This window comes from Paenibacillus sp. NPDC056722, from assembly GCF_042790635.1.
Classification (GTDB): Bacteria; Bacillota; Bacilli; order Paenibacillales; family Paenibacillaceae; genus Paenibacillus_AQ; species Paenibacillus_AQ agri.
The window spans coordinates 399,470-514,812 of sequence record NZ_JBHTYV010000002.1; the positions used below are offsets into that span (position 1 = coordinate 399,470).

General features: G+C 50.0%; 96 protein-coding genes, 3 pseudogenes, 3 riboswitches and 1 other annotated feature (1 of these 103 cut by a window edge). Of the genes and pseudogenes, 22 read left to right on the forward strand and 77 right to left on the reverse strand.

Annotation, left to right across the window (positions count from 1 at the left end; translation table 11 throughout):
* Nucleotides 1-300 (forward strand): hypothetical protein (locus tag ACFRAM_RS06270; RefSeq protein ID WP_379465023.1); only part of this gene is annotated, 300 nt, incomplete at its 5' end.
* A gap of 635 nt (nucleotides 301-935) precedes the next feature.
* Here ACFRAM_RS06270 and ACFRAM_RS06275 read toward each other — a convergent pair.
* The 7 genes from ACFRAM_RS06275 to thrS form a co-directional block, all read right to left on the reverse strand.
* On the reverse strand, nucleotides 936-1,589 hold the full coding sequence (locus ACFRAM_RS06275; protein WP_175374151.1) for a response regulator: 654 nt from the start codon (nucleotides 1,587-1,589) through the stop codon (nucleotides 936-938).
* A complete protein-coding gene (locus ACFRAM_RS06280) occupies nucleotides 1,586-2,668 on the reverse strand; it encodes a sensor histidine kinase (RefSeq protein ID WP_175374150.1) in 1,083 nt (360 codons plus the stop codon). The genes ACFRAM_RS06275 and ACFRAM_RS06280 overlap by 4 nt, the downstream gene beginning before the upstream one ends.
* Before the next feature lie 4 nt (nucleotides 2,669-2,672).
* A complete protein-coding gene (gene liaF / locus ACFRAM_RS06285) occupies nucleotides 2,673-3,839 on the reverse strand; it encodes a cell wall-active antibiotics response protein LiaF (RefSeq protein WP_379465024.1) in 1,167 nt (388 codons plus the stop codon).
* A gap of 170 nt (nucleotides 3,840-4,009) precedes the next feature.
* Complete coding sequence (locus ACFRAM_RS06290; RefSeq protein ID WP_379465025.1) at nucleotides 4,010-5,908, reverse strand: methyl-accepting chemotaxis protein; 1,899 nt, start codon at nucleotides 5,906-5,908, stop codon at nucleotides 4,010-4,012.
* A 346-nt stretch (nucleotides 5,909-6,254) separates the two neighbouring features.
* A complete protein-coding gene (locus ACFRAM_RS06295; RefSeq protein WP_175374065.1) occupies nucleotides 6,255-6,401 on the reverse strand; it encodes a hypothetical protein in 147 nt (48 codons plus the stop codon).
* A 175-nt stretch (nucleotides 6,402-6,576) separates the two neighbouring features.
* Nucleotides 6,577-7,317 carry a 3D domain-containing protein gene (locus ACFRAM_RS06300; RefSeq protein WP_379465026.1) on the reverse strand — a complete coding sequence of 247 codons (741 nt, stop codon included), beginning with the start codon at nucleotides 7,315-7,317 and terminating at the stop codon, nucleotides 6,577-6,579.
* Between the two features lie 376 nt (nucleotides 7,318-7,693).
* Nucleotides 7,694-9,634 carry a threonine--tRNA ligase gene (gene thrS / locus ACFRAM_RS06305; protein ID WP_379465027.1) on the reverse strand — a complete coding sequence of 647 codons (1,941 nt, stop codon included), beginning with the start codon at nucleotides 9,632-9,634 and terminating at the stop codon, nucleotides 7,694-7,696.
* Between the two features lie 212 nt (nucleotides 9,635-9,846).
* Here thrS and ACFRAM_RS06310 point away from each other — a divergent pair, with 212 nt between their 5' ends.
* Nucleotides 9,847-10,026, forward strand: a complete 180-nt coding sequence (locus ACFRAM_RS06310; RefSeq protein WP_379465028.1) for a hypothetical protein — start codon at nucleotides 9,847-9,849, stop codon at nucleotides 10,024-10,026.
* 120 nt (nucleotides 10,027-10,146) lie between these two features.
* Here ACFRAM_RS06310 and ACFRAM_RS06315 read toward each other — a convergent pair whose 3' ends face one another.
* The 7 genes from ACFRAM_RS06315 to metA all read right to left on the reverse strand — a co-directional run bounded on the left by ACFRAM_RS06315 (nucleotide 10,147) and on the right by metA (nucleotide 17,521).
* On the reverse strand, nucleotides 10,147-10,317 hold the full coding sequence (locus ACFRAM_RS06315; RefSeq protein WP_066373934.1) for a type II toxin-antitoxin system antitoxin: 171 nt from the start codon (nucleotides 10,315-10,317) through the stop codon (nucleotides 10,147-10,149).
* A 12-nt stretch (nucleotides 10,318-10,329) separates the two neighbouring features.
* The gene (locus tag ACFRAM_RS06320; RefSeq protein ID WP_379202724.1) at nucleotides 10,330-11,172 is read right to left on the reverse strand and encodes an SPFH domain-containing protein; all 843 of its coding nucleotides are present in this window, start codon (nucleotides 11,170-11,172) and stop codon (nucleotides 10,330-10,332) included.
* A gap of 305 nt (nucleotides 11,173-11,477) precedes the next feature.
* Complete coding sequence (locus ACFRAM_RS06325; protein WP_066373928.1) at nucleotides 11,478-12,155, reverse strand: stalk domain-containing protein; 678 nt, start codon at nucleotides 12,153-12,155, stop codon at nucleotides 11,478-11,480.
* A gap of 629 nt (nucleotides 12,156-12,784) precedes the next feature.
* Nucleotides 12,785-13,921 carry a cyclic dehypoxanthinyl futalosine synthase gene (mqnC, locus tag ACFRAM_RS06330; RefSeq protein ID WP_175374145.1) on the reverse strand — a complete coding sequence of 379 codons (1,137 nt, stop codon included), beginning with the start codon at nucleotides 13,919-13,921 and terminating at the stop codon, nucleotides 12,785-12,787.
* A gap of 260 nt (nucleotides 13,922-14,181) precedes the next feature.
* Entirely contained in the window at nucleotides 14,182-15,360 is a 1,179-nt protein-coding gene (locus ACFRAM_RS06335; RefSeq protein ID WP_379465029.1) for a trans-sulfuration enzyme family protein, read from the reverse strand.
* Nucleotides 15,360-16,553, reverse strand: coding sequence for an aminotransferase class I/II-fold pyridoxal phosphate-dependent enzyme (locus ACFRAM_RS06340; protein ID WP_379465030.1), 1,194 nt, complete (start codon nucleotides 16,551-16,553; stop codon nucleotides 15,360-15,362). Before ACFRAM_RS06340 ends, ACFRAM_RS06335 begins: the two co-directional genes overlap by 1 nt.
* A 50-nt stretch (nucleotides 16,554-16,603) precedes the next feature.
* Nucleotides 16,604-17,521 (reverse strand): homoserine O-acetyltransferase MetA, encoded by a 918-nt coding sequence (gene metA, locus ACFRAM_RS06345; RefSeq protein ID WP_066373917.1) that lies wholly within the window; start codon nucleotides 17,519-17,521, stop codon nucleotides 16,604-16,606.
* Nucleotides 17,522-17,634: 113 nt separating this feature from the next.
* Nucleotides 17,635-17,765: riboswitch (SAM riboswitch) on the reverse strand.
* A gap of 392 nt (nucleotides 17,766-18,157) precedes the next feature.
* Between metA and corA the strand changes: the two genes are divergently transcribed.
* Nucleotides 18,158-19,093: a magnesium/cobalt transporter CorA gene (gene corA / locus ACFRAM_RS06350; protein WP_066373916.1), complete on the forward strand. Its 936-nt coding sequence runs from the start codon at nucleotides 18,158-18,160 to the stop codon at nucleotides 19,091-19,093.
* Between the two features lie 84 nt (nucleotides 19,094-19,177).
* Here the strand turns inward: corA and ACFRAM_RS06355 are convergent, their stop codons facing one another.
* The 3 genes and pseudogenes from ACFRAM_RS06355 to ACFRAM_RS06365 form a co-directional block, all read right to left on the reverse strand.
* Nucleotides 19,178-20,203 (reverse strand): HRDC domain-containing protein, encoded by a 1,026-nt coding sequence (locus ACFRAM_RS06355; protein ID WP_379465031.1) that lies wholly within the window; start codon nucleotides 20,201-20,203, stop codon nucleotides 19,178-19,180.
* A 249-nt stretch (nucleotides 20,204-20,452) separates the two neighbouring features.
* Nucleotides 20,453-21,337, reverse strand: a complete 885-nt coding sequence (locus ACFRAM_RS06360; RefSeq protein WP_379465032.1) for an ROK family protein — start codon at nucleotides 21,335-21,337, stop codon at nucleotides 20,453-20,455.
* A 558-nt stretch (nucleotides 21,338-21,895) separates the two neighbouring features.
* Nucleotides 21,896-22,084: pseudogene (locus tag ACFRAM_RS06365) on the reverse strand (transposase); the annotation flags it as partial.
* On the opposite strand from ACFRAM_RS06365, the gene ACFRAM_RS06370 reads away from it, so the two are divergent.
* The gene (locus tag ACFRAM_RS06370; protein WP_379465033.1) at nucleotides 22,068-22,274 is read left to right on the forward strand and encodes a hypothetical protein; all 207 of its coding nucleotides are present in this window, start codon (nucleotides 22,068-22,070) and stop codon (nucleotides 22,272-22,274) included. The pseudogene ACFRAM_RS06365 and the gene ACFRAM_RS06370 overlap by 17 nt on opposite strands.
* A 267-nt stretch (nucleotides 22,275-22,541) precedes the next feature.
* Here ACFRAM_RS06370 and ACFRAM_RS06375 read toward each other — a convergent pair whose 3' ends face one another.
* The 19 genes and pseudogenes from ACFRAM_RS06375 to ACFRAM_RS06465 all read right to left on the reverse strand — a co-directional run bounded on the left by ACFRAM_RS06375 (nucleotide 22,542) and on the right by ACFRAM_RS06465 (nucleotide 38,292).
* Entirely contained in the window at nucleotides 22,542-23,063 is a 522-nt protein-coding gene (locus ACFRAM_RS06375; RefSeq protein WP_379465034.1) for a CcdC protein domain-containing protein, read from the reverse strand.
* A 208-nt stretch (nucleotides 23,064-23,271) separates the two neighbouring features.
* The gene (locus ACFRAM_RS06380; protein ID WP_379465035.1) at nucleotides 23,272-23,973 is read right to left on the reverse strand and encodes a response regulator; all 702 of its coding nucleotides are present in this window, start codon (nucleotides 23,971-23,973) and stop codon (nucleotides 23,272-23,274) included.
* Nucleotides 23,966-25,168, reverse strand: a complete 1,203-nt coding sequence (locus tag ACFRAM_RS06385; RefSeq protein ID WP_379465036.1) for a sensor histidine kinase — start codon at nucleotides 25,166-25,168, stop codon at nucleotides 23,966-23,968. The genes ACFRAM_RS06380 and ACFRAM_RS06385 overlap by 8 nt, the downstream gene beginning before the upstream one ends.
* Before the next feature lie 236 nt (nucleotides 25,169-25,404).
* A pseudogene (locus ACFRAM_RS06390) lies at nucleotides 25,405-25,527 on the reverse strand (IS5-like element ISSoc13 family transposase); the annotation flags it as partial.
* A pseudogene (locus tag ACFRAM_RS06395) lies at nucleotides 25,523-25,797 on the reverse strand (transposase); the annotation flags it as partial. The pseudogenes ACFRAM_RS06395 and ACFRAM_RS06390, both read right to left, overlap by 5 nt.
* A gap of 293 nt (nucleotides 25,798-26,090) precedes the next feature.
* Entirely contained in the window at nucleotides 26,091-27,056 is a 966-nt protein-coding gene (locus ACFRAM_RS06400; RefSeq protein WP_379465037.1) for a DMT family transporter, read from the reverse strand.
* Nucleotides 27,057-27,270: 214 nt separating this feature from the next.
* Nucleotides 27,271-28,197, reverse strand: a complete 927-nt coding sequence (locus tag ACFRAM_RS06405) for a 5'-3' exonuclease (RefSeq protein ID WP_175374139.1) — start codon at nucleotides 28,195-28,197, stop codon at nucleotides 27,271-27,273.
* Nucleotides 28,198-28,236: 39 nt separating this feature from the next.
* On the reverse strand, nucleotides 28,237-28,602 hold the full coding sequence (locus ACFRAM_RS06410) for an arsenate reductase family protein (RefSeq protein WP_066373901.1): 366 nt from the start codon (nucleotides 28,600-28,602) through the stop codon (nucleotides 28,237-28,239).
* Between the two features lie 129 nt (nucleotides 28,603-28,731).
* Nucleotides 28,732-29,727, reverse strand: coding sequence for an RluA family pseudouridine synthase (locus ACFRAM_RS06415; RefSeq protein WP_379465038.1), 996 nt, complete (start codon nucleotides 29,725-29,727; stop codon nucleotides 28,732-28,734).
* 1 nt (nucleotide 29,728) lies between these two features.
* Nucleotides 29,729-30,292, reverse strand: a complete 564-nt coding sequence (locus ACFRAM_RS06420; protein WP_379465039.1) for a cob(I)yrinic acid a,c-diamide adenosyltransferase — start codon at nucleotides 30,290-30,292, stop codon at nucleotides 29,729-29,731.
* A gap of 41 nt (nucleotides 30,293-30,333) precedes the next feature.
* Nucleotides 30,334-30,891, reverse strand: coding sequence for a type 2 periplasmic-binding domain-containing protein (locus ACFRAM_RS06425; protein ID WP_083205325.1), 558 nt, complete (start codon nucleotides 30,889-30,891; stop codon nucleotides 30,334-30,336).
* 257 nt (nucleotides 30,892-31,148) lie between these two features.
* Nucleotides 31,149-31,892, reverse strand: a complete 744-nt coding sequence (locus tag ACFRAM_RS06430) for an SDR family oxidoreductase (RefSeq protein WP_175374135.1) — start codon at nucleotides 31,890-31,892, stop codon at nucleotides 31,149-31,151.
* Nucleotides 31,893-31,980: 88 nt separating this feature from the next.
* A complete protein-coding gene (locus ACFRAM_RS06435) occupies nucleotides 31,981-32,889 on the reverse strand; it encodes an SDR family oxidoreductase (protein ID WP_379465040.1) in 909 nt (302 codons plus the stop codon).
* Between the two features lie 302 nt (nucleotides 32,890-33,191).
* Nucleotides 33,192-33,827 carry a TetR/AcrR family transcriptional regulator gene (locus ACFRAM_RS06440; RefSeq protein ID WP_379465041.1) on the reverse strand — a complete coding sequence of 212 codons (636 nt, stop codon included), beginning with the start codon at nucleotides 33,825-33,827 and terminating at the stop codon, nucleotides 33,192-33,194.
* Nucleotides 33,828-33,952: 125 nt separating this feature from the next.
* The gene (locus ACFRAM_RS06445) at nucleotides 33,953-34,987 is read right to left on the reverse strand and encodes a C40 family peptidase (protein ID WP_379465042.1); all 1,035 of its coding nucleotides are present in this window, start codon (nucleotides 34,985-34,987) and stop codon (nucleotides 33,953-33,955) included.
* A gap of 178 nt (nucleotides 34,988-35,165) precedes the next feature.
* On the reverse strand, nucleotides 35,166-35,423 hold the full coding sequence (locus ACFRAM_RS06450; RefSeq protein ID WP_175374132.1) for an aspartyl-phosphate phosphatase Spo0E family protein: 258 nt from the start codon (nucleotides 35,421-35,423) through the stop codon (nucleotides 35,166-35,168).
* 188 nt (nucleotides 35,424-35,611) lie between these two features.
* On the reverse strand, nucleotides 35,612-36,832 hold the full coding sequence (locus ACFRAM_RS06455; protein WP_175374131.1) for an aminotransferase class I/II-fold pyridoxal phosphate-dependent enzyme: 1,221 nt from the start codon (nucleotides 36,830-36,832) through the stop codon (nucleotides 35,612-35,614).
* 14 nt (nucleotides 36,833-36,846) lie between these two features.
* On the reverse strand, nucleotides 36,847-37,347 hold the full coding sequence (locus ACFRAM_RS06460; RefSeq protein WP_175374130.1) for an Lrp/AsnC family transcriptional regulator: 501 nt from the start codon (nucleotides 37,345-37,347) through the stop codon (nucleotides 36,847-36,849).
* 171 nt (nucleotides 37,348-37,518) lie between these two features.
* Nucleotides 37,519-38,292 carry a DeoR/GlpR family DNA-binding transcription regulator gene (locus ACFRAM_RS06465; RefSeq protein WP_379465043.1) on the reverse strand — a complete coding sequence of 258 codons (774 nt, stop codon included), beginning with the start codon at nucleotides 38,290-38,292 and terminating at the stop codon, nucleotides 37,519-37,521.
* A 273-nt stretch (nucleotides 38,293-38,565) separates the two neighbouring features.
* On the opposite strand from ACFRAM_RS06465, the gene ACFRAM_RS06470 reads away from it, so the two are divergent.
* Both ACFRAM_RS06470 and ACFRAM_RS06475 read left to right on the forward strand, forming a co-directional pair.
* On the forward strand, nucleotides 38,566-39,528 hold the full coding sequence (locus ACFRAM_RS06470; RefSeq protein WP_379465044.1) for a metallophosphoesterase family protein: 963 nt from the start codon (nucleotides 38,566-38,568) through the stop codon (nucleotides 39,526-39,528).
* A gap of 22 nt (nucleotides 39,529-39,550) precedes the next feature.
* Nucleotides 39,551-40,411, forward strand: coding sequence for a DMT family transporter (locus tag ACFRAM_RS06475; protein WP_379465045.1), 861 nt, complete (start codon nucleotides 39,551-39,553; stop codon nucleotides 40,409-40,411).
* A 129-nt stretch (nucleotides 40,412-40,540) separates the two neighbouring features.
* On the opposite strand, the gene ACFRAM_RS06480 is transcribed toward ACFRAM_RS06475, so the two are convergent.
* Together ACFRAM_RS06480 and ACFRAM_RS06485 are read right to left on the reverse strand one after the other, a co-directional pair.
* On the reverse strand, nucleotides 40,541-40,900 hold the full coding sequence (locus ACFRAM_RS06480) for a spore coat protein (protein ID WP_175374301.1): 360 nt from the start codon (nucleotides 40,898-40,900) through the stop codon (nucleotides 40,541-40,543).
* Nucleotides 40,901-40,954: 54 nt separating this feature from the next.
* Nucleotides 40,955-41,188 carry a hypothetical protein gene (locus ACFRAM_RS06485; RefSeq protein WP_175374126.1) on the reverse strand — a complete coding sequence of 78 codons (234 nt, stop codon included), beginning with the start codon at nucleotides 41,186-41,188 and terminating at the stop codon, nucleotides 40,955-40,957.
* Nucleotides 41,189-41,348: 160 nt separating this feature from the next.
* Here ACFRAM_RS06485 and ACFRAM_RS06490 point away from each other — a divergent pair, with 160 nt between their 5' ends.
* Nucleotides 41,349-42,581, forward strand: coding sequence for an NAD(P)/FAD-dependent oxidoreductase (locus tag ACFRAM_RS06490; RefSeq protein WP_379465046.1), 1,233 nt, complete (start codon nucleotides 41,349-41,351; stop codon nucleotides 42,579-42,581).
* 106 nt (nucleotides 42,582-42,687) lie between these two features.
* Here ACFRAM_RS06490 and ACFRAM_RS06495 read toward each other — a convergent pair whose 3' ends face one another.
* The gene (locus ACFRAM_RS06495; protein ID WP_379465047.1) at nucleotides 42,688-44,226 is read right to left on the reverse strand and encodes a flavocytochrome c; all 1,539 of its coding nucleotides are present in this window, start codon (nucleotides 44,224-44,226) and stop codon (nucleotides 42,688-42,690) included.
* A 289-nt stretch (nucleotides 44,227-44,515) separates the two neighbouring features.
* Nucleotides 44,516-44,596, forward strand: a riboswitch (glycine riboswitch).
* A gap of 127 nt (nucleotides 44,597-44,723) precedes the next feature.
* Between ACFRAM_RS06495 and ACFRAM_RS06500 the strand changes: the two genes are divergently transcribed.
* Nucleotides 44,724-46,106 carry an amino acid permease gene (locus ACFRAM_RS06500; RefSeq protein WP_379465048.1) on the forward strand — a complete coding sequence of 461 codons (1,383 nt, stop codon included), beginning with the start codon at nucleotides 44,724-44,726 and terminating at the stop codon, nucleotides 46,104-46,106.
* Between the two features lie 326 nt (nucleotides 46,107-46,432).
* Here ACFRAM_RS06500 and ACFRAM_RS06505 read toward each other — a convergent pair whose 3' ends face one another.
* The 6 genes from ACFRAM_RS06505 to ACFRAM_RS06530 all read right to left on the reverse strand — a co-directional run bounded on the left by ACFRAM_RS06505 (nucleotide 46,433) and on the right by ACFRAM_RS06530 (nucleotide 53,565).
* Nucleotides 46,433-47,161, reverse strand: coding sequence for a response regulator (locus ACFRAM_RS06505; RefSeq protein ID WP_379465049.1), 729 nt, complete (start codon nucleotides 47,159-47,161; stop codon nucleotides 46,433-46,435).
* Nucleotides 47,158-48,771: a DcuS/MalK family sensor histidine kinase gene (gene dcuS, locus ACFRAM_RS06510; protein WP_379465050.1), complete on the reverse strand. Its 1,614-nt coding sequence runs from the start codon at nucleotides 48,769-48,771 to the stop codon at nucleotides 47,158-47,160. The genes ACFRAM_RS06505 and dcuS overlap by 4 nt, the downstream gene beginning before the upstream one ends.
* A 35-nt stretch (nucleotides 48,772-48,806) precedes the next feature.
* Entirely contained in the window at nucleotides 48,807-50,018 is a 1,212-nt protein-coding gene (locus ACFRAM_RS06515) for an MFS transporter (protein ID WP_379465051.1), read from the reverse strand.
* Nucleotides 50,019-50,086: 68 nt separating this feature from the next.
* A complete protein-coding gene (locus ACFRAM_RS06520; protein ID WP_379465052.1) occupies nucleotides 50,087-50,623 on the reverse strand; it encodes a hypothetical protein in 537 nt (178 codons plus the stop codon).
* A 122-nt stretch (nucleotides 50,624-50,745) separates the two neighbouring features.
* A complete protein-coding gene (locus tag ACFRAM_RS06525; RefSeq protein ID WP_066373746.1) occupies nucleotides 50,746-51,165 on the reverse strand; it encodes a DUF350 domain-containing protein in 420 nt (139 codons plus the stop codon).
* A 33-nt stretch (nucleotides 51,166-51,198) separates the two neighbouring features.
* A complete protein-coding gene (locus ACFRAM_RS06530) occupies nucleotides 51,199-53,565 on the reverse strand; it encodes an endonuclease MutS2 (protein WP_379465053.1) in 2,367 nt (788 codons plus the stop codon).
* Between the two features lie 153 nt (nucleotides 53,566-53,718).
* Between ACFRAM_RS06530 and ACFRAM_RS06535 the strand changes: the two genes are divergently transcribed.
* The gene (locus tag ACFRAM_RS06535; RefSeq protein WP_379465054.1) at nucleotides 53,719-54,066 is read left to right on the forward strand and encodes a phage holin family protein; all 348 of its coding nucleotides are present in this window, start codon (nucleotides 53,719-53,721) and stop codon (nucleotides 54,064-54,066) included.
* A gap of 67 nt (nucleotides 54,067-54,133) precedes the next feature.
* Here ACFRAM_RS06535 and ACFRAM_RS06540 read toward each other — a convergent pair whose 3' ends face one another.
* A complete protein-coding gene (locus tag ACFRAM_RS06540; protein WP_379465055.1) occupies nucleotides 54,134-55,270 on the reverse strand; it encodes a GGDEF domain-containing protein in 1,137 nt (378 codons plus the stop codon).
* A gap of 244 nt (nucleotides 55,271-55,514) precedes the next feature.
* On the opposite strand from ACFRAM_RS06540, the gene ACFRAM_RS06545 reads away from it, so the two are divergent.
* Nucleotides 55,515-55,907 (forward strand): cupredoxin domain-containing protein, encoded by a 393-nt coding sequence (locus ACFRAM_RS06545; protein ID WP_379465056.1) that lies wholly within the window; start codon nucleotides 55,515-55,517, stop codon nucleotides 55,905-55,907.
* A gap of 464 nt (nucleotides 55,908-56,371) precedes the next feature.
* Here the strand turns inward: ACFRAM_RS06545 and ACFRAM_RS06550 are convergent, their stop codons facing one another.
* The 4 genes from ACFRAM_RS06550 to pheS all read right to left on the reverse strand — a co-directional run bounded on the left by ACFRAM_RS06550 (nucleotide 56,372) and on the right by pheS (nucleotide 64,792).
* Nucleotides 56,372-57,211, reverse strand: a complete 840-nt coding sequence (locus ACFRAM_RS06550) for a hypothetical protein (protein ID WP_379465057.1) — start codon at nucleotides 57,209-57,211, stop codon at nucleotides 56,372-56,374.
* Between the two features lie 138 nt (nucleotides 57,212-57,349).
* Entirely contained in the window at nucleotides 57,350-61,072 is a 3,723-nt protein-coding gene (gene zapA, locus ACFRAM_RS06555) for a cell division protein ZapA (RefSeq protein ID WP_379465526.1), read from the reverse strand.
* A 203-nt stretch (nucleotides 61,073-61,275) separates the two neighbouring features.
* Nucleotides 61,276-63,720: a phenylalanine--tRNA ligase subunit beta gene (gene pheT / locus ACFRAM_RS06560; RefSeq protein ID WP_379465058.1), complete on the reverse strand. Its 2,445-nt coding sequence runs from the start codon at nucleotides 63,718-63,720 to the stop codon at nucleotides 61,276-61,278.
* A gap of 37 nt (nucleotides 63,721-63,757) precedes the next feature.
* Nucleotides 63,758-64,792, reverse strand: coding sequence for a phenylalanine--tRNA ligase subunit alpha (gene pheS / locus ACFRAM_RS06565; RefSeq protein ID WP_379465059.1), 1,035 nt, complete (start codon nucleotides 64,790-64,792; stop codon nucleotides 63,758-63,760).
* A 68-nt stretch (nucleotides 64,793-64,860) separates the two neighbouring features.
* Nucleotides 64,861-65,153 (reverse strand) — a binding site (T-box leader).
* 241 nt (nucleotides 65,154-65,394) lie between these two features.
* Here pheS and ACFRAM_RS06575 point away from each other — a divergent pair.
* The 4 genes from ACFRAM_RS06575 (at nucleotide 65,395) to ACFRAM_RS06590 (ending at nucleotide 70,382) form a co-directional block, all read left to right on the forward strand.
* Nucleotides 65,395-66,918 (forward strand): efflux RND transporter periplasmic adaptor subunit, encoded by a 1,524-nt coding sequence (locus ACFRAM_RS06575; protein ID WP_379465061.1) that lies wholly within the window; start codon nucleotides 65,395-65,397, stop codon nucleotides 66,916-66,918.
* The gene (locus ACFRAM_RS06580) at nucleotides 66,915-67,610 is read left to right on the forward strand and encodes an ABC transporter ATP-binding protein (RefSeq protein WP_379465062.1); all 696 of its coding nucleotides are present in this window, start codon (nucleotides 66,915-66,917) and stop codon (nucleotides 67,608-67,610) included. The genes ACFRAM_RS06575 and ACFRAM_RS06580 overlap by 4 nt, the downstream gene beginning before the upstream one ends.
* Complete coding sequence (locus ACFRAM_RS06585) at nucleotides 67,611-68,783, forward strand: ABC transporter permease (RefSeq protein WP_379465063.1); 1,173 nt, start codon at nucleotides 67,611-67,613, stop codon at nucleotides 68,781-68,783.
* 357 nt (nucleotides 68,784-69,140) lie between these two features.
* The gene (locus tag ACFRAM_RS06590; protein WP_379465527.1) at nucleotides 69,141-70,382 is read left to right on the forward strand and encodes a diguanylate cyclase domain-containing protein; all 1,242 of its coding nucleotides are present in this window, start codon (nucleotides 69,141-69,143) and stop codon (nucleotides 70,380-70,382) included.
* Nucleotides 70,383-70,545: 163 nt separating this feature from the next.
* Here the strand turns inward: ACFRAM_RS06590 and pulA are convergent, their stop codons facing one another.
* The 8 genes from pulA to ACFRAM_RS06630 form a co-directional block, all read right to left on the reverse strand.
* Nucleotides 70,546-72,942 carry a type I pullulanase gene (gene pulA / locus ACFRAM_RS06595; RefSeq protein WP_379465064.1) on the reverse strand — a complete coding sequence of 799 codons (2,397 nt, stop codon included), beginning with the start codon at nucleotides 72,940-72,942 and terminating at the stop codon, nucleotides 70,546-70,548.
* A gap of 471 nt (nucleotides 72,943-73,413) precedes the next feature.
* Nucleotides 73,414-75,126, reverse strand: a complete 1,713-nt coding sequence (gene ptsP, locus ACFRAM_RS06600; RefSeq protein ID WP_379465065.1) for a phosphoenolpyruvate--protein phosphotransferase — start codon at nucleotides 75,124-75,126, stop codon at nucleotides 73,414-73,416.
* Nucleotides 75,119-75,394 (reverse strand): HPr family phosphocarrier protein, encoded by a 276-nt coding sequence (locus ACFRAM_RS06605; protein ID WP_175374104.1) that lies wholly within the window; start codon nucleotides 75,392-75,394, stop codon nucleotides 75,119-75,121. The genes ptsP and ACFRAM_RS06605 overlap by 8 nt, the downstream gene beginning before the upstream one ends.
* Nucleotides 75,395-75,487: 93 nt before the next feature.
* A complete protein-coding gene (ptsG, locus tag ACFRAM_RS06610; RefSeq protein WP_379465066.1) occupies nucleotides 75,488-77,542 on the reverse strand; it encodes a glucose-specific PTS transporter subunit IIBC in 2,055 nt (684 codons plus the stop codon).
* Between the two features lie 257 nt (nucleotides 77,543-77,799).
* Nucleotides 77,800-78,678 carry a glucose PTS transporter transcription antiterminator GlcT gene (gene glcT, locus ACFRAM_RS06615; RefSeq protein WP_175374102.1) on the reverse strand — a complete coding sequence of 293 codons (879 nt, stop codon included), beginning with the start codon at nucleotides 78,676-78,678 and terminating at the stop codon, nucleotides 77,800-77,802.
* A 119-nt stretch (nucleotides 78,679-78,797) separates the two neighbouring features.
* Nucleotides 78,798-79,451: a Yip1 family protein gene (locus ACFRAM_RS06620; RefSeq protein ID WP_379465067.1), complete on the reverse strand. Its 654-nt coding sequence runs from the start codon at nucleotides 79,449-79,451 to the stop codon at nucleotides 78,798-78,800.
* Between the two features lie 137 nt (nucleotides 79,452-79,588).
* A complete protein-coding gene (locus tag ACFRAM_RS06625; RefSeq protein WP_379465068.1) occupies nucleotides 79,589-81,163 on the reverse strand; it encodes a flotillin lipid rafts scaffold protein FloT in 1,575 nt (524 codons plus the stop codon).
* Nucleotides 81,163-81,699 (reverse strand): NfeD family membrane protein, encoded by a 537-nt coding sequence (locus ACFRAM_RS06630; RefSeq protein ID WP_379465069.1) that lies wholly within the window; start codon nucleotides 81,697-81,699, stop codon nucleotides 81,163-81,165. The genes ACFRAM_RS06625 and ACFRAM_RS06630 overlap by 1 nt, the downstream gene beginning before the upstream one ends.
* A gap of 474 nt (nucleotides 81,700-82,173) precedes the next feature.
* Here ACFRAM_RS06630 and ACFRAM_RS06635 point away from each other — a divergent pair, with 474 nt between their 5' ends.
* Nucleotides 82,174-82,779, forward strand: a complete 606-nt coding sequence (locus tag ACFRAM_RS06635; protein ID WP_379465070.1) for a DJ-1/PfpI family protein — start codon at nucleotides 82,174-82,176, stop codon at nucleotides 82,777-82,779.
* A 96-nt stretch (nucleotides 82,780-82,875) separates the two neighbouring features.
* Here ACFRAM_RS06635 and ACFRAM_RS06640 read toward each other — a convergent pair whose 3' ends face one another.
* The 4 genes from ACFRAM_RS06640 to ACFRAM_RS06655 form a co-directional block, all read right to left on the reverse strand.
* Entirely contained in the window at nucleotides 82,876-84,039 is a 1,164-nt protein-coding gene (locus tag ACFRAM_RS06640) for an iron-containing alcohol dehydrogenase (RefSeq protein WP_379465071.1), read from the reverse strand.
* 246 nt (nucleotides 84,040-84,285) lie between these two features.
* A complete protein-coding gene (locus ACFRAM_RS06645) occupies nucleotides 84,286-85,866 on the reverse strand; it encodes a UDP-glucose--hexose-1-phosphate uridylyltransferase (protein WP_379465072.1) in 1,581 nt (526 codons plus the stop codon).
* A 77-nt stretch (nucleotides 85,867-85,943) separates the two neighbouring features.
* The gene (gene galE, locus ACFRAM_RS06650; protein WP_175374095.1) at nucleotides 85,944-86,930 is read right to left on the reverse strand and encodes a UDP-glucose 4-epimerase GalE; all 987 of its coding nucleotides are present in this window, start codon (nucleotides 86,928-86,930) and stop codon (nucleotides 85,944-85,946) included.
* Nucleotides 86,931-86,932: 2 nt separating this feature from the next.
* Entirely contained in the window at nucleotides 86,933-88,111 is a 1,179-nt protein-coding gene (locus ACFRAM_RS06655; RefSeq protein ID WP_379465073.1) for a galactokinase, read from the reverse strand.
* A 215-nt stretch (nucleotides 88,112-88,326) separates the two neighbouring features.
* Between ACFRAM_RS06655 and ACFRAM_RS06660 the strand changes: the two genes are divergently transcribed.
* A complete protein-coding gene (locus ACFRAM_RS06660) occupies nucleotides 88,327-89,211 on the forward strand; it encodes an AraC family transcriptional regulator (protein WP_379465074.1) in 885 nt (294 codons plus the stop codon).
* Between the two features lie 602 nt (nucleotides 89,212-89,813).
* Here ACFRAM_RS06660 and ACFRAM_RS06665 read toward each other — a convergent pair.
* The 3 genes from ACFRAM_RS06665 to ACFRAM_RS06675 are packed head-to-tail and all read right to left on the reverse strand — an operon-like array spanning nucleotide 89,814 to nucleotide 92,126.
* Nucleotides 89,814-90,560: an NAD-dependent protein deacylase gene (locus ACFRAM_RS06665; protein WP_379465075.1), complete on the reverse strand. Its 747-nt coding sequence runs from the start codon at nucleotides 90,558-90,560 to the stop codon at nucleotides 89,814-89,816.
* A 31-nt stretch (nucleotides 90,561-90,591) separates the two neighbouring features.
* Nucleotides 90,592-91,359, reverse strand: coding sequence for an HAD family hydrolase (locus ACFRAM_RS06670; protein ID WP_379465076.1), 768 nt, complete (start codon nucleotides 91,357-91,359; stop codon nucleotides 90,592-90,594).
* Between the two features lie 26 nt (nucleotides 91,360-91,385).
* Nucleotides 91,386-92,126: an alpha/beta hydrolase gene (locus ACFRAM_RS06675; RefSeq protein WP_379465077.1), complete on the reverse strand. Its 741-nt coding sequence runs from the start codon at nucleotides 92,124-92,126 to the stop codon at nucleotides 91,386-91,388.
* 207 nt (nucleotides 92,127-92,333) lie between these two features.
* Between ACFRAM_RS06675 and ACFRAM_RS06680 the strand changes: the two genes are divergently transcribed.
* Both ACFRAM_RS06680 and ilvD read left to right on the forward strand, forming a co-directional pair.
* Entirely contained in the window at nucleotides 92,334-93,371 is a 1,038-nt protein-coding gene (locus tag ACFRAM_RS06680; RefSeq protein WP_379465078.1) for an acyltransferase family protein, read from the forward strand.
* Between the two features lie 385 nt (nucleotides 93,372-93,756).
* A complete protein-coding gene (gene ilvD / locus ACFRAM_RS06685) occupies nucleotides 93,757-95,442 on the forward strand; it encodes a dihydroxy-acid dehydratase (protein ID WP_066373669.1) in 1,686 nt (561 codons plus the stop codon).
* Nucleotides 95,443-95,619: 177 nt separating this feature from the next.
* Here the strand turns inward: ilvD and ACFRAM_RS06690 are convergent, their stop codons facing one another.
* A complete protein-coding gene (locus ACFRAM_RS06690; RefSeq protein WP_379465080.1) occupies nucleotides 95,620-97,014 on the reverse strand; it encodes a polysaccharide deacetylase family protein in 1,395 nt (464 codons plus the stop codon).
* A gap of 248 nt (nucleotides 97,015-97,262) precedes the next feature.
* On the opposite strand from ACFRAM_RS06690, the gene ACFRAM_RS06695 reads away from it, so the two are divergent.
* Nucleotides 97,263-98,471 (forward strand): AI-2E family transporter, encoded by a 1,209-nt coding sequence (locus tag ACFRAM_RS06695; RefSeq protein ID WP_379465082.1) that lies wholly within the window; start codon nucleotides 97,263-97,265, stop codon nucleotides 98,469-98,471.
* Here the strand turns inward: ACFRAM_RS06695 and ACFRAM_RS06700 are convergent.
* The 11 genes from ACFRAM_RS06700 to alaS all read right to left on the reverse strand — a co-directional run bounded on the left by ACFRAM_RS06700 (nucleotide 98,432) and on the right by alaS (nucleotide 113,237).
* Nucleotides 98,432-100,246: a peptidoglycan D,D-transpeptidase FtsI family protein gene (locus ACFRAM_RS06700; RefSeq protein WP_379465084.1), complete on the reverse strand. Its 1,815-nt coding sequence runs from the start codon at nucleotides 100,244-100,246 to the stop codon at nucleotides 98,432-98,434. The genes ACFRAM_RS06695 and ACFRAM_RS06700 overlap by 40 nt on opposite strands.
* A gap of 151 nt (nucleotides 100,247-100,397) precedes the next feature.
* Nucleotides 100,398-102,455, reverse strand: a complete 2,058-nt coding sequence (locus tag ACFRAM_RS06705; RefSeq protein ID WP_379465085.1) for a methyl-accepting chemotaxis protein — start codon at nucleotides 102,453-102,455, stop codon at nucleotides 100,398-100,400.
* 236 nt (nucleotides 102,456-102,691) lie between these two features.
* Entirely contained in the window at nucleotides 102,692-104,953 is a 2,262-nt protein-coding gene (locus ACFRAM_RS06710) for a methyl-accepting chemotaxis protein (RefSeq protein ID WP_379465087.1), read from the reverse strand.
* Nucleotides 104,954-105,146: 193 nt separating this feature from the next.
* Nucleotides 105,147-106,478: a peptidase U32 family protein gene (locus tag ACFRAM_RS06715; protein ID WP_379465089.1), complete on the reverse strand. Its 1,332-nt coding sequence runs from the start codon at nucleotides 106,476-106,478 to the stop codon at nucleotides 105,147-105,149.
* 44 nt (nucleotides 106,479-106,522) lie between these two features.
* Nucleotides 106,523-107,455 (reverse strand): peptidase U32 family protein, encoded by a 933-nt coding sequence (locus tag ACFRAM_RS06720; protein ID WP_175374082.1) that lies wholly within the window; start codon nucleotides 107,453-107,455, stop codon nucleotides 106,523-106,525.
* Between the two features lie 98 nt (nucleotides 107,456-107,553).
* A complete protein-coding gene (gene mltG / locus ACFRAM_RS06725) occupies nucleotides 107,554-108,603 on the reverse strand; it encodes an endolytic transglycosylase MltG (protein WP_379465091.1) in 1,050 nt (349 codons plus the stop codon).
* Between the two features lie 371 nt (nucleotides 108,604-108,974).
* Complete coding sequence (locus ACFRAM_RS06730) at nucleotides 108,975-109,283, reverse strand: DUF1292 domain-containing protein (RefSeq protein ID WP_175374081.1); 309 nt, start codon at nucleotides 109,281-109,283, stop codon at nucleotides 108,975-108,977.
* Nucleotides 109,276-109,584: a DUF1292 domain-containing protein gene (locus ACFRAM_RS06735; protein WP_066373645.1), complete on the reverse strand. Its 309-nt coding sequence runs from the start codon at nucleotides 109,582-109,584 to the stop codon at nucleotides 109,276-109,278. The genes ACFRAM_RS06730 and ACFRAM_RS06735 overlap by 8 nt, the downstream gene beginning before the upstream one ends.
* 11 nt (nucleotides 109,585-109,595) lie before the next feature.
* Nucleotides 109,596-110,012, reverse strand: a complete 417-nt coding sequence (ruvX, locus tag ACFRAM_RS06740; RefSeq protein WP_066373641.1) for a Holliday junction resolvase RuvX — start codon at nucleotides 110,010-110,012, stop codon at nucleotides 109,596-109,598.
* Nucleotides 110,009-110,284: an IreB family regulatory phosphoprotein gene (locus tag ACFRAM_RS06745; protein WP_066373638.1), complete on the reverse strand. Its 276-nt coding sequence runs from the start codon at nucleotides 110,282-110,284 to the stop codon at nucleotides 110,009-110,011. The genes ruvX and ACFRAM_RS06745 overlap by 4 nt, the downstream gene beginning before the upstream one ends.
* Nucleotides 110,285-110,603: 319 nt before the next feature.
* Entirely contained in the window at nucleotides 110,604-113,237 is a 2,634-nt protein-coding gene (gene alaS / locus ACFRAM_RS06750; protein ID WP_379465094.1) for an alanine--tRNA ligase, read from the reverse strand.
* 575 nt (nucleotides 113,238-113,812) lie between these two features.
* A riboswitch (TPP riboswitch) is annotated at nucleotides 113,813-113,914 on the forward strand.
* Between the two features lie 128 nt (nucleotides 113,915-114,042).
* Between alaS and ACFRAM_RS06755 the strand changes: the two genes are divergently transcribed.
* The 3 genes in view from ACFRAM_RS06755 to ACFRAM_RS06765 are tightly spaced (at most 4 nt apart) and all read left to right on the forward strand, a layout consistent with a single transcriptional unit that may run on beyond the window.
* Nucleotides 114,043-114,687 carry a thiamine phosphate synthase gene (locus ACFRAM_RS06755; RefSeq protein WP_379465096.1) on the forward strand — a complete coding sequence of 215 codons (645 nt, stop codon included), beginning with the start codon at nucleotides 114,043-114,045 and terminating at the stop codon, nucleotides 114,685-114,687.
* A 4-nt stretch (nucleotides 114,688-114,691) separates the two neighbouring features.
* Nucleotides 114,692-114,895, forward strand: a complete 204-nt coding sequence (gene thiS / locus ACFRAM_RS06760) for a sulfur carrier protein ThiS (protein ID WP_379465098.1) — start codon at nucleotides 114,692-114,694, stop codon at nucleotides 114,893-114,895.
* Between the two features lie 4 nt (nucleotides 114,896-114,899).
* Nucleotides 114,900-115,343, forward strand: partial view of a ThiF family adenylyltransferase gene (locus ACFRAM_RS06765; RefSeq protein ID WP_379465099.1) — the beginning only. The gene runs 591 nt beyond the window's last position; only the first 444 of its 1,035 coding nucleotides appear in the window; its start codon is at nucleotides 114,900-114,902; the stop codon falls past the right edge of the window.

Below are 115,343 nucleotides of genomic sequence, written 5' to 3' on the forward strand. Positions count from 1 at the left end.
CATAGCATGTGGGCTGGGATCGCTCGGCGGGGCTCATTGCATGTGGGCTGGGATCGCTCGGCGGGGCTCATTGCATGTGGGCTGGGATCGCTCGGCGGGGCTCATTGCATGTGGGCTGGGATCGCTCGGCGGGCTCAGGCTCCACCGCTGTTGAAATCATGTTCCTTGAATAGAACCCTGCGGGTAGAACATGATTTCAAAGGCGGCCGTAAACTTTACGCCCTGATCCCCGCCCACTCACCCTCTACAGGGGAGTGGGCAAATAGTTCGGGCGCGGTTCCCATGCGCCCGGACTATTGAATGGATAATTCAACTATAGACTTTGTTGAACGAGTACATAACCAGTACTAAATAAGTATTACTGAACCATTATAAGTTCATACCTAACAGAAAAAAGGCACTATAAATTGGATCACAACTCCAACTTATAGTGCCCTTCTATTTTTGTGATCAATCTCTGACACAAAATGCAGAACGTATAAAAATAACAAACAAAGCCTAAACGTTACTCCGAAGTGTAATTAACGGCATTTCTGTACCTTAAATAGTCTGAAAATGGGAGATAGACGGAATTAAGTGCAATATTGTACGTTAATTCCTCCATCATAACCCTTTCAGAGTAACTTTCTCGAAATTAAGATACAAAAATGCCTCTATTTAGCTTATTTGTCTATATTAAAGAAAAATAAGGTACAAAAATGCTCTTAGTTGGGAAGATAGCGCCATTTCACTATTAAGAAGACCGGTTCAGAGGATAGGATATCTTTGAGCTAAAGCCCTAACTTTACTGAATAACGCCTGGTATTCTGTTTAAGTATGAACTAAAACTTCAACATAAGTTCAGCACTTCTACTTTAATTTTGACCTACCATAAGCACAGCACTTCTACTTTTACTTTTACTTTTACTTTTACTTTAACCTCAACACAACTTAAACTACCCCTGCGCCCAACCCTTCCGGTGAGCGTAAATGGCAAGCTGCGTGCGGTCATCCAGCTCGCACTTCATCAGCAGGTTGCTGACATGTGTCTTGACGGTCTTAATGCTGATATGCAGCTCCTCGCCAATATCCTTATTGCTCTTGCCCTCGGCAATGAGCAGCAGCACTTCCTTTTCCCGCTCAGTGAGGCCGGAGGAATCCCCCTGCACGGTGCGCTGGCGGATACCACGTGTCAGCGCCTGTGACACATCACCGGTCATCACTGGCATGCCCCGATAAGCGCCCTGTAGTGCATAGATTAGCTCTTCGGCGGATACGGTCTTAAGGACATAGCTGACCGCTCCGGCCTCAATAGCATCTACAACCAGATCATCCTCCAGAAAACTGGTCAGGATGACGATTTTGAGCCCAGGAAACTCCGACAAGACAGCTCTGGTCGTCTCCGCCCCGTTCATAATCGGCATCATCAGGTCCATTAGCACAAGATCAGGAAGATCCTGTCCACCGCCGGCACGCAGCATCTCCAGCGCTTGCTGTCCATTAGAAGCTTCGCCAATGACCTCGAAGGTTGGCTCCAGCATAAGATAAGTTTTGAGGCCCATCCGAACCATATCATGATCATCCACCAGCAATACTTTTATGGCGCTCATATCCCGTCCTCCTCTTCCCGATATTCAGTGCCGGAGACCTTCGGCAGTTGCCGTCCCTCATCACCCTGGATGAACTTGGGAATATGTACGCGAATGGTCGTTCCTGCACCTTTGCGGCTAATAATCTCCACCTGGCCGCCCAGCTTCTCCGCACGCTCGCGCATCGTGGTAAGCCCGTACGACCCTTGTTTTTGCTGAACATGCTCAAACCCCTGACCGTCGTCGCTGATGCTTAGCACAACCTGCCGGGGCCCTTCACGTAGTGACAGACTGACAAGACGCGCATCCGCATGCTTGACGATGTTCGCCATCGCCTCCTGAATAATCAGGAACAGCTGATGCTCTATCGCTTCGGATAACTCTCCCTGCAGTTCAAGCTCCTTTATACCTTTTAAGCCATTTTGGCGACAGTAATCAGGAAACCATTTTTCCAGCGCTTCGAACAGGTTTCGACCCTCCAGCTCTACCGGGCGTAATTGCGCGATCAGCGCACGCATCTGCTTTTGTGCCATTTGAGACATCGTAATCAACTGATCCATCACAGTCTGCCCATGCGCCTGGTTGCGTTCCAGCACTTTAGGCAGCGAAGAAGCGGACATATGGATCGCAAACAGCTGCTGGCTCACCGTATCATGCAAATCACGGGCCATCCGCCGTCGTTCCTCCAATACCGCACTCTCCGCTGCCTTTTCCTTCTCGATGACTTCCTGCTCCCCAAGACGCTGCAGAAGCTTCATCTTGTTCTCCACCGCATCCATCATCACATTAAATTCATGATACACTCTGGCAAAAGACTGATCGTCACTCTCCGGCATCCGTACAGACAGGTTACCTTTCGCTACCTGCAACATATTCAGATCCAGATGATCAATCCGGCGCTGAATACGTTGGACGGCCATATAGCCTACAATGACTGTGAACAGTATTATTCCGAGTGTAAGATACAACCACATCCGATAGTCCACGACCTCAATATAACCAAGGCAGGTTCCCGCATACACCAGTCCGGCTGACACCCCGCCGCTGAGCAGAAAATAGAGCAACAACACCCATTTCGTATTATGAAGTATCGTTCCCATCTTCCTAGCCCACCGACTTCACTTTAACATCTCCGATAAAAGCACTGACGGTGATCCGGACTTTTTTGCCCCGTTCCTTATAATATGGCGTCTTGAACTGAACATTGCTCATGAACCCGCTACGAGATTCGTCCAGCACTTGCATATCCCCGATGAAGGAGCTGCTGTTAACCGAAACGCCCAAATCCATATCATCGGGAATAAACACCTTGATGTCACCGACAAAGGCCGAGATGTTAATCTTGGTCTCTCCGTAAGCAATCTGCGCGTTGGTCAGATCAATGACGGTGTCGCCGATGAATTGCGAGATGTTCGTGTTCTTCAGTTGAAAATGGTCGCGGCCCATATGAATATCGCCGATAAAAGCTGAACGGTTTGTCGAATCCTTGCTGCCGTGATGGTGATGGTCATACTCCTCGTCCCATTCTCCATGTCTGCGAGCATGACGTTCCTGGCGCTCCTGATATCTGTGAGCATGGCGTTCCTGGCGCTCCTGAAATCTGCGTGCATGACGTTCCTGACGGTCATAGTGTTTGTTCAAATGACGCTCATGCTTATCCTTCAAACGGTCGAAGGCAGAATTGAAGCGAGGTCCATCCTCCTCGTCATCATTTTGCGGGTACTGATCCCAGTCTTTTCGTTCAGAAGAGGCCTTTGGGTCTTCAAAGGATGACGATCCAAAGGGCTTGCCGAATTTCTGCTCAAACTGTTCATCTAGTGTCGATTCCAGCGGTTGTGGAGGCTCTACATCGACCGTTTTCTTGCCTGGAGGGAAGAAATCCGATGGCGATGGCGGCGGTGGTGGCACAGGAGGATCATTCCTGCGCGGTTTGAAAATAACATACAGCCCGCCGCCGATCAGCATCACCGGAATGAACATTTTGAAAAAATCACCGGCCGACAGATAGAACCAACCCAGATTTCTTCCCAGGAAATAGACGCCTATCGCCAGAAAAAATAGTCCGCCAATTGTGGATGATCCTCTAGAGCTGTAATCGCCGGTGGACAGCAGACGTTGTAAACCCATAAAAATCAGAATGGCTGGCCAAAAGTTGGAGATCAGATACCCTATGCTAAAACTGGTATATCCCATCTGCCTCAGCAAAAACATGCCGCCGATGACGATGAGCACTAGCCCGCTCAGGATCTGACTCGACACTCTTCGTTTCATGCTTGATTTCCCCCTTTAACTGAAACTGTTCTCATTCTTCGCTAACCTTATGATCTCAGTCTACAGGAAGACAAGGTCTTGGTACAGCGGCGGGAGAAGGAAAAGCGTCTCAGCCTCCAGACCGAGTAGCATGGGATTATATTACAACTAATTACAGGTTGTAGTCGATCTTAGTGAATTTTAAAACGGAGCACAAGCAGCCGCAGCTGTTCTGCCATCTGGCCTAAACCTACAGAAGAGGAGGTTATCTCCTCTGTGGACGCAAGCTGTTCCTCAGTAGCTGCTGAGACAGAATCCGTAATGCCGGCAGATTCCTCAGAGATGCTCCGAATCTGTTCCATATGCTCTGTCACTCCTGCTACTTCATGAGTCATAACCTCTACCGCCTTGGCAAGCTCTCCCAGAGTCGAAGCCGACTGGTTCACAGTTCCTGTAATCTCGGCAAACGAATGGCCGGACAGACTGACTGCTTCGATTCCGCCGGACACTTTCTCCTTGGCATGCTGCATTTCCGTTGCCACTTCCTCAACATGCTGTCTGACTGCTTGAATCAATTCGCTGATTCGGGAGGCGGATTCCTCCGAGTTAAAAGCCAGCTTCCGCACCTCATTGGCAACCACTGCGAACCCCCGGCCCTGCTCTCCGGCACGGGCTGCCTCAATTGAGGCGTTAAGTGCCAGCAGATTGGTCTGACGGGAGATGCCGGTAATCACATCCACGATACTACCAATTTCCAACGAGCGTTCCTCCAGTTTGAAGACAACCTCGTCAAGCCGCTCCACAGTCTCCTGCACACGGTGGATTTGTTGGACCGCCTGTTCTGCCGCTGCATTTCCATCTGTGGCCGCCGCAGAGGTCTGGATCATTCCGGCTGATACCTCCTGCATGCGGCTCGACAAGATCCCAATTTCTTCTGCCATGTACTCCATACTCTGCGCTCCCTTTTGCACACGCTCGACCTGACGCTCGCTGCCTGTACACAGCGACTGTACCGCCACACTAACCTGTTCTATAGCCTGATTGGTCTGCTCTGCGCCAGCGGCCAGCTCCTCAGCGGACGACGATACCAAATCCGTCGTTTCCTGAACACCCATGATCATTGCTCTCAGATTATCAACCATGTTCTGAAAGCTACGGGCCACGTCTCCAAACTCATCTTTTCTTCGGGTATCCACATTTTCCGTCAGATCACCTTTGCTGATCCGTTCAGCAGCTGACTTGAGCTTGTTCAGAGGCCGGATGATGGTGCTGACAATAAACTGGCTAACAGTGATCATAATAATCAAAATGATGGCAATCGTAATATTCACTGTTTTCTTAATAGCCTCGGCACCCGCGTTCATCTCACTGACGTAGAGTGTCCCCCCTATTTTCCAGCCAGTCAGCTCGTTGGTCGTAAAGAACATTTCCTTCTCCCGGTCATCCAGCAAATACTCAAAGTTCCCACTCTTGTTGGCAAACATCTGCTCCGTGTAGCTGGCTCCACCTGGTTCAGCCGGTTTAAGGTTAGGATGCACCACTATCTTTTTGTTGCTGTCCAGCACGATGACATATCCTTCCTTGCCAATAGTAATGCTGGACTCCGTTCGGATCGCGTCAAGGTTCAGGGATACACCTAGCACTCCTGCTCCATTTGCAACCGCTTTCGACATAATGATCTCTGGGCTGCCTTTGGCATCCAGCACAACGGGAGTAAGGCTGATTTGACCAGGGTCTGCCAAAGCAGACTTGTACCAATCCTGTTCACGAGGATCATTGTTCGAACGTTCTGTCCCACTGCCCTGGATGGTTGCACCCTCTGCGGTACCTATGTATGCATTGTTGATGTCTGGGTTCAGTCCCAGATATTGTTCCAGCATGGGGACCAGCTTCTGGGCAGCCGGACCTTGCAGCGTAGAACCTTCCAATGTTCTAGTGATGAAATCAACATCACTTTTTTTCGACTCGATACTGTGACTGATAATTGAATTAACCGTCTCCACACTTTGTTGCGCACTACTCAGCATTTGCTGACGCATATGGTTCCTTGAGCTTTGCGCAGCCATCATACCAATGATCAGAGAGGGCACAATTACTACTCCAATGAAAGAGACCACTAATTTTACTCTCACAGTTAATCTAAAATGCCTCTTTTTCATACCGACAAAACCCTTTCTTCGCTTTTTTATATGTACTATACAAGAAGAACTTAAGATCCGAATGCAAAGCTTGGTCGTCACTACGGTGGAATGTTAATGTTGGGCTTCAAAGAAAATATTTCTTTTTTATCAATATTAACACTTAAATTGGTTAAAATATACTTTTAAGGTTGAAAATTATTGTCCCTACAGATTTCATAATAAAAAGACTGCCCCCGGCAGCTTAATCGCTGCTAGGGACAGTCTGATTCTTCAGCAGAGGTCTGCTGTAAGATAATTATTGCTGCGGTTTTTGAACCGGCTTAGCAACAGATGTGTTGCTCTTGCTGTTTGCGCCGTCATTTTCAACCGCAAACTCAGCATTGTATTTTTCATTCGGTGTTTTATAGTTTTCTTGAACTTTTGGTTTTTTGGAGTTAGCCACGGAATTCACCTCCCTTTTTCTCCTCATGACATGGTTACACCAGTCCAGTGAGGTTGGTCCGGATGAGGCAATGAATCATTGCCCCAGTCCGTATTATGGGAAGTGGCCGCATAGATTATGCATGGCCAAGTGAATTATATTTCAAACCGTGTAGCAGATGCCGCAGTTCTCAATGCTAGATGACTTCTTCCAGCAGATTTGGCGGAACGGAATTGTAAGTTTGGATCGCCCGGCTGAGATTCTTCAGCATAGCTTCTGTACATTTGCCGTTACCACGCTTGATCACATGCACCACCACTGTTTTTTTACCCCATTCCTTATAGACCTGCTTGGTAGTGGCAAAATAAAGATCGATTTTCCGTCCCTTAATCGCAGAACCTGTATCTGCTACCACAGCATAGCCATAGTCAGGAACATAGAGGATGCTGCCCAGCGGGAGCACTTTAGGGTCCGCTGCTATCGTTGAAATCGTATTTTTGTCCCGGCGAACCTTAACACCAGAATATGTAATTCCATATTCCGGGTGCTTGGCGGTTTTACCGGTCGATTCGTACCCCGCGGTATAACCCGTTGCTGTGACCTTCATGGACGTGATAATCTGCTCTCTTGCTGGTGCTGCTACAGGTACGGACGCAGGCGTCTTCGCCGGAGCCTCGCTACCCTTCTTCTGCGTTACGGGCGGCGTTGAAGCCTTAGGAACTTGTACAGCATCCCGCTGCGTAGCTGGTGACGTTACCGGTGGTGTATAGACTTCGTTCGAATATATTGTCGCACGGGCGGTCTGGATCCCAGGACTCAGACCGTCTGCTTGCACTGCCTTTTGCCGTGACTCCGGGTATATTCCGGCTACGCCCAGCAGAAGCGCTACAGTGACGATTAAACACCAAAACCTCTGAAACATGCCCATTTTGTTCATAAGATAAACCTCCCCCTATTAGCGAAGGTTTCCCTATTCTCAAAATTTTATACGTGGAGAACAGTAAAACTGTCCCCACAGGCATATATCAGAGGTTTTATATAAGACGAACTTAATATCCTAACGTAAAGCTCGGTCGTCACTACGGTGAATGTTTGGACTTCCGGTCGCTGTTGTCCCCAGATTTCTTTGATTAAACTGCCTCTAGCGGCTGAAATCCGGGCAGCTTACGCTTCCGATGCAAGCTTTCCTGCGGAAAGCTTGCAGGCGAGCGCTACGCTCCTACAGTTCCAAACCTTCCCCTTCGTTCCTTCTTGCTTTTGTTAATTTCTTATGTTCGTTTATACATTTGGTAGCATAAATCAGCTTTTTGATCTTAAGAGATCACACGATCAGCGATTTCCTGGGACAGCAGCTCAATCACTTCCTGAACCGGCTTGGCTCCAAGGTCGCCTTCACCACGCTTACGGACCGAGACGGTACCAGCATTCATCTCGTTCTCACCCACGATGAACATGTAAGGCAGCTTCTCCAGCTGTGCTTCACGAATCTTGTAGCCCAGCTTCTCGTTACGCAGGTCCGCAACTGCTGTGATTCCACGGCGACGAAGCTTATCAGTCACTTCGTTGGCATAGTCATCGAAAGCAGTGGAAACCGGAATAACCTTAACCTGCTCAGGCGACAACCAGAGTGGCAGGGAACCCGCAAAATTCTCCAGAAGGAAGGCGACAAAACGCTCCATCGTACCCAGAATACCACGGTGCAATACCACCGGACGGTGCTTCTGGCCATCATCGCCAACATACTCCAGTTCAAAGCGTTCTGGCAGCAGGAAGTCAATTTGGACTGTGGACAATGTTTCTTCTTTGCCCAGTACAGTCTTGATCTGCACGTCAAGCTTCGGACCGTAGAATGCCGCTTCGCCTTCAGCCTCGTAGAATGGCAGCCCCGCTTCTTCTACAACTTCACGCAGCATACGTTGAGCGGTTTCCCACATCTCATCGTTGGCAAAATATTTCTCAGTGTCCTTCGGATCACGGTAGGACAAGCGGAAACGGTAATCGTTGATACCGAAATCCTTGTATACCTGTTGAATCAGCTCAATCACACGAATGAATTCGCCTTTGATTTGATCCAGGCGACAGAAAATATGCGAGTCATTCAGGGTCATTGAACGCACACGGTGAAGACCAGTCAGAGCGCCAGACATCTCGTAACGGTGCTGGATACCCAGCTCTGCGATACGGATCGGAAGGTCACGGTAGCTGTGCATAGAGCTCTTATAGATCATCATATGGTGCGGACAGTTCATCGGACGAAGAACGAACTCTTCGTTGTCGATAGTCATCTTAGGGAACATGTCTTCCTGATAGTGCTCCCAGTGGCCGGAGGTCTTGTACAAGTCTACGTTCCCCAGTACCGGAGTGTATACATGTTGGTAGCCCAAGCTGGCTTCCAGATCGACAATGTAACGCTCTAGAATGCTGCGCAGCTTGGCACCCTTAGGCAACCAAATTGGCAGACCTTGACCAACGAGCTGATTGAATGTGAAAATCTCCAGTTCTTTCCCTAGCTTGCGGTGATCGCGTTTCTTCGCTTCCTCGAGCAGGCGCAAGTGCTCATCCAACTGAGCTTTCTTGATCCATGCTGTGCCATATACGCGTTGCAGCATCTTGTTCTTGCTGTCTCCGCGCCAGTATGCACCAGCAACGCTCATTAGCTTGAAGACTTTGATCTTAGAAGTGGACGGTACGTGCGGACCACGGCAAAGGTCGAAGAACTCGCCCTGCTCATAAATCGTAATAATGCTATCCTCAGGCAGTGCCTCAATCAGTTCCAGCTTGTAAGGATCACCCAGGTCTCCGAAAATATCGAGTGCTTCCTTACGGCTAACCTCTTTACGCACGATCGGCAGATTCTCGTTAACAATCCGCTCCATTTCCTTCTCAATCTTGAGCAGATCCTCAGGATTAAGCGGATGCTCTAAATCCATATCATAATAGAAGCCATCTTCAATGACTGGACCTACGCCCAGCTTGACTTCTTTAGCTCCGAACAGGCGCTTAGCTGCTTGAGCCATCAAATGCGCAGTACTGTGACGCATCACTTCGAGACCTTCCGGCGAATCCAGGGTCACGATCTCTATCAGCGCCCCCTCCTGAAGTGGGGTCGACAAGTCGACGACGATTCCGTTCAATTTGCCTGCAGCGGCGTTCTTACGAAGTCCGCTACTAATGGAAGCCGCCACATCATCGATGGTGCTACCTTCCGCATATTCCCGGACTGAGCCGTCCGGTAACTTAATGCTTACTGCCATTATATTTCCTCCTCAAAAATCATTAGACCCGTAGGTCGTTTACTTGTACGGAACGAGATGTTCCTTGCAACAAAAAACACCCGTCCCGCAAAGGGACGAGTGATTGCACCCGTGATTGCACCCGTGGTTCCACCCAAATTCGATTCCTTCTCCTATCGCCAATGAAGTGGCTTTCGAGTACAGAATCCTTAGTCAGCATGGGAGTAACGGCCATGAACCGGCGATTCTTACTGTCCCAAGACTTGTCCAGCGGACGGTTCCCGGGAGTTCATAACCGCAGCTACAAAGGGGTAAATCAAAAGCCGGATACCGGAGGAACTTGCAGCCATTGTTTCCTCTCTCTGAACGGTCCGAAGCGATTGTCCATTTCTTTGTCAAAGCTGTTCGCGTGAATTTACCAGTAAATTATAAATCGGACCTCCCCCGGCAGTCAAGCCAGAAGAAGTCCGATCCTTGTTATACATTGAAAATAACTATTGATGCTGCCAGTCGCCGCACTTCCCGAAGCAGAATCATTCTTCGCGGCGTTTCTTCTGGGGCAAGCGACCAGCACGCTTCAACGACTCACGCAGCAGATACTCGATGTGTCCGTTAACGCTGCGGAACTCCTCCCCTGCCCAGCGCTCCAGCGCTTCATGCAGCTCTGGATCAATCCGCAGCGGAAAGCTTTTCTTGGCCGCCATAATTATACCGCCTTAGTACAACGAGCCAGCGTTAATGACCGGGCTAGCTCCACGCTCGGACACAATCGCCACCATCAAATTATTGATCATTGCCGCTTTGCGTTCTTCATCCAGTTCTACCACGCCGCTCTCTTTAAGCTGCTTAATCGCCATATCTACCATGCCCACAGCACCTTCTACAATGATCTGCCGTGCTGACAGAATGGCCGATGCCTGTTGACGCTGAAGCATCGTACTGGCAATTTCAGTCGAATAAGCCAAATGCGTTAGCCTTGCCTCAATGACCTCTACACCAGAGATGGACAAGCGCTCCTGTAGTTCACTTGCCAGCTCCTTGGCAATTTCATCGGCATTCGCTCGTAGGGACATTCCGGCTTCATTGAAGTTGTCATAAGGATATTTGCTCGCCACATGACGCAGCGCTGTCTCACTCTGTATCTCCACGAACTCCATATATTTATCTACATCGAAGAGTGCCTTCGCAGAGTTGATTACTTTAAATACAATAACTGCCGCAATTTCAATCGGGTTCCCCTCGACATCATTCACCTTCAACTTGGCACTATTAAAGTTACGAACCCGTAGTGAGACCGTCTTACGGCCACTGAACGGAATAACTGCCCATAGCCCGCTTGTAGATATCGTTCCAACATATTGCCCGAAAAATGTCACCACAACCGATTTGTTCGGTTGAACTACTGTAATACTGGTCAGCAGTACGCCTGCTGCTACGAACAAGATGACAGGCACAATAACATATTCCTGAGCGGCGCCGTATATTCCACCAGCCAAACAAAGAACTAGCAATGCAATAACCCAGAAACCGCTAACAGGGCGAAGAATTTTTTCCGTCATATAGACCCCTCCAACTAGATATTCATTTGATATTTAAATGATATCACTTTTGGATATGGATGTAAATTATTATTTCATCAGCCGTTCGCTAACCGCCATGCCAGTCTACAACTTTATTTTTCGAGTCTAATACTTTATTTTTTTCTGACACTCCGACGACACATCCCCTGTAAGCCCGTCCACATATAACGGACGATGGATTTAAATCTCTTCATTGCAAAAGGACGAGAAAAAATCAAATGTAATCTCACGTGAAAAGAAGCCCACTACGCCTATACGGGCATTGTGGGCTTCTCTGCTTAATCTTACTTGTAAATTGAAGTATCTAGCGGAATAATGAACCCGCCGTCAACAGCTTGTGTCACATTTATTGCGATGTTCTTTACTCCAGAGATATCTACCTCAATCGTCTGGAGATCACTATTAGGCGAAATCTTCTCTACTTTTTTAAGAAGCACATTCTTGTCATTATCCATAATTTCAAGAGACTCCACTTCCTTGCCGACCGCAGCGAATTGCAGAACAAGTTTCTGATATTTGCCGTTAGGGCTGAGCGCGGTATATTTAATATTGGAATTAGGTGCGCTGTACAGCACTTCCTTATAATTCTTGCCGCCGTATTTGGTCAGTGCAGGGTCCTTGGTATGCAGACTGGTGTTAAAATCCTCCTGCTTCACGGGAACGCCTGCCTGCTGTTCGCCAATAATCACCTCTTTGGCTGTCCCGTCATAATTCACCGGAACATCCAGCAGCTCAGAAACAGATCGTACCGGAAGATACGTAGTTCCTTTATAAGTAATGGGAAGCACCGCTTTGCCATTGCCATCTTTGAGAGGGGTAATCTCCCCGTTCACTCTGATCTTTAAATCTCCGTTTAACAACGCTTTAATTTCTTGGAGATGCGAGCTCGCGAAAGCACCTGTGCCCATGCCCACTAAAAGTATCATGGTACCGCATAAAGTCGTAACAACCTTCTTCTTCATTTCTGTTTTCCTCCTCTTGGGATATCATCAATCCAGAAACACCAGAAACAACGGTTATTGAGAAATAATCTCTCCGAAAGATGAGGCTACATGCAGGTTTAGTTTCTGCGTTTTTGGAGTTGAAGATTTTACCACATTATATCACAAAGCCCAATGCTTCATTTCTATTTCTCCTTCTTCCAAGCTACTGATTCTATTGATTCAGATAAGATAAGAAATGATAAGTAATTCAACTCGAATTATTAACAAATGCTTGTCGTACACCATGTCGAAGCTCCATAAGGATCACGCAGGCTGTTTATTTCCCTACTTCTCTCATTCCGGCTGTTCACTCTTGTATAGAAAGGTAGAAAATGATTTCAGGGTTTTCAAATCCAAGCTGAAGGAAACAAAATAGGGACTTCTTCTGTGTATTATCATAACACGAAAAAAGCCACTCCCGGCAGTAGTCCATGAGTGCCTACTTCATATGCAATTGTATATGGCCGGAACTTTCTTTCACGATGGTTACCTTTCGAGTCTAATACTTTATTTTCTTCTGACAAAAAGACCGTAGACACATTCGATTTTCCCGAATGAATCTACGGTCTATATTTAGCCTCGAAACTCTAGACTAGCAGCCTCTCTGCCTAGTTCTGCATCACAAAATCATTGTCGATCTTCGCATTAGCATCATCGAATACCCGCAGGATATCGTAACGCGTGTTGCGTTGTGCCGGGATTTTGCCAGCTTCACGGATCAGTTGGGTAATGGACTCGATGTTAACTTTGTACGTAGCGCCCGCAGAGGACACAACGTTCTCTTCAATCATTGTGCTGCCGAAATCGTTGCAGCCATATTGCAGCGACAGCTTGCCGACTTCCGGCCCCATAGTTACCCAAGAAGATTGGAAGTTCTTGATGTTGTCTAGCACCAGACGGCTGATCGCTACTGTCTTCAGGTACTCTTCAGGTGTCTGTCTGTCCAGCTTCAGGTTGGTATTATCCGGCTGGAAGGTCCAGGAGATAAAGGCCAGAAAGCCTTCGGAGTCATACTTATTAGCAATGCACTCATCTTGAGCTTCACGCACTCGCAGCAAATGCAGTGCCCGCTCTTCCATAGTCTCGCCAAGGCCAATGACCATAGTCGCCGTCGTGTTCATACCGACTTTATGCGCGGTCTGCATAACGTCCATCCAGTCGCGCCAGGAGCCTTTAAGACGGCTGATTTTACGGCGTGTACGGTCATCGAGAATTTCGGCACCACCGCCTGGAAGTGAATCCAGTCCAGCCGCATGAATCTCGCGGATAACTTCTTCCAGTGACAGACCAGAGACTTCCTTCATCTTCATGATTTCAGCAGGCGAGAAGGAGTGCATTGTAATTTCCGGGAAGCGTTGCTTGATCCCACGCAGCAAATCGGTGTAGTAATTGAAGGGCAGATTAGGGTTCACGCCCCCCTGCATTAGAATTTCAGTCCCGTTGACAGCAATCGTCTCGGAAATTTTTTGGAAAATAAGTTCATCCGGTAGTACGTACCCCTCATCGGAGCCCGGTCTGCGGTAAAAGGCACAAAAACGGCAGTACACATCACACACATTCGTATAGTTAACATTGCGGCCAATGACGAAGGTCGCCATCGGGTCCGGATGCCAACGTTTCATAATAATGTCGGCAGCAGCGCCCATTTTCTCAATCTCGTTACTCTCGAACAATCTTACGGTATCCTCCAGCCCAAGCCGGTCTCCCCGCAGCGCTTTATCCAAGATCAGGTCTATCGCACTCATCGTTCGCAGCCTCCTTTAAAACCCATATCTTTATGGTATTTTCATAAAATTTATAAGACAATTGAATATGTTCGTTCCTTCATCGTAACACAATCCGGACCGCTTGAGAAATTTTTTTCACAAAGTATAACGGCCTTAACCATCTTTTGGAAAAGGCCTTCCTTCATGTAAAAAAAGATACCCTCCCCGCTCATAGAACAGTTTAAGAATTCAAAAAGGACAGCTTCGTCCGAAAACGAAACTGTCCGTCCTAACCTTAATTATTCGTCCGCAAGCGCCTGCTCCAGATCGACAATGAGGTCCTCGATGGACTCTAGGCCGACCGAGAAGCGCAGCAGCCCGTCTGTAATACCGCGGGCCGCCCGAACCTCTGCCGGCATCGCCGCATGGGACATCAAAGCCGGGTAGGACAGGATGCTCTCCACTGCGCCGAGGCTGACCGCAACAAGCGGCAGCGTCACCTTGTTCAGCACACGCTTAGCCCGCTCGCCGGAGCCAACATCGAACGAAACGACCGCACCATAGCCGCTGGATTGCGATTCATGGATCTCGCGTCCCGGATGATTTGCAAGTCCCGGGTAGAACACAGCCGTAATATCGCTGCGGGCGTCAAGCCAAGCCGCAAGCCTGGCTGCGCTGATCTCGCTATGCGCCATGCGCGCCTCCAGCGTCTTCATTCCGCGCATCAAGAGCCAGCTTTCCTGCGGAGCCAGCACGGTGCCGAGACCGTTTTGCAGCATTTTGAGCTGCTTGCCAATCTCTGCGGTACGCGCTACGGCAAGACCAGCCAACACATCGCTGTGACCGCCAAGGAACTTCGTCGCACTGTGCAGGACAATATCCACGCCCTGTTCGATTGGACGTTGGTAATAAGGGGTCATGAACGTATTATCCAGGATAGTCAGAAGCTCATGACTCTTGGCCCATTCGCAGACAGCAGCAACATCCGTAATTTTCAGCGTCGGATTCGACGGAGTTTCCATATATACGGCTTTCGTGTTCGGCTGAAGCGCAGCTTTGACCTGCTCAAGATCCGTCATATCCACAAATGTGCTTTCAATGTTCAGACGGTTCAGGATGAGCGTCAATAGCCGGTATGTACCGCCATAGACATCCTCAGTAACGATCACATGATCACCGGAGGACAGCATCAGGAACGTGCTGGAGATAGCTGCCATGCCGGAGGCATAGGCGAAACCGCGCTCCCCGCCTTCCAGCAGAGCGATATAATCCTCAAGCGCCTGACGGGTCGGATTGCCTGACCGGCTATAGTCATGCAGCGGCGGATTATGAATATCCTCATGATGGAACGTCGAAGCCTGATAGATCGGCACACTGGAAGCGCCAGTGGCTTTGTCAATCTCGCTGCCAAAGTGCAGCAGACGGGTAGCGAATTTGAGATTATTCTTCTTATCTTTGTTCACGTTGTTATCACTCATTATGCCTGGCCTCCTTGTGCATCTGCTGTTTCAATCTCAATACGTGCCTGTTCCAGTGCATGGCCTAGATCCGCGATCAGATCATCAATATGCTCTATGCCAACCGAGAAGCGCAGCAACCGGTCATCAACACCCACCGCATCACGGATTTCAACCGGAATATCGGCATGGGTCTGCACCGTAGGATAAGTCATTAGCGATTCTACACCACCAAGACTTTCGGCAAAGGCAATTAGACGGATGTGGCGAAGAATTGGCTCCACATATCTCGCATCCTTCACTTTGAAAGAGAAAATACCGGTATTTCCGGATGACTGACGGTTCTGGATCTCAAAGCCCGGATGCTCCGGCAGACCCGGATGGAAGACCTCAGCGATAGCCGAATGTCCTTTAAGATAATGAGCCAGTTCCAGTGAATTGCTCTCATGACGCTCCATGCGTAATGCCAGCGTCTTCATACCTCTCATCAATTGGTAGCTGTCTGTTGGCCCCAACACTGCGCCGATGGAATTATGCAGAATCGCCATTTCAGCAGACAGCTCCGCTCCCTTGGTCACAATAAGACCTGCCAACACGTCGTTATGACCGCCCAAATATTTGGTAGCACTGTGGATAATGATATCGGCTCCGAGTTCCAGCGGACGCTGGAAGAATGGCGTCAGCAGCGTATTGTCTACGATGGTAAGCAGTTCATGCGACTTGGCCCATGTACAGACAGCCTCTATATCCGTGATCATCATCAATGGATTGGTTGGTGTCTCGATCACAACGGCTTTCGTCTCCGGACGGCGAACCGATTCCAGCGCCTCTAGATCGTTGGTGTCCACATAAGAAGCACTCACCCCGAACTTGGACATGATCCGCTCCAGCAAACGGTAAGTTCCGCCGTAGAGATCCAACGATACAATCAGATGATCTCCTTGTCCGAACAGGCTGAAAATCGTTTGTAATGCAGCCATACCTGAACTACAGGCAAATGCAGCATCTCCGGATTCCAATTGCGCCGCTGCCGTTTCCAGCACAGAACGGGTCGGGCTTTTAGTGCGGCTATAGTCAAAGCCTGTACTTTGCCCCAGCTTCGGGTGGCGGAACGCCGTTGAATTATAGATAGGGAAGTTCACCGCGCCAGTGGCCGGGTCTTCCAACGATCCTATTTGGGCAAGTCTGCTTTCAATCCTCAGTTTGTCGTCCATTCCATATAACCTCCTAATAGTAAGTACACTGCTGCATGCTCATCTATAACTTAAATGATGGGACCAATATCATAGGGTGTTTCTTGGTATACATAGTAATTGAGCCAATTAGAGAACAATAAGTTAGCATGAGCGCGCCAAGTCGCCGGCGGAGTACGCTCCGGATCATCTTTTGGAAAATAGTTCTTCGGCAGCGCCATTTCCATGCCCTTGGCAACATCACGGTCATACTCCCACTTCAGGGAAAGCGGATCGTATTCAGAGTGGCCAGTGACAAAAATTTGTCGGCCATCCTTGGTAGCCACCAGATAAATGCCCGCTTCCTCCGATTCGGCCAGGATTTGCAGATCCGGATTACTCTCGATATCTTCGCGGGACACATCCGTGTGACGGGAGTGCGGAACATAGAACAGTTCATCGAACCCGCGCAGCAGCTTTACATTATTATGGTTCAGTGTGTGAGGGAATACGCCAAAACATTTATCAGGCAATGCTTCCTTGCGCACACCGAAGTGATGATACAGTCCGGCTTGTGCAGCCCAACAGATATGCATAGTGGAAGTAACATTGTCTTTACTCCACTCAAAAATCTCTTTCAGCTCTTCCCAGTACGTTACGTCTTCAAAATCCATCTGCTCCACAGGAGCACCGGTTACAATAAGTCCGTCAAACCGGCGGTGGCTAATCTCATCGAAGGTCGTATAGAAGCTGTTCAGATGCTCCGCCGACGTGTTCTTCGAAGTATGGGAACGGGGACGCAGCAGCACGATGTCCACCTGAAGCGGCGAGTTACCGATCAACCGGAGCAACTGGGTTTCCGTGGTTTCTTTGGTAGGCATCAAATTTAGAATGGCAAGGCGCAAGGGACGTATATCCTGATGAAACGCCTCGCTCTCGTCCATGATAAAAATATTTTCTCCCGACAATATCTCTTTCGCCGGCAGACTGTCTGGAATCTTAATTGGCATTTCTCGTCTTCACTCCTTGGTAATAGAATACCGCTTGGCGGCTGTTAACATTGGGTAAACAAAAAAGACCTTACTCTGAACGAGAAAGGTCATATTTATTCACATATGCGCCTCTCTCATCTGCCAGAAATCTTCACCGGGCATCTGCCCGCTTCAAAGTCTCCTGCAAGAATTAGCACCGTGCGTCTTCACGCCGGTTGCCGGGTTTCATCGGGCTAGTCCCTCCACCTGCTCTTGATAAGATTTAGCTGTATTCAGTTGAATTTTCTTAAAATTCACTTTAAATCATGAACCCACTTCTCGTCAAGTCCATACAATGCTGAAGAGCCTTGAAAATGACAAGAATTTTCCTTGAAAGAGGCATACCCCGGCGTTATACTAGACAAGGGTTTTAAACTGGACGACAAGATGAGGTGAGAGGATTATGGAGGGCGACCCGAGTTCGCAGCTCAATGTACAGAACGAACAACCACACAGGATTAACATCAGCTTGCCGGCGGCGGGAGCAGTTCTTCTTCATGCCCTCGAAACGTCATTTGCCGATTCACCTTGACATGACCCCGGCCAAGCTGATTTTTTCTCTGTGCTTTTATTAGCATGTCCCTGGAGAAGACAGGGATCGAAGGAGTGAATCAGATGAAAATCCGGCTGGTCAACGCAGGGGTTTTTACGCCTATTGATGATATTAATGAAACATTATCCCCTCCTGGTGAGGGATTTTATTGGATCGATGCTGATGTGGAGGATCTGGAACTCATCCAGCCCATGTTCAATCTACATGATCTCGCCGTTGAGGATTGTCTCAGCGAAGAGGAGCAGCGTCCAAAAATTGAAATATACGAAAGCCACTACTTTATTGTAGTGAACAGCATCCGGTTTGATGATGAGGAGATTTTCCTGCGCGCACTTAACGTCTTCCTGGGAAGACATTTTATCATCACAGTGACGAAGCAGAAGATCAATGAACTACGTGTCCTGAAACCAATGCTGTGGGAGCAAGAAGTCAGCGAGCCGGATAAGTTTCTATATTTGCTCATTGACCTTGTAGTGGATAATTATTTTTCCGTCGGCGACCGGATTGAAGTCCGGATTGAGAAGCTGGAGGAAGATATCCTCATGCATACGAAGAAATCGCATCTTAGTGAAATCATCGGTCTGCGCAGTGAAATTCTGTGGCTCAAGAAAATGCTCGGTCCGCAGAAAGAAGTTATCAACACGTTGAACAAAAAGGATCTCCGGCTGATCGACGATCAGCTTCAGAAGTACTTCAGCGACATCTATGAGAATGCCGTCAAAATTTCCGAGACCTTTGAGACCTACCGCGATCTGATGGGCAACTTACGAGAAGCTTATCAGTCCAGTATCGCCAACCGTGCCAATGAAATTATGAGAGTTTTTACCGCGATTACAACTATATTCATGCCCCTGACTGTCATTACCGGCATCTACGGGATGAACTTTGACCATATGCCCGAACTGCACAGCAAATATGGCTACTACACCGTAATTGGTCTGATGCTGACCCTCGGCTGCGGAATGCTCTATATCTTCCGTAAAAAAGACTGGCTATGAAGGATCACTAACGAAAGTACAAGACGAAGGAGTTCACACCCTGCGGGGTATGATTCCTTCGTCTTTTTGCTATGTAACGTGATGCTAAAAGCTCATCGCCGAATCAAGGCTTCCAGCCTGCTCCCGCCGGAACCGGATGCGAATCAGCCGCAGGCGCTCATAATGGATTTCCAGGCCGCCCGCAGCAGCAGGTGGTGCATCGCCATAGACCTTGTACAGTACCGGCTTCAGGAACAGGTCGCCAAACTCTTCATAGGCTTTCCAAACCGCCTGCTGCTCTTCATGCGCCATACTTCCAAGCTCATGCTGTATCAGTTTCTCCACAGAGTATCCGTCTTTCTCCAGTTCCTCCAGCGCTTCCAGCAGTTCTCTACGGCTGACTCCCGTCTCGTTCTTCAACTGCTCCAGTCCGAGACCACTCTCAATACCCTGAAGCAGAGTCCGATTCAGTCGCAGCCGCTCTAGCTGTCGCTTATACTTAAGCTCCTTCTGCTTATATAACCAGGAGGAGAATTCATCGTCCCCAATCTCCTCATAGACCCAATCCAGCGGAAAATTACGCTCTCTTGGGGCGGCAGAGGTTACTGCCAGCCAGTCTGCGCCATACTGAGCTGCCCTGGCTTCGCCGATGCCGGGAATTTGCAGCAGTTCTTCTGTCGTCTTCGGCAGAAAGGTACTAAGCAGGCGCAGTAGACGATTGCTCGCCAGCATGTAAGGAGCCTTGCGTTCACTGGATGCACGGCCCCGGCGCCAAGCGCATAGTTCATCATAGATACTCTCCTGACTGTAATGCTCACTGTAATACTGCAGCTTCAACTGCTCCCGGCCCCGGCGGGGCAGTACCTCCTCTTCGTGCAAGCCGCCGTCAATCAATGGACGGTATCCGGCTCCCATCTTTACCGCCAATTCATGCCGGTATACACAGAGCATCTCATTCCATGATCCACCTTCATACCAAAGGCTGTCTGTACTCTCCTCGGCAGTATTTACCGAAAAATCACGCCAGCCCAGGCTCCACACACCCTCCTCCTCGCCGATCCATAACTGAGCGAACTCCTCTTCTTCCCGGCCAGCCAACCTCGACAAGCGGTTCATGAAAATTATCTGCATAACAATCCCATCCTTTCCCGTCTTACAGCAAGCATGTTAGGGCTATGGGGTAGCACTTAAACCGACGCTTCACACTCCCACATACGGCCACCGTGCTGTTCTTCCTCTACGGAAAATACAAGCCATGCCCCAAACCACGCCAAAAAGCACCTCCTCCGCGATCAACGCGAAAGAGGTGCTTCCTCATGACGATGCTATACTGTTAAATCCTACAATACCATATATTACCGTACAGTCAATCCCTATTTCTTACTGCTCTCTGTCTAAGGCCAGCTTAGCAAGGCCGATCGCACCGGCCAAACCTGCATTGTCTCCTAACTGAGGCGGAACAACGTAGTTACCGATACCTTCATTCAGGGCCGGATGCTGCACATAGCCATTCAGCAGTTCCTGCAACTTCTTGTGGATCAACGGGAACAACTGACTTTGCTTCATAACCCCACCGCCCATAACGATCTTCTGCGGAGACAGAATCAGCACGTAATTCATCAGGGCATGCGCCAGATAGTGTGCCTCCATCTCCCATGCAGGATGATCGGCAGGCAATTCACCCGCAGGCTGGCCCCAGCGGCTACCAATGGCCGGACCAGCTGCCAGACCTTCCAGACAATCGCCATGATAAGGGCAGAAGCCCTCGTATTTGTCTTCTGGATGACGGCGGACGAGAATATGGCCCATCTCCGGGTGTGAGAGTCCATGAATCAGCTTGCCGCCCACCACTGCGCCAGCGCCGATGCCTGTTCCAACAGTAATATAGAGACAGCTGTCCAAACCACGCGCTGCACCCCACGTGTATTCACCAAGTGCTGCACCATTGACATCCGTATCAAAACCGATCGGCACATTAAAGTGCTCCGCCACAGTGCCGACAAGGTTATATTGCCCCCAGTGCGGCTTCGGTGTCGTCGTTATATATCCATAAGTAGGACTGCCGAGCACCGGATCAATCGGTCCAAACGAACCGATTCCGATCGACTCCACGCCTTTATCCTTGAAATAATTCAATACCTGCCCCATCGTCTCTTCCGGCGTTAAAGTCGGAAAGCTGATCCGGTCAATAATATTGCCATCCTCTGTTCCGATCCCGCAGACAAACTTTGTTCCTCCTGCTTCTATCGCTCCCAGCAATTTCACTGCAAGTAATCCCCCTTCTCCATAAACAGCAGACCCGTATTGGCTGCCCATTATTAAAGCGCTCTCTAATCCACATTATACTTGGACTACAGGGATATAACAAGCGGTTGACACAACATCAAAAAAACTCCTTTAAAGAGTCTTTTTTGAGTCTCGCCTGAAAGCTTTCCATTGGAAAAGCTAGCCCCGGAACATGGACTGTCGACAACAAGACCTATATCCATGACTATTCAAATCCAACGTTGTCACGAGAAGCGGTATATTCCCCCTCACCAGTCGTCTTAAAAGTGAAAAAGAGGGGCCCCCTCCCAACTAACGGCATTTTCGTACCTTATTTTTCTTTAATATAGGTAAATGAGGGAAATAAGGGCATTTTTGTATCTTATTTTCCGAAAAAACACACTGGTTGGGGTATTTTTGAATATTTAAGGTACAATATTGCACTTAATCTCCACTAAACCCTGGTTGCAAAGAATTTAAGGTACGAAAATGCCGTTAATTTCTATTTATCTCTATTAGCACCTATTAGGGCGTGTCTGAAAACTAATTTCAATAATGCTACTTCAACAAAATTATAGCGGAGGCGAGAAAAACAAAGCTCAAAAAATTTCGTGAGAGCTTGTCATAGCGTGTTGCAATTCCACGAAATTGCTTGAGTTTGTTGAAAAAACATTCCACCACATGACGTTCTTTATAGCGGTGAAAATCACATGCCCGAGGATCTTTCGTATTGGACTTGGGCGGGATGCAAAATGTGGAATTTGGGGCCTGGCTGCTTAGTGATCACGTTTCCTTCATTACAGGGGTCATCCTTCCGGTCGATAACGGGCTATCGCATAAAAGCGGCTTTGCCACCCTTCCCGATCAGACCTATTTCTGCCCCGTCAAGAATCCCGCACAGCGCAGGCTGCAAATCAAAATCGGAACGAATAGTTAGTTTTGAGAAGAATCCTAATGCTCGCTGCTACTGGGAAAATGGAGTAGATGCAAGCAGAAACGGCTTAGCCGTCCTCTAGGAGACGGCATCAGTTTCAGCGAGAAATATAAGAGCCATATATAACGTAAGACATATAAACCCTTATATTTTGAAGAAAACCCGCGTTAAGCGCGGGCTATTGCTTTGCCACTATAGTGATGGTGATATAGAGTACACAGATACATACATGGTGCCGGAATTAACTGATACACTAACGGATTTCATTCCTCAGTTTAACACGCGCTTATCCCGGAGCTCCGCTCCGATTTTCACCCGCTTTACTTTAACGACTACACCGCCGATTCGAACCACTACCATGGCTATAGCCATCAGGACGAATGCCGGTGCAATTAAATTCAGGTCAAAATGATGCTGGACCGAATAGAGATAAGCCTTCTCCAGATGATGTGTTACCCATTCGATCAGTACAATACGCAGAATGAAAACAATTGCCATTACGGCAACGCTAGCAATACCGGTTGTTACATACGTTTTACCTTTGTCATCACGTTCGACACTGGCGAGGCCAATCAGCACGACGCCGATCAGAGCGCCGAACAGGATAGATGCTGCAAGAAGCCAGCCGTTGTTGCCGCCGGTCGGCACATCCTTCAGGTAAGTGGCGCCGAAGTATCCGAGGATGCCGACAGGAATGAGAAGACGAATGCCGTTAAAGGATTTGCGTCCGAAAGTGCTAAATACGATTACTGCAAAAGTGGCGATGATGGAAATCCAGGTACTAGTTGTCATTTATTGAGTTCCTCCTTGGTTGTTGTTTCGTTTTGGGATGTCCTCATCTTACCGGACTTAAGGAGGTACCGCGTCCATCAGTGGATCGATTCTGCTGTCCGCGCGAATCAATCTGCAGGTGGATAGACGAGTGAATGATTGTTTTAAATAGTCCTGTATCCATAAAAAAAAGAACCGGCATTTACCGGCCCTTGCTCATGAGAAATACCTACTTAACGATTCCATTGCGGATAGCGTAGACGACCGCCTGCGTACGATCCTGGACGTCAAATTTCTGCAGAATACGGTGGACATGCGTTTTGACTGTGCTTTCGCTGACAAACAGCTTCGCGGCAATTTCTTCGTTTCGCAGGCCGTAGGCCATCTGCTGGAGCACTTCTAGCTCACGGTTGGTAAAAGCCTGGATCAAAGACAAGTCTCCATCTGTGTCTCCTCCGTGTTCCGACGTTTCAACGCCGGCTTTCGCAGCGGCATCTGCCTGCAACTTCTGAAATACCTGCCCGATCAGCTTTGCGGCAAGTGCGGTCCGGAAGATGACCTCGCCTCGCAGCGTGGCGCGGATGGCCATCAGCAGCTCTTCCGGTTCCGTGTCCTTAAGAAGGTAGCCGATTCCTCCCGCACGAATCCCTTCATAAACATACTCTTCTGTATCGAACGTTGTCAGAATGACGATCCGGCAGTCCGGCTGCTGCGCCAGAATACGCCGGGTTGCTTCAATCCCGTCTAACTCTGGCATCTGCACATCCATGAGAATGAGATGCGGCATTGTCTCCTGCGCCAGTCTCACAGCATCGAGACCGTTGCCCGCTTCGCCGGCCACCTCCATGTCGGACTGTGCCTCAATAATATATTTTAGGCCCTGCCTAACGAGCGGTTGATCGTCCACCAGCAGAATACGCGCTTTATCCATACGTTTCTTTCTCCTTCAGTGCTGCCAGAGGCAGCCAAATATTCATGCCGAAACCGTGTGGTTCCTGCGCTCCGATCTCACAACGTCCTCCCGCCTCCGCACAGCGCTTGCGAATGCCGTTTAGCCCGAAGCCTTCATGCAAATCACTGCCAGATGCAAGCTCTCCGTCATCGCGGTAATGAAGCATTATTTCTTCTCCGCTCCGCTTTATAGAAACTTCAACCCGTTTCGCTTGCGCATGGCGGATGGTGTTTGTCAGCGCCTCCTGAAGACAGCGGTACAGCACGACGGCAGTATCTAGCGGCCAGGTATCCTGATCTTCGCTTTCGTCCAGGTCCAGAGTAATGTCCAGATCAAATGATGATGTGGTCTGCTGCACCAGACTGCGTAGCGAAACGGCTCCCGCTCCGGTCTCATCCACGCCCATATTGTGTACGACCGTGCGTACCTCCTGCAGACAGCTGCGTGCGACCCCTAGCACATTTTTCACGATTTCCGCCGACTTAGCTTCATCGTTTCTCAGCACGTAAGGCAAGGCCTGGAGCTGCACAATGACAGACGTCAGCCGGTGCCCGATACTGTCGTGAATATCCCTGGCGATCCGGCTCCGTTCTTCGAGCACCGCATAACGCAGCGACTGCAGCGTCGCCCGTTCAAGTTCCTCGTGCGCCCGCCGAAGCTGGTCATGCGTCTGCGCAAGTTCGGCGTGGACAACGGTTAGTTCCTCCGCATTACGACGCTGTTCTTCTGCATGCTCCATCCTTTCTATATCCCGCCCCCGATTGATCCGAACCGTGCGCATCAAAGCGTACAAGCCGATATGAATGAACAGTTCCTGCCGAAGTAGCGACACCCATGTATAGTCTTGATCATAAACGAGCAGGACAAAGGTAATCATCAGGAAAGTCCCTGCTTCTAGTGCAGAAAGCAAGTCCGGCAGTTTGAGGGCAATAAAGCTGGTAAGAAACCCCTGCAGGATTAAGAGCAGGGAAAACTGATCCTTGAAGAAAAAACCGTAAGCGAGCGCCGCACCATATAGCAAGGCAAATACCAGAGACAGGGCGCGTAGCGAAGAGAGCTTAAAAACAGCGCCTAACCCCGCGACATACAAGAAACATAGTCCGATCTCCGCCCACCGGGCTGCAGGCGCATCGGGAAGCCTTTGAATGCAGACATAGATCAGAGCAATACTCACGGCCATATAGCCCCTGTTATAGGACAAAGATTTCATCAGCAATTTCCCTTTCGGTACAGACTAAAAGCAATTTCTCTCAATTCTATCACAGCGGGCGAATGGTTACGCAGAGATTGTATCTGGCAAAACGTCTTCGTTGTAACCCTACTTAATCAAGAAGATATCACTGCATTTAACTGCCCATTAAGTCCCTATATAATGTCGAGGATCACCTAGGGCCTGTCTGAAAACTAATTTCAATAGTGCAACAAAATTATAGCGGAGACGAGAAAAACAAAGCTCAGAAAATTTCGCGAGAGCTCGTCATAGCGTGTTGCAATTCCACGAAATTGCTTGAGTTTGTTGAAAAAACATTCCACCACGGGAAAGTCCGATTTCTTGGTTCGTTTTTTCAGCCCCTTTTTAGCCCCTGCTGCGTGCTGATGCGCTTTACAGGAAGTGCTGTCTAGAGAGACATCCTGCAAGTCCGCATCGCTAGCCAAGGACTCAAATATCTTTTCAAAAGGTCTGCTTTGGTCTGCTTTGCTCCATAAACGGAATCGAGAGTACACGGTTTTTCAAGGACCAAATCATTCAGGTAAATCACGCCAAGGAGCGCCTGTTTTTACTTTCCACAGTATACCATTGAGCATGCCTCAATTCGATTTCGAGAGTCTGCCTTCCCCTGCGTTTTCGCTTATGAAGCAATATCTAGTTTTCAGACACGCCCTAGCATCTATTTGCACCTACTAATCTACGTTAATCTCTATTAATTCCTGTTAGTTACCTGTTAGTTACCTATTAATTTCCGTTAATTGCACTTCGATCCTTCTTCTATAAAGTCTCTTTTTTCTTGATTATGTTAGTTTTTAATGCGTTCTATATAGTGCAAAAAGAGCCGTCCCCAACCAAGTCAGATATAGGATCGACGCTGCTCTCAAATTCAAGACCCCGTTTCTTTTTTCACATTCAGCGGGATAATAGCCGTCCGTCGTTTCCACGGAAGCTTTCCGAAGTTGGTGCCAAGCACCCCAATAATAATCATAACTGTCCCGATGATATGAGCCACTGTCAATTCTTCGTGCAGAATCAAAGCTCCGGCGATAATAGAGATTAACGTGGACAGGTTATTGAAGACGCTGACCTTGGAAGCTTCCAGGCGACCTAGAGCATAGGTGGATAACATGTTGCTAATCACCGTAGACAGAATGCCCAGGTACAACAGAGCCAACAAATACTTGGAATCTGCGAACGGTTGGAAAAAGAGGTTCAGTGACCCTGCCGTTCCATGCCTGATCAGAGCTGCAGCCGCGAACAAAATAAAGCCCATAGCCATCGTAACAAAAGAGATTTCCAAAGGCGTGTACTTCCGCGTCAATGGCCGGGCCAGTACACTGAAACCTGCCATGCTTAGTGCCGACAGCACCAGCAGTACCAGTCCAACTACACTGCCTCCACTCCAGCCAGCGCCTCCCTTCATCGCGAAGATGAAAATAACACCTGATACAGATAGCAGGATGGACAGCTTCTGGATAAGGTTCGTCCGTTCTTTAAGAAAAAAAGCCGCAATCGGCGCGGTAAATAGCGGAACCATTGCCAGAATGATGCCGGCTTCCGACGAGGAGGCGCTCATTAGGCCAAAAGCCTGAAGAGCAAAGAACAGTACTGGAGACAGCAGTCCCAGCGGGAGTAGTCTTCGGACATCACTCCAAGTGAAGCGTAGCCGGACCCAGCCGAAAAGAAACGGTACAGCCACCGCGATCCAGCCGATCGCGAAGCGATGCGCCAGCACATCCAGCGGATTGGCCTCGGTAACCGTCATTTTGACGAATAAAAAGGAAAAACCAATAATTGAGGCATAAAGAATAGCGGCCAGATAAGCCGACGTATTACTGTTTCTGGATTTCATACATGCTACCTCCGGGAAAAATAAATGTGTTATCCAAACACTGAACTCAATATACTATGCAATCAGAGCGGAGCAGTCACAATTCATGTGTTCCTCATCTTTACTGATAAAAAATTGGGAATATTAGCAGTTTTATCACCCTATTCCCTCTTGAGGCCATACCAAAAAGCCCTGCACCGCAGGGCTTTTCACTAGACTCTAACCTTATTTTGCTCTAACCCAAATCGCCAAGCTCGATCTGCACAATACCTTCTTCTTCCTGAATCTCGGCAATCAGGTGCATCAGGCTGCCGAATTCCAGCTCTTTGAATTTGCGGGCGGCAGACTCGTGCCGTACTTCCCACAGACATTCGGACAGTTCGCAGGCTACCGGCACATCACAGCGGATTTGCGCAAGATCCCGTGACAAGTGCAGCATGTCAAGATCAGCTTCGATCTTGGTCCGCACACCCTTAGGCAGCAATTGCAAATTCTCGATAACGCCTTCGACCGTACCATAATCTGTTAGAAGCTTAAGCGCCGTCTTCTCGCCGATGCCGCGAACGCCAGGATAGTTGTCGCTTGTGTCGCCCATGAAGCCCTTCAAGTCGATAACCTGGGCAGGCGTAAGGCCTTTATCAGCCAGCAGTTCCGCAGGATCATACACTTTATAATTGGAACGGCCTTTTTTCATAATCACGACTTTCACGTTGTCCGTAACAAGCTGCAGCATATCATGATCTCCAGTGATAATGTAAACCTCGGATTCTTCACCATAACCCGCTGCCAGTGTGCCGATGCAATCATCAGCTTCATAGCCTACCAGCCCGACATTGGGTACGCCAAGCTCTGCTACAACTTCCTTGACCAAATCAAACTGAGGAATCAGCTCCAGCGGCGGCTCCGCCCGGTTTGACTTATAACCATCATATTTCTCGGTACGGAACGTGCCCTTACCCATATCCCAGCAGCATACTACATGCGTAGGATTAAATGTGCTGACCGCGTCGAAAAAATACTGCAAGAAGCCGTAAACGGCGTTTGTCGGCAGTCCTGCACTTGTCTTGCGGATATATCCGCCATAGGCGGTAGCGTAATAGGCACGGAACAGCAGAGCCATTCCGTCCACGATCATCACGCGACCCTTCGTTTCTGCTGTCATGTGTAAACCTCTCCTAATTCATCTTATTCGTTATTGGGGTCAGACGTTGCTCCAGGCCCCTGCATACTGGTCTTCCTTGAATCCTACGGTAACCTTGGTTCCATCGCTGACGATTGGACGTTTAATCAACATTCCGTTGCTGGACAAAAGCTCCAGTTGCTCTTGCTCGCTAAGACCTGGCAGCTTATCCTTGAGCCCCTGCGATTTATAGACATCACCACTGGTATTAAAGAACTTCTTCAGCTCCAGTCCGCTGTTCTTGAATAGTTCACGCAGCTCCTCCACTCCTGGAGGCTGTTCCTTAATATCCTGCAGATCCAGTTCATGGCCTTGTCCCTGCAGCCATTTGATCGCATTGCGGCAGGTGCCGCATTTTGTATAGTGATAGACTTTCAATGTGCTCATCGTGTGCTCCTTTATCATGAATAGCGAGCAGAGTGCCACTGCACCTCACCTCTGCTCGAATGTACAACTCTAGTAATTGCTGCGAAAGGTACTATTTAACGGTATGTTTTCCCGCTATCAAAGCCCATCTTAAGCTTCAAGCGTGGGCTCCGGCTTCCCCTGCTTCAGCTCACTCTCCAAAGCCGCCATATCCGGCGGCAATGGCGCTTCAAAGATCAGGTTCTGCGGCAGCACCGGATGCCGCAGTGAAAGCCTCACTGCATGCAGCGCCTGACGCGGCATCGCAGCATCCAGCGCAGCAATCCCTGCCAGCTGTGCTTGCTGGGCAGGCGTCGGCACGGCCTCGCTGTATAGCGGGTGCCGGTACATACCGTCACCGATCAGCGGACAGCCGATAGAGGTCATATGCACACGGATCTGATGCGTGCGCCCGGTCTCCAGCTTCAGCTCTACTCGTGAGCCTCCGCTATAGGTTTCCATGACCTTGTAACGGGTCAAGGAAGGATAGCCATCCGGCGTCACAATGCGCCGGTGGGGCTCCGCCGGATCACGATCGATCGGCCCATCGATATCACCTTCCGGCACTGCCGGTACGCCATGTACGAAGGCCGTATACCGCTTGTCCACCGTTCCGGCAATCATCTGCTCAGAGATGTGCTGGTGCGCAAACGGGTTTTTGGCGATAACTAAAACGCCCGAAGTCTCCTGATCCAGCCGGTGTACCGGCCGGAAGCGGTAGCGCTCCCCTTTTTCCGCCCAGTAATGAACAATGCCGTTCGCTAAGGTGTCCGTATAATGGCCGTGAGTCGGATGCACGATGATCCCTGCTGCTTTGTTGACCACCAGCAAATGCTCGTCTTCATACAACGATTCGAAGGGAATCGGCTGGGGTAAAATATCCTCGGAGACTTCCGTCTCCATGCGAATTTCTACAATATCTCCGGTCCGGATCTTCACGCTGATATAAACACGCTCTCCGTTGACCATAATGCCTTGCTCCGTCATTTTGAGCCTGGACAAAAGCTTGCGTGAAACATCCATCCGTTTATGCAAGATGGTCTTGAGCAACCAGCCGTCCTCTTCCGGTGGGATAATATAAGATATGGGTGAATAATAGCTAGTCATGTTAATTCCGGAACACCTTTTTACCGCGCACATATTCTACGTCAGCAATCCCTGTTCTTGTATTAGCAGTGCGGGCCAGTGCGAAGAAGTAATCAGATAGACGGTTCAGGTAAATGACGACCTCCGGGTTCACCTCGCTGTTTCGAGCAAGCGTCACGGTCCGCCGTTCAGCACGACGACAGATGGTGCGGCAGACATGCAGCACAGACGACAGCTGACTTCCTCCAGGGAGGATAAACCGTTCCAGCGCCGGATTCTCACTTTCCAAACTGTCGATCCAGTCCTCCAGCCGCTCGGCCATCTCAATATTCACCTTATAGTTATTGTCGCTTAGCGTTACGTAAGCCAGATCCGAGCCGCAGTCGAATAACTCGTGCTGAATCTCCAGCAGCTGCTCCCGGACATCGGCGAACTTCTCGTCTTCCATCAGACTACGTGCCTGTCCTACAAAGCCGTTCAGCTCATCGATAGTTCCATAAGCTTCTACCCGGACATCGTCCTTGGCTACCCTGCCTCCGATGACTGAGGTCTCCCCTTTATCGCCGGTACGTGTATAAATTTTCATAACGTACTCTCCTCCACTTTTCACCAATACTGTGAATCAATCTATTCCATCATGGCTTTAATCGCTGCAATGCTCTGTTCCAGACTGTCCGCCGAAACGGCAATTGTCAGAAACGCATCATCAGGCGCAAAGCCGGCATCCTTGAACATCTTCAGCTTGGACAACGGAATCGCAAACAAATGCTTCTCCTGAACAATATCCTTGCTTCCTTCCTTCACTACCCCGCCTTCAAAGACGCCTTCCGGGTAATCGTCCGGATTAAAATATTCGTCCAGCGGGCGGTTGGCCCCGCTTTTGCCATAGTTGAGCACATCTTCCTTCGACAGGATTACAATATCATTCATAGCAGCCGCGTATTCAACCATCAGCTTCTGGATATTATAGATCGGTGCTGTGCTGAACTCCACCTTAGCCTCGTCGCCCAGCTTGTCCTTCAGGTGGCTCTCAAAGCCCTGAACAACCTTGGTATCGGGATTCACTCCGTTCAACATCATAAAGATATTCACCGTATCCTTCGTGTTCCCCCCACCGCAGCCTGCAATCAACGTCATCATTACCAGCAGTGCAACGGCTATGCTGCCTTTCCACTTTCCCTTCAATCCGCTTCCCCCTTAGTCCTAAAAATCACATAATAACAGTTTAAACGCACTTGCGCAAAGAAGGCAAATATATAGAAATCAACTTGAAATTTTTACAATAAACATAGCAAGGCCCTAATTGAGGAAAAGGTTCGGTTTGTACCGTAGCCTCGTAAGTATGTGACACCCTAGAGAAGCAAAAACAAGCAACGAGCCGGATCCCCATGGACCATGGCTCGTTGCTTGTTTTCAATTCTGCAAATAGAAATCCTACCTTTTTACACCATACCCCCGTTGACACGCAATGTCTGACCGGTCACCCAACCGGATGCGTCGCTGGCCAGGAACACAACCGCCCCTGCGATATCCTCCGGCTCTCCCAGACGTCCGAAAGCATTCATTTTACGAATACCGTCAATCTGCTCCTCCGATTTACCCACAGTGAACAGCTCGGTGTTCACTGGACCCGGTGCGACAGCGTTAATGGTGATTCCCTTAGGTCCAAGCTCCTTCGCTAGTTGGCGGGTAAATTGCTCTACTGCACCCTTGCTGCCTGCGTAAACGCTGTACGTCGGGAACATTACACCAGCGACAGAAGTGGAGAAATTGATGATCCGGCCGCCCTGACCCATGTGTTTGACCGCTTGCTGGATAGCAAAGAAGGTTCCTTTCACATTGATGCCGAACTGCTTGTCAAAATCCTCCTCAGTGACTGCCGCAAGCGGCTTGGTCATCATTACACCAGCATTGTTCACCAGAATATCCAGGGCGCCAAAAGCCTTCACTGTTTCTTCAAACAGCTTCTCCAACTGGGCTACATTGCTAATATCCGCCTGAATGGCTACAGCCTCGCCGCCGTTTTGCTTAATTTCGGAAACAACCTCCTCCGCTTTATCCGGGCTGCTGCTGTAATTCACCACAACCTTCGCCCCGTTCCGGGCTAGTTCCTCTGCAATTGCACGGCCGATGCCTCTCGATGATCCTGTTACGACTGCCACTTTACCAGAAAGATTGTTTCCCATGTTAATAACCTCCAATGATTTATTAAATAGAACAAGTAGTACTATATAAGCCAAACAAAAGAAAGTAACTTACCACCAATATTTAGATTTAATCAACAGTTACAGCAGCCTCTAACAAACCGCCGAGTCCAATCCGCTCCAAAAATTCAATCCGCAGTTTCTCCGAAAGCTCCGTTACTTCAGCGGCACCGTCACCGACAAAATCGATAACAGATCGTACAGGACGCTGACCAGCGGGCAGGCTGACAATACGGGCCACTTCATCCGCTACAGCTTGGGGATCAGCGTCATCAGGTGTAAGCGCGCTTAGCCTATCGCCAACCTCATCGAGCAGCCCGTTGATTCTTGCGTAAGCTGCTGAAGTCTCTCCATCAGCTGGAGGGGTAGCATTCGGAAAATGTGAAGTCCCTTTCGTGAAGGCACCGGGTACTACGAAGGAAGTCTCGATCCCGAAAGGAGCGACTTCATACGCCATCGTTTGGGCAAGTGAATCCATAGCCGCTTTGGCAGCTACATAAGGTCCAAGGAACGGCGGGAAGCCGCCGCGAACGGTAGTGCTGCTGATCCAAAGCAGCAGGCCAGATTCCTGTGCTCTCATATACGGCAGAGCCGCCCGGTTCACCCGCTGTGTCCCGAGAACGTTGGTGTCATATACCTTAGCCATTTCTTCCGGGGAAAAAGCCTCAGTCACACCAACTACTAGGTGACCAGCATTATGCATAACCACATCCAAAACACCCTGCTCTTTCACAATGACCTGCACCGCACGGTCTGCCGATTCCTGAGAGAGAACATCCAGCTCCAGAGCCTTGATACTGAATCCATTCTCCGCTGCATAATCGTGCAGTTCCTTGGCCCGGGGGGCGTTCCGCCCTTCAACATCGCGCATGCTGGCATATACGATATGTCCTGCGGCCGCTAAAGTGCGGGCGGACAAGTTGCCTATTCCAGTAGAAGCACCTGTGACGAGAATAACTGATTTGTGAGCTTGATTCATGTTGTCACTCCTTAAAAATGGATTGATTACCAGTCCAATCTTCATAATGTCGGCACGTTTCTTCGCTGCTATGCATCTCCTTAAGATTTTGTTGGCGTATGAGCCCAATTGAATTCTGTGCTGCATCCGTCCGGTGAATTGATTATATAATAACAAATATCAATAATCAACTGACAATTTTATATATTTGTCATTTTATTTTTTTCTTTTCTATTTTGCATAAAAAAAAGAAGCACCGCTGATAAGTCTAATCAGCAGTACTTCCCTATGTTTTTGTTACACATTACCTTTAGCCATTTGAATTAAGAGGCTTTGATCCCTTCAATCAGCAGCCCCCACACGGAGTCAAAATCCTGACCAAGTGTGGTCTCGGACCATTCGTAAGCATGCGCGGGGTGATTAAAATGAGCCATTGCAATAAACAGCGCTCTCGCCATCACTTCAGGCTGACCCGGCTTCAATTCTCCCTGCTTTATCCCCCGCTCAACGATCTGAGCAATTTGGGAGATTAAACAGTCCACATGTTCCGAGATGACATCCGCAGTCTCCAGGGTAACCGCCGTATACATTGCAAACATCTCCGGATCTTCTACAGCGTAAGCCAGCTTACTCTGTGACAGGATCAGAAACCATTGCCTCAGCCGCTGGGCCGTACTACCGCCCTTCTCCTCCGCTATTGCCTGCAGCGGATCAGAGATTTGGTGCAGCCACCGCTCCGTTACCGCTGCCCGCAAAACTGCCTTGCTGGGAAAATGACGGTAGATCGTTCCATGGCTGACCGATAGTACACGGGCAACATCTACTACCGAGCTTTTATCAGGACCAAACCGGCGCAGCACGCTCTCCGCTGCATCCAGAATCATTTCTTTAGTTAATGCCTGTTCATTTTTCATATTGATCGAAGTTACACAAATACCGGACAAAAGGGCCCTCAGCATTCGCTGTGCCTTCTTTACCCCCTTGCTTGCTTTACGAATACCATAGCACAACAATTATAGGGTATCAATATTGTTATTTTGTCATTCATAACCTCACACCTTGTATTACTGGATAAAAGTACACCCTAAAATACTCTGCGGGCCGTCACAAAACGTTTCATCCACTTGCTGTCCAAGGTTTCGTAGTGAACGCCTTGTTCCTTCGAATAGGTGTGCAGAATCCGGTTGTTTCCGGCATAAATGGCGACATGCCCAATATTTAGTCCGCGCGCACTGAAGAATAGCAAATCACCCTTACGCAGGTCTCCGATACTTACTTCCTTGCCTTCTTTGGCCTGATTGTAGGAGACACGCGCCAGATCAATGGACAGAACCTCCTTGAACACCCGACCGACAAAAGATGAACAGTCGAATGTACGTGTCTGATCCGGAGAAGCACCGAATTCATAAGGGGTGCCCAGGAACTTCTCTCCATACGCCAGCAACGCATTTCCTTGCAGCTCTGCAAGGGAAGGACTGGTGTAGTCGCTAAAGCCCGGTTTTGCAGATATATAACCTGTCTTATTGTCCTCTGTGCGTACTTTCAGCCACAGGGCATCGGTCTCTTCAAGAACCTGAACCTTCTCCCCAGCCGGTAGCGATTCAATGACACTGGAGTCCGTTCCCGAATCCGGCACGGTGCGTAGATTAACGGCGCTCACAATCTTGGTGTTGTACTCTTGGGCTGAATTAATACGGATTTCATGACTAACCGGGTCCCATTTCACTTGGTTGCCCAGCGCCTCACTAAAATATCGCAGCGGCATCATCGTATTCCCGGCAACGATCTGACCCGGCACGCTCAGTGTGACCAGCTTACCATTCGTATAAGCAGCCCCATCTCCGATCCGGTAACTCAACACGGTCTCTCCCTTGGTCGCTGTCACCGATTTGGCTTGATTGTCCCAAGAGAGCTTGGCTCCCTGCTCCTCAAACAGCTTGCGCATCGGCACAAGGACCGTATCATTCACGAACAGTGGCTGAACACCGAATTGAAGGGGTCGTCCATCCAAATAGATGGCAGTCTCTTGATTGTCAGACGCGCTATCGGCATGTGCCGGAGCTGAGTACAACAGCGGTGCCAGTAGCAGAAGCAGTGCCGCTTGTCTAGTTCTCTTCATGTTGTCTTCACCTCGGGTGATTGATAGATTCAAGAGTTTGTACTCAGACCGGTTCCAGAAGTTTTGTGCTAATTGTTTCCAATCCCATGTGAAATGTCAGGCAATACACCCAGATTGGCTTCTTTATCATCATAAAAAAGAGGGCCCAAATGGGCCCTCCGAGCTGCGCCCCGGACGATTATCTTCTACAGGGACGTACCTTCATATATTCATTTATCTTTAGATCCAGCAGACTGCTGATTTCAATGACGTTGTCCGAGGTGAACGATTTCTCCTGCAAAAAAAGCTGCTCCATCTTGGTGCGTAATACCCGAATTTCATCTTCCAAAGAGAGCCTGCGTACAGAAGCATCGCCCTTAGGGGACCGTTTCCCGCTTCCTGAAAAACATTCCCCGCCATAGGAAGGTAAGTAATAATCGGCACTGAGCACAATCATACCTCCTAAAAATCTTGTTGAGCGTCTGCTATAAAATAGCATCGAAACAACCGGCTAGAAAGCATCCGCTTCGTTTCCAGAGCAACGTTGACCTCCAACTGTCATTAAAGGCTACACTTACTCTCTCAAAGTAAAATTATACCATGCAATTGAGAGATTTACTAGACTCTTTTCATAAATTTTACTCTTTATTCCGTTCTTTCCCTTTCGAGCTTGGTAACAAAGGCTCCAATGCGTTCGATGGCCTCATTCAGCTGCGACACCGAAGTCGCATACGAGCAACGAAGATATCCCTCGCCACCCAAACCGAACACACTGCCCGGTACCGCGGCGACCTTACTTTCACGCAACAGCCGCTGGGCGAATTCATCAGAACTCAGACCGGTATGGCGGATGCTTGGAAAAGCGTAAAACGCCCCCTGCGGCTCATGGCATTCCAGCCCTGCATCCCGCAGGCCCTTCACGATCAGGCGCCGCCGCTGGTTATAGGAATCGGTCATCCGATCCTTTTCCTCCAGCCCGTTGGTCAGCGCCTCCAGCGCGGCAACCTGCCCCATGGAAGGCGCACACATTACCGTGTACTGATGAATCTTCAACATGGCAGAGATGAGCTCTGGATGACCGCAGGCGTAACCCATACGCCAGCCTGTCATGGCAAAGGCTTTGGAGAAGCCGCTAACGAGAATCGTGCGGTCTTTCATACCCGGCAGCGACGGGAAGCTTACATGGTTGCTGCCGTAGGTCAGTTCCGCATAGATTTCATCAGAAATCACGATGAGATCATGTTTTTCCACGACTTTTGCAATAGGCTCCCAGTCCTCGCGTGTCATAATCGCACCCGTCGGATTGCTCGGATAGCACAGGATCAGCACTTTAGAACGCGGTGTGATCTTGGCTTCCAGCCCTTCCGCAGTCAGCTTGAAGTTATGCTCGCCAAAGGTCTCGATGCCAACGGGAATGCCCCCGCCGATGGCAGTTATAGGAGAATATGAAATATAACACGGCTCCGGGATCAGAATCTCGTCGCCTGGTGAGATCAGGGCACGCAGGGCAAGGTCAATCGCCTCGCTTCCCCCTACTGTAGCAATGATTTCGTTAGCCGGATCGTAATCTACTGCAAAACGGTTATGCAGGTAGTTGGCAATTCCCTCCCGCAATTCAGGCATACCTGCGTTGGAGGTATAGCCGGTGAAGCCTTTTTCCAAAGAATATACGCAAGCTTCCCGGACATGCCAAGGAGTCTTGAAATCAGGCTCACCGACCCCCAGTGAGATAATGTCCTTGCTGCCAGCTGCCAGATCAAAAAATTTGCGGATGCCTGATGGCTGAATCTCCCGGACCAGTGGGGCCAAATAGGAGTTCATGGACTTGCCGGTGTCTCCGTTAGGTTGAGTATTGTTCGTGATCATATGGCGTTCTTCCTTTACGGAGAGATCATCAGACGGTTGTCTTCCTCATGCTCCTCGAAGATGATCCCGTCCTGTTTGTATTTTTTGAGCGTAAAGTTGGTTTTGGTAGAGAGCACAGAATCGATCGGCGACAGCTTCTCGGATACGAAATTTGCGACTTCACGCAGATTACGGCCTTCCACTTCCACCAGCAGATCGTATGCACCAGACATCAGATAGACGGATTTCACTTGCGGGTACAGATAAATCCGCTCGGCGATGCCTTCGAAACCGCGGCCCCGCTCCGGCGTAATTTGTACCTCAATCAGTGCGGTTACCCGCTCGTCATCCACCTTATCCCAATTGACGACTGTGGAATATTTTACGATAACATTGTCTTGTTCCATCTGCTCAATCACAGTCTTTACATCGGCTTCTTCCGCCCCAAGTAGCGTGGCCATCAACGCTGTGGAGCTTCGCGCATCCTCCTTGAGCAGTTCCAGCACTTTCCTCTTCAATTCATCCATTTCCTTCATGCCTTCCCTCCGAAATACCTTCGCAGAAGATGTAGCGCGGTAAAGCGCCGCTTTGCGAAAAGAGTTTAATAATACTAATATGACACGAAAATGCCGTCTCTGCAAACAAAATAGACCCGCTTGAGCGGCCTGTTTTCACAGACCGGTCAAGGGGCCATGCGGCATTATGCTTTATTGGGCACCGACTAAGACCTCGATATCCAGCCGGGCGAAGGCATCCAGCCATTCCCTGGAGCAGCCGGAATCAGTAAGCACCATAGCTATACCTTCAAGCGGCGCAATCTGGGCAAAGGTGGTGGCACCGAATTTGGTATGATCAGCGACAAGGATCGCTTCCTCTGTTCGCTGAATCATTTTGCGAGAGATTAATGCTTCATCCAGATGATAATCAGTAATTCCGTCTGCCAGTGAGACGCCTCCCGCCGAGATAAAGGCTTTGTTGACCTTGAACTGATCCAGCAGTTCGTGGGCCATCACACCTGTTGCAGCCTGATACAAGGGATTCACCTCTCCACCGGTAAAAATCAGCTTGCCCTGAAACCCCTCAAGCGCACAGCTCAAAATCGGCGCCGAATTGGTAATAACCGTGACCTGAGCCCGATTCTTCAGGGCGCGCATGATCTCTAGCGTCGTCGTTCCATTATCGAGAATAACAGTCTCTCCATCCCGCACCAGCGATGCTGCCAACTGGCCGATCGCCTGCTTCTCGCTCAGCTGCATCTGGGAGCGTCTCAGAAAGGTCGGCTCCGTCATTTCGGAACGCATCCGTACAGCGCCTCCGTAGACCTTGCGTAGTCTACCTTCTTTCTCCAGCCGGTCCAAATCCCGCCTAATCGTCTCTGTTGTGACATTGAACAGCCCGGCCAAGGCATGAACCTGTATCTTCCCCTCCATTTCAAGCCGTGAAAGAATTGTTTCCTTTCGTTCCTCGTACGTTAGGGACATTCTGCTTCTTCCTCCTGAATCGTGTCTGACCATATGATTTCATTTAAAATGTTTTATGTGTTTTGTTGTTGTTTTACTGCTGTGAACAGTTCAAAGTGTAAAATTCTTTGCCACACTTGTCAACCTAAGCAGACTATAATAAAGGTGCAAACCCTTTGTAAAATGAGGTTTGACAAATTGTAAAGCCCGACCTAAAATCAACATGAAACCAACTAAAAACACATAAATCAACATCAGACACTGAATGAAACAGACAGAGAGGGGATGAAAAGGATGAGCACCCGCTTAACTTTTCGACAGGATGGAACATTTAAAATCGTACAATTCACAGATCTTCATTGGATGGACGGCAGAGCGGAGGATCGTCAGACCCGCGCCCTTATGGAAGGTGTGCTGGAAGCGGAGCAGCCGGATCTCGTCGTGTTTACAGGAGATGTCATCTATACCGGACCAGTGTCCCCAGGAAAGCAAGAATGCGAGAACCCGCAGCAAGCCTTCCGTGATGCAGTTGCTGCCGTGGAAGCCCGGAATATCCCTTGGGCCTTTGTCCTTGGCAATCATGATACAGAGAGCCGGATTACCCCTGAAGAGCTGATGCAAGTAGCGCTGGAACACCCGCATGCTTTGGCTCAAGCGGGCCCGGCTGAAATCGCAGGAATGGGCAATTATTCGCTAACCATTAATAAACGTGACGGTGAATCCGCAGCGGTACTCTATTTCCTTGACTCCGGCAGCTATTCGGAACTTACACATGTTCCCGGATATAATTGGGTCAAGCCGAGCCAAATCAACTGGCTGATAGCGGAATCTGCAAGGCTTAACCCGCACAACGGGCAGGATAAGCTGCCTGCCCTTGCCTTTTTCCATATCCCTGTGCCGGAATATCAGGAGGTCTGGGACACTCAGGTCTGCTACGGAAATAAGTTCGAGCGCGTGTGCAGCGCACCTGTAAATTCGGGCTTGTTCGCGACCCTGCTGGAGATGGGTGATGTGCTGGGCACCTTCTGCGGTCACGACCATATCAACGACTACAGCGGAAGCCTGCACGGTATTAAGCTGAGCTATGGCCGGGCCAGCGGCTTCAATACCTATGGCCGCGAAGGCTTTATGCGCGGAGCCCGGGTCATCAGACTGTCTGAAGGCACCAAGACCTTCGACACCTGGCTGCGTCTGGAAGATGGATCCTTCATTGAACATCAGCCTCTGCATGAGCCCGATCCGGCTTCCGGGCACTAAGTAGCAGGGAGCGGAACTATTTATGCTGCTGCCTATACTGCTAGTTATCGCCTCCGGCATGGCTCATGCCGTCTGGAGTCTTTTCACCAAGAAAAGCCGCAGCAAAAGTGTCTTTTTATGGTCTATTATGATGATATCCACTTTATTGCTTTTGCCTGTACTGATCATTGAATTGTGGCGCAACCCTCTTTCAGTCAGCGCGTATGGCCTGCTGCTGTTGTCTGTGGTTCTCCAGGGCCTTTACGCCTGGCTTTTATCCAGAACCTACGAGCTAGGCGACCTCTCTCAAATTTATCCGATCATGAGAGGCACAAGTACTCTGCTTGTTCCCGTCATCGGGATTGTCGCATTAGGTGAATCGCTATCACCAGTGGGCTGGGCAGGTATTCTCTGTATGCTGGCCGGGTTCATCGTTCTAGGTTCATCAGGCGGTGTCAGGAACCAGCCTAGCGCTACTGCGCTCACACAGGCAAAACCTATTCTGATGGCGCTCAGTGTCGGTTTCTGCACCACCTGTTATGTATTCGTCGATAAGCTGAATCTTCAGCATCTGTCGCCGCTTGCTCTGCTGGAAGTGACCAATATCGGCTTCGTCCTAGGATTGACTCCGGCAGTATTGTCTTCGCCCCGCATCAGAGAGGAATGGCAAGCCAATCGCAATACTTTGCTGCTTGGGGCCATTTTGAATCCTGGCTCCTACCTGCTGTTTTTGTTCGCTATGCAGCAGGCGCCCATTGCTCATATCAGCCCTCTACGGGAGATTGGAACGGTGTTTGCCGCGCTTCTCGGCATCGTACTACTTAAGGAGCAGCAGGGTCTAAAGCGTATTGCCAGCTCTGTAGTCATTTTCTGCGGAATTGTGCTGCTTGGCGTCTTTGGGTAGTGTATCGTTCTAATTTCGTTATAAAATGTAAAAAGGTTAACTCCTGATTTCAGGGGTTAACCTTTTTTGTAAGCAAGCTATTGCTGGCAGACAGTCATGTCCATCTGCTTCACATGCTTCAATGCCGGGTTACATATAGTAAGAATTATGTGAATTGTTCTGTTGATGAGTCACGCTGGGATTATGGCTATAGTCGCCGACTCCCCCTGTTTTTTGCTGCACAAACTGCTGGCATTTTTGCTGTGTCTGCTGTGCAGTCTGAATTTGCTTGTCCACATCCTGACGCAAGGCCTTGGAGGGAGCTGTGTACATATTCATTTGCGACATATGGGTATACAAATCCCCTTGAAGGCGCAGCGTATCCATCGTCAAATTGTTGAAGGCTTGACGAACAGATGGACAGGCAGATTCTGTGGCGGCAGTGGTATATTCGCGTACCGTCCGTTTCAGGTCGGCCAGCACCGTATTCATCAGGTCCTCATCCGCCATAAATGATCCGTTTTGTGCGTTCACTAAGATAACCTCCTTAAAGTTGGAATAGCGTTATTGTGGCTGCGTTGGGGCATATTGCTGGTGCTGCTGCAGCATTTGTGTCAACATGCCCATGTGCTGTGTATGGCTCTGGATATGCTGGATGCAGATTTGGCGGACGGCCTGATTCTGTGTAGAACCGGCTGTAGCCGCCAGTTGCTTGATTAGCAAATCCTCATTAGAAATGGAGTCGGCGATGTATTCCAGCTCTTTACCGCTGAGTGCCTGCATTTGTGTAGATTGCATATGATGTTTTCCCTCCTTATAGATGGTTCAAACCAACAGTAGTATGCCCTGGGCCCAGCACATTATGTGCCAAAAAGCGCAAACCAGCACAGGCAAAACATGCATGAGTCCATCGTTTCCTGCGAATACTACGCCCGATGATACGAAAGGGAGATCGACGATGAAATTAATCAGCGGGCAAACGCCCTGGAGTGATACATTGCTAAATCCGCCTGCTTACCCGGCGTTGCAAGGAGATGCCTACTGTGAGTGTCTGATAGTAGGCGGCGGAATGGGCGGAGCCATGACTTCCTATCAGCTGTCCGTGAACGGAGCAGATGTGATCTTGATCGACAAACGAGCCGTAGCTGGCGGAAGCTCACACGCTAACACTGGGCTATTGCAGATCTCTAATGACAAGTCATTGACTGCTTGTATCAACACGTTTGGAGAGGCTCAGGGTGTGATGTTCTATAAGTTGTGTCAGAAGGCACTCGACAATATTGTTGGCCTCCCTGCCAAGCTGGAGATCGACCCGCAGATCATTCCCCGTTCCAGCTTGCTGTATGCCAGTAAGCCAGAGGATGTGCCAACCCTACGTGAAGAGCACCGCAATTTGACCGCTCACGGCTTTCATTCGGAGTTTTGGGAGCAGGACCAGATTGCTTCGGTATACTCTTTTGCCAAACCAGCAGGCCTGTACTCCCGGGGAGATGCCGAGACCAATCCCTTCCGAACGGTGCATAGCCTGATCCATCAGGCGGCCAAGAACGGGGCTCGTGTATACGAACAGACCAAAGCGCAGCATTATGAGTTCAAGGAAGACGGCGTGATTTGCCACACCAGGCATGGTCGGATTTTTGCGAAGAATGTTATTTTTGCTATGGGCTATGAGACACAGGAGATGAAGAAGGACCGGGGTGCCGAACTGATTAATACATATGCTATCATGACCCGTCCCCTGAAAGAGCTTCCCAAATGGCATGAGCAAAGCTTGCTCTGGGAAACAGCTCGTCCCTACCTTTACTTCAGAACCACTCCGGAGGGACGCATCATTGCCGGCGGTAAAGATGAACCACTGACTGATGACAAGCAGCGCGAGGTTAGAGTTCTCTCCCAGAGTAAAAGGCTACGGGAGGAGCTGGAAGCATTATTCCCGGAAATCCGCGGCATAGAGGTTGAATACGCCTGGGGCGCCGTATTTGGAACAACGCGTGACGGCCTGCCCTATATTGGGCCGCACCCGGATTATCCGCATAGTTACTTCATTGAAGGCTACGGCGGCAACGGCACTGCCTACAGCAATATAGCGGCAGAGCTATTGACGGATACTCTTGGTGGAAAGCACAGGCCGGAACTCGATCTGTTCTCACTGACCCGTTCATCCAGACCTTCACCCCATAGCGTTTCATGAAAAGACGAGCTGATTATATTGTGACTGCACCTACAACAAAAGCTTGGACTGTAATCAGTCCAAGCTTTTGTTTATTTTCCAATATGAAGGATGAATGGTGTACTTCTCAGTTTGCTTTTACAAATTCTGCAGATTTGATCCCCGCTTGGCGACCGAAAATAATGATTTCTGCAACCGAGTTTCCGCCGATCCGGTTTTGACCATGCAGACCTCCTGTCACCTCACCTGCAGCAAACAGACCTGTGATAGGGTTACCCTCTTTATTTAAAACTTCTGTGTTGGTGTTGATTTTCACACCGCCCATGGTGTAATGAACCCCGGGACCGATTTTAATCGCAAAGTAGGGCGCGCTGGACAAGTCGTTGTCCATCCCTGTTGTTCTGCCGAATTCGGCATCCTCTTTACCTTTTACAGAGCTGTTCCAGGTATCCAGTGTTTTTTGCAATTGATCACCCGGCACACCCATTTCCTGGGCCAACGTCTCGATGGAATCAGCTTGGATCACAAAGCCCATCTTCTCATATTGTTCAATTGCTTTAACTCTGGATTTCACGCCAGAATCAAAGACCAGAAAAGCTGCATTTTCAGGAAGTTGATTGATTGCGGCGGTTACTTTGTCACGAGTACCCAGATCGTTGGTGAATCGTTTACCTTCGCTGGATACGAGGATAGCGCCTTCCCCGCGAACAGCTTCCCCAATGAGATATGATTTTTCTTGCTGCACCGTCGGGTGAACTTGGATCTGATCCATATCGACAGTTACACCACCGAGCTTCTCAATCATCTGAATGCCGTCACCTGTACTGCCGATTTGATTGGTTGTCACATATCCGTCTAAATCAGGTCTGACTTCAGAGATCATTCCCTTGTTGGACCCAAAACCTCCAGTTGTCACAACGACCGCCTTCGCTGTAATGGTTTTCTCATCCTCTTGGTTAAAGATGACTTTGACGCCATTGACCTTGCCATCTTTTTCAGTAATGTCCTTGACATCGGCGTTCACAAAAAGCGGGATTCCTTGCTCTTGAATATTGTTCACTAGACCTTTAACAAGATATTGTCCAACTGCAGAGCCATCTTCAGGACGATGTGTACGCTTCTCGTTCATACCGCCTGTAATGGTGATATTGCTCAGTTTGATTCCGATGGAGTCGAGCCAGTCAATAGCACTGGCGGAATGGTCAACGAAGAAACGCAGCATCTCTTTGTCGTTCGTATCATGACCACCCTTTAAGCTCTCTTCATAAAATAAATCATTGCTGTCTGCAATACCTTGCTCCTTTTGGAACTTCGTTTCAGAAGCGTTCATTCCCGAAGAAGACTTCGTTGTATTCCCGCCAGCAACCGGCATTTTTTCGAAAATAACAGGGTTCATCCCTTTGGCTTTAGCCTCAAGCGCGGCAGACATCCCTGCCCCGCCTCCACCGACAATAATGATATCGTATGTATCCTTCAGTTGATCGAGCGGTGTATAGCTTGCTTCCGATGCTCCTGAAACAGCTTCCGTGGTTGCTTCCTTTGCCGCATCCTTGTTGTCTTGATTCTTGTTCCCGCTGCTGCTGTTATTGCCACTATTCCCGCATCCTGCGATCACGAGCATAACAGAGAGAATGAGAATAAGCGCAGCCACTGATTTCTTTTTCATAATTTATAATTGCCCCCTTGTGCATTTTTTCACAATTAATCATAACCGTAAAAGTGCTGTTCATGATAGTTTACGTAATTAAAGAAAACGTTTCGTCATTAAAGTAACAGATACTTCATAATTTTAATGAATTTCATGTTATAATATACTATCTGCGTGACAGAGAGACTTTTATCACTGTTCGGATATTCACATTAAATGTAATATGTTGCATATCAGAACACTGTCGCTACACAAACATAAACTTCATAAATCACAAGCTATGATTGCTATGGATCACACTATAGCAGGAGCAGCTTCTGGAGAGACCGCAGGCAATCTGCGGCGCCGAAGGGTTCACAATCTCAGGCAAAAGGACAGAAGAGTACTGAATATGTATTTGTCATGCTGATTATCATTAGCAGGGCAAGTATTATTTAATATTCTTTTTACCTAGAGATTGGATGACATCCAGTCTCTTTTTTATTGGCATTATATCCATTTAGGGGGAAACAGGTATGGCACAAACAGAATTAAAGCGAGAGCTGGCTAATCGGCATGTTCAGCTCATCGCTATTGGCGGCACCATTGGGACGGGATTATTCCTGGGATCGGGCAAAGCGATTCAACAAGCAGGTCCTTCTATCATGATCACGTATTTAATCGTGGGGATTGCTGTGTTTTTTGTAATGAGAGCATTGGGAGAACTTCTGTTGTCTAAGGCAGGTTATCAATCGTTTACGGACATTGCCGAAGACTATCTCGGCCCTCGAGCTGCGTTTATCACGGGTTGGACCTATTGGTTCTGCTGGATCATGACAGCTATGGCTGATGTTATAGCCGTTGGCATATACGTGAACTATTGGTTTGATATCCCGCAATGGGTACCGGCCATCGTCTGCCTGATCATTTTATTAGGGCTCAATCTATTAACTGTAAAAAATTTCGGGGAATTGGAGTTTTGGTTTGCGTTAATTAAAGTAATTACAATTCTTGCCTTGATCGGCATCGGGGTCGTTTTGCTGATCATGGGACTCAAAACAGATGCAGGATCGGTAACTATACGGAATCTCTGGGAGCATGGCGGCTTTTTTCCAAACGGCGCCTCAGGTTTTTTATTTTCTTTTCAAATGGTGGTATTCGCTTATGTCGGCGTGGAATTAGTTGGTGTTTCGGCAGCGGAGACATCCAATCCAGAGAAAAACATTCCATCTGCTATTAATAAAATCCCTTTGCGGATCCTATTTTTTTACGTTGGCGCACTGTTTGTCCTCCTGTGCATTAACCCATGGACAGATCTCAGTCCGGCGGAAAGTCCATTCGTGAAAACCTTTAGTTTAATAGGAATACCCATCGCTGCGGGAATTATTAATTTCGTCGTATTAACTTCAGCCGCTTCCGCCTGCAACAGCGGGATGTTCTCGACAAGCCGGATTCTTTATAGTTTGAGCAAAAAGAACCAAGCATCCCCTCATTTTGCCAAGCTAAATAAAAATCATGTACCAGGGAACTCCTTATTTATTTCTACGCTCGTTATATCGGTTGGTACTTTATTAAGTAAAGTCATTCCAGGTCAAGCTTTTGGGATCGTCACTACTATAAGTGCAATTTGTTTTATATGGGTTTGGGGTGTTGTTCTAGTATGCCATATCAAGTACAAGAAGACTCGGCCGGACTTACAGGCTAAATCCAAGTTCAAAGCACCGTTCACTCCGGCTATTAATTATGCGGTCCTAACATTGTTTGCCGTAATTCTTATCATAATGCTCTTCGCAGAAGAGACACGACCGGCTTTATTGTTTACCCCGTTATGGTTCATATTACTGTTCATACTGTATTCAATACGTAGCAATAAGAGCAACAACAACCATGATATCAACACGATCAATCCAAAAGGCTGATCCTGAGCAACGTTCTGTACTAATCTATATAAAACAAACTTAAGATTCTCACTTAAGGCTTGGTCGACACTACGGTGAATGTTTGGACTTCCGGTCGCTGTTGAAATCTGGCTACAGCTTAGGCTTACGATGCGTGCTTTCCTACGGAAAGCTTTCAGGCGGTCGCTTACGCTCCTACAGTTCCAATCCTTCCCCTCCGTTCCTTCTGGCTCTTTGTTACTTTCTTTTATTCGTCTTATATAAATAATTAAAGAAACCCCAGGTCGTAATGACCTGGGATTCTCGCAATTTCAAACTTTACAGCCTCTTGCAAACACCTCGTCTACTCAAATATTAGGAGATTCACCTGTGTGCCCCTCTGATATTACCCTGTACTTATATACTGGACGCCCTATCGCCCCATAGCTGATCTCCATAGACAAAGCACCGGTATCCGTCAGATACATCAAATACTTGCGCACCGATATTCTGGAGATAGGCGCTCTTGTAGAAATATCGTCTGTAGAGAAGGAATCTTGCGACAGCCCGTTGATGATCTCCCAGATGTTATCCAAGGTACTCTCACTGAGTCCTTTAGGGAGCACAGGAGCAGCAGACACCACGACAGGATTCTTCTCTGTCTCCCCCCGATGCCGGACAAGCTTATCTAACTGTTCCTGATTAAGATTTTTCCTATGCCTCATCAGCAGGTTGTTCTCCCTATACGTGGTCAATGCCGCCTGAAAACGAGCAAACTCAAAGGGCTTGATCAGATAATCCACTGCACCATGCTGCAAGGCATTACGGATACTGACATTATCGCTAGCTGCTGATATAACAATCACATCTACCGTACTTCCTTGTTCACGTAAAAAGGATAGCAGCTGAAGCCCGTTACTCTTTGGCATATAGATATCCAAGAGAATCAAATCTACTTGTTGGCTTGCCAGCAGTACGTTAGCCTCTTCAACTGAAGCAGCACAGCCAGTATACCGAAACCCATCCATCTGCTCCAGATAATGCCGGTTAAACTTCGCTACCATCGGATCATCTTCCACGATTATTACGTTAATCATCTAGACTCATCACCTTTAGTCAAATACGGCACATTTACGACAAAAACCGTTCCTGGATCATGACCGGGAAGCAACTGCAAATGTCCGTTCAGTTTATTCACACTTCGCCGGACCAGATGGAGTCCCATCCCCCGGTTCTCCCCTTTTGTGGAGAAGCCCTGCGTATAGATATTCTCTTGCAGCGGTTCCGGTATGCCGGGACCGTTGTCCCTGACTATACAGATCAAACGGCCTTCGTCATAGTAAAAAGCCAGCCGTATTTCCTTGTTTTCAGACGTCATATCGCTCAGGGCATCCCTTGCATTATCCAGCAGATTGCCGGCAATCGTGATCAACTCATGGGTTATCTCCGCTTGGGCTGACTCCGGCAGATAGCTGTCTTCCTCCAGCACAAGATTGATGCCGTCCTCGCGGGCCCTGCTTAATTTACCTAGCAGAAATCCCGCCATAACCGGATCTTTGATTGCTCTTGTGATGGAACCAATCTCGCTCTGATAATTACTTACCGTTCCGGAAATATACTGCTGCAGCTCATCATACATCCCCATATGGGTCATACCCAAAATAACATGCAGTTTGTTCATATATTCGTGCGCACCTGCCCGCAGCGCATCCGCGTATACGGATATCCCGGATAACTGCGCTGCAAGTTGGGTAATTTCAGTCATATCTCTGAAAGTGACGATCGCTCCAACAATCTCGCCGCCCACACGAATCGGCAAACTGTTAGCCAGCAGAGAAATCCCATTCAGGTCAATTTCTTCATCCAGCTTCACATCCCCTGATTTCAAGACCTTATCCAGGCGCAGAGCTGGCCAATAATCATCTATGTATGATTCCAAAGCCTTTCCTGTAATTCCAGCAGCCGTAAACAACCGTTCTGCCTCCACATTAATCAACGTGATACGCGCCTCAGCGTCTATGGCAATGATGCCCTCACGGGCTGATTGCAGCATAGCACTGCGTTCTTCCAGCAGTCTTGAAATTTCCGACGGCTCCATCCCGAACATCATCTTCTTAATCTTTTTTCCCAGCACAATAGCGCCCAAAGTGCCAAGCAGGGCCCCCGATAACAGGATCAAGATGATGGTCCACTCATTTTTCTTAATAATATCATGTACCCGTTTCATGGAGAAGCCGACGACAACAACTCCAACCTGATGTCCTTTGTCATTATATACCGGCACGAATGCGCGCAAGGATTTGCCCATTGTCCCCCAGCCCACCGAAATGCTATCCTCGCCCTGCAGCGCTAATTCCTGTCCTCCGCCAACAAAAGGCTTGCCAATAAGGGCCGGGTCGGGATGCGAGTAGCGGATACTATCCATATCTAGTACCACTACGAACAGACTATCATTACGACGAGCGATTTTTCCCGTATAAGCTTGAATATCCTTACTTACACCCTCCTCCAGGCCTTTGGACACCAGCGGTGTCAGGGCAACTGTGTGGGCAATGCTTAGGGCCTTGCCCTCCAATGCTTTTCGGGTCTGGGGTAAAATATGATTAATGAAGATAATATACAGTACAAGCAGTACGGAAAACACCACTGCGGACACCATGATCGCAATCGTCGTTACCATGCTGTTAATCCGTTTTCTTTTGACCAATGTAGGCCTCTCCCATAACAATAAAATAAAACGTTTTAGACCGGATGCCTGTCCTCCTGACGGGACAAAGAACGCCTAAGGACCAGCCAGCTTCCCAGCGGTGCCGCACCAAGCACCAACAGCAGCACTGTTATCGTACGCGGTGATCGGTTGACAGACAACACCGCAATGAACACCAGAATACCCAGTATTCTGCCACACATCAAACTTAACTCCCGCAGCACGACAAGCTCTACCCGATTGCTCACGCTCTCTTCAGACGCTCCAATCAGATCAAAGCTGGTTGATGTCATCGGCAACATATACAGCGGAATAAACAGCGAAGTACCCATTCCCATGATCAATAAAGTTCCGTAATTCACCTGCCACAGCAGCGGTGTGATCACTCCAACCAGCAGCACCCCGCCAATCAGCATACCGGCAGACCGGTATGTCGGCTTAAAGAACTTACCTGCGATCCAGTAACTTACTAACGAGACTGCAGATGTAACCAGTGCAAACTGACCGAGTTTGCTCTCTTCCTTAGCGGCAACAAAGACCAGCAAACCAATTAGAAACGAGAAGACCCCTTCTCGCAAGCCCTGAAAAAAAAGCCCTGCAGCCACTTTTCGCCACTGGCCTGAACCCTTCAGCTGCCGCCATGGCTCCAGCCAACCGTAATCTGCCTCGCTCTTGCGTTTTTTGAGAAAAAAGCTTAGCACTACCGCTGCTCCGTAGATACCGAGCGAGATCATAAATACGATCCGATAACCGCGGTCTCCGGATAAAGAAGAGATTAACCTTCCTGAAGCCCAAGGTCCGACTATCCCTGTCAGCGAGCCCAAGAGTCCCATCCAGCCGTTCCAGAAGTCACGGTTTGCAGCATCCGTAATCTCGAAATAGACGATATTAAACGCCAGCCAGAATAATCCGATAGCCACACCCAGGAGCAGGCCTAGCGGCCAGATATACTGAATCGCATTTCCGCCAATTCCCAGCACGATCAGATAAAAAAGACCTGAAACGGCAATCCCGATCCGCAGAGCGTTCATCTTGTTGTGCTCCTTGACCCATTTGCCTGCGAGCCAAAAACTAAGGCCCAGCGCAATCTGCTGGGCCACGGTGAACCAGCCGATCATCATGTAATCCTGACGGCTTTTCCATAAATAAACGTTAAGAAAGGTACCCGACAACGCTCCCGCCAGTAAAAACAAGCCGTTCACTCCCAGCAGCAGCGAAGCCTGAACCTTCGTTGATGCAGCCTTCATGATTGTCCCCCTGCCTATAGCCATGATTCTGAATATCATGCCCCTACAGGCAGGAAATGATCAATTCCCTAGCTGCCAATGCTCAAATTGCGAACAAGTTGTACCCGGTCCTTCTGTGCCAGATTGTGCTGGACATGGAAGCAAGACGGGCAGACAAATACATTTAGTGAGAACGGGGCCTTCAGCACAGGTCCGCCAAGGACAGCCGGGGTCGAAGGATCGAACTCCTTCACTTCCTGCGTTCCAGCCAGTAACAGTAATTCATGGCACTGCGGGCATTCCGGTGCTTCTTCTTGCTGCGACAGAATAGCTGAGCTGTTCTGTTCATACTTCTGGAGATCGTAATCGTCCCGGAACTGTTCCAGAGTGTTGAAAATAGGCACTACGCCATCCTTTTCACTGTCATCCCACAGGTCCTCGTCATTCACAGACTCTTCGTCCGTGTCCTCTTTCACTTCCAGCTCGTCCTCCAGATCGTCACTGGTGACATTCACTGTCCGGTAGCCTTTCAGCTCATTGTTGCAGTGCGGGCAATACTCCTCGGGTCCGAATTCTTCATCCCACACAATTTCGGTATCACACCAAGGGCATACAGTCGTTTCCATCTTTAAAATCTCCTTCTTAACATGCTTAATATTTAATTAATCGTCACATATATGATGCCACCGAGCAAAAAAGCAACGGCGCAACCAAACAGGACCCGGGTTAAAATCTTCATGGTTTCCTCCTACATTATGGAAGCTCCAATAACATACGATAAGGATACCGAGATCAGCAGTGCGGTCAAGCCTACGGCCCGGTTGTCTGCGGCAATCTCCTCATCAATAGAAAATACGGGCGTTAGGAACTCAAAGAGAAAATAGGCCAACAGCAGCAACAAAAAGCCCACAACCGACCATTTCATCGTCTCGTAAATCGAAGCCCCGGCCTGGATGCTGAAACGGAGGATGTTGCAAATTCCGAAGATTTTGCCCCCGGTTGCCATGGCCGCCGCTACATTTCCTTTGCGAATTTCTTCCCAGCAGTTATACTTCGTCACCATCTCAAAAAAGGAGAGGAATACCACCAGCCCCAAGATTGCTACGGTGAAGTAGCCAAGCAGCGACCCCAGCGGATGCCTCAGCAAAAGATCAACATTTTCCTGCATGCTCACCCTTCTCTCCTCCACATGGTTCCTTCGCTATTGCAGCTCGGCTACCGTCACGCCTGCTCCGCCTTCGTTATAGTTGCCTAGACGGTAGCTCTTAACATTCCGGTGCTTGCGAAGGTAATCATGAATGCCTGACCGCAATACCCCGGTTCCCTTGCCGTGAATAATCGCAATTTGGCCCAGATTGCCGAGGAACGCCTCGTCGATGAAGCGATCCGTCTCCAGCAGCGCTTCCTCCAGATTGGCCCCGCGCAGATCCAGCTCCCTGCGGATATTCTCGTCGCGCGTGCGCTTCACGGTCGTAGCCTGCCGCAATGGCGTGGGATTGCCCGATTTCTGGGCAGCGACCAGTTCCAGATCATCCAATTGCACCTTCATCTTCATAATGCCAAGCTGCACCACCGCTTCCTTGGTCCCGCTCATCTCCACGACATGACCCTTCTGGTTCAGACTGTAGACCCGAACTTCGTCTCCAGGTCCAATTTGCCTAGGCGGCTTGGCCGCTGTGCGGGAAGTTGCCTTCTTGCGCGGCGCGGGCTCAGCTTCATCCAGACGGCGACGGGCCTCGATCAGCTTATGCTCCTTAACCGAAGCTCCTTCCTCCAGCGCCAGCTTGCGCAGATCACTAATGATCTGTTCAGCCTCTTTGCGCGCTTTGTCCAGAATGTCGCTGGCTTCCTTCTCGGCCTTCTCCAGACGCTTGTCGCGCTGGCTCTCCAGCTTCTCCAGTTCCTGCTTCTGTTTACTGCGGAACTCTTCGGCTTCACGGCGGATATGCTCCGCCTTCTCCCGCTCATTCTCCGCACCAAGGCGGTTCTCTTCGAGCGAAGCAATCATGTGCTCCACACGCAGGTCCTCTTCCTTGACCTCACCGCGCGCATGCTCCAGAATAGCACTCGGCAAGCCGAGGCGCTCTGCTATAGCAAACGCGTTGCTTCGTCCAGGCACGCCGACCAGCAACCGATATGTCGGGCTAAGGCTCTGTACATCAAACTCCATACTGGCGTTGATGACCCCTTTTCGCTCGTAAGCGTAGGCCTTCAACTCGCTGTAGTGGGTAGTCGCCACCATCCGGCATTCCGTCCGGTGGATGTTCTCCAGAATCGCGATGGCCAGTGCCGATCCTTCCGCCGGGTCCGTACCCGCGCCGACTTCGTCCAGAAGGATGAGGCTCTTCGGAGTCATTTTACGCAGAATGGAAATAATATTAGTCATATGGCTGGAGAAGGTACTGAGACTCTGCTCAATACTCTGCTCATCGCCAATGTCAGCATAGATCGCGTCAAATACGCACATCTGGCTGCCTTCCTCCGCCGGAATGAACAGACCAGACATGGACATCAGACTCAACAGCCCAATGGTCTTCAAGGTCACGGTCTTACCGCCGGTATTTGGTCCGGTAACGATAATCGTGCTGTACTGGTTCCCCAGTTCCACATCCAGTGGCACTACATGCTCTGCAGGGATCAGCGGATGACGCCCCTTGCGCAGCTTGAGGTATCCCCGGTCATTCATGCGCGGCTGGGAAGCCTTCATATCCCGGGCCAGACGAGCTTTGGCAAAAATAAAATCAAGTTCGGCCAGGATATCGACATCGTAAGTCATCTCTTCCGCGATATCGCCGACCAGAGCCGTTAGCCGGTGCAGAATAATCTCCACTTCCCGTTCCTCACGAAGCCGTGTCTCCCGCAGCTTATTGTTCATCGCCACAATGGATTCAGGCTCAATGAACAGGGTCGCACCGGAGCCGGATTGGTCATGCACAATACCACCAAAGTGGGCACGGTATTCCGCTTTGACCGGAATTACGAATCGGTCGCCGCGGATCGTAACAAGCTGATCCTGCAGCATTTTAGATACCGAGGAGGAACGAATCATCGAGTCCAGCTTCTCACGAATTCTGGCTTCGCCTCCGCGCAGCTCGCGGCGGATATTTGCCAGCTCAGGGCTGGCGGAATCCATGACATCGGCATTCTCGTCAATACACGCACGGATGGCATCCTCTACATGCTTCTGCTCTGACAAAAGATCACTGAGGGCAAACAAAGATTCAACAGCCTCATCCTCATGCATTGCAGCCAAAAAACGCTTGATTCTGCGGGCTCCGCCAATTGTGAAGCCGACAGAAAGCAGTTCATGCGTTCCAAGCAGTCCACCAATGGACGCCCGCTTCAGCGCCGCCTTGATGTCGGTAATTCCGCCAAACGATGGAATGCCCTTCAGACGATCCACGTTGGCGGCTTCATCGGTAGCCTTCAGCAGCAGCTTTACGCCTTCAAAATCACCGGAAGGTCTTAGCTGTTCCGCCATTTCACGCCCCATCGAGGTCTGCGTATATTGCATTAATTTATTTAAAATCTTGCGATATTCAAGCGTATGCAAAATTTTGTCGTCCAATTACAGTCACAACTCCCTTCATAGATGATTCCATTATACCGAATATGGGCGATTTTCGCTATTTGGGTATCGTTTCCCAACATATTAATTCCGTATCCGGGTCATAATAACAACTGCACATATCCTTAGCTTGAGCCAAAGGAGGTTAAACCAGTGAGATTTTTAGGTCATGTAGTCCGTTTTGTTGTATCAGCGATTGTCTTGCTCATCGTCGGCTGGATTGTTCCCCAATTCACCATCGGCGGCTTCTGGAGCGCTTTGGTTCTGGCCCTCGTGATCGCCCTGCTTGGTTGGGTGGTCGAAGGGATTTTCGGCGGCAAAGCGACACCGTTTGGTCGAGGCATTGTCGGCTTCCTCGTCAGCGCGCTAGTTATCTGGATCGCGCAGTTTGTAGTCAGCGGTGTTAGTGTTACCATTCTCGGCGCGATTCTGGCAGCTCTGGTCATCGGTATTATCGACCTGTTTCTGCCGGTATCCACACCGTTCGAAGCTGCTAAATAACGATTGCCTCAAGCACGAAGACAGCCCCCCTCTTCCGGTTACCACGGGAGAGGGGGGCTGTTCATATTTATCCATAGGACAGGATATTAGCTTCTTGTGAATCAACAGAAGATGTAACGACTCTGTTCTTTCCGGATCTTTTCGCCTGATACAACGCATCATCAGTCTTGCGAAACAGCTGTTCCTTACCATCGCCAAGCTGATAACGGCATAAGCCGATACTAACCGTTATAGGATGGCCGCCGGCATAGGGATGCTCCATCTGCTCGATGGTCAACCGCAGCTCCTCTGCTGCACTGTAAGCTTCAGAACAGTTCCGGTCTGTATAAATAACCGCAAACTCTTCTCCGCCGTAACGCGCCGCAAAATCATTAAGCCCGATCTTCTCGCCCACTTTGGCTGCGACTTCCTTCAGCACCAGATCACCGACCCAATGCCCGTAAGTATCGTTCACCCGCTTGAAGTTATCAATATCAAACAACGCTAGTTGCAGCATTAGCCCGTTGTTCTCGCACTGTTCCAGCAAGGAATCAAGGTATTCATGAAAGGTCTTGTGATTGTACAATCCAGTCAGCGCATCAATCTTCAACAACTTGTCCGAAATAGCCCGCTCTACCAGCAGGCCCTGTTCCGATTTCGTCAGCTGCTCCAAGTATTCTCCGGTTTCCTTCGACCTTACAATCACAGCCCGCGCCATAAGTAAAAAGAGTAAGAAAACAAACTCCATAGCAATAAATTCGAGCAACGGTTTCTTCAAGTACACTCGTTCCAGCCCGAAATATACCGCAGCGTAGAAGAATATGCTAAAAAGACCCAATGTGTACAGAAGCTTGCGATCAAAATAAATTAACGAAATCATGATCGGCATCATCAGCGCCATCTGGGCACCGTCCACAAAAGGCTCTATTACAAAATAAAACAAATAAGAAATGATAAAGCCGCAGCCAACAATGGCTTGCTTGTTATACTGCAAAGTGGAACGCAGCCATATCTCCGCAGAAGCCACACAAATAACAATCAGGATATTGGAAGCAATGAACAAATAGCCGCTTTCAGTCCCTGGACTACTCTTCAGTCTAAGTTGATCCGCGCACAGCACAAAGAGAACTTGGGCGATCAGCATGAAAGCCAACACAATCCAATACCCATTCATTATTTTACGGTGCCAGACCTCCGCATTCAGCAAATCAGTTGCTGCGATCATGTGGATCCCCTACTTCTAACCCATGATATAATAGTTTACATTATAATAAATATAAATTGTTTTTGCATCATTTTTTTGCATTCTTCGACAATTATTTTGCGAAAAATGTCGATTAATATATCTCCGGCATACTTCCCTCTGTTCACCAACTTTTCACAACTTTATAGAGCGCTTCCTAAATTTTTAAGTTATGATGTCTACAGAATTGTCACATTTAACCATTCTACAGGTGAGGGGGAGCAAAATGAAGTCTAAATTTGCACTTTTTCTGTCATTATTCTGTATTCTGATTCTCACCGCCTGCTCCAATAGCGGTAGCAACGCCGCCGGAAGCAGCACTAACGCTGCAAAGGAACCTGAAATTCAAGCTGAGACCGAACTCGTCATCAAGGCCAAAAACTACAGCTTCGATCAAGAGGAGTATCACCTGAAGAAGGGCGTACCCGTCAAAATCATTTTCGAAAATGAAAGCGGTAATCACGGCATTCTCGTTCCCGAGCTGAATCTGCAACTAAGCGGCAAAAAAAATACAAAGGTCATCGTCCCGGAGGAAACCGGAACCTTCCAAATGACATGCTCCATCATGTGCGGCGCCGGCCACACCGGTATGATCGCAAATGTGATCGTCGAGGAGTGAGGACTGGGGAGAGCGTCAACCTTATAGAAATAACGGGAATTGTTCCTGTTATTTCGTCAAACTAATCCATATTCCTTATTTTAACTGGAAAAACTCCTGTTATTTCGCACTTTGGACTGCTCATTTGCTCCAACATGCGATATTAACGGGAGTTTTTCCAGTTAATCTTCGTAAACTGCATGTAATCCTTAATTTAACAGGAGTAATTCCAGTTATTCCACGACAGACTGCTGAAGCGCCCTCTTGAGGAGAGTTAGTTACTACAATCACTTACTACAATCACTTACTACAATCACTTATTACTCCCCACATACTACCCCTCACTTACTACTCCCACTTATTACTCTCACTTACTAGCCTAACTTACTACTCTCACTTACTTCTCTCACTTATTACCCTCACTTATCACACTAAGCCACTACAGTCTATTTACCGTAGTTAGTCTCTTCAGCAGACAATCCAGTCTATTTCCCCTGAGCAAATTTCTGCGAGAGGATGATCTCCTTCAGCTTCTCAGTCCCAAATCCTCCCCGGTGAATGGCATTGGCTTCCGGGTAAAAGACCATCCGCAGCGAGGTGCCATCCTGAAGGTGCACACGCAAAAAAATCTGCCATTCATTCTTCGTACGGCTTGTTACAGCATAGATCTTCTTAAAATCAGATTTTTTTATTCTCAACAGCTCTTCTTCAAAGGCCTTCGCTGCCTCAGGATCAAAATACCGGATTAGGCTGCCGTCATTCCCACTCTCAATACTGACTTTACTAATCTTCCCCCCAATATCAAGTAAATCGCCAATAGTCTGCGCTTGGGGATTGTCGCTCACTTCATAGATGGAATGGTTAGCCACCACCCGAAACTCTGGCCGGTATCCTTTCAGTTCATAAATCTCAGTGCCAACTGGCAGAAAAGCTGCGTCTCCATTCACCGTGATATGGCCAGAACAAGCATTGTCGTTCAGCATGTAGGCTACCTCCCCTACCTTTTTGCCGATCTGATCAGCATTAACTTCTTGTGTACCTTCATAATTCCGCTCGTATTTGATATCGTTGATCATCAAGATATCTACCCATTCGATAATAGCGTAAGAACAGTTATGTTTGTTATTTTGTTTATAGTCCCTTTGGGGCTCAGACGTTGTAATCGGCTCTGCTCCCACAGCAGTCTCCTCAGTAGTCTCCTCCGTGGCTTTCAACCCGGCAGACGCAGCTGATGTAGAAACGCTTCCCTTCTCCACATCCCCACAGCCTGTAATCAGCAGAACAAGTATGGCTGGGAGCAGTACTAAATTACGCTTTAGTCTCATGGGTATCACCTCGATCTTCAGACGACTCGAAGCTGGACAAAGTTGCAGAATATGGAAGTGAAATTCGTTGTTTGTCTAAAAAAAGCCGGCCCCACACGCATACGCGTCGGGACCGGCTTTTCTACCTTCATCCGTTATTCAACTGTCTTGCTCGATCAGTTGAATCCATTCATTATATTCAAGCTGCAGCTTGGAATATTCCGCCTGCAGGCTGCGATATTCCTGATTGAGCTTGTCCAACTCATCCTGATTAACCTGGGACTGAATCTGGAGCAAGCGGAGTTGGCCTTGCGCCAGCTCGTAATGCTCCCCAACCTCGTTCAGCTGCGCTAGTACCGTGCTATGCTCTTGATGTGCCGCTTCCCGCTTCGCCTCAGCCTCTGTGGCCTCCTGCTGCCAGATCTCAATCTCCTCGCGCAGCTTGGCTTCCGCCTCGGCCCACTGATGCTGGCGCGCTGCCAGCTCATCATATCTGTGCTTCCAGGAAGCTCCGTACTCCTGAGCTTCTTTTAGCACATCCTGCTGCTCGGCTGCTGCAGCCGCCGCTTCGCGACCGGCCTCGGACAGCTCTTCGAGGCGGACCGCCATCTCCTCGCGTTCCTCCTCCAGCAGACGGTATCGCTCCTGAAGACGCTCCCCGTCCTGAAGAACTTCATCATACTGTGAGATCATGTCCTCATAACGGACTTGCAATGCTGCCAGTTCCTTGCGCACTTGCTCTCCCTCGCCGATCAGCACTCCGTTTTGCTGCTCCGCTTCCGCACGCCGGGTAACTTCGTCATCTAGCTTGTTCACCAAGCTGTTCAACTGGCCTCGCAGGTTCTCGGTATCGCGGTTCAGCCCCTGAGCTTTGTCCTCTGTCTCCAGAAGACTCATTTCCAGCTCATTGATTTCATCCATACGCTTCTCAGCAAGCTCCCTATAAGAAACCGCCTCACTCGCAGCACGGTCAAGCTCTTGCTGTACCTGGCTCAGACTGTCACCAGTTTCCCCCAGGGAGGTTCGCAGATCCGAGGCTTCCTTCACCGAAAGATCATAACGCTCGCGAAGCTCTTCCAGTTCCGAATTCAGCACCTCGCCAAGCTCTGTTGTCGAGCGCAGTTCTTCTTGGACACGGAGCACGCTGTTCTTAGCTTCTTCCAGAGCATCCTGCAGCACTGTCACTTCATTCTGTGACGAAGTATAACGCTGACGCAACTCTTCCAACTCAGCGTCCAACATTTCGCCAAGATCAGTTGAAGACTGAAGTTCGTTCTGAAGCTGGCTCAGACTGCCCTTGGATTCTTGCAGATCTTCACGGAGCCCCGCAATCTCCTCTTGTGAATCAGCATGGCGCTGTCGCAGCTCCTTCAGCTCAGTATTGAAGACTGCACCCTGTTCATTCGCTGTGCTTAATGCTTCCTGCACCGCATTCAGACTGCTCTCGGCTTCCTCAAGAGAACTTTGTAGCTCCTTAACCTCCCCTTGCGAAGCAACATGACGCTGACGCAGTTCTTCCAGCTCACCATCCAGCATCTCACTTAGCTCTGTGGACGAGCGCAGCTCTTCCTGCACACTGCTCAGGCTGCCCTTGGATTCTTGCAGTTCTTCACGGAGCCCCGCAATCTCCTCTTGTGAATCAGCATGACGCTGGCGCAGCTCTTTAACTTCCTCTTGCGAAGCTACATGAAGCTGCTGCAGCTCCTTCAGCTCAGTATCCAAGACTTCGCCCAGCTCGTTGGCTGTACTCAATTCCTCCTGCACCGCTCTCAAGTTACTCTCAGCTTCCTCAAGAGAACCACGCAGCTCCTTAACTTCTTCTTGCGCAAGAGCCTGGCGCTGGCGCAGTTCTTTAACTTCCTCTTCCGAAGCTACATGAAGCTGCTGCAGCTCCTTCAGCTCAGTATCCAAAACTTCGCCCAGCTCGTTGGCTGTGCTCAATTCTTCATGCACCGCTCTCAAGTTACTCTCAGCTTCCTCAAGAGAACCATGCAGCTCCTTAACCTCTTCTTGTGAATCAGCATGGCGCTGGCGCAGCTCTTTAATCTCCTCTTGTGAAGCGGCATGAAGCTGCTGCAGCTCCTTCAATTCAGTCTCCAAGACCTCACCAAGCTCGTTAGCTGTGCTCAATTCTTCCAGTACAACGCGTTGATTACTCTCAGCTTCCTTAAGTGAATCGCTTAGCTCCTTAACTTTCTCTTGCGAAGCAGTAAGAAGTTCCCGCAGCTCCATAACTTCCTCTTGCGAAGTAACATGAAGCTGGCGCAGCTCCTCCAGCTCAGTATCCAACATCTCGCCCAGCTCCGTGGACGTGCGCAGTTCTGCCTGAACATGGCTCACGCTGTTTTTAGCCTCTTCCAGAGCCTCACGGAACACCGCGACCTCCTCTTGCGAAGCCGTATGGCGCTGGCGTAGTTCTTTCAGCTCAACATCCAAGGCTTCACCTATCTCGTTGGCCGTACGCAATTCTCCTTGAACTGCGCTCAGATTGCCCTCAGCTTCCTCAAGGGATCCGCGCAGCACTGTAACCTCATTCTGCGAGGCTTCATAACGCTGACGCACTTCTTCCAGCTCAGCGTCCAGCATCTCGCCCAGTTCGTTAGCTGTACGAAGTTCTGCCTGAACAGCACTTAAGCCGCTCTCAGCTTCTTCAAGTGAGCCTCGTAGCACTGCAGCTTCATTTTGCGAGGAATCATAACGCTGACGCACTTCTTCCAGTTCGCCACTGAGCGTCTCGCTAAGCGCTGTTGCAGTCTGAAGCTCTCCGCTGAGCTGTTCCTCGCGCTTGACAATAACTTCATATTGTTCCAGCAAAGTAAGACGCGCTTCTCGTTCGCTTTTGACTCCAGCTTCGGCAGCCCGCAGTCTGGACTGAAGCTGTCCAGTACCGCCGCGCAGTTCGGCCAATTGCTTCTCCAGCTCCTGCACGTTCTGCTTGTGTCTGTGCTCCTGCGCTCCCTGTGTCTGGCGCAGCTCCTTGTTCTTAGCTTGTTCCTTATCAAGCTCAACCTTTGTATCTTCAAGCTCCTTGCCCAGCGTCGATTTGGCTTCTTCTAACGCTTGGCCGAGCTGAGTCTTCGTGTCCTCCAACTCCTTGCCAAGCGCAGACTTCGTATCTGCCAATTCCTGACCAAGAAGCGTTCGAACTTCTTCGAGCTCTTTGCCAAGGGATTCTCGGGTTGCCGCAAGCTCTTTCTCGGCAGCGGCCAGTGCATCCCCTTTCTCCTGTACCAGGGCCTCTTGGATGCCCTCCAGTTCGAGAAGATGTGTTGTCTTCAGATCTTCAAGCTCTGCCAGACGGGCAGCTTCTGCTTCGGCCAGCTCCTGGCGGTGACTCTCCCGCTGGGCCTTCTGTTCCTGCTCATAGCCAGCCTTCAAGTCCTTAAGCTCCTGCTCACGGGACTGAAGATCCTCTGTCAGCTTGCGGTGGACGTCATCGGCAGCCTGCTCCGCTTCCTGCAGCTGCTGAAGATGCAGGGATTTCTCCTGCTCCTGTGCTTCCAAATGCCGCTTGCGCTCTTCCTCCGCCGTAGCGATCAGCCGCTTCGCCTCTTCCTTGGCGGCAGCATCCAGACGTTCATACTCCTCCTGCCGTTCCCGCTGCACCTCCAGCAGGCGCGAAACCTCCACCCGCAGTTCGCTGCGTTCCCCGGTCAGCATTTTCACTTCGTTCTTAATGTCCTGCACCTGAAGCGCCTGCTCGGCCATATGTACAGCAGCAAGCACAGCAATGCGCGGTGTATCCAGCCGGTTATGGGATTTAGAGATTGCACGCATGTGTTCATCCACATAGTCTGCAACCTGTTTCATATATTCACTACTGCTTCCTACAAGTTTATAAGAAGTTCCGTATATCTCCACGGCGACACGTGTCCGGTCCATAGCCACAATTGTGCCCTCCTTTATATATGTGCAGATTCTAAGCTGGTCTCCCTGCTTCCATTGTATCTGTATAGTTAATCATTTAGCAAAAATGATGCTCGAATCAGTAGATTGAACCGGGATTCCGCATGTTTGCTGCATGAAAAAAAGCCGCGGCGAATCTCGGTTTCTAATGGATTCGCTGCGGCTTTACACAATTCCTGCTACTTTCTCAATTCTGCGCCAAAAGTTTGCTGAAGCTCGAATAGTACTTTATCATGCACTTCTGCAACCTCTTCATCCGTCAAAGTATGTTCATTATGACGGTACACCAGAGAGATAGCCACGCTCTTCTTCCCACTCTCCAGCTTGCCGCCGGTATAGAGATCAAATACCTGTACGTTCTGTAGCAGGCTTCCTCCGTTCTCACGGATGGAATCCATCAATTGACCAGCTGGTACAGCTGTGTCTACAACCACCGCGATATCCCGCTCTACCCCTGGGAATCTTGGCAGTTCATGATATTGCAGCTTATTCCGGGCAACTTCATACAGCGGCTGCAGCGAAACTTCAGCGACATAAGTATCGGTCAGATCAAGCTTACGCTGCAGGTCTGGGTGAAGCTGGCCCAGCGTTCCGATTTTAACCGCCCCTTCATGTCCTTTCAGAAGGATCGAAGCAGATCGTCCCGGGTGATAGCCTTCCGGCGCATCCCCTTCATAGACTACTCGGCCAGTAAGACCCAAGTGGTCGAAGACGGTCTCAAGAGCACCCTTCAGGTCGAAGAAGTCGACCGGTTGCACTGGCACGTTCCATTGTTTAGCAGCACGGGTTCCGCTCAGCAGCAAACCAAGCATCGGCAACTCATGAGGTTGACGAGTCAGCACTTCTTCTTCCGTGTAGAACACATTTCCGATCTCAAACAGTGCCAGATCGCTTTGGCGGCGATTCGTATTATATCCAGCAATATCAAGCAATTGCGGCAGAAGGCTGGTGCGCAGCACACTGCGCTCTTCGCTCATCGGCATCGCCAGCTTCACGGCCAGGCCCTCACCGGTCAACGCAGGGAACAGTTTGCTTTGTTCCGGCTGAATGAAGGAGTAGCCCAGTACCTCTTGATAACCGCCATGCGATAGCAGTCGACGGACTTCACGACGGATCGATTGTGATCTGGTCAAGGTTCCCGGAGTGGTAGGACCTTCGATCGGTGTTGTAGGGATATTATCGTACCCGTAAAGACGAGCAATTTCTTCAATAAGATCCACATCATAGCTGATATCGCCGCGTCTTGTTGGCACTTGCACCTCGATCAGCCCTTGTGCGGCATCACCACATTTGAAATGCAGCCGTCCGAACAATGTTTTGACTTCCAGCAGGGACAAGTCTGTACCAAGGTAACGGTTCAGCTTATCCAGCGACAGCGTGAGGACCTTCTCTTCCACAACGTCAGTTCCTGCTTGAATGATCCCTTCATGCACCGTACCACCTGCATACTTCGCAATAAGCGCTGCTGCACGGTTAAGAGCTGGAATAACTCTATTCGGATCCACTTCTTTCTCAAAACGCAGCGAGGCTTCGGAACGAAGGCCAAGCTGGCGTGAAGTTTTGCGAACCGTGCCTCCGTCAAACTTAGCCGATTCCAGCACGATATTCACGGTGCTGCCCGTGACTTCGGTCTCCAGACCACCCATCACTCCGGCAAGCGCCACGGCTTTGGCCGCGTCGGTAATTACCAGCATATGCGGCTCCAGCTTCCTCTCTTGCCCGTCCAGTGTGGTCAGCACTTCGTCTTCATCCGCAAGACGCACGCCAAGGATGCCTCCATCGATGGTATCCGCATCAAAAGCATGCAGCGGCTGTCCGTATTCAAGCATCACGTAGTTGGTAATATCCACGATATTGTTGATCGGACGCACACCTGCTGCCATCAGACGGTTCTGAATCCAGAGCGGGGAAGCAGCGGGCTTAACGCCTGTAATATAACGAGCAGTATAGTGGCTGCACAGTTCTTCATTAAGAATTCGAACGGAAATATCATTCGCGGCAGAACCACCCGCCTCCACGATATCCTTCTCTGGCTGTGGAAGCTTCAGCTCACGGCCAAGAATCGCACTTACCTCATAAGCAGCACCAATCATGCTGAGACAGTCGGAACGGTTCGGTGTCAGGTCAAACTCCAGCACCTCGTCGTTCAGATCTAGCACTTTGGTAATATCCAGACCAATTTCCGTAGATTCCGGAAGTACAAGAATGCCTTCCTGTAATTCCTTCGGCAACAGTTTGTCATTCAGGCCCAGTTCTTTGGCGGAACAAATCATCCCTTGGGACAACACGCCGCGCAGTTTCGCTTTCTTGATCACGAGTCCCGGTAGCTTTGCGCCTACAAGCGCAACAGGAACCTTTTGTCCGGCCTCGACGTTCTTCGCGCCGCAGACGATTTGCAGATCTTCGCCCTGTCCGGCGTCAACGATGCAGACATTCAATTTGTCCGCGTCCGGATGTTTTTCTTTAGATTTGACATAGCCGGTAACAATGCCGGTAATGCCTTTATTACGATTTTCCACACCGTCGATCTCGATGCCTGCAGCCGTAATCTTCTCAGCCAGCTCATCGGCGTTTACTCCATCCAGCGATATATAATCACTCAACCATGACGTTGATACTTTCATTTCGGCTCACTTCCTCTTAATTCAATGTATTTATTGCCTACAGTCCCTTGAACTGCTTCACGAAGCTCATGTCATTATTATAGAAATGACGGATGTCATCAATACCGTACTTGAGCATTGCTATCCGCTCTACGCCCATACCGAACGCGAAACCGCTGAATTCCTCGGGGTCATAACCACCCATACGCAGTACATTCGGATGCACCATTCCTGCACCAAGGATTTCTAGCCAGCCACTTTGCTTGCATAGACGGCAGCCTTCGCCGCCACATTTGAAGCAGCTCACGTCTACCTCAACGCTTGGCTCTGTGAACGGGAAGAAGCTTGGACGCAGGCGAATGCCTGTGCTTGGCCCGAACATTTCCTGCACGAATTGTTGAAGCGTGCCCTTCAGGTCGCTCATACGGATGTTCCGTCCGATCACCAGACCTTCAATCTGATGGAACTGGAAGGAGTGGGTTGCATCATCATCATCGCGGCGGAATACTTTGCCGGGACAGATGATTTTGACCGGAGCTTCACCCTTCATGGCTTGCATGGTACGGATCTGTACCGGAGAAGTCTGGGTGCGCATGAGCAGGTCTTCCGTCAAGTAGAAGGAGTCCTGCATATCACGTGCCGGATGGTTCTTCGGCAGGTTGAGCGCCTCAAAGTTGTAATAATCTGTCTCCACTTCTGGACCTTCTGCCACACGATAGCCCATGCCGATGAAAATATCTTCGATCTCCTGAACAACTCTGCTGAGCGGGTGAATTCCGCCTTGCGCCAAACGGCGTCCCGGCAAAGTAACATCCACTTTCTCCGCTTGCAGACGGTTTTGTGTCTCCTGCTGTTGGAAAACTTCTTGCTTGGTTCCAATAATCTCTTCAATCGCACCCCGGACGAGGTTGGCAACTTGCCCGATAACCGGACGTTCCTCGGCGCTCAAGCTGCCCATGCCGCGCAGCACCTCTGTCAGTTCACCTTTCTTCCCCAGGTATTTCACGCGCAAGTCATTAAGTACCTGCGGGTCTGAGACCTCCTGCAGCTTCGCCAACGCTTCAGCCTTCAATGCTTCCAACTTTTCTTTCATGGCCGTGTACAGCCCCCTTCAATCATTGTGTAGTCAGCCAAGCCAACAAAAAAAGGCCTTTCCTCCCGGTAAGGGACGAAAAGACCGTGGTACCACCCTTGTTAGACAGCATAGCCTGTTTCATTCAGGAGTATAATCTATACCCCCACTAATAACAGTTCTGTCTCACTTTATGCAGAAGTAACGGTCTGCGGCCGGTATCCCCTACCCATTTCCAGAGGACCTAAGCCTCTTGGATAATTTCAGGGAACTGCTCCGGAGTGAACTTCAGCAGCTCTGCATCCTTAGAAACGCTCTCAATCAACGGCGTCTCCTCCCTGTAAGTCAGGCACTGCGTACTCTTCTCCATCACTGCATTTGGCAGTTCTTTCAAATGTTCATTCATCTTTCCCTATGAAAAGATATGTCACTTTATTATATGCAAATTCATTGGCATTGGCAAGCCGGACAAATTTGGGCAAATCTTTATCTTCCTTTAAGCTGACTTTAAGGTTAAAGGCCGGTTTTGGCCACAATTTTCAGCTAGCATTCAGCCACATTTGATATTTTCAGGCAGCAGCAAGTAATGATCCAGAAATTTAACGATTAAATGGAGGACAACGATGAAGAAGAAGAAAGTAGCACTACTGTCCATTGGGGCAGCGGCGGTCGTAACAGCTGGACTGCTGGTTTACGCCTATCTGCCTGACAAAAGCAGCGCTTTGGCCGAAGTTCCCCTCAATACGGCTGCTGTCACGAAAGGCGACATTGTGGTGAGTGTTACCGGTGCAGGATCTGTGACAGCTCCCCGTACAGGTAAGGTCAAAACCAAGGACTCCGGCAAAGTTCTGAAGGTACTAGTCAAGGAGGGCGATGTCGTTAAAAAGGGACAAACTCTGATTACGTTCGAAGGAGCAGACCTCAGTGACAATCTTCGGCAGGAAAAAAACAACCTGGCCAACCTCCAATTAGACCTCGAAGACAAGCAAGACCAGTATCACAAGCTGGCTGATAGCGGTGCCCCAGAGGATCAAGTAAAAAGCTCCAAACGTTCACTTGATAAAGCAAAGACAGATATCGAGAATCAGAAGTATAAAGTTGCCTCTGTAGAGGAATCAATGGTGCCGCCTGCTCCACTGACTGCCACGATTGACGGCACTGTCACAGCGGTAAACATTTCGGATGGTGAAAAAGCCATGGATGGCTCTGAACTGATCGACATTACCGATTATTCCAACCTCAGTGCTGTCGTTCAGGTTGATGAGCTGGACGTTCCCTCCGTCGAGCTGGGTATGCCGGCCACCATTAAGCTGGATGCTTTGCCGGATAAGAAGTATCAGGGAAAAGTAACCGCTATTGCCAATGAAGGCACCAGCTCCAATGGCGTATCTCTGTTCGATGTCACGGTAGATTTAACAGATTCCAAGGGCGCACGAGCAGGAATGTCAGCGGAAGTGTCCATCACGACCGCCGAGAAAAAGGATGTTCTAACCGTGCCCATTGAAGCAGTGAGGGATAGAAACGGAACCTACATGGTCGCGGTGCCGGCAACCTCTGGAGCGGTCGGAACCTCAGAAGGCAGCGGAGCCGCAGGTGCTGGACAGGCTCCTGGTAGCGCAGGTGGTGCAGCTCCTGACGGAACAGACGGTAGTAGTTCCGGTTCGGGCAGTACGCCTGCAGCTGGGAGCCGTGGCGGCTTTGGGGGTGCAGGCAGTGGAACCGGAGCTTACGGTGGCGGTGCCCGAGGCACCCGCGGGGGTATGGGGCAAGCCGCGAAAACAGGAACCAGTACTGGAACTGGCACAACACCTGCCCAACGAATGATCACTGTTGAAGTAGGCCTGCATGACGAGAGTCGCATGGAAATTACCAGCGGCCTTAAAGAAGGCGATCAAGTCGTGATTCCAACCGTCATTTCTTCCGGTAATAGCGCAGCAGCTCAGCAAGGTCAAGGCGGCGGTGGCTTTGGTGGTTTCGGCGGCTTTGGCGGTGGTGCGGCCGGAGGTATTCCAGGGTCCGGTGGCTTCGGTGCAGGCGGAAGAAGCAGCGGTGGCTTTAGCGGTGGTGGCTCTGGCGGAGCCGGAGCTGGTACAGGCGGTGGCGGTACAGGCGGTGGCGGTACAGGGACTCGGGGTGGAGGACAATGAGTACATCAGGTACGCTAATCGAGGTCAGTGACATGAGTCATGGCTATACCATGGCTGGTGAGCAAATGACCGTCCTGAAGAACCTGTCGTTTACGATAAACTTTGGCGAGTTCGTAGCGATTATCGGCCCTTCCGGTTCCGGCAAGTCCACACTTATGAACATGCTCGGCTGCCTGGATGTTTCGGATACAGGCAGCTACCTTCTAGACGGACAAGAGATCCGCAAGCTATCCGACAACAAGCTCGCAGCCATACGTAACGAGAAGATCGGTTTTATTTTTCAGAGCTTCAATCTGCTTCCGAAGCTCTCGGCCGTGGAAAATGTGGAGCTCCCTCTCGTTTACCGGGGACTGTCGCACCGGCAACGGCGGCAGCTTGCCGAGGAAGCCTTGACCAAGGTCGGTCTGGGTGACCGCATGCACCATCGGCCGGCCGAACTGTCCGGCGGACAGCAGCAGCGGGTGGCTATTGCGCGGGCGATGGCAGGCTCCCCGCCTATCCTGCTGGCTGACGAGCCCACCGGGGCGCTCGACACCCGGACCGGCAAGGAAGTGATGGGAATGATCAGACAACTGAACGAGCAAGGCCATACGATTATCCTGATTACACATGACCTGGAGATCGCCGAACAGGCCAACCGCATTATACGCATACAGGATGGCAATCTCGTGGAAGATCGGAGGAAGGCGTAGGTGAAGTTATTTCAAAGCATGAGAATGGCATTAAAAAGCATCTACAGCAGCAAGGTCCGCTCTTTGCTCACCATGCTGGGAATTATAATCGGCGTCTCTTCCGTCATTATTCTCGTATCCGTAGGCCAGGGCACCACCTCACAAATAACCGAGCAGTTGAACGGACTAGGGACCAATCAATTGACTGTCAATATTACTGGACGCGGAGCAACCACCTCTCTCACTTACGATGAAGCGCTGGCGCTGGGTGACATATCAGGTGTCAAGGATGTAGCACCGGTAATCAGCGGCAATGTGACGGCCAAGCATAATACGGATAATGTCAGTGTCTCTGTGGAGGGCATTACACCTTCCTATGAGGATGTGAAGGATTTTCACGTCCAATCCGGACGTTTTCTGCTGGATATTGATACCCAGTATCGGCAAAAGGTGGCTCTGATCGGCTCCAGTACAGCGAATGATTTGTTCGGCACAGATAGTCCTGTCGGGCAGACTGTCCAGTTAAATGGCATCAGCTACAAAATCGTCGGCTTGCTGGAAACCAAGGGCAGCAGCCTTGGGGGCTCCAACGACGACAAGATCCTGATTCCGATCTCTACAGCAGAACGCCAGCTGCAAAGCAAAGGCGTGCGCTCTATTACGATAGCTACCACTTCAGCAGATACTGTAGCTACGGTTAAGAGCCGGCTTGAAGGCATTTTGGCTGCTAAATTCAGCAATGCTACCAATGCCTACACCGTATTCGACTCCCAGCAAATGCTGGATACAGTCAATTCTACAACCAATACCCTGTCGTTGGCGCTCGCTGGCATCGCCGGAATCTCGCTGCTGGTTGGTGGCATCGGCATCATGAACATTATGATCGTATCGGTTAACGAACGAACACGAGAGATTGGCGTCCGCAAAGCGATTGGAGCCAAGAAGCTCGATATCCTGGCCCAGTTTATGATCGAATCCGTTGTCCTTAGTGGCCTCGGCGGGATCATCGGCGTGGGAATTGGAGTTGGGGGTAGCTGGCTGCTCGGCCACTATTCCCCGCTCTCGGTATCCATCGCCTGGAATATGGTGCTGGTATCGTTCCTCTTTTCCCTGTTGATCGGTGTGGTCTTCGGAATGATGCCCGCGAATAAGGCAGCAAGACTGCGGCCGATTCATGCACTTCGTGTTGATTAAGCATCTGCAAGGTCTAAAGACTTATTAGTTCGGCTGTCACCTCCCATGATTATGGGTAGGTGACAGTTTTTTGTGCTTAGATGGACAATCCACTACACCGCTTAGTTGAAAACTATGTACTAGGTCTCAGAAGCCGGAATATGAATAAGGCAACAGGCCCCTTAATATTTTTGAAACTTAGAGCAGATGAAACAATGAACGCTTTATGCTTCCTGCATCTTACATCATAGATAATCCTGTATGTGAGATTTGAAAATTCTGGTATAGTAAAGAAAACTACCATTTGTACTGGGTAATATGGTGAGGCTGAAGTCCCTACCGCGAATAGGTTTGAAGGAGTGAATGAAAGTGGCTGGTATGTACGAAGTTAGCATACGAAGAAAATTGATTCTATTGTTCTCCTCTATCTCTGTGCTTCTGATCGGCATCAGCATCGCTTCACTGGTCTATTTGAATAACAGCCTCAGCAAGCTTTCGGGTTTGCTGGACAGCGATATGTACCAGAGCTCCGAACAAATCCTTAGTACAGACTATGAACCTCATCAGGCAGAGCTGAGTAATACCAAACAGTTGGGCCATGAATTTCAAAACAAGAAAGTCACCCTGTTCGCCCTATTCACAATTCTATTATCCGGACTCCTCGTGGTCATTATATATCTGGGCCACAAAATCCTCACTCTCCAAAATGAAAAACTGGAGGAACAGAACCTCTATCAGTTGATCGGTGAGAAGATGTCCGACTTCATTATTCTGACTGATCCGAACGGCCTGATCCTGTACGCCTCCCCTTCCCACTCAGCTATTCTGGGCTATGTTCCACAAAAAGGCGCACCTCTGTCCAATTATATCCGTGAGCCGGAAATCGCCTGGGCTAAGCTGAAAAGCATTGTCCAGGGAACACCGCGGACCTCAGAGCTTCGCATGCGTGGATCGGAGGGGCATTGGGTATGGCTGGAGACCAAAGTCACACCTGTGCAGGACAGCGGTGCCTTTCCAGCCCAATTCATGCTGGTATCCCGGGAAATTACCCAGCGGAAGCAATATGAAGAACGGCTGCACAAGCTAGCCTTCTATGATCATCTGACCTCCATCCCCAATCGAGCGCATTTCATCATGTACATGGAAAATCTGATCTCGCAGCCACCGGAGCGCAGGCAGGAAGTTGCCCTTGCAATGCTCGACTGCGACCGTTTCAAACAGCTTAATGACACACTCGGTCATCTTGCCGGTGACGAGTTCCTGCAGTTACTCTCGGGTGAGCTGCAGCAGGCGGTCAAAGGCGTGGGCCAGGCCTTCCGCATTGGTGGAGATGAATTCGCAGTGGTACTACACCGCTTCACAAGCCCTGAGAGACTTGAGGAAATGCTAAAACGGGTACTTCATCTGTTCAGCAAATCATGGTCCTTACAGAATAGCTCCGACTTCCACACCTCGGCCAGCATCGGCGTAGCCCTCTATCCGCAGCACGGCAACACCATCAATGAACTACTGCATGCCGCCGATGTTGCGATGTACTACTCCAAGAGCTGCGGCGGTAATCAGTCCAATCTCTACAATCAGAATATGGAAGAAGAATATGTTGTGCAAAAGAATGGCTGAGGCGGCAAATTGCTTCTCCCTAATAGTTAAAAGGCTGTTCACCAGGACTACCGCTGCGGTAGGACCGGATGAACAGCCTTTTTGAGTTAACTCTGATTCATACTTCATTCTTAGTCGCGCTTCCGCTTAGGCACCTCCATGTTAGCAAGGCAACCGTTCTCCATTAGGTCATTAGCTGCAAATGTTCAACGGTCGCCCCGCCGTTCCCTTGTTCACGCTCAAGGATCAACACCCTGATGACATCTTCCCCTGGAGGACAATCGATAAAGCGATCGCCTTCCCCGTCTTTCTCTTCCCAGTCATTCAGGCGCAGAATGTAGCCGATGGATTCCACTTCCGGCATCACTTCTATGCGGGCTACCGCGCGTCCATCCTCCAATGTCCGAAAATCACACTGACCATCCTGAATGCCTGTATCCCATACCCACAAGTTCCAGCCCCGGTAATCGCCGTCCGGTCGCTCATAATGCACCTCGACCACTTTGGACCGGGGGCCCGGTTCTCCATACACATCGTATAGCACCATCATGGATAGCCCTTCAATCTCGACCTCGCTGCCTTCAATCAGCCGGAAGGCATCTTGCCCTGCAGCAGAATGATCCACCACCACATTCCAGCGTTCAGCGACATTTGGAAGACAGAGGGTTACAGTCCCTGGATTGGCGTTAAAAATAACAACAATATTCCGCCACGAGTCGCCCCCCGCATGATTCTTGAGTATATAGGATACGATCCCGCTGTCGCAGCGCAGAATTTCCAGACAACGTTCAATCTCCTCACGTCCGTGCAGGCGGAAGGCCGGATGGGACCGCCGCAAGGCAATCAAGCCTTTATAATATTGAAATACAGGTTTGAATACCTGCTTGTTATCCCAACGAATCCCATTGATGACATCGCTGCTCCGGTAACTGTTATGATCACCATATTTGCTGCGCAACAGTTCGTCCCCGGCATGGAGGAACGGTACGCCCTGTGAAGTCAGCACAATCCCATTGGCCAAAAGAGAACGGCGAACCGTTTCATTCTTCAAAATATCCCCTTTATCCACAGTGGCATAAGGATCGGCCAAGGCAACAGCAGCCTCTACACTGCCTCCATTCTTCAGCCTACCGTTCTCCAGTTCCGGCAGAGCGGCATTTTCGCGCAGGCCTTGAACGGTCAATATTTTATCCCACAGGTTGAGGTTATCATGAGCTGTAGTATAGTTCACTGTCTCCACCGGCGAGTCGGCAAAATCATAAATGGCTCCCTGGATACCTGACGCTACCTCGCCTTCCTTACCATATTCCCCGGTAGCAAAGCCCTTGCCCCAACCGTCGCTATCCCCTTTAATGGCCGAACGAAAGTTGTCATTGAACACAGCGTAACCTTTGCCTCGCTGCGCACCCTTCAGCGTTTTGTCCGGCAACGGGGAATCTCCGCCTGTCCATGGTTCGCCGTACAGCAGTAGTTCGGGATTGATCTCCAGCCGCAGCTCCTCGGCAATCTCCCGCATCGTTACACGGTCCATCAATCCCATAAGATCGAACCGGAAGCCGTCAATATGATATTCTGTTGCCCAGTAGGCTAGGGAATCTTTAATATATTTGCGCACCATCGGACGCTCCGTAGCAACTTCATTTCCTACACCTGAGCCGTTCGATAGCTGGCCATACACATCACGGCGGTAGAAATAATCCGGTGTTAATGCATCAAAGGGTCCTTTTTCCACCGAAAACGTATGATTGTAGACAACATCCATGATCACAGCGATCCCGTGACTATGCAGCGCCTGCACCAGTTCCTTAAGTTCAAGGATACGGGCAGCCGGATCAGAAGGATTAGTGCTATAGGAACCTTCCGGGACATTATAATTCTGCGGGTCATAACCCCAGTTATAGTCGGTAAAATGCGGCGCTGCCGCACTTGGGCCATCCTGCTTCAGCTCGTCAACTGTCTGATAATCGAACACTGGCAGCAAATGCACATGAGTGATGCCCAGCTCGACCAGATGGTCAATACCAAGGGTATTTCCGTTCGCATCCGTTAGTCCGGTTTCTGTGAAGGCTTTGAAAAGTCCCTTGTACTGCATGCCCGAGCTACTGTGTGAGGAGAAATCACGCACATGCAGCTCATAAATAACAGCGTCTGCCGGATGAGCCAATCTTGGCGAGATATCGCTGTTCCAATGCAATGGATCGGTATCTCTCAGGTCTACTATCGCTGTCCGCGTACCGTTAGCCGATACGGCCACTGCATAAGGATCTACGGCTTCCCGGATGGTTCCATCGGAGAAAACAGCCCGGTACATGTAGTACTTCCCTTTGACATCATCGTGAACCGTGGCTTGCCATACGCCGGTAACCTGGCGCTGCATCTGAACGATCTTACCGTTGTCCTTGATGCCGCTTCCAGTTTCCGGAAGATTATTTCCGCCGGTCTCATACAACACCAGGGACACAGCAAAGGCCGCAGGTGCCCAAACTTTAAATATACTGCTCCCAGGTGTATACGTTAGACCCAGATCCTTGTCCTCGTAAAGTTCCACCGCAGATTCTGCATTTATATAATTGCTGTTCATTTGTAATCACCATCCTGAGTCACTCCCTGTCTTGAAACAAGGAGCTTTTAAGTCCATATATTTCCATTAGACGCCATATTAATACCTGCACTGCTCTAAGACATCTATAAGTAATCAGGAATTTGCTTCTACTCATGACTCGTTGGCCCCTACATATCACTATAATATGTAACCGTAAGTTCACATGTCTGGGTGTATCACTATACTTCCTACCTACTACTATACTATCGGCGTACACCTCTGTGCATTTAAGTTGTCCAAAGAACACAACCGTTGTATAGAAAGTATAAAGTCCGCCAGATAACAGAATCAAATTTCATAATGCGGATTTCAATCCGAATTGGATTTATGAAATTGATTCACCTGTATAAAATATTGGCGGAGTACCCAGACCCATAAAAAAAACCGGCCCCGAAGGGCCGGCAAAAGAGTTCGGAAAAGTGAGTAAAACGGGAAAACCTTGGCGAAATCTTACTTGTTGATACTTTGCACCAGCGCAGCCACTTCTTCAGCAGTACCGAGTTGCAACGCTTTAGCAGCCAATTCCTTCATATCAGCAGTGGACAGCTTGGAAATCTGGCTGCGCGCCGGCAAGATGGAAGTGGCACTCATACTGAATTCATCAAGACCGAGACCCAGCAGCAGCGGAATCGCTGTGCTGTCGCCAGCCATCTCGCCGCACATGCCGGTCCATTTGCCTTCGGCGTGAGCAGCATCGATTACGATTTTAACCAGACGCAGGATAGCCGGATTGTACGGTTGATACAAGTAGGAAACCTGCTCGTTCATCCGGTCAGCGGCCATTGTGTATTGGATCAAATCGTTCGTTCCAATACTGAAAAAGTCCACTTCCTTGGCGAATTGGTCAGCCAGCACTGCAGTGGATGGAATTTCCACCATAATGCCGAGCTGGATGTTCTCGGAGACTTCCTTGCCTTCCGCAATCAGATTGCTCTTCTCTTCAAGCAGCAGATCGCGGGCTGCACGGAATTCACCGAGCGTAGCAATCATCGGGAACATGATCCGCAGATCACCGTGCACGCTTGCTCTCAAGAGTGCGCGAAGCTGTGTGCGGAAAATATCCTGACGATCCAGACAAAGTCGGATCGCACGGTAGCCGAGGAATGGATTCATTTCCTTCGGCAGATCCAGATACGGCAGTTCCTTGTCACCGCCGATGTCCAGCGTACGCACAACAACCGGTTTGCCTTTCATGTTCTCCAGCACCGTGCGGTACGCATTGTACTGAACCTCTTCGGAAGGCAGCTTATCACGGCCCATGTAGAGGAATTCCGTACGGTAAAGACCTACGGCTTCCCCGCCATTGTCGATAACTCCGTTCACATCGTTCGGAGTTCCGATGTTCGCAGCCAGTTCCACATGCTTGCCGTCCGCTGAAACGGTCGGCTCATCACGAAGCTTTTTCCATTCTGCAATTTGCAGATTGTAAGCTTCTTGCTTCTTCTTATATTCAGCAACTACATCGTCAGTTGGGTTAATAATGACATCCCCGTTAAGTCCGTCCACGATCACAAGATCGCCAGCCTTCACCTGGGAGAGAACATTCTTCGTTCCAACAACAGCCGGAATCTCCAACGAGCGTGCCATAATCGCCGAGTGGGAGGTACGTCCACCAATGTTAGTCGTGAAGCCCTTAACATACTGGCGATTTAGTTGCGCCGTATCCGATGGCGTCAAATCTTCAGCAATAACAATAGTCTCTTCACTGATCTCAGCTGGGCTGATATAGTGAATGCCCAGCAAATGGTTCAGCACACGTTTGGTTACATCTCGCATGTCAGCAGCGCGTTCCTGCAGGTACGCACTCTTCATGTTCTCGAACATCTCAATAAATTGTGCGGCAACTACGTTCAACGCATAATCTGCATTGACCAGTTCCTCACGAATTTTATCAATTACAGGGCTTATCAGCTCTGGGTCTTCAAGAATCAGCAGATGAGATTCGAAAATCTCCGCTTTCTTCTCGCCCAGTTCAGCCAAAGTGCGCTCCTTGATGGCCGTCAGCTCGGCTTTGGACTTCTCCAGTGCGTCATTCAGCTTAGCAACTTCCGCTTCGGTGTCGCTGATGACTGTCTTCGCAATGGAATAATCCGGGTGTTCCAGGATAAACGCACGGGCTACTGCAATCCCTGCTGAAGCCGCGATTCCTGAAATCTTACTCATGAACTTCTCCCAGCCCTTCTTTAACCATGATTTCTTGAAGTGCGTTCAAAGCTTCTGCTTCTTCGCTGCCTTCAGTAATCAGGGTCAAGGTGTCGCCCGCTTCAAGACCAAGGGACAATACACCCAGAATAGATTTCAGGGTTACTTTCTTACCTTTAGCTTCCGCAAAAGCTTCAGTACCTTTGAATTTTGTAGCTGTATTCACCAGCGCTGTTGCCGGACGAGCGTGAATTCCATCTTCGTCGATAATTCTGAATGTTGTTTGCATAATATCCAACTCGCTTTCTAGGTATAAGTTAATTTATGGTGAAAGACCTTGCACTCCCTTTAAATTATAAAGGAAGTGCCAGGCCATTGCACATTACTGTATGGTGATAATATCCTTATCGCCAATGGATACCTTACCTGGTTTCTTGAGCGTAACGGAGGAACCTTCAGGCAGATTAGAGAATATAACCGGTGAAATAACGGAAGGCGCATGAGCCTTCACATACTCCAGGTCCACTTCCATAATCGGCTGTCCAGCCGCTACAAGATCCCCTTCTTCTACAAGAATAGTGAAGCCCTGCCCTTTTAGCTTAACGGTGTTCACACCGATATGAACAAGAACTTCTTTGCCCCCATCAGACATGATGCCGATGGCATGCTTGCTTGGGAATACGTTAAATACTTTGCCGTATACCGGTGAAGCGATTTTACCGTCAACCGATAGGAAGGCGAAGCCATCACCCGTCATTTTTTGCGAGAACACGGCATCTGGCACCTGCGTAATATCCAGCAGCTCCCCGTTTACTGGTGACACAATATCCTCAGGAATAATTGCATCGCCCTCTTCACCAGCTTGCTTCTCAAGAACTGGCTGCGGGTCAGCTGTGGCCGGAGACGGTGTTCTACCGCTAATGACATCTTGAATCTGTGACTTGATTGTATCGGAACGGGTGCCAAAAATCGCTTGCACGTTGTTACCGACCTCCAGCACACCAGAGGCGCCCAGCTTCTTCAGCCGGTTCTTATCGACCCCGCCTTTATCCTTAACCTCGACCCGCAGGCGGGTGATGCAGGCATCCAGATGGGTAATGTTCTCTTTACCACCCAGGGCGGCCAAAATATTACGCGGCAGATCATCTCCGCTGGTTGACACGCTGGCCGTATTCACCTCGGTGTCTTCACTCTTGTCTTCACGACCAGGTGTCTTGAGGTTAAACTTGCGAATAACAAACCGGAATCCGAAGTAGTAAATCACCGCGAGAACCAGTCCTACCGGAATCACCAACCACCAGTGTGTACGGTTCGGGATAATCCCGAAGAGCACAAAGTCGATAAAACCGCCGGAGAACGTCATCCCAATCTTCACATTCAGAAGATGCATTGTCATAAAGGAGAGTCCTGCAAATACGGCGTGTACCGCAAACAATAGCGGAGCTACGAACAGGAATGAGAATTCCAGCGGCTCGGTAATCCCCGTCAGGAACGAGGTCAGCGCGGCGGAAATCATCAAGCTGCCGACAACTTTCTTGTTCTCCGGTCTTGCCTCATGGTAGATCGCCAGCGCCGCAGCGGGAAGTCCGAACATCATAAACGGATATTTACCTGTAGTAAACGTACCTGCTGTGAACGGCACACCATCGCGAAGCTGTTGCATGAAAATGCGCTGATCTCCGCGAATCAGATCGCCGGCTTTATCAACATAGCTGCCGAACTCATACCAGAACGGCGAATAGAAGATATGGTGCAAGCCGAACGGAATGAGCGAGCGCTCGATCAAACCGAAAATAAAGGCGGCAAGTGTCTTGTTTGTATCGATCATACTCTGAGATACATAGTTCAGACCATGCTGAATCGGTGGCCATACCAACGTCAAGACAAGGCCAAGGATCAGAGACGTAACCGCAGTCATGATTGGAACGAATCGTTTACCTGCAAAAAATCCAAGGTAGGATGGCAGTTCGATTTTGAAAAACCTCGTGTACATTGAAGCCGCTAGAATCCCGACGAGAATACCGCCAAAGACCCCGGTCTGCAGTGTTGGAATCCCTAGCACATTAGCATAAGCAAAGTTGCCCTGGCTGAGTACGTAATCATTAACGCCTACTACCGTACCCATCGTAATGTTCATTACGAGATAACCAATGATTGCAGCAAGCCCCGCCACACCTTCACCGCCAGCCAAACCTATGGCTACACCGACTGCGAATAGCAGCGACAGATTGTTAAAGACTACTTGCCCCGAGTTCATCAATACGTTAGCAATGGCTTGAACTACGCTATTCTCCAGCGCAGGCACGTATTGAAGAAAATCAGGGTTTACCAGCATATTGCCGATACCAAGAAGCAGGCCAGCCGCTGGCAAGATCGCCACTGGAAGCATCAGCGCTTTGCCGACTCTCTGCAGGACGCCAAATAGCTTTTTGAACATTGTGGTCACTTCCTTAGTTTCTTTATGTTCATTCAACAGAAGCCAACAAAGTCAAAAAAGGCATGAGCAATACAGCATACAGGTTGTATTCTAACTCTAAAGTTAGATTACCCCAACAGGGGATTAAACAACCAAAATACTGTAAATCACTCATGCCTGATCGTATCAGTTACACGTTGGATATTCTGTTTTGTTTCTTAACTGAAACCAGTTTAGCACCGTTTATTTGAACTTGCAAGTCACTTTTGCAAAAAAAGTCATTGGCCGTCAGTGCTCTGCCGCATATCTGCCTCATCTTCTTTTTTCTGCGCCAGACGCTGCAAATGTATCGTCAGGTAGCTAACCTCTGCGGGGTACACAGGGATGCGCATACGCTGCTCAATCACCTTGGTCAACTTCCAGGATAACGAATACATCTCAGGATACTCACGCTTCATAAGTCCATCTAGTGACGATGTTTCCAGCACCGCTTCTCCCCGGCGCAATCTCTCCAGCACAAACCGCAGATGTGTCACCAGCCGGGAGTAATCCAGCGATTCACGCGGAATATGATACTCAAGAATGTTCTCAACCAGATTCACAAGGTCCCCGATGAGCTGGGAATGCTCCTTAACCTCCGAGATATGTCTGTTGCTGATCGCACTGACAATATGCAATGCAACGAAACCCACTTCATCTGCCGGGAGCGTAACGCCCATGGCCTCGTTAATCCGGTCAACCGCATATTCAGCCATGCTGTATTCCTCGGGATAAATCTCCTTGGTCTCATACAGAAACGGATTATGAATGGCAATGTCCTGTTCATGGCGACGTATGGCAAATGAGATATGGTCAGTAAGGGCAATATGAATATGCTCATTCAGCGGCTGTCGGCTGCTATGCATGATATGAAGTACAATCTCCTGGACTACCTCAATCAGCCTCTCATCAACTTGGGGGACGAGCTGTTTATATTGTTCCTGCTCCTCACGGCTGCGGAGAATGAACATCTTCTCTACGGAGGACAGATTAATATGATCGCGTACTTTGCGGTTAAAGCCAATCCCCTTACCAATCACGACTACTTCGGCATATTGGGGATGCTCGGCAATGATAACATTGTTATTCAATACCTTGGCTACGGTGATACTGCTCAATAAAGACACCTCTTTTAGTTATGAATCCCCACTGCTGGAAGCAGCCATTTCGTTAAAGGGCACTAGTAGATTATACATGTGCAGCCAACCCCACAGCAAGGCTTAGGGAAAAGAAGGGCCTACTGAACCATTAGCATTACTAGGAAAAACAACACAAGCAGGATCAGGAAAGGCATTACACAAGTAAGCAATGCTTTCCAGGCAGAGAAGCGGTGTGCTTCTCCAATAGCCTTCATGGTGATTACCAAACCCCAGACTCCAAATACTAGCTCCAGGACTACGCAAGTAAAATAAACCACCAATGCGGCTATGTTGCTCTCCAGTGTCGGCATCTCTGAGGTGAACATCTCTTTGCCAAGGAATAGCACCTCAGGAATCCACAGCAAGCCGAGCAGGACTGCCGGCATAAACATACCTCGTGCCAGCGCCGTTTGCAGCTCTGCCCGGCTGCCTCTCCCTCCCAGCCAACCTCCAATTATTTTCAGCAGGAAGCTGCCTACATAAAGCGTAAACAGCCCGACGACGATGCCCACTGGGATGGACATCAGGAAGATCGTAGGCAGTGACATTTCGTCTCCGAAGTTCTTGGAAGATGCACGCCCCAGCGCACTTAGAAATCCTGCGGCCATAGACAGCCAGATCATATTCCGGCGCGGGTTCCCGGAATCCAGAAATCCCCGGATCGTCCGGCGCGGTGCAGTCCAGACGGCCAGCCATGGTGTCAGACTGGCTTTGGCTGGAGAAGTGTTATTAATATCAAGCTCAGTGTTCATTCAGTTAGCTCCTTTGGGTATCTTGTTATATTGCTACGTTGTTATGTATAGCAAACACGGGGATGATACCGTCTGAACAACAAAATATGTCCGGCAAATTGCCGGACATATTTCACTGCAACTATATTAGGTATTCTCTATTCCCCAGGTTTTTCCTCTAAGGCTGCTTTGAAATTAGTGACAGGCGCTTGAACCGAAGCTACCGGAGCCACGGCAGACACAGGAGTAGATTGTGATTGGCCCACCGATGCCGGAGCAGCTTTACGAGTCAGTCCTTTGATCAGTTCTTCCACATCAATACCGGAGACGCTCTTCAGCATTTCAGGCGCGGTGGACATGAGCTGGGTCACATAATTGCTGACCCGGGCTGCGCCCTCGCCGTTGCCGGTATCGACCACTGTAAGCTTGTCGATAGATGCCAGCGGCTCGGCAATTTTGCCCGCCAGTTCCGGCAGCATCTTGACGATGATATCCAGCACGGCAGCTTCGCCGAACTTCTGGAACGCTTCCGCCAGCTTCTCCTTGGCTTCTGCTTCCGCCAGACCGCGCAGGCGGATAACTTCGGACTCCGCCTTACCTTTGGCCAGCTCCGCATCCGCAATCGCTTGACCTTCAAGCCGCTTCTGCTCCGAAGTCGCCTTTGCCTGCTTCTCAATGCTGTATTGCACTGCATCAGCTTCACGCATTCTTTTCGCCTTATCGGCTTCTGCCGCCTGCTCTACCGCGTAGCGATCTGCCTCGGCCTTCTTCTTCACTTCCGCATCGTACTGCTTCTCGCGAACCTGAATCTCTTTCTCTTGCAGGTCAATCTCCCGCATCTTACGAACGAGCTCAACCTTCATCTGCTCTTCCACCACAGTCTGCTTGGCGCGCGCTTCCTGAATGTGATACGCCTGGTCAGCTTCCGCCTTCGCCGTATCCTGATCGCGTTTAAAGGCGGCCACCTTCAACTGGTTCTCCTTGGAGGCCTCAGCGATATTCGTATCACGAAGCAGCTCCGCCTTCTGCCCTTGTTCCTCGGCGTTGGCCTTCTGGATACGCGCATCCCGAACAGCTTCCGCTTCGGCAATCTCTGCATCCCGCTTCACGGCAGCAATCCGCGGCTTCCCGAGTGCATCCAAATAACCGTGCTTGTCGCGAACGTCCTTAATAGTAAAGGAGACAATCTGCAGACCCATTTTCTTAAGATCCCGTGCCGCAACGCCCTGTACCTCCTGTGCGAACCGGTCACGGTTACGATATACTTCTTCAACGGTCATGGTACCGAGTATGGCCCGCAGGTGACCTTCCAGCACTTCCTGAGCTTCGCTCTTCAGGGATTCAATCGGCTTACCCATGAACTGCTCTGCGGCAGTCGCCACGTCTTCAGTAGAACTTCCAACCTTGATGATCGCCACACCGTCGGCAATAACCGGCACACCTTGCTCTGTATACACTTCCGGTGTCGTTACATCCAGCTTATGAGACAGCAAGGACATGAATTCAGCCTTCTGAAAGATGGGAAGAATAAAGGCGCCGCCCCCGCGGACAATTTTGATTTTCCGGCCGGAGCCGTCATCGGAAATATGATTATTGCCAAGAAATGAACCCGTAACGATCATCGCTTCATCCGGTCCGACCGTTTTGTAGCGAGCCCAGAACGCTATACCAAGCACCAGCAGAACACCAACTACTACAGCAGGAATTAATAAATAGTCAGGTATTTCAAACATTAAATATCCACTCCTCTTCTCTCTTCAAATTCTGACACCAGCGCTACACCATCGTTGACATCGATCACAACAACCTTGGTTCCGGCCAATAAGGGCCGATGGTCAAAGCTGGACGCCGTATGCAAACTGTTGCCAGCTCCGAATTTCACCATGATCTCTCCATAGCCCTCTGCCGGGATGGGGATCGTAATCTCCCCGATCATTCCAGGCAGGTCCTGCATAGAGAATCCATTTGAGGTCTGGCTCTTATCCATCGGTTTCACGAACCCCAGGAACAGGAGCACTCCCATGAATGCGGCAGTCAGCAGGGATAAAGCAACAATCGGCCCGTTATCAAGTGTGCTGTAGCGGGTTAGCAGAATACCAGCGCCTCCGAATACGGTCACTGCCCCTGCCAGGACGGTGGGATTAAGAAAATCAAAGGACACAATATCGAAAATTCCATCCAGTGCACTTCCGATCAGATCTCCCACCAACACGCTGACTATGGCAAAAATGACGCCTAGCGCCAAGCAGCCCAAATACAGCGTTTGCATAGTTTTCTCCTCCCGTCTTTGTTCCGGACTGTCATACTATATTAAACGTGAAAAGTTCGTCCTTGGTTTCACAAACTTTGGATTTTTTTCTAGGAATCCCTTTGAATACACTTGTAATGCCTGTTCCACTTGCAAACATAACCCTTTAGAGCGATAGGCGGACAATTATTATTATAATACAATATGCTCAAACCTATATTTTAAATTATATAAAATGAACAAAAGAAAATAACAACAAGCGAGAAGGAACGAAGAGGGAAGTTTGGAACTGTAGGAGCGAAGCGATCGCCTGAGAGCTTTCCTTAGGAAAGCTGGCATCGGAAGCATAGGCTGTGCCCAGATTTCAACCGCTAGAGGCGGTTGAAATCTGGGCACAACAGCGACCGGAAGTCCAAACATTCCATCGTAGTGACGACCGAGCCTTGTGTTAGGATCTTAAGTTCATCTTATATAGCAAAAATCCATGAAGGGGTGATGAACGTGAACGTACGTACAGTAGGAATTTTCCTGTTTGATGATGTTGAGGTGCTTGATTTCGCCGGACCCTTTGAAGTGTTCGCCGTCACCGTTACCCAGCGTTTCACACCCGAAGCCTTCGCACCCTTCTCTGTTACGACTGTCTCTGAGCAGGGGGGAATGATCACTGCCCGCAATGGGTTAAAGGTCACCACCGATTACAGCTTTTCAAGTGCGCCCTCATACGACATTCTCGTTATTCCTGGAGGGATGGGTACTCGTAGGGAAGTGCATAACCGGAACGTGATTGCCTGGATTCAGGAAAAGTTCCCGGAGGTAGAGCTCATGACTTCGGTCTGTACAGGGTCTTTCTTGTTGGCAGAAGCCGGCATTTTGGAGGACAAAGCCGCCACCACCCACTGGGCTAGCATCGAACGAATGAAAAAGACTTATCCATCTGTTAGGGTCGAACAGAATACGAAGTTTGTGGACGCTGGAAAGATCGTCACTTCAGCAGGTATATCTGCTGGCATTCATATGGCCTTTCACGTCGTTCAGCGACTGCTCGGCACAGATGTGGCTCAAAACACAGCTAAACACATGGAGTACGATATTCAGTTCTAGTTTAATTTTTTGTTAAAATGAACGTCCCTGGCATAAAAAAGCAGCCCAGGCTCTTAACAAGCCCAGGCTGCTAATTTCATACTATAGCGTGTGTCTTTAAAGCGCCATTGTATAAATCTCTACAACATCTTCATGATTCAGTTTACGGAAGTTGCCGAAAGGCCCAAAGCGCATCGCCTTATCTGCCATGACACCAATTTGGCTGTCGTCGATTTCGTAATCGGCCAGTGTCTTCGGTGCCCCGATGGAATCCCAGAACCGGCGTAGCGCTTCAATGCCCTCAAGTCCAATCTCTTCGTCAGTCTTGCCTTCAGGGTTCACGCCAAAAGCATTAATCGCCAGCTTGCGGAAACGGACCGGATTGCTGGACAAGTTATATTTCATCCATTGCGGGAACAAGATCGCTAATCCGCCGCCGTGTGGAATGTCGTATACTGCGGAGACCGCATGCTCAATATTGTGTGTGGCCCAGTCGCCGGCAAATCCCATGCTAACCATTCCGTTCAGCGCCATAGTGCCACAGTAGAGGATGGTCTCACGAAGCTCATAGTTCTCAAGGTCTTCCACCAGCTTAGGTCCAGTTTCAATCACAGTACGGAGCAGACCCTCACAAAATCCGTCCTGTGCGAGCGTATTACCGTCTGTGTGGAAATAATGTTCCAGTACGTGGGACATGATGTCCACCATGCCATAAACAGTCTGATCACGAGGCAGGGTAAAAGTATGCACGGGATCAAGAATGGAGAACGCCGGATAAGCATGAATGCTGCCCCAAGCCAATTTCTCTTGCGTAACTTCGTTCGTAATAACAGAACCGCCGTTCATTTCCGAACCAGTGGCAGCGATTGTCAGAACCGTACCCAGCGGCAGAGCAGCTTGTGGTACCGCCTTGCGTTCCAAGAAGTCCCACATATCGCCGTTATACTTGGCACCCACTGCAACGGCCTTCGCACAGTCGATTACACTTCCCCCACCTACGGCCAAGATGAGATCAATGTTGTGTTGATGACAGAGCTCCACCCCTTTATGTACTGTGGAAAGACGAGGATTCGGCTCCACGCCGCTAAGTTCAGTAATCTGCACATCCAGTTCCTTGAGATGAGCAATAACTTTATCGTAAAGGCCGCTGCGCTTAATGCTGCCGCCTCCATACATCAATAGTACGTTCTTTCCGTACTTGGGAACTTCATTACGCAATGCTTCCAAGGTATCCCGGCCAAAGATCAGTTTCGTCGGGTTGTAGAATTCAAAATTCCGCATGTGTACAGGCCTCCGTAATTTCTTGAATTGGTAATGCACCCACTATTATAGACTTCTGTCTGTCTCCTTTCAAATCGGTGACGAAAAATAACCAGATATACAAACAGTAGCATCGTCTCTACAGTAGGAATTTCCCTTGCTGTGAGGAGATGATCCTTGTGAAATACATAAAAAAAGCAATAAAAAACAGGGATGCTGTGGAGTTCACGACTCCAAGCATCCCTGCCTGCAAGATTGTAGAATAGATTACTGTGCTCCAAAGCTGCCGACAAACCGGCGGAAAGCCGCTTGCCCTTCCGGAGTGCGCTTGTAGACACCGGCATGCTCAAGAATCTGTGTGAATTTGATACCGACTTCGTTCTGTACCGTCTTCACAGCAGCTTCCCGTTCCAGGGAAGTACCGAAACGTTCAGCCAGTTCCTCCACCCAGGCTGCATGCAGCGCCAGTGGATGATCAGCATTACCTTTTAAAGCCTCACGAGAAGTCTTATCCCCGGCAAGAATGCCAGCAATAGCATCCAGCTCTTCCTTCAGGCGGCCAGGCAGAATCGCCAGACCCATGACTTCGATCAAGCCAATGTTCTCTTTCTTGATATGGTGCATCTCCCGGTGCGGGTGGAAGATCCCCTCCGGATATTGCTCGCTGGTCCGGTTGTTGCGCAGCACCAGATCCATCTCGAAGCTTCCGTCTTCACCGCGACGCACAATCGGCGTGACCGTATTATGAGGCTGCTGCTCGCCATCCACTTCGCTGAAAGCGAAAACTTCGGCTTCAGGGTCACTATAAGCTTTCCAAGCCTCATAAATGGCATTGCCGCATTCCAGCAGCACGGCCGGGTCCTGGCTGTTCATGCGCAGTACAGACATCGGCCACTTCACAATGCTGATGCTGACACCCGGATAATCCGGATGGCTGAAGGTATGTTCCTTCGGTGCCTTCTGGATCGGGAACGTATGACGTCCTCCCTGGAAGTGGTCATGCGTCAGGATCGAACCGCCGACAATCGGCAGATCGGCATTGGAACCGATAAAGTAATGCGGGAAAGATTCCACGAAGCCAAGCAGGCGCTTCAGCGTATCCTTCGTCAATTTCATCGGCACATGGTCATGATGGAACACAATACAGTGCTCATTGTAATAAACATAAGGAGAATACTGGAACAACCATTTCTCCTTATTCAGTTCCAACGGAATAACGCGCAGATTCTGGCGTGGCGGGTGGTTGACCCGGCCGGCATAACCGACATTCTCACGGCAGAGCAGGCATTTCGGATAGACCGGCGGCGGAAGCAGCCGGGCCATCGCGATTTCCTTTGGACTCTTCTCAGGCTTGGAGAGGTTGATCGTCATCTCGATGTCCCCATAAGGCGACTCCTGCAGCCAGTAGACGTTCTTGGAGATGCGGTCCATACGGATATAATTGGAATCAATGCTCAGCTTGTAGAAACGATCCGTTGCAGCCTCAACGCCCTGTTCCTGTCTCAAACGATTGAACTCCTCGTTCACTTCCGAAGGACGGGCCATTAGCTGGCCCATAATCTTGGCATCCAACAGATCCCGGTAAGTATCGCTGTTCTCCGGGAACAGACCGATTTCGAAGCCGTAATCAATCAATTGGTCCAGCGGACCTTGCGGGCCTTCCAGCACCGCCTGATCCACTTCTCCAGCAAAGGGCTCAGTGAACCCAAACTGGTCCAGCAGCAGGTTGCGACTATAATCAATATCCGCAGGCTTGATGAGGTCTTGCCGCAGAGCAAACAGAACCAACTGCTCTATAGCATGCAGTGCCTCTTGCCCGGAAGCAGCCGTTATCTTCTCGTTGTCCATTTCAATTCTCCTTCATAAAGGGTGTGTGTGAACGCAGTCTTAAACAGGCTGCGGTTCATGGGAATGGGAGTCGTCCCTTATTCCCCGTACCCTTGCGGATTAGCCGAATGCCAGTTCCATGCGCTTTGGATGATGTTCTCCAGATCCGCATGCTGCGGATTCCAGCCCAGTACAGAGCGAGCCTTCGCGGATGAAGCTACAAGTACAGCCGGATCGCCAGCACGGCGTTCCTGAATGACTACAGGAATTTCTAAGCCGGTCACTTTCTTGGCTGTTTCAATGACTTGCTTCACGGAGAAGCCCAGGCCGTTGCCAAGGTTGAATACGTTGCTGTCGTTTCCGCTGCGCAGATAGCTCACTGCACGAACATGGGCGTCAGCCAGATCGCTGACATGAATGTAGTCGCGTACACAAGTCCCGTCTTCAGTCGGATAGTCGTCACCGAATACGGCAATGCTCTCACGCTGCTTCAACGCAGTTTGCAGTACCAGCGGAATCAGATGGCTCTCTGGACGGTGATCTTCCCCGATCTTGCCGCTGGCATGTGCACCTGCGGCGTTGAAGTAACGCAAAGCCACATATTTGATGCCGAGCACTTTATCGAACCAGGACATCATGCGCTCCATGGTCAGCTTGGTCTCACCGTAGACATTCGCAGGCTCGGTGCGGTCAGTCTCTTCAATCGGCACCTTTTCCGGTTCGCCGTAGGTTGCGGCCGTGGAGGAAAAGACGATTTTGTCCACGCCTGCCTTCTGCATAGCTTCCAGCAGACATTGGGTGCCATAGACGTTGTTGTCATAATATTTAACCGGGTCCTTCATGCTTTCGCCCACCAGGGAACTGGCCGCAAAGTGAATGACCGCCTCAATGTTGTTCTCGGAGAACAGCTTGGCCAATAGTTCCTTGTCGCGCAGATCGCCTTCGTACAATTTTCCGCCCAGCAATGCCTCGCGATGTCCTGTCAGCAAATTGTCGATGACTACAACTTCTTCGCCGCGTTCCAGAAGCTCAGCTACTGTGTGGGAACCGATATATCCGGCTCCGCCCGTTACCAGAATCGCCATGTTTACTTCTCCCCCTTCAGTTCTTCTACGCCATTGCCGATGCCGCATACATAGAACTCGCCAGTCAGACCGGATCTTTCCTTGTAAGCCGCGCCTACTTCACTAATAAAGCGTTCCACATCATCTTCATGCACCAGGGATACCGTACAACCGCCAAAACCTGCACCCGTCATGCGCGCGCCAAGCGTACCTGGAATGCGCTGTGCTTCTTCCACCATGATATCCAGCTCAGTACAACTTACTTCGTACAGATCTCGAAGGGAAGCATGGGAATCATTCATGTATTGACCGAACTGCTTCAGGTCGTTGTTCTTCAGCACCTCTACCGAATCAAGCACGCGCTGGTTCTCTTCCACCACATGGCGAGCGCGGCGTCTTACCGTCTCGTCAGCAATCTTGTCCTGGTGAGCCTCGAACTGCTCACGTGTGAGCTGGGCCAGATAGGACAGGGATGGAACTTCTTTTTGCAGAATAGACAGGGCTTCATCACATTGTTGACGACGCTCATTGTACTTGGAATCCACCAAGCCTCTGCGCTTATTCGTATTACCGATGATCAGTTTATAGGAACCGGTCACGAAAGGCACCAGGTTGTATTCAAGCGTATCGCACATGAGCAAAATGGCGTGATCGCGCTTGCCGTTAGCAACGGCGAACTGGTCCATGATTCCGGAGTTCACGCCAACATATTGGTTCTCGGCACGCTGGGAGAGCAGGGCAATCTCAACAGTGTCGGTATCGCCGCCTTCGAGCGTCAGGAATGCATAGGCGGTTACCACCTCAAGCGATGCGGAGGATGACAAGCCTGCTCCGTTAGGGATATCCCCATGGAACAGCAGGTCGTAGCCTTGCGTCAGCGGCTGGTTCTTCTTCTGCAGTTCAACCATTACGCCGATCGGGTAATCCACCCACTCACCGGTCTTGGCCTTGCCAATATCACTGAAATCTATAGATGCTTCGTAAGGGAAGTTAGTCGATGCAAAAGTGACCTTGCTGTCACTGCGCGGACGCACGATCAGCGTGGTACCGAATTCAAGTGCTGCCGGAAGCACATATCCACCGTTGTAATCCAGGTGCTCACCAATGAGGTTGACACGGCCCGGCGCGTAAAACACGCTTGCTTCCTTGCTGCTCTCCCCATATTTTTCGATAAACGTCTGGCTAAGTTGTTGTATGCTCATAAATGCCACTCCATCCTTTCACTATTTGCGATCGCGGGATTTGGTAATGCTTTATTTCTGCTTATATTATAATAAAATCAGACTTGGTCTGATAATGCAATCATGTGTGTAATGTATGGATATATGTGACTTTTCCGGATATAATCAATTGTAAAAAACACAGCCTGCTGACCAACATTTTTCCGAGCAGCCGATAAAAGGGGTTGTCCTGCCTTATGGATTCATCCGGTTCCCATTCATATACCTATTCTGTTGGCTCTAATCCCGTCTCCTACGACAGCCAAACACTGCATGTACTGTTCGCTGGCGAGAGCCAGACGCTGCCGCTGCATCAGGCCGGTCCCAAGATCTACGATTATTATCTGCTCCACTTCATTGAATCAGGGTCGGGCAGCTTTCATACGGAGCAACACAAGTACGAACTGGGCGAAGGAGACTGCTTCCTGATCCATCCTGCCCAGTTGGTTAGCTATATCTCCGACCCGAATCAGCCTTGGCGCTACCGCTGGGCGGCTTTTACCGGGGCGGAGGCCGACCGGCTGGTGCAGCAGGCCGGGTTCAGTCCAGACACGCCGGTGCTGTCCGCTGCCGAGGGCAGCGTGATACCCGAAGCGCTGGCCGGGATGATGGGTGCCTTCAATGCCAATAGGGAGAGCGCACATCTCACCTCTCTAGGCTATTTGTATCTCATCATAGGAGAAGCAGCGGAGCGTTTATCTTCTCACTCACGTCTGCCCGGCGCGGGATCACAGGTGCAGCGAACGGTGAAGCAGATGATTCACTACATGTCCTCCCAGTATGCCCATCCTGTCTCTATTGAACAAATGTGCGACAGCCTGGGCTATAACCGGGCCTACCTGTCCCGTGTGTTCAAGCAGGAGACAGGTTTGTCCCCGGTGACCTATCTGTTGAAACTGCGCATCGACAAATCCAGGCAGCTGCTGCGGGAACGCCCGGAGCTGTCTGTAGAGCAAGTAGCGTCCTCGGTTGGCCTGACGGATGCGCTGTATTTCTCGCGCCAGTTCAAGCGCTTTTGCGGCCAGTCCCCGACGGCTTACCGCATCGCCACAGCGAGACGGGGAGACAAATCCTCACGCTAATCCTTTCCGCTTTGAACAAAGCGCTCCTCCCAGCGCTAACATTAGGCACAATAACAGCCCGTTTCTGTACAAGGAAACGGGCTGTTATTGCCTGCCATAAGTCGCTAAGATTAAGATTCAGTTTGATCTTCAGTGCCACCTTTGGGAGGGTGTTTCGCACCCCTCATGCTCCCTCGGCGTAAATCCGCATTCATTCGGGAGCGGAGAGCGACTTTCCTCAGTCTATATAGATCGCATCGAACAACACACTACTATGAGAACACACCAATAAACATAACATATTTGGAAAATGACCCCGACATCTCAATAACGGTCATCTTGTAGCTTACTGAAGGTGGCAGATGCACCAAAAAGATCAGCTTCACTCGATAAGGGATGGGAATAACGGGAATAACTCCTGATATTTTGATGCAATCCTCTTCTTTTTTAATATAACTGGAAAAAATCCCGTTAATCATCAATAAATACGGAAAAGGGAAGCATTAACGTTATGTTTTCCCGTTATTCAAACCCCTCTTAAATTGCGAGCGTACTCACTATTTACTGCCCTAATTGAACCTTAGAGAGCCCTTGTACTCTTAAGTATTGTGAAAAAACAACAATCAAGACTCCCGCAGTAACTCCCCCACCTTGCCAAGTACCTGACCGATACGATCTGTGATGATAAGATTCGCACGGCGATCATATGGTGTTGGTTCACCATTCAATAGTACTGTATTTCTTCCGCGAAAATAAGTAATCAGGCTAGCCGCCGGATGCACGGTCAACGAGGTGCCGCCGATCAGCAGCAAATCGGCCCCCCGGATGGCCTCCACACTCTCTGTCAGTACCGTATAGTCCAGCTCCTCTTCATAGAGCACCACATCCGGCCTAACAATGCCTCCGCAATCCGGGCAGCGGGGCACGATGTCTTTGCTCGCTACAATCTGCTCCAGCCCGTAATCACGGGCGCAATCCATGCAGTAGTTCCGGTGAATCGAACCGTGCAACTCCAGTACCCGGCGACTGCCCGCTTTCTGATGCAGACCGTCAATATTTTGCGTAATGACGGCTTTGAGCTTGCCTTGCTGCTCCAGCTCCGCCAGCAGAAGATGCGCCCCGTTCGGCTGAGCCTGCGGATGAATCATTTTACTGCGGTAGAAATCAAAAAAAATGTCCGGTGAGGACATGAAAAACGTACGGCTGAGCATCTCCTCAGGGGGATAGGGCGACTGATGCTCGGTCTGATACAAACCTGCCGCAGAACGAAAATCGGGAATTCCACTTTCTGTGGAAGTACCCGCCCCGCCGAAGAAAACTATAGATTCACTGTCTTTGATCCAGGAAGTCAAGGTTTGTAATTGATCCATGGGCATTCAGTCCATCCTTTCTATACTGTACTTAGGAAGAAATCGAAAGTTCATGGAAGCCCGATATCACGATATCAGCATCCAGCAGATGTGCGCTTCCGCCGTCTTGACCCGCAATACCGATGGCCAGCGACACACCTGCACCTTTAGCGGTCTGCATATCCGCATTACTGTCCCCGATCATTACGGTCTCCCCGGGATTCAGGCCAAGCTCGAGGCAAGCCTTCTCCGCCATTTCGGGGTCCGGTTTGCCGTTTACCACATGGTCTCTCGTCACTACCGTCTGAAAAAAAGCTGCAATCCCAAGCCATTCCAGCTGCTCTGCTGTCGTCTTGACTCCATCTGAAGTGACTACCCCCAGCTTCAGCGAGGCATCCGCACACTGCTTAAGGAAGGGCAGCAGTCCCGATAGCGGATACGCCGCCTGTCTCTTGCGCAGCTCATTCATCGCATCCTTGGTGATATGCTTCACCTTTGCTAAGGCTTCGTTCCACGAAAGGCCGGAGGCATACAGCTGCCACGCCAGCAGCCCCTCCGTTTCTCCCGCCGTTGCCATAGAGAACGGTCCGGAGGGATCATAACCAATGACTTTCCCGCTATCATCATGGATGGTGCCGAGCAGTCCAGATATTCCGCCTTCAAGCGTCTTGCCCCTAATTGCAAGCTGCGCTTCCATTCCGCGCAGAACCAGTTCCGCCCAAAGTCCCCATGTAGCCAGGGTATCCAGCAATGTGCCGTCTTTATCAAAGAGAATGCCCTGGCAAGGAATAGTCGTATGATTCACATGTAATAAAGGCATGTTGTCATTGTCCCCCAGTCTATCGGTTAGCCCAGATTACTCAACCAGTCGAGCAGTGCGCGAACCGTGCGGCTCTGCTGCTCTTCCTCGGAGATTGTGGCTTCACCATCTCCCTTTTGCTTGCCATAGCTGCCGAACTGGGCATGATTGCCGCCATCCACGGAGTAATAAATAGTATTGTCCGGCAAGTAAGAGCGTCCTTTGCGGTAGCTGGCTTTATTGATTACCCCATCCTCCGTGCCCAGGATCGACAGAACCGACAGTGTTGTGTCTTTCAGACTGCCTTTCTCATCAGGATAGGACGCCAGAAAGAACACACCTTTAAGTTGACCAGGGTGTTCTGCAGCATAACGGGAAGCCATAACGCCTCCCAAAGAGTGCCCGCCCAGTACAAACGTAAGCTTGGGATGCACACGGATAATCTCTTCCGCCGCATCTCCCTTCGTCACCGCAAGATTAAGTGGCATCTTGGCGATATACACGGGATGCCCGGCCATGGCGATGGCCTTCGCCAGCGGGGAGTAGGCTTCTGCTTCCACCAGCCCGCCAGGATATAGAATTACCCCTGCACCTGTAGCCAGACCCGGCTCAAAGGATATCCAGTTATCGTTCTGCTCCACCGAAATGCCCCCGCCTGAGATGAGGGCCGTTTCAGCGCTCTGCTCAGGTGCATAGGGCGTCAAGTATCTCCATAGAAGCAGCCCCGCAGCGACGAGAATGATTAATAGGATGACGAACACGCGGCGTTTCGTTATTTTACCCTTCACATATGTCCACTCCCGGCTGGTTCTGCATATACTGCTTCCTCTTAATATGAAAATTATAGTTGAATCGGTGCTTCCAAACAACCTTCAACACATCGCCACATTCACTTTGATGACAACGCTTACGCTAGTGATATTAATCACAATTCAAAGAAATGAAATACGGTATTTTAAAATTAAAGTAATGGAGACGCTTGGAGGGACAGCAAGATGGGAGACGACGCTCTGGACGAACGCGGGGAGACCTTTTTTCTGAATCTGCGCTTTATGCTTATTGTCACTGTCTTTATCGGGAATGCCATTGAACCGCTGGTAGGCGGGGTGAGTGCCATGCATCAACTATATCTGTGGCTTTTCAGTTTCCATATGCCGCTTTTCGTACTTGTGACCGGATATTTCGCCAGAAAAAATCTATACGGGACTGCCGGACGCCGTCTGCTATTGCAAATCGGATTGCAGTACATTATTTTTCAAAGTCTATATTCCCTGCTAGACAGCACCTATTTCCATGTGAACGGTATTCAGCATTCCTTCTTTGCACCTTATCTGCTTCTATGGTTTCTTGCGAGTCATGCCTTCTGGCGCCTGCTGTTGATCGGAATGAGGGGATGGAAGTTCGGCGCTCAGTTAGCTTTTGCTATTATCGCGGGTGTGCTTGTGGGGTACCTCCAGCTTGACGGTGTCTGGTTCAGCATTAGCCGCACCTTTGTATATCTGCCCCTTTTCGTGATCGGCTATCACTTCTCGTTCCCCGCCTTCCTTCGTCTGTATCACAAATGGGCCAAATCCTCTGCCTGCGTCTGCTCCATCCTGCTGCTGATCCCGCTCGGATTGTGGGGAAATATTCTTCCACATGGCTGGCTGTATGGATCAATGACCTACATGCAGCTTGGCCACCATGAGTGGTATGCCGGACTGTACCGTTTGGGGCTTTACGGTTGGCAAGTTGCAGCTTCCCTCGCCTTTCTCGGATGGGTCCCTTACCGGATGAGCCGTATGACTGACTGGGGACGCCGAACGCTATATGTCTTCTTGCTTCACGGATTTATTATCCGCCTGGCAGCGGCATCCGGTATATATAATCTGGTCAGCGGTGCGACTGGAATTACAATGCTGATTGGCACAGCTATATTACTAACTATTCTGCTAGCCCAGCCCGCAGTCAAACGCCTCCTGCACCCGCTGGTGGAGCCTTCCACTGCCTGGATGGTTGATCTGCAGCGCGCAGCGTTGCGGCGGTCGTTATAAAAACGCTCAGGCAAGTTAGCTCAATATCCAAAATAGAATATGTGATCGTTCCTTCTGTCGACAACGGTATTGGTGATTATCCATATCATTGGAAGGAGCGGTCTTTTTGTCTTGGAGAGCAGATATCCTTGATAGAAGATCGGTAGAAAAAACTACCCGTTTGTGATAGACTCACTATTAACAATGACATGTTCGGCTTCGGACAGCCGTCATTCACAGTCATCATTGGCTCATTGCAAGCAGTTATAGAAACGGCTTCCCCTCTTCTCTTTAAGAAGCTGGACCCCGTTAATTCTATAAACCGCATTTCCTTGCCTCTTATGAGTGCAATGCGTTAATGCGCCACTATATCAGATTTTGCAATTTACTAGGGGGGAAATTCATAATGGCAGTCAAGAAAAAGCGTTCAGACATGATCACCAAAGGTTTCGACCGTGCCCCGCACCGCAGTCTTCTGCGTGCAGCCGGCGTAAAGGAAGAAGATTTCGGCAAACCGTTTATCGCGGTCTGCAATTCCTATATTGATATTGTTCCGGGCCATGTACACTTGCAGGAATTCGGTAAAATCGTCAAAGAAGCTATCCGTGAAGCCGGCGGTGTACCGTTCGAGTTCAACACGATCGGTGTAGATGACGGGATTGCCATGGGACATATCGGCATGCGTTACTCTCTGCCAAGCCGCGAGATCATCGCAGACTCCCTGGAGACTGTAGTATCTGCTCACTGGTTCGATGGTATGGTCTGCATCCCGAACTGTGACAAGATCACACCAGGAATGATGATGGGCGCCTTGCGTGTCAACATTCCAACGATCTTCGTCAGCGGCGGCCCAATGAAGGCTGGTGTGGACAGCAAAGGCAAGAAGCTCTCCCTTACTTCTGTATTCGAAGGCGTAGGCGCGCACCAAGTCGGTAAGATCAACGATGCTGAACTGCTTGAATTGGAACAATACGGCTGTCCTACATGCGGATCATGTTCCGGTATGTTCACCGCTAACTCGATGAACTGTCTGGCTGAAGCTATGGGTCTTGCCCTGCCAGGTAACGGTACAATTCTGGCTGTAGCTGAAGAACGCAAAGACTTTGTACGTAAATCGGCGAAACAACTGATGGAACTGATCGAACTTGATCTGAAACCACGCGATATCGTAACGATCGAATCACTCGATAACGCATTTGCACTGGATATGGCTATGGGTGGTTCCACCAACACAGTACTGCACACTCTTGCGCTGGCTCAAGAAGCAGGTGTTGACTACCCGCTGGAGCGCATCAACGAAGTCGCAAACCGTGTTCCTTACCTGTCCAAGCTGGCTCCTGCCTCCGATATCTTCATCGAGGACGTAGACCGTGCGGGCGGCGTCAGCGCCGTACTGAACGAATTGCTGAAGAAACCAGGCGCATTGTTCGGTGACTGCATCACCGTTACCGGCAAAACACTGGCCGAGAATGTAAGAGGACATGAAATTAAGGACACTTCCGTTATTCATACACTCGATAATCCTTATTCCGAAGTGGGCGGATTGTCCGTACTGTACGGCAACCTGGCTCCGGAAGGTTCCATTATCAAGGTTGGTGCGGTTGATGCTTCCGTAGGCGGCTACCATAAAGGTCCAGCGATTTGCTTCGATTCTCAGGAAACTGCGCTGGAAGGCATCGCGAACGGCAAGGTTAAGGAAGGCCACGTGGTGGTTATCCGTTATGAAGGTCCAAAAGGTGGTCCTGGTATGCCAGAAATGCTGGCTCCTACCTCCCAAATCGTGGGTATGGGCCTCGGCGCTAAAGTTGGCCTGATCACAGACGGTCGTTTCTCCGGCGCATCCCGCGGAATCAGCATCGGGCACATTTCTCCAGAAGCGGCTGAAGGCGGACCGATTGCTTTCGTTGAAGACGGCGATATCATCGAGCTGGATCTGATCAATCGTAAGATCGAGCTGCTGGTGGACGAAGAAACCCTTGCGACACGCCGTGCAGGCTGGAAAGGCTTCGAGCCGAAGGTGAAGACTGGTTATCTCGCCCGTTACTCCAAGTTGGTAACCAACGCTAGTAATGGCGGCGTATTAAAAATCTAATTACGTCCCTGGCCATGCCAGAACGTAATTCTTATTGAAGCGGTCCCTCGCAGCAGTTATTCTGCTCTGAGGGACTTTTTTTGTGCAACTTAAGATAAAAAGGGAACACCTTCAGCCAACATATGCTGGCCTGAGGCATTCCCTTTTTTCCATAATACTACCTATAATTCCTGTACATTAATGAACAACCGTTGCACCTGGCAGTTCTACTTCATCCGCAGCATTGCTGCGGCTTCTCTCTTCTTCTATCTGCTCCCGTTTGCGGTTCGCGCTACGTGGCTGCATCTTCTGATCATGCCGTTTCAACAATTCAGACACCGGCATCAGGATGAGCTTCGGCACAAGCACCTCGGTACGCTCCTTCAGTCTTGCTCCACCAGCCGGATGTATCACACTTAACAACAGACTCAGGTAAAGCTTGCTGGAACGGGCGAACCAGCCGTTGGGCATATCCAGTACTGTGAAACCGAATTTCTCCGGTCCCCGGTTGATCATGCTGACCCCGTACAATGCCTTAGCTTCCATAAGCGCCTCGTCATGGGCAATTTCCTCGGCGAGTACCGGCATATCCTTCTCCATCCGGCGAATCATGCGGATCGCAAGCTGGGCAGAGGAACGGGAATGCATGCCAAGCTCGAACAGCTCCCGGTTATCGACATGTAGCTCAATTACCTTATCACCCTTGCTTAAGGTGGTTCCGTCCTCCATAGTGATCGGCTGCCCCTGATACTTACGCAGACGATAATGCAGGAAAGGCTCGGCCGGTGAAAGAGTTCTTAACTTAAACAGGAATTGAAATAATTGCTCCCAGCCCAGCCATAGTCCCACAATCAGGCGTTTTCCGAAGGAAATTTGCTGAATGGACGATTTCTCAGCCGTCTTGATCATCTGGTCAATACGGATACTACACAGCCCGCGTCTTTGAGCTTCCTCTAAGGTTCTCTCCAGAGCAATCAGCATCAGTCCCGGAGCATCAGGATCGGCACCCAGTGTCGCACCGCTGTCATGCAGAAGCATCACTTCGCCGGGATTAAGGCGGGAGAGCATTTTCTCTGTGAGCTTCTCGGCCCCTTGCTTCTCGCGCCAATCGCCGAACATCGCTGACCACAACACAATCTGCACACGGCGACGCTTCGAGAAATCGAACAAATTCACAATTCCCCAAGGCGGACGATAGTAAGTGCTGTGTTCACCGGTAATGCTGTAAATAATTTCGTCTGTGCGCTGGATCTGTTTACGTACCGTTGCCGGACGCATCAGCCAGTTGGTCTTGTGCACATAGTTATGAATACCGATGAGATGGCCCTCCGCATGAATACTGCGGATCAGGTCAGGATAACGCTCCGCATGGGAGCCCACCACGAAAAAGGTAGCCTTAGCGTCATAACGCCTTAGAAGTTCAAGCACTTTCGGCGTAAATCGAGGGTCCGGACCGTCATCAAAGGTCAGCGCAAATTCATGGCTTCCGGTCCCTTTACGGAACACGCGGTAACCGAAAATACGGCTGATAATACCGGGTATAAAGGCATAAAAAGATGAGATGTAAAACAACCAGAGCAGCAAAGTCTGCATGTCTATTCCCCGCTTTTCCAGAGTTGACTTTGGCTCGCCTTAGGTCTGCAAGCAGATACAGCGATACGGCCAAGTGTGTATAGCTTTCACCGCCTTTTTGCGGATATCTATCATCGGCACAAAAAAACGTTACCCCCTATTTTAACACAGCTATCAAAGAAATAGACGCTTTTTAAGTAAAATCGTGTACAATGGACTCAAGTTGTAAAGACCTGACATTTCATCGGAAAAGGAGTCGTTCAAATCTTATGCTCCCCTTGTACAAAAAATATTGGCGCACGTTCTTTGACATTGGATTAATCGTGCTTACGGTGTATCTGGTTATGTTTTCCTTCAGCAAGCTGTATCATTTAGCCGCCCCTGTGTTCCTGTCTTTCTTCGTGTTTATCATTATTGAGCCGCTGGCACGGTTTCTGAATCGCCGAGGTCTCGGCAAACCGTTCGCCTCAGCAGTCTCCGTTCTGTTCTTCCTCGTTCTGCTGCTAGGAACGCTGTTCGGTGCTGGCCTGCTAATTACGACTCAGGCAATGCTTTTTCAGGACAACCTGCCAAGGTATACAAGTATTGTGCAAGAGCATTTCGTGGAGCTTACCGGCTATCTTCAACATAAAGTCGACACGCTGCCGCCGGATCTGACCCATAAAATCAACGGGTATTTCAAGGATGCCACCGACATCCTCTCTTCATGGCTCGTTATCTTCTTTAAGTATATGATCGGACTACTGGGCTCGTTCTCTTCTTTTATGGGAAATTTCGGAATCGCCATCATTCTGGCCTTTTTCCTCAGCATGGAAATCAAGGACTGGAAGAAAATCGCCCATGAGAAGATGCCAAAAACCCTTAAGACCGCCTATGCTTTTCTGCAAGGGAATGTATTTAAGGCGATCGGCGCCTATGTCAAAGCCCAACTCATTCTCATCAGCATCACCTTCGTCATCGTTCTGGTTGGATTGTTCATCCTAGGTACCGGTAATGAGCTGACGATGGCCTTAGTCTGTGCCGTGTTCGACGTTCTCCCGCTGCTAGGCGTATCGACCATCTTGATTCCTTGGATCGTGTATCTCTTCATTATCGGGAACACCTCCATGGCGATCGGTCTGATTGTCCTTCTCGCTGTGGTGTTAATCCAACGGCAAATTATGGAGCCGAAAATCACTGGTAACTCCATCGGTGTATCTTCTGCTTTCCTGATGCTCTCATTCGTTATCTTATCCATGTCAGCGTTTGGCGTAGCAGGCTTAATCCTGTCCCCAATACTGCTGATTCTGATCAAGGAATTGATCCAGCAGGGCTACCTCCAGCGTTGGATCTACCTGCCGCAGGAAGAATTTATTGTCTCTCCTTTCGCGGCATCCGGGTCAGAAGCCGAGTCCTCCAAGACAGACCACAGCGATCCTGAAACAGAACGCCAGGCAGATCAAGCTCCTGAAGTTGACGAGAGCAAATCAAATACTTGACCGAACAACTTCGTAGCTGTATGGGCACTTCCAGGAGTCACGTTCTGAACAGACACAGCTACGGCATATCGCGGCTGGTCTATAGGCCCATAGCCAATAAACCACTGATTATTGCGGGGAACACCCTTGACCTGCGTCTGGGCTGTTCCTGATTTACCAGCCAACGGCCAGCGGGCGGTCATCAGACTCCGTCCGGTGCCCTCAGTCACCACCTGTCTCATCCATGACAACAGCAGCCGAGTCGTGGATGCTGAGATTCTTCCGGTCCCGGACGGTGACAGATGTCCCGGCAAATCCTCCAGCTTCTGGCCATTCGCAAAAGTGACCTTCTGCAGGATGCGGGGAGCGGTGACCTCCCCGCCATGTAGCAGGGTCACTACCAGATTAGCGGCCTGAAGCGGGGTGACCTGCACATCGCGCTGCCCGATGGCAGTCTGCACTCTTGCGCCGCTGTCATCAGGCACCAGGGACGTGAAAATCGTCCCGTGCTGCTCCCCCGCCAGCGGCCTCAGAAGTGGCAGTCCCAGCGTATTCTCGGACTGCCAGCCAATGTCCCTTCCCAGTCCCAGCGCCCACGCGGCGGACTGGATCTGCGCGCCGCTCAGACGTTCGGCGAGCGCGGCGAATACAGTATTGCAGGACACGGCGAACCCTTGCGCCAGCGTAAGGGGGCCGTGTCCTTTTCCTTTTAGGCAGGATAATCCGTACTTCTCATATTGGCCGGAGCAAGTAAAGACTTCCTGCGGCGTTGTAACTCCGGCCTCCAGAGCCGCTGCGGCGGTGACAATCTTGAAGATGGAGCCGGGGACAGCGGCTTGCAGCGCCCGATTATTCCACTCTCCACCCTGAGGCGAAATATCCTGCGGGTTATATAAGGGTAGAGAAACCATAGCTTCAATATCCCCATTCCGTGAGTCCAATACAACAATCGTGCCTTCCTTCATGCCACTCTGAATCGCCAGCTTCTCAATGTCATCCTGAAGTTTTTTGTCTATCGTTGTGTACAAAGACAACGGGTAGTAGGGATTGCCCGGCGAACGGACTTTGAGCGGACTGTCCGGAAGACGGTTTCCCCTAGCATCCACTTGCACATACGCCTCGGTATGACCTACACCCCGGAGCAACGGCTCCAGGGTTTTCTCCAGTCCATCCGTTCCGGTCCTTGGAATCCTGAGGCCTGAAGAACTTGCTAACTCGCCACCCCCCTGCGGGACTGCTTCAGACAGGTAGCCTAGCCACTGTTGTCCTGACAACTGACCGTCATACCTCCGCGCGAACGGCAGTACCATCACTCCATCGATATCAAGCTCTTTCAATTCATTGGCTTGGGCAGGGGACAGCGCCAGAGGTGCTTTTCCTTTAGGGGATGGCCATAGCAGAGGTTCCTTCAGGACTGCGACTCTGTTCAGCAGCTGCTGATAGCTGACTCCCAAAATGGCCGCCAGCCGGTGCATAGGGCCATCTTCACTTCGCTCCACCTGCGCCTTCACACTAGCCGCCAATTCTTCTTGCGGGAAAAGAGCGGCTGTCCAGATCGTTTCCCCGGCGAGAGGAATTCCGTGCCGGTCATAGAGACGCCCACGCCCACTGTCCAGCACTGTTTCACGCTCACTCTGGATTTCTGCCATCTTGGCCAAGGTATATGGGGTACCAGGGACAGGCCGATCCTTGATCACGAATTGTACCCAAGCCAACCGCAGGATCAATATTCCCACGGCAGCGGATAAGATCAACAGCGAGCTGAACAGACGACGATGGTGATTGTTGGTACGCAATGTTGCCTTCCCTCCTGACAGGATTCCTTATCCCTATTATGTCCCACCTTTCGTCATTAGAATCTTTCCCCACGTGATAAACAAGCACAAGAGCAAGCCCTAACTTCTGGAGCCTGCTCTTGTGCAATTCACATTTTGGGTTAAACAGAAACTATACTCTGAACCTTGCTAGGCTGGTTTTTAATTTGGCGGAAGCCTTCTGCAAACTTGCAGAGAGCTCCACCAGATGGTCGCTGACACTCTGCTGCTCGCCACTGAGCGAAGCCACCTCTTCTGAGGCTGCTGACGATTCTTCAGCAATAATACTGACGCTATCCATCGTCACTGAGAGCACTCGCTGCGATTCCCCGAGCCCGTCAATTGAACCCGTAACTGCGTCCAGGAAGGTGATGAATTCATTCATCTGCCCTTGTACTGACACGAAGAGATCGCTGGTACTTTGTACCGAAGCGCTTTGCTCTCCAAACATTGGAGCCACCTCGTCAAGAACCGTGACCGTTTCATTCATCTCAAGCATGATTCTGTCAGTGATTTCTCCCACCACTGCAATCGAGCTTCTCGATTGATCAGCAAGCTGACGAATTTCACTGGCTACGACCATGAACCCCTGGCCTGCATCTCCAGCCCGTGCAGCTTCAATGCTGGCATTCAGGGATAAAATATTCGTCTGCTGCGCAATACGCTGCATGACATTCAGAACCTGAATCACGGACGAAGCCGTTGTCTGGAGGTTATTCACTTTGTTCACCAGCGTCCGGGTTCTTTCCTCCGTAATCTGTGTCCGGCTCTTGAGTTCCTTGAGCATCGCAACACCTTCGGTACTGAACTGTCCAACACTGTGTGCCCTGCCGTTCATCTCATGCGTAGCCGCTGTTACCTTGTTCATCTGCTCCGAGATCTGCCCGGACAAGGCATTGCCATTGTCCGCCTCAAGAGCCAGACTGCCCGCTCCCCCAGCAACCTCTTCCATAGCAGCAGCAATATCTTTAGCAGCAGATGCCGTCTTGCGGGAAGCACTGCTTAAGACATCCGACATCTCCAGCACCTCCTGAGCGGTCTCATTGGTGCGGTCGACGAGTTCCGTAATTCGCTCCATCATAGTATTGAAGGAGAGCGACAATTGGCCGATTTCATCCCGTGATTTGAACGATGTCCGTACACTAAGGTTCCCCTCAGCTCCCTGGAACATTAAGTCCTTGAGCCGGGTCAACGGCCTTGCGACCATTCGCACCATCCACAGCCCAATCAGAATAGCCATGACTGCGGCAGCGCCAACCGCGATATAGGTCGTCTTCAGAATACGTACCGCATCTTGGGTTAAATTCTCGGCAGGCACGACACCCAGCAGCTTCCATCCGGAACTCTGCATCGTTCCATATACCGCCAGAATTGACTTTCCCTCCTCATTCTTGGTCGGCAGAGCGCCTGAAGAAGCTTGCTTGAGCCCTGTAAATAAAGTGCCCCCCAGACTTAGATAAGTGTCCGTCTCGTTCTGCACAGAGGATGCGATCAGCTCATCCTTTTCAGTCAGCAGCTGAATGTAAGAGCCTGTCCCCAGATTCACCTCGCCTAGCAGCTTTTCGACCTCACTAACCTTTATATCACTGATCGCAACATAGCCCGAATCTTGGGAATCTCCTGCAATCGCTTTCGCATAATGAAAAACCTCTGGAGCTTTCGCTCCCTTCATCTCTTTGGTCAACCATAGCCCTTCTGGCTTGTCCGACAACTGGCTGAACCAGGATGCCGAGCGTGCGCTCTCCATAAAGGGTTCATCCTTGACCCCGGCAGCCACAATCGGCAATGATTCCTTCGCAGGAATGAGATACACCGCCTGCACACCCTTGGCGCTCGACAGCCAGTTACTTAGCTCTGCAGCAATAACATCTACTGACAGCCCGGAAGCAGACTGGCTGGCCTCTTTCATAGCGCGCTGTATCTCTTTGTTGTAAGAGATTTGGCCCAAATTATCCTCGTAACGGAGCATGGTAACATCCAGCTTCTCCGCAGTTTGAATGACCGTCTGCTGGTTGGAAGACAATGCATTGTCTTCAATGGTCTGCTCAGCAACGGAATAGGAGGTATAGCCGAGCGAGAGCACTATTATCATAGTAGCTATGAAAAAAACGAGAAAAAGCCGCAGTCCCAGAGATTCAGCGGGATGCAGCCGGGAAAGAAGGCTGCGTTGTTGTTTGGTTGTTGACTTCATCAGTACAGATCACCTGCCATCATCTACAGTTATTAGGTTACTTAAATTATTACAAACTACTATTTTAAACCAAAAACACTGAACCTGCTGTGATATAGTTGTACGCGGCCAACCTGAGATGTAACTCTTCATTGGCTTACGTTCGCTCCCTGAAAATATAAAACAGCCGCCTCTTCTCGGAGAAGAGGCGGCTGTGACAGGTATTCGTAGGTAATCTGGCTTCTCAGTAAGGTTATTTATATTTTGAACAGAGAGAGCTTTTCCTTCAATTGTCCCGATACACTTTCCAGTTTCCCGGACAACGATACCAGTTGATCGCTGACATTCTGCTGCTCGCTACTTAGCGAGGCCACTTCTTCCGAAGTAGCAGATGATTGCTGAGCAACGGCACTTACGTTGCCCATCGCTTCAGACAAGACCCCTTGCGAATGATTCAAGCTGTTGATGGAGGAGGTTACAGACTCCAAGCTTGTAATAAATTCATCCATCTGATCTTTTACAGAGACGAAGATATCACTGGTGTTCTTCACCGAACCCATTTGCGCCTCAAAGAGCGGCGCAACTTCAGACAATACCGCGACCGTCTCATTCATCTCGGTCATGATTTTGTCAGTAATCCCGGCCACCAGCGCAATCGACTGCTTGGACTGGTCTGCGAGTTGACGAACCTCGCCAGCTACGACCATGAAACCCCGACCGGCTTCGCCTGCCCGAGCGGCTTCAATTGTAGCATTCAGGGACAGAATGTTCGTCTGCTGAGTAATATTCTTCATGACATCAAGCACCTTGATCACAGAGAATACCGTTTCTTTCAGATTGTTGACACGCGCAACCAGCGCTCCTGTCATCTCTCCGGTACGGCTTGTCTGACCCAGCAGCTCCTCCAACTGATTCGCACCTCTGCTGCTGGCCTCACCGACACTACGTGCAGCTTCATCCATCTCAGAATTGGCGTACACGACGGTCTGCATTTGTGTAGCAATCAGTTCAGTCAATTCATTGCCGCGCTCTGCCTCCAGAGCCAGACTGCCTGCACCACCAGCAATCTCTTCCGTGGCCGCAGCAATTTCTTTAGCAGACACAGCTGTTTTACGTGAAGCATCGCCCAGCTCTCCGGCAGTTTCCAGCACCTCGCGCGCCGTTTCCGTCGTCTGCGCTACAAGCTCTGTAATCCGTCCCATCATTGTATTAAAGGATGCAGACAGTTGGCCGATCTCATCTTGGGATGCATACTCAGTACGAACACTCAGATCCCCTTTTGCCCCTTCTACCATCAGATCCTTGAGACGGGATAGCGGACGGGCGATCATGCGGACCATCCAGTAACCGAGCAGAATGGCAAGCACGGCTGCGCCCCCGGCAGCAAAGAAGGTTGTCAGAAGGATTGGATAAGCCTCTTTGACCAATTCACCAGTAGGAATAATGCCAGACAGCTTCCAGTCTGCTTTGGTCATCGGATTGAAGACAGCCAGAACCTGCTTGCCATCTTCATCTTTGTTTTCCTGACTCTTATTCTTTGTCTTGCTATCTTTGATGAATGCAAACTTGGATTCTAACCCATCCTCTGCAGGTATATTAGAAGCGATAACAATACCGTTAGGATCTACCAACTGTATGCGGGCGCCATCGCCCAGTTTGACACTCTTGAAGGCATCTTCCAGCATTTTATTCTTCAGTTCCAGCAGCATCACATATCCTGAATTCTCGCCGAGATTTCGGAGTGAGCGCACCATAGCGATATTCGTTCCGCCTTTGCCCTCAACTGCAGTAGAGAACCAGTAATTCTGCGCGCCATCGGTATCGGAATAATGCGATTTATACTCCTTGGTCCGTTCAACCGCCTGTTTGAACCAATCCGTGTCCCTGATACCTTCAAGCACCAGGCCCGAACTACCAGTAGTGATAACATCGGAAGCCGCTTCCTCCGGAATCAGTGAGATACTGACTACGTTGGAGTCGGAGGTCGTTTGGCTCGATAGCTTCTTGCCGATTGCACTTGAAGCCACAAATTTATCGTAATAGTTATCCGCTTTGTCCAGTGACGTCAGATCATTCTGAATCTGCGGATCAAAAAACAACTGAAGCGCCAAAGTTTCATATTGTTTGAGAATAATATCCATCTTCTCCGAGTTCTGAATAACCGTTTGACGGTTTGCCTCTGCGACATTACTCTTAATCGTACTTTTGGCTTTTGAATACGACAACAAACCCAGAAGCAGTACGACTACGACGATGGACGATAAAAAGATCAGGAACAGCTTGACTCCGACTGATTTCAACGGATTCACTTTTTTCATTTGACTCACCGAGCCCCGCAGCACGCTTTTCATGCTTACGCCTGATTTAACGCCGTCTTTGAGCTTGCCGATACTGGATGCACCGGCCTTACGCTGGTTCTTTTTCTCTGTGTTTTCTTTCACCGACTTCTCATTCTTTCCCACTCTCATCCTTCTCTCTTTCTGCTCATCACTCTTACTCTCCTGTTCCGGAGTTCCCATTAGATCACCCACCAGTTTGATTAGAGATATATGTAAGCGTTGTCTGACTTATATATCGGCAAACAGTCCTTTTTTCCTTAGGCTTTTTGAATAATCTTTTCCATGAGTATGTAACTTTTAGCCTATTTGGGAGTAGAAAAAAACGGGACCATCCTCTCTCAAGCGAGGTTGGTCCCGTTTTTTACATCAATTCTTATTTTCTTTTGCGCATCATGTCAAAATAGGCCACCGGTGCGTCCACTTTCATACGCACCTTCTGCAGCGGGTGACGGGCAGCATCCAGCGGATTGCCTTGCTCGTCCCAGATCTCTCCTACCGTCTGCTTGAAGAAGGTATCATCCGGTCCAAAGAACTCCACTTGCTGTCCCGGCTTGAAGTGATTCCGCTGCTGAATCAGGGCAGTGCCTGTCTCGGCATCATATTCCAGCACCAGTCCGGCAAAATCATACGGAGCCGCTTTTTCTTCAGGCTCATAGATATGATCCTCATGGTCCGGTGTATCGTAGAAAAAGCCTGTATTGAGCGGACGGTTCGCCGCTTTATTCAGCTCTTCCAGCCATTCCGGCTTCAGCACATAGCCTTCAGGATCAGCCATATAAGCATCAATGGCTTTGCGGTACGCATTAACTACTGTAGCCACATAGTGAATGGATTTCATCCGGCCCTCAATCTTGAAGCTGTCAATGCCGACCTCGATCAGATCGGGAATGCTTTCCAGCATACACAGGTCTTTGGACCCCATGGTGAACGGATTGTCCTGTGGCTCATGCAGAGGAAGCTGGGTCACTCCTGGCAGCAGGCGTTCAGGTGACTGCATAGCTTCCGCCTGCTCTTCTTCAGACACCCAAGTTCCATCCGGACGCGCATCCTCGAACAGATCGTATTTCCAGCGGCAGGACTGGCAGCAGCCCCCCCGGTTAGAGTCCCGGTCCGTAAAGTGGTTGGACAACACACAACGACCGGAGTAGGAGGAACACATCGCACCATGAATAAAGCTCTCGATCTCAATATCTACATGCTTCTTAATCTCGGCGATCTCCTCCAGGCTTGTCTCCCGGCCCAGAACGACACGAGGTAGTCCTTCTTCCTTCCAGAAGGATACGGCTTGCCAGTTCAGAGTAGACTGTTGGGTGCTGAGATGCACCTCCAGGCCCGGAACCAGGCGGCGTGCCGTATCCACAATAGCCGGGTCGGCTACAATGATCGCGGCAATGCCGGCTTCATATAAATTACGCAGGTATTCTTCAATCCCTGCGACATCTTCATTGTGAGCATAGATGTTCGTTGCCACAAAGACCTTCGCGCCATATTTCTTGGCGAATTCTACACCTTCGCGCATTTCCTCAAAGCTGAAATTATCAGCATTGGAACGCAGGCCGTATTTTTGTCCGCCAATATAGACGGCATCTGCACCATAATGCACGGCGAATTTCAATTTTTCCAAATTGCCCGCCGGAGCCAGGAGCTCCGGTTTGTCCAGACGGTAACGTTTGCCCTTATGCTGCGGCTTGGTCATGGTACTCATTCCTGTTCTCCCCTCCATTTCCCCATTCTGCGGGGTCTATACGATTAATACACTTGCTCTTTATAAAAGAATCCGAAAGACAGTTCGCGCTCAGGGTCCTGCAGCTTACGAACCTCATCCAGCCATTCATCCTGGAAGGCATAGCCTTCAGGATCAGCCGCATACGCATCAATAGCTGTGCGGTAAGCTCGAACTACGGCAGCATTATAGACTGTCGGCTTCAGTAGCCCTTCAATCTTAAAGCTTTGCACGCCCGCTTCCATCATGATATGCAGGTCTTCCATAATGCAAATATCATCCGAACTCATAATATGAGTGCCGTTATCATCTTCGTAGATCGGGAAGATCTCACCCGGACGCTCCGCTTCGACCAGGAACAGACCGCGCTCCTTGCCCATGCTTCCGCCATCCGTTGGGCGTCCTTGGTGGGCCATATAGCTAGCTACGAGCTTGCGCTTGGAATGGTAAATGTTGGTCATTCCATGCACCTGAACCTGGGCCTCTATTTCCAGCAGCGGCACCATCTCCGTAATCTCGTCCATGTTCAGCTCACGGGCGAGCACAACGCGGGATGCGCCTTTGCGTCCCCAATAGTTAGACGTAGCGTAGTTGGTGGAAGTCATCTCCGCGTTCCAGTGCAGCTTGAGACCAGGCGCCTCCTGCTTCACGGCAGCCAGCACGGCCGGGTCACCAAATTCAACAGCGTCAACGCCCAGCTCGCCTATAGCCTTTACATAGGCTGGCAGCTCATCAAGCAGACTATTGGGCATCAGACCGCCCAGCCCCGCAACGACTTTGCAGCCCCGCGCATGAGCCATCTCTATAACTGCCTTGGTGTCCTCTAGCGTGAAATGCCCAGCCAGCCTCATGCCAAAGCGGTCATCCCCGATCAACAGCGCATCTGCACCTGCATCCAGCAAGGCTGCCGCTTCTTTAAGCGATGCTGCCGTCGCCAGCAGCTCCGGTTTTTTGTTCATTGATAATCCTCCTACGTCTGTCACAGCTTACAAGCCGGTGATGTCCCTGCGGCGCCTTGACCAGGCCCACAGTCTGCACCACTCTCCATTGTAATGCGTTACTGCGAAGTTTGTTTACTTTTTTGAATATTGGCTAAATGTTCCTTATATGTCTTGGCAAAAAGATGACCCTTACTGCCATCCTTCTTCGTGACATAGAAATAATAATCGGAAGCTTGCGGCTCCAGCGCCGCCTGAATCGACGGCAGACCAGGGTTGCAGATCGGTCCCGGCGGAAGTCCTGCATTCTTGTAAGTATTATAAGGACTCTCAATCTCAAGATCCTTGTAGAGCAGCCTTTCTTTTGGTTGATCTAGCAGATATTGAACCGTGGCATCAATCTCCAGCTTCTGTCCCTTTTTCAGCCGATTATAGATTACTCCCGCCACCAATGGACGTTCTGTATCGACTACAACCTCACGCTCCACCAGTGAAGCGACGGTCAGCAGCTCATGCAGACTGAGGCCTCTTGCCTTGAGTTTTTCGTGCCAATTCGGAATGGTATCAAGCTTCTTGACCAGTTGTTCCAGCATCGCTTCCAGAATTTCCTGCGGCGTGCTGTCCTTTGGCAGCTCATAAGTCTCCGGGAAAAGGTACCCCTCCAGACGATGACGCAGCTCCGGCTCTTGCGGAATGCCAAGAACATCAGCCTCTTTCAGCGCCTTGCCGGAATTCATAAGATCCACAAAGACACCCGAATCCAGCTTAGAGGCAGTAGCCAGCTTGTCAGCCACCTGCTCTGCCGTGTATCCTTCGGGAATGGTGAACATCAGGGTCTCTTCTTTGACAACATCGCCGGCATTCAGCCGTGCAATGAGCTCATCATAAGTATCGCCTGGTTTTGCCACATAGGTGCCAGCCTTGAATTTCGAGCCTTCCTTGGTCCATTTCAGATATCCTTTAAAGAAAAGACTGTTACGGATAATCCCATTCTTCTCAAGCAGGTCAGCAATTCCAGCGCTGCCCGTGCCTTTCTCAATTGTGAACGTTACGGGCTGCCCGGCAGGAGCTACCGGCTGCATCCCGTTCCAAATGTACCATGCTCCTCCAGCTCCTGCTGCAATCAGGAGAATTAGGATCAGTAGCACAGTGCGGACTGCGGATTTCAATGGATCTCCTCACTTTCCGACTATAAAGTATAGAATTGTATCGTCCCAAATTCAACCTATAATTTTATGGCTCTATGCCAAAATCAGTGGTTGACGCTGCATGGAGGCGCTACAGGTCTAGAGGGTTCTTCCGATCGCTATTAAAGCCTGGTTTCTGGATTATACAAGGAATTATAGGTTGAAATCGGGCTTTAAAGGCGAACACTACCGTTTCTCCAGAATCCCTCTGGCCCTCCGCTTAACGCCAGCGTATAATCCACCTCTGATTTTTAAATAGAGCCATTTAAATTAAGGCTTTCCATGCAAAAAGAGCGCGGAATACTCCGCCCTCCTTCATGCCAACTGTAAATGTAACGTACGCTGATCTTGTCCTATTCCAAATCCTCATCTGGAAAAGTTAGCTCATCGTACAGCTCTGAAATATCTTCCCATTCTTCATCGTCGACGATGCTTTCCAATTCAGGAAGCCCGTCAGGCGAGACTACAATCCGAAGAATATCATATTCTCCGTTCTTGCCGGAACCCTCCAGCACCGCGTAACCGCGGCCACCGACTTCAAACTCCGCAATAATATCGTAAACGGAAGATTTGCCTTGCTCATCTTCCAGCTCTACAGTCTCTCCGTACGCATCTTTAAGACGGGAAGTCCATACCGCTTGATCAGCGGACAACTCAGTCATTCTCTGCTCCCCCGTCCAGCTCGTCGACCAGGGTATTGAACGTCTCTTCGACGATCGCCCACTCCTCGTCATTCTCGATCATGAACAGCTGCAGATCATCGCCGTCTTCCTCATAGCGGAAGGCGTACACTTCGTCGGACTCTTCGTCTTCGGAATCCAGCGGAACTACCATCATGTACTTGGCATCCGAACCGTCAACCTCAAACTTCATGATGACCTCGAATTCCTCTTCATTACCTTCCTCATCGGGAATATAGATAATTTCCGGTTCTTCTTCTTGGCCAATATGTTCGTTTGTCATATGCGCACCCCTCACCTTTTACTGTTAGCATCCAAAAAATTTTGCAAAATCAGGGCTGCGGCCATTTTGTCCACAATCCCTTTGCGCTTCTTTCGGCTGACGTCCCCTTCAATCAGCACCCGCTCGGCGGATACCGTCGTCAGACGCTCATCCCAAAGGTGTACGGGCATTTCCAATTGTTCCCGAAGCTTGTCAGCGAACTCTATGCAGATTTCACCACGGGGACCTACGGTGCCGTTCATGTTCTTCGGCAGCCCAACCACGATTTCTCCGATCTCATGCTCCTTGACGAGTTCGCGGATGCGTTCGAACTCTCTTCCGTCTCCGCGCCGCTCAATGGTCTCCAGAGATTGTGCCGTCCAGCCGAAAATATCACTCGCGGCGACGCCGATTCTACGGTCGCCATAATCCAAACCTAGCTTCTTCATTTGGCGTTATCCACCTGATGATTGGCTAGATAGAACCGCACCAGTTCCTCAATCAGCTCATCACGTTCTTTTCTCCGGACCAAACTTCTAGCATTGTTGTGACGGGGAATATAGGCCGGATCTCCGGAAAGAAGATACCCTACGATCTGGTTGATCGGATGATATTCCTTCTCTACAAGCGCATTGTACACCGCAAGCAGAATTTCCTCGGGAGAAGCTTCCTTCTCATCGCCCTTCACATTGAATTTAACCGTTTTGTCCATGGAGTCCATATGTGACACCTTCCTTCTGCAAATCACCTGTAGCAGGCGGCTTCGCAAACTCGCTGCTGTACAGCTTACTTGCTGCCCTCATCATAACATATTCATGCCCCAACAAGAAAATCCTGCCTGGATATAACGCTTTTTTGGCATTTCATCTACAAAAAACGTGAAATTTTTGGTCTTTAAGCTATTGCCAAAACCACATTTCGCCTAAATCAGATGGCCCGGCCACGAAGCAGCGGTACTGAGAGGAAAGACTCAGTACCGCTGTCTGTCTTCGCAAATGCAATTTGGGCTTCGGGCCTTTGGACCGGGTTCGCTCTCTAGCTTATCCTAGCGCCGCTACCAATTCTTCAGCTTTCGCCAAAGCCTCGCCCAGCTTCGAAGCATCCTTACCGCCGGCTTGCGCCATATCCGGACGTCCGCCGCCGCCGCCGCCGCATACTGCAGCAACTTCCTTCACCAGCTTGCCGGCATGATAGCCGCGCTTCACCAGCTCTTGAGGTACGGCTACGACAAAGTTCACTTTATCGTCCATGGCTGCGCCCAGAACAAGCACTGCGTCAGGCAGCTTGCTCTTCAGCTCGTCGGCTGTGGAACGCAGGGCATCCATGCTGCCTGCTTGCACAGATACAGCCAGTAGTTGCGTTCCGCTGCCAACCGTCTTCACGCTGCCAGTCAGCTCCGCTGCAAACGTAGCGCTCAGCTTGGATTGCAGGGACTCGTTCTCACGCGACAGCTCGCGTACTTGACCATGCAGAGCTTCAATCCGCTTCGGCACATCGTTCAGGGAAGACTTCAGCAGTCCAGCCGATTGCTTGAGCAGATCCAGCTGGCTCTCAGTGAACTGGTATGCATAACGTCCAGTTACAGCCTCAATCCGGCGTACACCGGAGCCGATGCCGCTCTCGCTAAGCAGCTTGAAGATTCCAATCTGCGAAGTATTGCTGACGTGGCAGCCACCACACAGCTCCAAGCTGTAGTCGCCAACCTGCACCACGCGGACGATATTACCATATTTTTCCCCGAACAATGCCATAGCTCCCATTGCCTTGGCTTCGTCAATCGGCTTGTTCTCAATCACTACATCCAGACCGCGCCAGATTTGCTCATTCACACGGTGCTCAATTTCACTGAGCTCTTCCGGCGTAATGGCGCCGAAGTGTGAGAAGTCAAAGCGCAGACGTCCACCTTCTACCAAAGAACCTGCCTGATTAACATGTCCGCCCAGCACTTCCTTAAGCGCTTTGTGCAGCAAGTGAGTCGCAGTATGGTTCTTCACGATGTCCTCACGCTCGGCACGGTTTACCTCGGCACGAACGGTATCTCCTACGCGCAGCTCTCCAGCTTCTACTGTTACCAGGTGTACATGCTGACCATGTGGCGCCTTGAACAATCCCTTGACTTTAGCGGTTACGGAACCGCCGCTCAGCACACCAGTGTCGCTCACTTGACCGCCACTTTCCGCATAGAACGGAGTAGTATCCAGAATGACCTGAGCTTCTGTGCCTTCGCCTGCGATGTCTGCCAACTCGTTATCGACAACGATCGCAACAATTTTGGATTCAGTTACCGAGTCATTATAACCAACAAATTCGCTTTTAACCGTCAGTTCAGAAAGGGCTCCGCCTTGAATTTTCATGCTGCCGCCATCTTGGCGTGCAGCTCTTGCACGGTCACGTTGCTCCTGCATCGCTGCATCAAAGCCCTCGCGGTCCACCGTCAAGCCCTGCTCAGCAGCGAAATCTTCTGTCAGGTCGAACGGGAAGCCGTAAGTATCATACAACTTGAACGCGTCTTTCCCGGCAATAACACCAGCGCTGCTCTCTTTGGCTTTGCTGCTGATTTCGCTCAGAATAGCCAGACCGTCGGATAGCGTCTCGTGGAAACGTTCCTCTTCTGTACGGATGATCTTCGCAATATATTCGCGGTTCTCCACAACGGACGGGTAGTACACGCCCATAATTTCGCCTACTGTTTCAGTCAGCTCATGCAGGAATGGACGATCCAGACCCAGGGTCTTTCCGTAACGGACTGCGCGGCGGAGCAAACGACGAATAATGTAGCCACGACCTTCATTAGAAGGAAGTACGCCGTCGCCCACAGCGAAAGTAACTGTACGCACATGGTCGGCGATGACTTTAAGTGCAATATCCTGCTCCAAGCTATCCTTATAAGTTACACCAGCAAGTTGTGCTGTCTTCTGAATAATCGGCTGGAACAAGTCAGTGTCGAAGTTGGAATCTACATCTTGCAGGATCGAAGCAAAACGTTCCAGACCTGCGCCTGTATCAATATTCTTGTTAGGAAGCGGTGTATAGCTGCCGTCTTTATTATGGTTGAACTGGGAGAATACCAGGTTCCAGACTTCCAGCCAACGCTCATTTTCCCCGCCTGGATACATTTCAGGGTCACTCAGGTCATTGCCGTAAGCTTCACCACGGTCATAGAAAATTTCCGAGCAAGGACCGCATGGGCCTTCGCCGATATCCCAGAAGTTCTCGTCACCCAGCTTAATGATGCGTTCAGCAGGCAAGCCCACTTTTTCATTCCACAGTTTGAAAGCTTCTTCGTCCTCGGCATATACAGTTACGGAGATGCGGTTTGGATCAAAGCCGATCCACTCTTTGCCCGTCAGGAATTCCCAAGCCCAGGTAATCGCTTCTTCCTTGAAATAGTCGCCGATGGAGAAGTTACCCAGCATCTCGAAGAACGTATGGTGACGACGTGTCTTGCCGACGTTCTCGATATCGTTGGTACGGATACACTTCTGGGAGTTGGTCAGACGCGGATTCTCCGGAATCTCACGGCCATCAAAATACGCCTTCAGCGGCGCCATCCCGGCATTAATCCACAGCAGCGATGGATCGTTGTGAGGTACGAGCGAAGCGCTCGGCTCGATTTTGTGGCTTTTACTTTCGAAAAATTGCAGCCATTTGGAACGGATTTCACTTGCTTTCATGATATACAGCCCCCGTCTTATGCTTAATTTTGAGATCACGGTTATTTCCGAAAAACAAATGGAAAACAAAAAAACGCCCCTGAAAATTCAGGGACGATTAGATCGCGGTACCACCCTGGTTATCGCCTTATCCCGTTGTAGCAGGAGAATTGCAGACGATCGCCTTGTCGCGGCTGTTAACGGGAACCCCCGGCGGACTTGTACCCGCACTCCGAAATTAGCTTTCCACCGGCCTGTCTCCAGGGTTCTCACAGCCATTACGACAATCTTCGTAAAGGAACCCGTTCTCTGTGCAAGCCATCTTCCGGTGTACTCCATTTCATCAACGTTTTACACATTTGCTTTTTAACATTTCAAGTATATCCACAGCCCCGATTCCTGTCAATCTAACCCGCACATATTCCGCATCTTGTCACCGAGATTCTAATTTACACATTATTCACAATTAATATTTGCTCAATATGGATGTTAATACATCTCCATCAATGTTACCTCCGTTTAAAACAAGCGCCATGCCAATCCCCAATTGTATCTCCCTGAATAATCGTGTATAGTGACATTAACAATCTCATACGAACCGACACTAGGGGAGCCGCGAGGCTGAGACGAATGTAACATTCGGACCCTTTGAACCTGATCTGGTTAATACCAGCGTAGGGAAGTGCGCGTTAAGAGTCCGGTCTTGCCTATTTTGTGGCTTGTTTTCCGTTGTCATGCTTAGCCGTCTTCCGATCAGGAAGGCGGCTTTTTTGTGCTCTATTCGATGGAGATTAACACCAATACACAATCGGGAGAGATTCCTTTTATGAAAAAACGACTTCCCGCCGTTAGCGGCCCTGAACTGCATCTGATCTCCCCGGAAGGAATACCGCTCGCCGATTGGCTGCGACTTTCTCTAGCCGTTCTCCCCTACGTTGACTATTTCCACCTGCGGAATAGACAGCTTACCGCCAAAGCGCTACTCGAAGCCATAAATCAAATGCAGCAAGCAGGCATTCCTATTGAATCCATCGTGATCAACGACCGGCTGGATGTCGCGCTCGCCTCAGGAGCGGGCGGTGTACAGCTTGCAGGACACAGTTTACCTGTAGCTGCCGCACAGTCTCTAGCCCAAGGACTAAGAGTCGGGTGCTCCATCCATTCACCAGAAGAAGCAGTCGACGCGGCAAGTGAAGGAGCAGATTACTGCCTTTTAGGCCATGTCTATGAATCTACTAGTAAGCCTGATCTGCCCCCCCGTGGGCTGGACATCCTCGAAGTAACTGCAGCCAGGTGCCCTGTTCCGGTCATTGCCATCGGAGGAATTCATCCGGGCAATGCCGGAGCAGTCATCAGGCGCGGTGCAGGGGGGATTGCCATACTATCCGGAATTAGCAGTCCAGCAGATCCAGCGGCACAAGCAGAAGCTTACCGCGCAGCCATTCAGACTGCATGGCTTGAGAGGAGGTGAAAATATGCAGGTCCAACTTAACGGAAAAATGACTCTCCTAAGCGAGCATTGCATTACTATTGCCGATGTTTTGGCAGAATCGCCCTGGAGCGGACGGCGAATTCTTGTGGAAATTAACGGTGAAGTCGTGCCGAGGGAAGCTTATGGCCGTACCTCACTCTCTGAAGGTGACCAGATAGAGTTTGTACATTTTGTAGGAGGAGGCTGAGAGAATGGCTTTGACTGCGGCAGAACAAGAGCGGTACAGCCGTCAGGTACGTTTTCATGGCATAGGTTCGGAAGGTCAGGACAGATTGGCCCGCTCCAGTGTGCTTGTTCTGGGTGCAGGCGCACTGGGGTCTGCTATTGCCGAGACGCTGGTCCGTGCCGGGGTAGGCCGAATACGAATCGTCGACCGGGATTATGTGGAATGGAGCAATTTGCAGCGTCAGAATTTGTACAGTGAAGCCGATGCGGAGCAGAGACTACCTAAAGCAATCGCAGCCGCACAAAGATTACGAAGCGTGAACTCGTCTGTGACCGTGGAAGGGATAGTAGCCGATGCTGCCGCCGAAGAGATTAGGGAGTATACAGTCGGAGTCGATTTGATTCTCGACGCTTCCGACAATTTTGAAATCAGAATGATTATTAACGATATCTCGGCCAAAGCAGGCATC

Coding starts and splice junctions, on each gene's coding strand:
- ACFRAM_RS06325 (WP_066373928.1), bottom strand. CDS start 12,155: ATGAAGAAGAAGGTTGTTACGACTTTATGCGGTACCATGATACTTTTA.
- ACFRAM_RS06665 (WP_379465075.1), bottom strand. CDS start 90,560: ATGGATCAATTACAAACCTTGACTTCCTGGATCAAAGACAGTGAATCT.
- ACFRAM_RS06735 (WP_066373645.1), bottom strand. CDS start 109,584: ATGACAAACGAACATATTGGCCAAGAAGAAGAACCGGAAATTATCTAT.
- ACFRAM_RS06460 (WP_175374130.1), bottom strand. CDS start 37,347: ATGAAGGAAATGGATGAATTGAAGAGGAAAGTGCTGGAACTGCTCAAG.
- ptsP (WP_379465065.1), bottom strand. CDS start 75,126: ATGAGTAAGATTTCAGGAATCGCGGCTTCAGCAGGGATTGCAGTAGCC.
- ACFRAM_RS06430 (WP_175374135.1), bottom strand. CDS start 31,892: ATGGGAAACAATCTTTCTGGTAAAGTGGCAGTCGTAACAGGATCATCG.
- thrS (WP_379465027.1), bottom strand. CDS start 9,634: ATGGCAGTAAGCATTAAGTTACCGGACGGCTCAGTCCGGGAATATGCG.
- ACFRAM_RS06435 (WP_379465040.1), bottom strand. CDS start 32,889: ATGAATCAAGCTCACAAATCAGTTATTCTCGTCACAGGTGCTTCTACT.
- pheS (WP_379465059.1), bottom strand. CDS start 64,792: ATGAAAGAAAAGTTGGAAGCATTGAAGGCTGAAGCGTTGGCGAAGCTG.
- ACFRAM_RS06455 (WP_175374131.1), bottom strand. CDS start 36,832: ATGATCACGAACAATACTCAACCTAACGGAGACACCGGCAAGTCCATG.
- ACFRAM_RS06495 (WP_379465047.1), bottom strand. CDS start 44,226: ATGAAAAAGAAATCAGTGGCTGCGCTTATTCTCATTCTCTCTGTTATG.
- ACFRAM_RS06440 (WP_379465041.1), bottom strand. CDS start 33,827: ATGCTGAGGGCCCTTTTGTCCGGTATTTGTGTAACTTCGATCAATATG.
- ACFRAM_RS06465 (WP_379465043.1), bottom strand. CDS start 38,292: ATGTCCCTAACGTACGAGGAACGAAAGGAAACAATTCTTTCACGGCTT.
- ACFRAM_RS06480 (WP_175374301.1), bottom strand. CDS start 40,900: ATGGCGGATGAGGACCTGATGAATACGGTGCTGGCCGACCTGAAACGG.
- mqnC (WP_175374145.1), bottom strand. CDS start 13,921: ATGAGTGCGATAGACCTGATCTTGGATAAAGCGCTGCGGGGAGACCGG.
- ACFRAM_RS06505 (WP_379465049.1), bottom strand. CDS start 47,161: ATGATTAACGTAATAATCGTGGAAGATGATCCGATGGTAGCGAAGTTT.
- corA (WP_066373916.1), top strand. CDS start 18,158: ATGAAAATCCGGCTGGTCAACGCAGGGGTTTTTACGCCTATTGATGAT.
- ACFRAM_RS06635 (WP_379465070.1), top strand. CDS start 82,174: ATGAACGTGAACGTACGTACAGTAGGAATTTTCCTGTTTGATGATGTT.
- ACFRAM_RS06710 (WP_379465087.1), bottom strand. CDS start 104,953: ATGGGAACTCCGGAACAGGAGAGTAAGAGTGATGAGCAGAAAGAGAGA.
- ACFRAM_RS06515 (WP_379465051.1), bottom strand. CDS start 50,018: ATGAAGGCTGCATCAACGAAGGTTCAGGCTTCGCTGCTGCTGGGAGTG.
- ACFRAM_RS06580 (WP_379465062.1), top strand. CDS start 66,915: ATGAGTACATCAGGTACGCTAATCGAGGTCAGTGACATGAGTCATGGC.
- pheT (WP_379465058.1), bottom strand. CDS start 63,720: ATGAAAGTATCAACGTCATGGTTGAGTGATTATATATCGCTGGATGGA.
- galE (WP_175374095.1), bottom strand. CDS start 86,930: ATGGCGATTCTGGTAACGGGCGGAGCCGGATATATCGGTTCCCACACA.
- ACFRAM_RS06445 (WP_379465042.1), bottom strand. CDS start 34,987: ATGAAGAGAACTAGACAAGCGGCACTGCTTCTGCTACTGGCACCGCTG.
- metA (WP_066373917.1), bottom strand. CDS start 17,521: ATGCCAATTAAGATTCCAGACAGTCTGCCGGCGAAAGAGATATTGTCG.
- liaF (WP_379465024.1), bottom strand. CDS start 3,839: ATGAAACGAAGAGTGTCGAGTCAGATCCTGAGCGGGCTAGTGCTCATC.
- ACFRAM_RS06310 (WP_379465028.1), top strand. CDS start 9,847: ATGAACCGGCGATTCTTACTGTCCCAAGACTTGTCCAGCGGACGGTTC.
- ACFRAM_RS06470 (WP_379465044.1), top strand. CDS start 38,566: ATGAGCACCCGCTTAACTTTTCGACAGGATGGAACATTTAAAATCGTA.
- ACFRAM_RS06315 (WP_066373934.1), bottom strand. CDS start 10,317: ATGGCGGCCAAGAAAAGCTTTCCGCTGCGGATTGATCCAGAGCTGCAT.
- zapA (WP_379465526.1), bottom strand. CDS start 61,072: ATGGACCGGACACGTGTCGCCGTGGAGATATACGGAACTTCTTATAAA.
- ACFRAM_RS06540 (WP_379465055.1), bottom strand. CDS start 55,270: ATGATCGCAGCAACTGATTTGCTGAATGCGGAGGTCTGGCACCGTAAA.
- pulA (WP_379465064.1), bottom strand. CDS start 72,942: ATGAACAGCAATTATATAAATGCAGAATCTGCGGTGGAACTTTACGAG.
- ACFRAM_RS06575 (WP_379465061.1), top strand. CDS start 65,395: ATGAAGAAGAAGAAAGTAGCACTACTGTCCATTGGGGCAGCGGCGGTC.
- ACFRAM_RS06680 (WP_379465078.1), top strand. CDS start 92,334: ATGGGAGACGACGCTCTGGACGAACGCGGGGAGACCTTTTTTCTGAAT.
- ACFRAM_RS06705 (WP_379465085.1), bottom strand. CDS start 102,455: ATGAAGTCAACAACCAAACAACAACGCAGCCTTCTTTCCCGGCTGCAT.
- ptsG (WP_379465066.1), bottom strand. CDS start 77,542: ATGTTCAAAAAGCTATTTGGCGTCCTGCAGAGAGTCGGCAAAGCGCTG.
- ACFRAM_RS06660 (WP_379465074.1), top strand. CDS start 88,327: ATGGATTCATCCGGTTCCCATTCATATACCTATTCTGTTGGCTCTAAT.
- ACFRAM_RS06375 (WP_379465034.1), bottom strand. CDS start 23,063: ATGACAACTAGTACCTGGATTTCCATCATCGCCACTTTTGCAGTAATC.
- ACFRAM_RS06335 (WP_379465029.1), bottom strand. CDS start 15,360: ATGAGTGATAACAACGTGAACAAAGATAAGAAGAATAATCTCAAATTC.
- ACFRAM_RS06485 (WP_175374126.1), bottom strand. CDS start 41,188: ATGCAATCTACACAAATGCAGGCACTCAGCGGTAAAGAGCTGGAATAC.
- ACFRAM_RS06475 (WP_379465045.1), top strand. CDS start 39,551: ATGCTGCTGCCTATACTGCTAGTTATCGCCTCCGGCATGGCTCATGCC.
- ACFRAM_RS06550 (WP_379465057.1), bottom strand. CDS start 57,211: ATGAGACTAAAGCGTAATTTAGTACTGCTCCCAGCCATACTTGTTCTG.
- ACFRAM_RS06340 (WP_379465030.1), bottom strand. CDS start 16,553: ATGGACGACAAACTGAGGATTGAAAGCAGACTTGCCCAAATAGGATCG.
- ACFRAM_RS06590 (WP_379465527.1), top strand. CDS start 69,141: ATGTACGAAGTTAGCATACGAAGAAAATTGATTCTATTGTTCTCCTCT.
- ACFRAM_RS06630 (WP_379465069.1), bottom strand. CDS start 81,699: ATGCAAACGCTGTATTTGGGCTGCTTGGCGCTAGGCGTCATTTTTGCC.
- ACFRAM_RS06745 (WP_066373638.1), bottom strand. CDS start 110,284: ATGGACTCCATGGACAAAACGGTTAAATTCAATGTGAAGGGCGATGAG.
- ACFRAM_RS06670 (WP_379465076.1), bottom strand. CDS start 91,359: ATGCCTTTATTACATGTGAATCATACGACTATTCCTTGCCAGGGCATT.
- ACFRAM_RS06520 (WP_379465052.1), bottom strand. CDS start 50,623: ATGGAAACGACTGTATGCCCTTGGTGTGATACCGAAATTGTGTGGGAT.
- ACFRAM_RS06695 (WP_379465082.1), top strand. CDS start 97,263: ATGCTCCCCTTGTACAAAAAATATTGGCGCACGTTCTTTGACATTGGA.
- ilvD (WP_066373669.1), top strand. CDS start 93,757: ATGGCAGTCAAGAAAAAGCGTTCAGACATGATCACCAAAGGTTTCGAC.
- ACFRAM_RS06525 (WP_066373746.1), bottom strand. CDS start 51,165: ATGCAGGAAAATGTTGATCTTTTGCTGAGGCATCCGCTGGGGTCGCTG.
- ACFRAM_RS06450 (WP_175374132.1), bottom strand. CDS start 35,423: ATGATTGTGCTCAGTGCCGATTATTACTTACCTTCCTATGGCGGGGAA.
- ACFRAM_RS06415 (WP_379465038.1), bottom strand. CDS start 29,727: ATGACTAGCTATTATTCACCCATATCTTATATTATCCCACCGGAAGAG.
- alaS (WP_379465094.1), bottom strand. CDS start 113,237: ATGAAAGCAAGTGAAATCCGTTCCAAATGGCTGCAATTTTTCGAAAGT.
- ACFRAM_RS06410 (WP_066373901.1), bottom strand. CDS start 28,602: ATGAGCACATTGAAAGTCTATCACTATACAAAATGCGGCACCTGCCGC.
- ACFRAM_RS06545 (WP_379465056.1), top strand. CDS start 55,515: ATGAAGTCTAAATTTGCACTTTTTCTGTCATTATTCTGTATTCTGATT.
- ACFRAM_RS06720 (WP_175374082.1), bottom strand. CDS start 107,455: ATGAACAAAAAACCGGAGCTGCTGGCGACGGCAGCATCGCTTAAAGAA.
- ACFRAM_RS06275 (WP_175374151.1), bottom strand. CDS start 1,589: ATGAGCGCCATAAAAGTATTGCTGGTGGATGATCATGATATGGTTCGG.
- ACFRAM_RS06320 (WP_379202724.1), bottom strand. CDS start 11,172: ATGACGGAAAAAATTCTTCGCCCTGTTAGCGGTTTCTGGGTTATTGCA.
- ACFRAM_RS06420 (WP_379465039.1), bottom strand. CDS start 30,292: ATGAAAATTTATACACGTACCGGCGATAAAGGGGAGACCTCAGTCATC.
- ACFRAM_RS06620 (WP_379465067.1), bottom strand. CDS start 79,451: ATGAACACTGAGCTTGATATTAATAACACTTCTCCAGCCAAAGCCAGT.
- ACFRAM_RS06645 (WP_379465072.1), bottom strand. CDS start 85,866: ATGGACAACGAGAAGATAACGGCTGCTTCCGGGCAAGAGGCACTGCAT.
- ACFRAM_RS06405 (WP_175374139.1), bottom strand. CDS start 28,197: ATGACAGCAGAAACGAAGGGTCGCGTGATGATCGTGGACGGAATGGCT.
- ACFRAM_RS06605 (WP_175374104.1), bottom strand. CDS start 75,394: ATGCAAACAACATTCAGAATTATCGACGAAGATGGAATTCACGCTCGT.
- ACFRAM_RS06655 (WP_379465073.1), bottom strand. CDS start 88,111: ATGAGCATACAACAACTTAGCCAGACGTTTATCGAAAAATATGGGGAG.
- ACFRAM_RS06300 (WP_379465026.1), bottom strand. CDS start 7,317: ATGAACAAAATGGGCATGTTTCAGAGGTTTTGGTGTTTAATCGTCACT.
- ACFRAM_RS06400 (WP_379465037.1), bottom strand. CDS start 27,056: ATGAAATCCAGAAACAGTAATACGTCGGCTTATCTGGCCGCTATTCTT.
- ACFRAM_RS06715 (WP_379465089.1), bottom strand. CDS start 106,478: ATGAGTACCATGACCAAGCCGCAGCATAAGGGCAAACGTTACCGTCTG.
- ACFRAM_RS06625 (WP_379465068.1), bottom strand. CDS start 81,163: ATGTTTGAAATACCTGACTATTTATTAATTCCTGCTGTAGTAGTTGGT.
- ACFRAM_RS06640 (WP_379465071.1), bottom strand. CDS start 84,039: ATGCGGAATTTTGAATTCTACAACCCGACGAAACTGATCTTTGGCCGG.
- ACFRAM_RS06490 (WP_379465046.1), top strand. CDS start 41,349: ATGAAATTAATCAGCGGGCAAACGCCCTGGAGTGATACATTGCTAAAT.
- ACFRAM_RS06500 (WP_379465048.1), top strand. CDS start 44,724: ATGGCACAAACAGAATTAAAGCGAGAGCTGGCTAATCGGCATGTTCAG.
- ACFRAM_RS06730 (WP_175374081.1), bottom strand. CDS start 109,283: ATGACTGAGTTGTCCGCTGATCAAGCGGTATGGACTTCCCGTCTTAAA.
- ACFRAM_RS06690 (WP_379465080.1), bottom strand. CDS start 97,014: ATGCAGACTTTGCTGCTCTGGTTGTTTTACATCTCATCTTTTTATGCC.
- ACFRAM_RS06280 (WP_175374150.1), bottom strand. CDS start 2,668: ATGGGAACGATACTTCATAATACGAAATGGGTGTTGTTGCTCTATTTT.
- ACFRAM_RS06380 (WP_379465035.1), bottom strand. CDS start 23,973: ATGGATAAAGCGCGTATTCTGCTGGTGGACGATCAACCGCTCGTTAGG.
- ACFRAM_RS06755 (WP_379465096.1), top strand. CDS start 114,043: ATGAAAAAACGACTTCCCGCCGTTAGCGGCCCTGAACTGCATCTGATC.
- ACFRAM_RS06355 (WP_379465031.1), bottom strand. CDS start 20,203: ATGCAGATAATTTTCATGAACCGCTTGTCGAGGTTGGCTGGCCGGGAA.
- thiS (WP_379465098.1), top strand. CDS start 114,692: ATGCAGGTCCAACTTAACGGAAAAATGACTCTCCTAAGCGAGCATTGC.
- ruvX (WP_066373641.1), bottom strand. CDS start 110,012: ATGAAGAAGCTAGGTTTGGATTATGGCGACCGTAGAATCGGCGTCGCC.